The organism is Pseudomonas sp. Pme6b, from assembly GCF_058129925.1.
The window spans coordinates 1-115,343 of sequence record NZ_CM176704.1 but is presented as its reverse complement, the minus strand read 5'-3'; the positions used below and the strand labels follow the sequence as shown (position 1 = coordinate 115,343).

The 115,343-nt window shown below is 59.0% G+C and carries 101 protein-coding genes, 1 tRNA gene and 4 pseudogenes (1 of these 106 running past the window's edge); 65 read left to right on the top strand and 41 right to left on the bottom strand.

All coding sequences use genetic code 11. From position 1 onward, the window contains the following. The 7 genes from istA to AC4ANE_RS00500 form a co-directional block, all read left to right on the top strand. A protein-coding gene (gene istA, locus AC4ANE_RS00530) for an IS21-like element ISPsy20 family transposase (protein WP_122302115.1) crosses the window boundary here: on the top strand, positions 1–730 show its 3' portion. It extends 770 nt beyond the left edge of the window; the window shows 730 of its 1,500 coding nt (coding positions 771–1,500); its start codon lies off the left edge, out of view; the stop codon is at positions 728–730. Then, positions 723–1,526, top strand: coding sequence for an IS21-like element ISPsy20 family helper ATPase IstB (istB, locus tag AC4ANE_RS00525; RefSeq protein ID WP_031598096.1), 804 nt, complete (start codon positions 723–725; stop codon positions 1,524–1,526). Before istA ends, istB begins: the two co-directional genes overlap by 8 nt. Positions 1,527–1,643: 117 nt before the next feature. Further along, positions 1,644–3,191, top strand: coding sequence for an IS66 family transposase (gene tnpC, locus AC4ANE_RS00520; protein WP_149902147.1), 1,548 nt, complete (start codon positions 1,644–1,646; stop codon positions 3,189–3,191). A 22-nt stretch (positions 3,192–3,213) separates the two neighbouring features. Next, the gene (locus AC4ANE_RS00515; RefSeq protein ID WP_031596130.1) at positions 3,214–3,720 is read left to right on the top strand and encodes a P-loop nucleotide/nucleoside kinase family protein; all 507 of its coding nucleotides are present in this window, start codon (positions 3,214–3,216) and stop codon (positions 3,718–3,720) included. 62 nt (positions 3,721–3,782) lie between these two features. Beyond that, complete coding sequence (locus AC4ANE_RS00510) at positions 3,783–4,031, top strand: hypothetical protein (protein ID WP_122234417.1); 249 nt, start codon at positions 3,783–3,785, stop codon at positions 4,029–4,031. Further along, entirely contained in the window at positions 4,021–4,329 is a 309-nt protein-coding gene (locus AC4ANE_RS00505; RefSeq protein ID WP_031596133.1) for a hypothetical protein, read from the top strand. Before AC4ANE_RS00510 ends, AC4ANE_RS00505 begins: the two co-directional genes overlap by 11 nt. A gap of 609 nt (positions 4,330–4,938) precedes the next feature. Next, positions 4,939–5,130: a hypothetical protein gene (locus AC4ANE_RS00500; protein ID WP_031596136.1), complete on the top strand. Its 192-nt coding sequence runs from the start codon at positions 4,939–4,941 to the stop codon at positions 5,128–5,130. Positions 5,131–5,216: 86 nt separating this feature from the next. Here AC4ANE_RS00500 and AC4ANE_RS00495 read toward each other — a convergent pair whose 3' ends face one another. Together AC4ANE_RS00495 and AC4ANE_RS00490 are read right to left on the bottom strand one after the other, a co-directional pair. Next, on the bottom strand, positions 5,217–5,489 hold the full coding sequence (locus tag AC4ANE_RS00495; RefSeq protein ID WP_031596138.1) for a hypothetical protein: 273 nt from the start codon (positions 5,487–5,489) through the stop codon (positions 5,217–5,219). Positions 5,490–5,703: 214 nt separating this feature from the next. Next, positions 5,704–6,324: a helix-turn-helix domain-containing protein gene (locus AC4ANE_RS00490; RefSeq protein WP_031596141.1), complete on the bottom strand. Its 621-nt coding sequence runs from the start codon at positions 6,322–6,324 to the stop codon at positions 5,704–5,706. Positions 6,325–6,730: 406 nt separating this feature from the next. Here AC4ANE_RS00490 and AC4ANE_RS00485 point away from each other — a divergent pair, with 406 nt between their 5' ends. Together AC4ANE_RS00485 and AC4ANE_RS00480 are read left to right on the top strand one after the other, a co-directional pair. Then, complete coding sequence (locus AC4ANE_RS00485) at positions 6,731–7,315, top strand: hypothetical protein (protein ID WP_031596143.1); 585 nt, start codon at positions 6,731–6,733, stop codon at positions 7,313–7,315. 113 nt (positions 7,316–7,428) lie between these two features. Beyond that, positions 7,429–8,088 carry a hypothetical protein gene (locus tag AC4ANE_RS00480; RefSeq protein ID WP_019332052.1) on the top strand — a complete coding sequence of 220 codons (660 nt, stop codon included), beginning with the start codon at positions 7,429–7,431 and terminating at the stop codon, positions 8,086–8,088. 98 nt (positions 8,089–8,186) lie between these two features. Here the strand turns inward: AC4ANE_RS00480 and AC4ANE_RS00475 are convergent, their stop codons facing one another. From AC4ANE_RS00475 to AC4ANE_RS00465, 3 genes are all read right to left on the bottom strand, one after another. Then, complete coding sequence (locus AC4ANE_RS00475; protein ID WP_054082596.1) at positions 8,187–9,446, bottom strand: IS256-like element ISPsy17 family transposase; 1,260 nt, start codon at positions 9,444–9,446, stop codon at positions 8,187–8,189. A 179-nt stretch (positions 9,447–9,625) separates the two neighbouring features. After that, positions 9,626–10,708, bottom strand: coding sequence for a site-specific integrase (locus tag AC4ANE_RS00470; RefSeq protein ID WP_223216186.1), 1,083 nt, complete (start codon positions 10,706–10,708; stop codon positions 9,626–9,628). Between the two features lie 105 nt (positions 10,709–10,813). Beyond that, a tRNA-Arg gene (locus tag AC4ANE_RS00465) sits at positions 10,814–10,890 on the bottom strand. Between the two features lie 156 nt (positions 10,891–11,046). Here AC4ANE_RS00465 and AC4ANE_RS00460 point away from each other — a divergent pair. The 5 genes and pseudogenes from AC4ANE_RS00460 (at position 11,047) to AC4ANE_RS00440 (ending at position 17,231) form a co-directional block, all read left to right on the top strand. Beyond that, entirely contained in the window at positions 11,047–12,315 is a 1,269-nt protein-coding gene (locus AC4ANE_RS00460) for an FAD-dependent monooxygenase (RefSeq protein WP_031596147.1), read from the top strand. Between the two features lie 45 nt (positions 12,316–12,360). Beyond that, positions 12,361–12,441, top strand: a pseudogene (locus AC4ANE_RS00455) (LysE family translocator); the annotation flags it as partial. A 328-nt stretch (positions 12,442–12,769) separates the two neighbouring features. Then, entirely contained in the window at positions 12,770–14,194 is a 1,425-nt protein-coding gene (gene gabD / locus AC4ANE_RS00450) for an NADP-dependent succinate-semialdehyde dehydrogenase (RefSeq protein WP_460408654.1), read from the top strand. Between the two features lie 179 nt (positions 14,195–14,373). Beyond that, entirely contained in the window at positions 14,374–15,654 is a 1,281-nt protein-coding gene (gene gabT, locus AC4ANE_RS00445) for a 4-aminobutyrate--2-oxoglutarate transaminase (protein WP_002551402.1), read from the top strand. Between the two features lie 156 nt (positions 15,655–15,810). Beyond that, a pseudogene (locus AC4ANE_RS00440) lies at positions 15,811–17,231 on the top strand (HDOD domain-containing protein). A 262-nt stretch (positions 17,232–17,493) separates the two neighbouring features. Here the strand turns inward: AC4ANE_RS00440 and AC4ANE_RS00435 are convergent. Together AC4ANE_RS00435 and desA are read right to left on the bottom strand one after the other, a co-directional pair. Further along, positions 17,494–18,492: a GGDEF domain-containing protein gene (locus AC4ANE_RS00435; RefSeq protein ID WP_002551400.1), complete on the bottom strand. Its 999-nt coding sequence runs from the start codon at positions 18,490–18,492 to the stop codon at positions 17,494–17,496. A gap of 129 nt (positions 18,493–18,621) precedes the next feature. Next, positions 18,622–19,806: a delta-9 fatty acid desaturase DesA gene (desA, locus tag AC4ANE_RS00430; RefSeq protein WP_002551399.1), complete on the bottom strand. Its 1,185-nt coding sequence runs from the start codon at positions 19,804–19,806 to the stop codon at positions 18,622–18,624. Between the two features lie 155 nt (positions 19,807–19,961). Between desA and dibA the strand changes: the two genes are divergently transcribed. The 6 genes from dibA to AC4ANE_RS00400 all read left to right on the top strand — a co-directional run bounded on the left by dibA (position 19,962) and on the right by AC4ANE_RS00400 (position 26,215). Further along, positions 19,962–21,890, top strand: a complete 1,929-nt coding sequence (dibA, locus tag AC4ANE_RS00425) for a phosphodiesterase DibA (protein ID WP_002551398.1) — start codon at positions 19,962–19,964, stop codon at positions 21,888–21,890. A gap of 196 nt (positions 21,891–22,086) precedes the next feature. After that, positions 22,087–22,269: a sulfur starvation response protein OscA gene (gene oscA, locus AC4ANE_RS00420; RefSeq protein ID WP_002551397.1), complete on the top strand. Its 183-nt coding sequence runs from the start codon at positions 22,087–22,089 to the stop codon at positions 22,267–22,269. A 150-nt stretch (positions 22,270–22,419) separates the two neighbouring features. Beyond that, positions 22,420–23,430, top strand: coding sequence for a sulfate ABC transporter substrate-binding protein (locus AC4ANE_RS00415; protein ID WP_002551396.1), 1,011 nt, complete (start codon positions 22,420–22,422; stop codon positions 23,428–23,430). 94 nt (positions 23,431–23,524) lie between these two features. Continuing rightward, entirely contained in the window at positions 23,525–24,346 is an 822-nt protein-coding gene (gene cysT / locus AC4ANE_RS00410) for a sulfate ABC transporter permease subunit CysT (RefSeq protein ID WP_002551395.1), read from the top strand. Positions 24,347–24,359: 13 nt separating this feature from the next. Next, positions 24,360–25,232 (top strand): sulfate ABC transporter permease subunit CysW, encoded by an 873-nt coding sequence (cysW, locus tag AC4ANE_RS00405; protein WP_002551394.1) that lies wholly within the window; start codon positions 24,360–24,362, stop codon positions 25,230–25,232. 2 nt (positions 25,233–25,234) lie between these two features. Further along, entirely contained in the window at positions 25,235–26,215 is a 981-nt protein-coding gene (locus tag AC4ANE_RS00400) for a sulfate/molybdate ABC transporter ATP-binding protein (protein ID WP_002551393.1), read from the top strand. A gap of 113 nt (positions 26,216–26,328) precedes the next feature. Here the strand turns inward: AC4ANE_RS00400 and AC4ANE_RS00395 are convergent, their stop codons facing one another. The 3 genes from AC4ANE_RS00395 to AC4ANE_RS00385 are packed head-to-tail and all read right to left on the bottom strand — an operon-like array spanning position 26,329 to position 29,299. After that, the gene (locus tag AC4ANE_RS00395; RefSeq protein WP_460408652.1) at positions 26,329–27,141 is read right to left on the bottom strand and encodes a sulfite exporter TauE/SafE family protein; all 813 of its coding nucleotides are present in this window, start codon (positions 27,139–27,141) and stop codon (positions 26,329–26,331) included. After that, on the bottom strand, positions 27,134–28,387 hold the full coding sequence (locus AC4ANE_RS00390) for an NAD(P)/FAD-dependent oxidoreductase (protein ID WP_002551391.1): 1,254 nt from the start codon (positions 28,385–28,387) through the stop codon (positions 27,134–27,136). Before AC4ANE_RS00390 ends, AC4ANE_RS00395 begins: the two co-directional genes overlap by 8 nt. Positions 28,388–28,414: 27 nt before the next feature. Continuing rightward, positions 28,415–29,299, bottom strand: a complete 885-nt coding sequence (locus AC4ANE_RS00385; RefSeq protein WP_002551390.1) for an MBL fold metallo-hydrolase — start codon at positions 29,297–29,299, stop codon at positions 28,415–28,417. Between the two features lie 266 nt (positions 29,300–29,565). On the opposite strand from AC4ANE_RS00385, the gene AC4ANE_RS00380 reads away from it, so the two are divergent. Then, a complete protein-coding gene (locus tag AC4ANE_RS00380) occupies positions 29,566–30,888 on the top strand; it encodes a sigma-54 interaction domain-containing protein (RefSeq protein WP_002551389.1) in 1,323 nt (440 codons plus the stop codon). Positions 30,889–31,214: 326 nt separating this feature from the next. Here AC4ANE_RS00380 and AC4ANE_RS00375 read toward each other — a convergent pair whose 3' ends face one another. After that, entirely contained in the window at positions 31,215–31,784 is a 570-nt protein-coding gene (locus AC4ANE_RS00375) for a xanthine phosphoribosyltransferase (protein ID WP_002551388.1), read from the bottom strand. A 53-nt stretch (positions 31,785–31,837) separates the two neighbouring features. Continuing rightward, positions 31,838–33,847 (bottom strand): DNA helicase Rep, encoded by a 2,010-nt coding sequence (rep, locus tag AC4ANE_RS00370; RefSeq protein ID WP_004660029.1) that lies wholly within the window; start codon positions 33,845–33,847, stop codon positions 31,838–31,840. 204 nt (positions 33,848–34,051) lie between these two features. Between rep and AC4ANE_RS00365 the strand changes: the two genes are divergently transcribed. Continuing rightward, positions 34,052–35,716, top strand: coding sequence for a putative bifunctional diguanylate cyclase/phosphodiesterase (locus tag AC4ANE_RS00365; RefSeq protein WP_002551386.1), 1,665 nt, complete (start codon positions 34,052–34,054; stop codon positions 35,714–35,716). Between the two features lie 12 nt (positions 35,717–35,728). On the opposite strand, the gene AC4ANE_RS00360 is transcribed toward AC4ANE_RS00365, so the two are convergent. Continuing rightward, positions 35,729–37,108 carry a NorM family multidrug efflux MATE transporter gene (locus AC4ANE_RS00360; RefSeq protein ID WP_002551385.1) on the bottom strand — a complete coding sequence of 460 codons (1,380 nt, stop codon included), beginning with the start codon at positions 37,106–37,108 and terminating at the stop codon, positions 35,729–35,731. A 155-nt stretch (positions 37,109–37,263) separates the two neighbouring features. On the opposite strand from AC4ANE_RS00360, the gene AC4ANE_RS00355 reads away from it, so the two are divergent. The 5 genes and pseudogenes from AC4ANE_RS00355 to AC4ANE_RS00335 all read left to right on the top strand — a co-directional run bounded on the left by AC4ANE_RS00355 (position 37,264) and on the right by AC4ANE_RS00335 (position 45,324). Beyond that, a complete protein-coding gene (locus tag AC4ANE_RS00355; RefSeq protein ID WP_002551384.1) occupies positions 37,264–38,184 on the top strand; it encodes a LysR substrate-binding domain-containing protein in 921 nt (306 codons plus the stop codon). Between the two features lie 184 nt (positions 38,185–38,368). Beyond that, complete coding sequence (locus AC4ANE_RS00350; protein WP_057442615.1) at positions 38,369–40,345, top strand: methyl-accepting chemotaxis protein; 1,977 nt, start codon at positions 38,369–38,371, stop codon at positions 40,343–40,345. Positions 40,346–40,947: 602 nt separating this feature from the next. Beyond that, positions 40,948–42,600: pseudogene (locus AC4ANE_RS00345) on the top strand (Na/Pi cotransporter family protein). A 57-nt stretch (positions 42,601–42,657) separates the two neighbouring features. Beyond that, positions 42,658–44,034, top strand: coding sequence for a M16 family metallopeptidase (locus tag AC4ANE_RS00340; protein WP_002551379.1), 1,377 nt, complete (start codon positions 42,658–42,660; stop codon positions 44,032–44,034). 96 nt (positions 44,035–44,130) lie between these two features. Further along, complete coding sequence (locus AC4ANE_RS00335) at positions 44,131–45,324, top strand: DUF5924 family protein (RefSeq protein WP_002551378.1); 1,194 nt, start codon at positions 44,131–44,133, stop codon at positions 45,322–45,324. Between the two features lie 4 nt (positions 45,325–45,328). Here the strand turns inward: AC4ANE_RS00335 and AC4ANE_RS00330 are convergent, their stop codons facing one another. Together AC4ANE_RS00330 and argH are read right to left on the bottom strand one after the other, a co-directional pair. Further along, positions 45,329–46,570 (bottom strand): nucleoside recognition domain-containing protein, encoded by a 1,242-nt coding sequence (locus AC4ANE_RS00330; protein WP_002551377.1) that lies wholly within the window; start codon positions 46,568–46,570, stop codon positions 45,329–45,331. Between the two features lie 596 nt (positions 46,571–47,166). Beyond that, positions 47,167–48,561 (bottom strand): argininosuccinate lyase, encoded by a 1,395-nt coding sequence (gene argH, locus AC4ANE_RS00325; protein ID WP_002551376.1) that lies wholly within the window; start codon positions 48,559–48,561, stop codon positions 47,167–47,169. A gap of 133 nt (positions 48,562–48,694) precedes the next feature. On the opposite strand from argH, the gene AC4ANE_RS00320 reads away from it, so the two are divergent. The 8 genes from AC4ANE_RS00320 to AC4ANE_RS00285 all read left to right on the top strand — a co-directional run bounded on the left by AC4ANE_RS00320 (position 48,695) and on the right by AC4ANE_RS00285 (position 56,272). Next, positions 48,695–49,777, top strand: coding sequence for a sensor histidine kinase (locus AC4ANE_RS00320; RefSeq protein ID WP_002551375.1), 1,083 nt, complete (start codon positions 48,695–48,697; stop codon positions 49,775–49,777). After that, complete coding sequence (locus AC4ANE_RS00315) at positions 49,774–50,520, top strand: LytR/AlgR family response regulator transcription factor (RefSeq protein WP_002551374.1); 747 nt, start codon at positions 49,774–49,776, stop codon at positions 50,518–50,520. The genes AC4ANE_RS00320 and AC4ANE_RS00315 overlap by 4 nt, the downstream gene beginning before the upstream one ends. A 232-nt stretch (positions 50,521–50,752) precedes the next feature. Continuing rightward, positions 50,753–51,694 (top strand): hydroxymethylbilane synthase, encoded by a 942-nt coding sequence (gene hemC / locus AC4ANE_RS00310; protein ID WP_002551373.1) that lies wholly within the window; start codon positions 50,753–50,755, stop codon positions 51,692–51,694. Beyond that, on the top strand, positions 51,691–52,464 hold the full coding sequence (locus AC4ANE_RS00305) for a uroporphyrinogen-III synthase (protein WP_002551372.1): 774 nt from the start codon (positions 51,691–51,693) through the stop codon (positions 52,462–52,464). Before hemC ends, AC4ANE_RS00305 begins: the two co-directional genes overlap by 4 nt. 53 nt (positions 52,465–52,517) lie before the next feature. Next, entirely contained in the window at positions 52,518–53,639 is a 1,122-nt protein-coding gene (locus AC4ANE_RS00300) for a uroporphyrinogen-III C-methyltransferase (protein ID WP_002551371.1), read from the top strand. Beyond that, positions 53,636–54,880: a heme biosynthesis protein HemY gene (locus AC4ANE_RS00295; RefSeq protein ID WP_002551370.1), complete on the top strand. Its 1,245-nt coding sequence runs from the start codon at positions 53,636–53,638 to the stop codon at positions 54,878–54,880. The genes AC4ANE_RS00300 and AC4ANE_RS00295 overlap by 4 nt, the downstream gene beginning before the upstream one ends. Before the next feature lie 216 nt (positions 54,881–55,096). After that, positions 55,097–55,624 (top strand): disulfide bond formation protein B, encoded by a 528-nt coding sequence (locus AC4ANE_RS00290; protein ID WP_005732781.1) that lies wholly within the window; start codon positions 55,097–55,099, stop codon positions 55,622–55,624. A 174-nt stretch (positions 55,625–55,798) separates the two neighbouring features. Continuing rightward, complete coding sequence (locus AC4ANE_RS00285; protein ID WP_002551368.1) at positions 55,799–56,272, top strand: Rsd/AlgQ family anti-sigma factor; 474 nt, start codon at positions 55,799–55,801, stop codon at positions 56,270–56,272. A gap of 79 nt (positions 56,273–56,351) precedes the next feature. On the opposite strand, the gene AC4ANE_RS00280 is transcribed toward AC4ANE_RS00285, so the two are convergent. Then, the gene (locus AC4ANE_RS00280; RefSeq protein WP_002551367.1) at positions 56,352–57,032 is read right to left on the bottom strand and encodes an FKBP-type peptidyl-prolyl cis-trans isomerase; all 681 of its coding nucleotides are present in this window, start codon (positions 57,030–57,032) and stop codon (positions 56,352–56,354) included. 216 nt (positions 57,033–57,248) lie between these two features. Between AC4ANE_RS00280 and AC4ANE_RS00275 the strand changes: the two genes are divergently transcribed. Further along, positions 57,249–58,274 carry an AlgP family protein gene (locus AC4ANE_RS00275; protein WP_031597442.1) on the top strand — a complete coding sequence of 342 codons (1,026 nt, stop codon included), beginning with the start codon at positions 57,249–57,251 and terminating at the stop codon, positions 58,272–58,274. Here AC4ANE_RS00275 and AC4ANE_RS00270 read toward each other — a convergent pair. Continuing rightward, entirely contained in the window at positions 58,271–58,747 is a 477-nt protein-coding gene (locus AC4ANE_RS00270) for a TIGR02444 family protein (RefSeq protein WP_002551365.1), read from the bottom strand. The two genes, AC4ANE_RS00275 and AC4ANE_RS00270, sit on opposite strands and share 4 nt — an antisense overlap. Positions 58,748–58,793: 46 nt before the next feature. Between AC4ANE_RS00270 and abc-f the strand changes: the two genes are divergently transcribed. The 5 genes from abc-f (at position 58,794) to AC4ANE_RS00245 (ending at position 64,516) form a co-directional block, all read left to right on the top strand. Continuing rightward, positions 58,794–60,704, top strand: coding sequence for a ribosomal protection-like ABC-F family protein (abc-f, locus tag AC4ANE_RS00265; protein WP_031597441.1), 1,911 nt, complete (start codon positions 58,794–58,796; stop codon positions 60,702–60,704). A gap of 16 nt (positions 60,705–60,720) precedes the next feature. Continuing rightward, on the top strand, positions 60,721–61,314 hold the full coding sequence (locus tag AC4ANE_RS00260; protein WP_002551363.1) for a mechanosensitive ion channel family protein: 594 nt from the start codon (positions 60,721–60,723) through the stop codon (positions 61,312–61,314). A gap of 67 nt (positions 61,315–61,381) precedes the next feature. Continuing rightward, positions 61,382–62,014, top strand: a complete 633-nt coding sequence (locus AC4ANE_RS00255) for a LysE family transporter (RefSeq protein WP_002551362.1) — start codon at positions 61,382–61,384, stop codon at positions 62,012–62,014. A gap of 161 nt (positions 62,015–62,175) precedes the next feature. Further along, positions 62,176–64,074 (top strand): cytochrome c/FTR1 family iron permease, encoded by a 1,899-nt coding sequence (locus tag AC4ANE_RS00250; RefSeq protein ID WP_010210925.1) that lies wholly within the window; start codon positions 62,176–62,178, stop codon positions 64,072–64,074. A gap of 214 nt (positions 64,075–64,288) precedes the next feature. After that, on the top strand, positions 64,289–64,516 hold the full coding sequence (locus tag AC4ANE_RS00245; RefSeq protein WP_002551360.1) for a hypothetical protein: 228 nt from the start codon (positions 64,289–64,291) through the stop codon (positions 64,514–64,516). Positions 64,517–64,603: 87 nt separating this feature from the next. Here AC4ANE_RS00245 and AC4ANE_RS00240 read toward each other — a convergent pair whose 3' ends face one another. Continuing rightward, the gene (locus AC4ANE_RS00240) at positions 64,604–64,891 is read right to left on the bottom strand and encodes a YheV family putative zinc ribbon protein (protein WP_005732774.1); all 288 of its coding nucleotides are present in this window, start codon (positions 64,889–64,891) and stop codon (positions 64,604–64,606) included. Continuing rightward, complete coding sequence (gene prlC, locus AC4ANE_RS00235) at positions 64,888–66,975, bottom strand: oligopeptidase A (RefSeq protein WP_170947382.1); 2,088 nt, start codon at positions 66,973–66,975, stop codon at positions 64,888–64,890. The genes AC4ANE_RS00240 and prlC overlap by 4 nt, the downstream gene beginning before the upstream one ends. 75 nt (positions 66,976–67,050) lie before the next feature. Between prlC and AC4ANE_RS00230 the strand changes: the two genes are divergently transcribed. Then, entirely contained in the window at positions 67,051–67,596 is a 546-nt protein-coding gene (locus tag AC4ANE_RS00230) for a gamma carbonic anhydrase family protein (protein WP_002551357.1), read from the top strand. A gap of 140 nt (positions 67,597–67,736) precedes the next feature. On the opposite strand, the gene AC4ANE_RS00225 is transcribed toward AC4ANE_RS00230, so the two are convergent. Both AC4ANE_RS00225 and AC4ANE_RS00220 read right to left on the bottom strand, forming a co-directional pair. Beyond that, positions 67,737–68,792, bottom strand: a complete 1,056-nt coding sequence (locus AC4ANE_RS00225) for an aminopeptidase (protein WP_057425004.1) — start codon at positions 68,790–68,792, stop codon at positions 67,737–67,739. Positions 68,793–69,073: 281 nt separating this feature from the next. Next, entirely contained in the window at positions 69,074–70,552 is a 1,479-nt protein-coding gene (locus AC4ANE_RS00220; RefSeq protein ID WP_031597693.1) for a hypothetical protein, read from the bottom strand. Between the two features lie 398 nt (positions 70,553–70,950). On the opposite strand from AC4ANE_RS00220, the gene AC4ANE_RS00215 reads away from it, so the two are divergent. Beyond that, positions 70,951–71,379 (top strand): PA0061/PA0062 family lipoprotein, encoded by a 429-nt coding sequence (locus AC4ANE_RS00215; protein ID WP_002551354.1) that lies wholly within the window; start codon positions 70,951–70,953, stop codon positions 71,377–71,379. Here the strand turns inward: AC4ANE_RS00215 and AC4ANE_RS00210 are convergent, their stop codons facing one another. Continuing rightward, a complete protein-coding gene (locus AC4ANE_RS00210; protein WP_011167298.1) occupies positions 71,380–71,613 on the bottom strand; it encodes a DUF1161 domain-containing protein in 234 nt (77 codons plus the stop codon). A 118-nt stretch (positions 71,614–71,731) separates the two neighbouring features. Then, entirely contained in the window at positions 71,732–72,163 is a 432-nt protein-coding gene (locus tag AC4ANE_RS00205) for an OsmC family protein (RefSeq protein WP_031597694.1), read from the bottom strand. A gap of 212 nt (positions 72,164–72,375) precedes the next feature. Here AC4ANE_RS00205 and AC4ANE_RS00200 point away from each other — a divergent pair, with 212 nt between their 5' ends. After that, a complete protein-coding gene (locus AC4ANE_RS00200) occupies positions 72,376–73,377 on the top strand; it encodes an LLM class flavin-dependent oxidoreductase (protein WP_002551352.1) in 1,002 nt (333 codons plus the stop codon). Positions 73,378–73,516: 139 nt separating this feature from the next. Here AC4ANE_RS00200 and AC4ANE_RS00195 read toward each other — a convergent pair whose 3' ends face one another. Both AC4ANE_RS00195 and AC4ANE_RS00190 read right to left on the bottom strand, forming a co-directional pair. Beyond that, positions 73,517–73,741: a DUF1161 domain-containing protein gene (locus AC4ANE_RS00195; protein WP_002551351.1), complete on the bottom strand. Its 225-nt coding sequence runs from the start codon at positions 73,739–73,741 to the stop codon at positions 73,517–73,519. A 148-nt stretch (positions 73,742–73,889) separates the two neighbouring features. After that, positions 73,890–74,105 (bottom strand): dodecin, encoded by a 216-nt coding sequence (locus AC4ANE_RS00190; RefSeq protein WP_002551350.1) that lies wholly within the window; start codon positions 74,103–74,105, stop codon positions 73,890–73,892. A gap of 166 nt (positions 74,106–74,271) precedes the next feature. On the opposite strand from AC4ANE_RS00190, the gene AC4ANE_RS00185 reads away from it, so the two are divergent. Then, on the top strand, positions 74,272–74,598 hold the full coding sequence (locus AC4ANE_RS00185) for an ElaB/YgaM/YqjD family protein (RefSeq protein ID WP_002551349.1): 327 nt from the start codon (positions 74,272–74,274) through the stop codon (positions 74,596–74,598). On the opposite strand, the gene AC4ANE_RS00180 is transcribed toward AC4ANE_RS00185, so the two are convergent. Continuing rightward, entirely contained in the window at positions 74,599–75,555 is a 957-nt protein-coding gene (locus AC4ANE_RS00180; protein WP_031597695.1) for a LysR family transcriptional regulator, read from the bottom strand. 79 nt (positions 75,556–75,634) lie between these two features. Here AC4ANE_RS00180 and trpB point away from each other — a divergent pair, with 79 nt between their 5' ends. The 3 genes from trpB to AC4ANE_RS00165 all read left to right on the top strand — a co-directional run bounded on the left by trpB (position 75,635) and on the right by AC4ANE_RS00165 (position 78,329). Continuing rightward, positions 75,635–76,864, top strand: coding sequence for a tryptophan synthase subunit beta (gene trpB / locus AC4ANE_RS00175; protein ID WP_002551347.1), 1,230 nt, complete (start codon positions 75,635–75,637; stop codon positions 76,862–76,864). Continuing rightward, positions 76,861–77,673, top strand: coding sequence for a tryptophan synthase subunit alpha (gene trpA / locus AC4ANE_RS00170; protein ID WP_005732766.1), 813 nt, complete (start codon positions 76,861–76,863; stop codon positions 77,671–77,673). Before trpB ends, trpA begins: the two co-directional genes overlap by 4 nt. A gap of 125 nt (positions 77,674–77,798) precedes the next feature. Then, a complete protein-coding gene (locus AC4ANE_RS00165; RefSeq protein ID WP_002551346.1) occupies positions 77,799–78,329 on the top strand; it encodes an anti-virulence regulator CigR family protein in 531 nt (176 codons plus the stop codon). A gap of 185 nt (positions 78,330–78,514) precedes the next feature. On the opposite strand, the gene AC4ANE_RS00160 is transcribed toward AC4ANE_RS00165, so the two are convergent. The 3 genes from AC4ANE_RS00160 to AC4ANE_RS00150 form a co-directional block, all read right to left on the bottom strand. Next, positions 78,515–79,339 carry an alpha/beta fold hydrolase gene (locus AC4ANE_RS00160; protein WP_002551345.1) on the bottom strand — a complete coding sequence of 275 codons (825 nt, stop codon included), beginning with the start codon at positions 79,337–79,339 and terminating at the stop codon, positions 78,515–78,517. A 213-nt stretch (positions 79,340–79,552) separates the two neighbouring features. Further along, complete coding sequence (locus AC4ANE_RS00155; RefSeq protein ID WP_460408649.1) at positions 79,553–79,885, bottom strand: DOPA 4,5-dioxygenase family protein; 333 nt, start codon at positions 79,883–79,885, stop codon at positions 79,553–79,555. Between the two features lie 36 nt (positions 79,886–79,921). Then, complete coding sequence (locus tag AC4ANE_RS00150; protein WP_002551343.1) at positions 79,922–80,872, bottom strand: choline sulfate utilization transcriptional regulator; 951 nt, start codon at positions 80,870–80,872, stop codon at positions 79,922–79,924. Between the two features lie 114 nt (positions 80,873–80,986). Between AC4ANE_RS00150 and betC the strand changes: the two genes are divergently transcribed. The 3 genes from betC to AC4ANE_RS00135 all read left to right on the top strand — a co-directional run bounded on the left by betC (position 80,987) and on the right by AC4ANE_RS00135 (position 85,201). Then, positions 80,987–82,492 carry a choline-sulfatase gene (gene betC, locus AC4ANE_RS00145; protein ID WP_011167293.1) on the top strand — a complete coding sequence of 502 codons (1,506 nt, stop codon included), beginning with the start codon at positions 80,987–80,989 and terminating at the stop codon, positions 82,490–82,492. A gap of 37 nt (positions 82,493–82,529) precedes the next feature. Next, positions 82,530–83,456 carry a choline ABC transporter substrate-binding protein gene (locus tag AC4ANE_RS00140; RefSeq protein ID WP_031597696.1) on the top strand — a complete coding sequence of 309 codons (927 nt, stop codon included), beginning with the start codon at positions 82,530–82,532 and terminating at the stop codon, positions 83,454–83,456. Positions 83,457–83,632: 176 nt separating this feature from the next. After that, a complete protein-coding gene (locus AC4ANE_RS00135) occupies positions 83,633–85,201 on the top strand; it encodes a SulP family inorganic anion transporter (RefSeq protein WP_031597697.1) in 1,569 nt (522 codons plus the stop codon). A 96-nt stretch (positions 85,202–85,297) separates the two neighbouring features. Here the strand turns inward: AC4ANE_RS00135 and aroE are convergent, their stop codons facing one another. Together aroE and hemF are read right to left on the bottom strand one after the other, a co-directional pair. Beyond that, a complete protein-coding gene (aroE, locus tag AC4ANE_RS00130) occupies positions 85,298–86,122 on the bottom strand; it encodes a shikimate dehydrogenase (RefSeq protein WP_002551340.1) in 825 nt (274 codons plus the stop codon). After that, positions 86,122–87,036: an oxygen-dependent coproporphyrinogen oxidase gene (gene hemF, locus AC4ANE_RS00125; RefSeq protein ID WP_002551339.1), complete on the bottom strand. Its 915-nt coding sequence runs from the start codon at positions 87,034–87,036 to the stop codon at positions 86,122–86,124. The genes aroE and hemF overlap by 1 nt, the downstream gene beginning before the upstream one ends. Positions 87,037–87,241: 205 nt before the next feature. On the opposite strand from hemF, the gene AC4ANE_RS00120 reads away from it, so the two are divergent. Together AC4ANE_RS00120 and AC4ANE_RS00115 are read left to right on the top strand one after the other, a co-directional pair. Continuing rightward, positions 87,242–87,553, top strand: coding sequence for a DUF3630 family protein (locus tag AC4ANE_RS00120; RefSeq protein WP_031597698.1), 312 nt, complete (start codon positions 87,242–87,244; stop codon positions 87,551–87,553). Positions 87,554–87,646: 93 nt separating this feature from the next. Next, positions 87,647–88,624, top strand: coding sequence for an NADPH:quinone reductase (locus AC4ANE_RS00115; RefSeq protein WP_002551337.1), 978 nt, complete (start codon positions 87,647–87,649; stop codon positions 88,622–88,624). Between the two features lie 19 nt (positions 88,625–88,643). Here AC4ANE_RS00115 and tsaC read toward each other — a convergent pair whose 3' ends face one another. The 3 genes from tsaC to AC4ANE_RS00100 all read right to left on the bottom strand — a co-directional run bounded on the left by tsaC (position 88,644) and on the right by AC4ANE_RS00100 (position 91,507). After that, complete coding sequence (gene tsaC, locus AC4ANE_RS00110) at positions 88,644–89,201, bottom strand: L-threonylcarbamoyladenylate synthase type 1 TsaC (protein WP_002551336.1); 558 nt, start codon at positions 89,199–89,201, stop codon at positions 88,644–88,646. Between the two features lie 38 nt (positions 89,202–89,239). Continuing rightward, entirely contained in the window at positions 89,240–90,358 is a 1,119-nt protein-coding gene (dprA, locus tag AC4ANE_RS00105; protein ID WP_002551335.1) for a DNA-processing protein DprA, read from the bottom strand. 123 nt (positions 90,359–90,481) lie between these two features. Beyond that, positions 90,482–91,507, bottom strand: coding sequence for a LysM peptidoglycan-binding domain-containing protein (locus tag AC4ANE_RS00100; RefSeq protein ID WP_002551334.1), 1,026 nt, complete (start codon positions 91,505–91,507; stop codon positions 90,482–90,484). A 125-nt stretch (positions 91,508–91,632) separates the two neighbouring features. Between AC4ANE_RS00100 and def the strand changes: the two genes are divergently transcribed. The 7 genes and pseudogenes from def to AC4ANE_RS00065 form a co-directional block, all read left to right on the top strand. Continuing rightward, positions 91,633–92,139 (top strand): peptide deformylase, encoded by a 507-nt coding sequence (def, locus tag AC4ANE_RS00095; RefSeq protein WP_002551333.1) that lies wholly within the window; start codon positions 91,633–91,635, stop codon positions 92,137–92,139. Between the two features lie 54 nt (positions 92,140–92,193). Next, complete coding sequence (fmt, locus tag AC4ANE_RS00090) at positions 92,194–93,138, top strand: methionyl-tRNA formyltransferase (protein WP_002551332.1); 945 nt, start codon at positions 92,194–92,196, stop codon at positions 93,136–93,138. Further along, complete coding sequence (gene rsmB / locus AC4ANE_RS00085; RefSeq protein WP_002551331.1) at positions 93,135–94,460, top strand: 16S rRNA (cytosine(967)-C(5))-methyltransferase RsmB; 1,326 nt, start codon at positions 93,135–93,137, stop codon at positions 94,458–94,460. The genes fmt and rsmB overlap by 4 nt, the downstream gene beginning before the upstream one ends. Before the next feature lie 4 nt (positions 94,461–94,464). Further along, positions 94,465–95,838 carry a Trk system potassium transporter TrkA gene (gene trkA, locus AC4ANE_RS00080; RefSeq protein WP_005732751.1) on the top strand — a complete coding sequence of 458 codons (1,374 nt, stop codon included), beginning with the start codon at positions 94,465–94,467 and terminating at the stop codon, positions 95,836–95,838. A gap of 152 nt (positions 95,839–95,990) precedes the next feature. Continuing rightward, a complete protein-coding gene (locus AC4ANE_RS00075) occupies positions 95,991–96,398 on the top strand; it encodes a hypothetical protein (protein WP_237901246.1) in 408 nt (135 codons plus the stop codon). A 108-nt stretch (positions 96,399–96,506) separates the two neighbouring features. Beyond that, the gene (locus AC4ANE_RS00070; RefSeq protein WP_460408648.1) at positions 96,507–97,715 is read left to right on the top strand and encodes an IS91 family transposase; all 1,209 of its coding nucleotides are present in this window, start codon (positions 96,507–96,509) and stop codon (positions 97,713–97,715) included. 169 nt (positions 97,716–97,884) lie between these two features. Continuing rightward, positions 97,885–100,110 (top strand): annotated as a pseudogene (locus tag AC4ANE_RS00065) (FdhF/YdeP family oxidoreductase); the annotation flags it as partial. A gap of 315 nt (positions 100,111–100,425) precedes the next feature. Here AC4ANE_RS00065 and AC4ANE_RS00060 read toward each other — a convergent pair. Together AC4ANE_RS00060 and AC4ANE_RS00055 are read right to left on the bottom strand one after the other, a co-directional pair. After that, complete coding sequence (locus AC4ANE_RS00060; RefSeq protein ID WP_002551328.1) at positions 100,426–101,313, bottom strand: lysophospholipid acyltransferase; 888 nt, start codon at positions 101,311–101,313, stop codon at positions 100,426–100,428. A 38-nt stretch (positions 101,314–101,351) separates the two neighbouring features. Beyond that, positions 101,352–101,903: a DNA-3-methyladenine glycosylase I gene (locus tag AC4ANE_RS00055; protein ID WP_002551327.1), complete on the bottom strand. Its 552-nt coding sequence runs from the start codon at positions 101,901–101,903 to the stop codon at positions 101,352–101,354. Between the two features lie 80 nt (positions 101,904–101,983). On the opposite strand from AC4ANE_RS00055, the gene glyQ reads away from it, so the two are divergent. From glyQ to AC4ANE_RS00030, 5 genes are all read left to right on the top strand, one after another. Beyond that, complete coding sequence (gene glyQ / locus AC4ANE_RS00050; protein ID WP_002551326.1) at positions 101,984–102,931, top strand: glycine--tRNA ligase subunit alpha; 948 nt, start codon at positions 101,984–101,986, stop codon at positions 102,929–102,931. After that, positions 102,928–104,982, top strand: coding sequence for a glycine--tRNA ligase subunit beta (glyS, locus tag AC4ANE_RS00045; protein ID WP_002551325.1), 2,055 nt, complete (start codon positions 102,928–102,930; stop codon positions 104,980–104,982). Before glyQ ends, glyS begins: the two co-directional genes overlap by 4 nt. Before the next feature lie 10 nt (positions 104,983–104,992). Continuing rightward, positions 104,993–105,538, top strand: a complete 546-nt coding sequence (gene gmhB / locus AC4ANE_RS00040) for a D-glycero-beta-D-manno-heptose 1,7-bisphosphate 7-phosphatase (RefSeq protein ID WP_002551324.1) — start codon at positions 104,993–104,995, stop codon at positions 105,536–105,538. A 65-nt stretch (positions 105,539–105,603) separates the two neighbouring features. Then, positions 105,604–106,374, top strand: a complete 771-nt coding sequence (locus AC4ANE_RS00035) for a lysophospholipid acyltransferase family protein (protein WP_002551323.1) — start codon at positions 105,604–105,606, stop codon at positions 106,372–106,374. Positions 106,375–106,733: 359 nt separating this feature from the next. Then, positions 106,734–107,219, top strand: a complete 486-nt coding sequence (locus AC4ANE_RS00030; RefSeq protein WP_031596765.1) for an SHOCT domain-containing protein — start codon at positions 106,734–106,736, stop codon at positions 107,217–107,219. A 263-nt stretch (positions 107,220–107,482) separates the two neighbouring features. Here AC4ANE_RS00030 and AC4ANE_RS00025 read toward each other — a convergent pair whose 3' ends face one another. The 5 genes from AC4ANE_RS00025 to dnaA all read right to left on the bottom strand — a co-directional run bounded on the left by AC4ANE_RS00025 (position 107,483) and on the right by dnaA (position 115,343). Continuing rightward, the gene (locus AC4ANE_RS00025; protein WP_031596763.1) at positions 107,483–108,808 is read right to left on the bottom strand and encodes an NAD(P)/FAD-dependent oxidoreductase; all 1,326 of its coding nucleotides are present in this window, start codon (positions 108,806–108,808) and stop codon (positions 107,483–107,485) included. Positions 108,809–109,117: 309 nt separating this feature from the next. Then, a complete protein-coding gene (gene gyrB, locus AC4ANE_RS00020; protein WP_002551319.1) occupies positions 109,118–111,535 on the bottom strand; it encodes a DNA topoisomerase (ATP-hydrolyzing) subunit B in 2,418 nt (805 codons plus the stop codon). Positions 111,536–111,539: 4 nt separating this feature from the next. After that, positions 111,540–112,643 (bottom strand): DNA replication/repair protein RecF, encoded by a 1,104-nt coding sequence (gene recF, locus AC4ANE_RS00015; RefSeq protein WP_002551318.1) that lies wholly within the window; start codon positions 112,641–112,643, stop codon positions 111,540–111,542. 22 nt (positions 112,644–112,665) lie between these two features. After that, positions 112,666–113,769, bottom strand: coding sequence for a DNA polymerase III subunit beta (gene dnaN / locus AC4ANE_RS00010; protein WP_002551317.1), 1,104 nt, complete (start codon positions 113,767–113,769; stop codon positions 112,666–112,668). Positions 113,770–113,807: 38 nt separating this feature from the next. Further along, positions 113,808–115,343, bottom strand: a complete 1,536-nt coding sequence (dnaA, locus tag AC4ANE_RS00005) for a chromosomal replication initiator protein DnaA (protein WP_002551316.1) — start codon at positions 115,341–115,343, stop codon at positions 113,808–113,810.

Sequence of the window (115,343 nt, the reverse complement as noted above, 5' to 3'; positions counted from 1 at the left end):
CATGTTCCATACCTTCGAGGAGCTGAACGTCTGGCTCGGCCAACGCTGTCGTACGCTCTGGGCTGAACTTGTACATCCGCAGTACAACGGTTTGACGGTGGCAGAAGTCCTGGAGCTGGAGCAGGCTGAAATGATGCCGATGCCGACGGCCTTTGATGGCTACGTGGAACGCACCGTCCGTGTCTCTAGCACCTGCCTGATCAGCGTGGCGCGCAATCGTTATTCGGTGCCTTGCGAGCGTGTGGGTCAATGGGTCAGCAGCCGTTTGTACCCTTCGCGAATCGTGGTCATTGCCGACGAAACGGTGATCGCCAGTCACGAGCGCCTCTTTGATCGAGATCAGATCGGTTTTGACTGGCAGCACTACATCCCACTCATCGAACGCAAGCCTGGTGCACTGCGCAATGGCGCTCCATTTGCTGATCTGCCAAAACCGTTACAGCTTCTTAAACGCGGACTGAGGCGTCACACCAACGGTGATCGAATCATGATGCAGGTACTGGCTGCTGTGCCCATCGCCGGTCTCGAACCAGTGCTGGTGGCGGTGGAGCTGGTACTTGAATCGGGAAGTCTGAGCGCCGATCACATCCTCAATGTCGTTGCCCGCCTGACCTCCACCGCACCACCTCCCTGTGTAGAAACCAGCCTGCAACTCAAAGTGGCGCCGGTTGCCAATACAGCACGCTACGACCGGCTCCGTACGACCGATGAGGAGAATCGCAATGCGTGACCTAATGACTGAACTCAAAGAACTGCGCCTGCACGGCATGGCCAGTGCTTGGGAAGAACTGGTCTCTCAAGGAACAGCGTCGACGGCTTCATCGAAATGGCTGCTGGAACATCTGCTTCAGCAGGAACATGCGGATCGCGCGGTGCGCTCGGTGAATCATCAGATGAACATGGCAAAACTCCCCATGCACCGTGACTTAGCTGGCTTTGACTTCAGCGCTTCCAGCGCTGATGCCCGGCTGGTCAGCGATCTATCCAGCTTGGCGTTCACTGAAACCGCGCAGAATGTCGTGTTCATCGGCGGCCCTGGCACCGGGAAAACACACCTGGCCAGTGCCTTGGCTGTATCCGGAATCACGGCCTACAACAAACGCGTGCGCTTCTTTTCCACGGTGGATCTGGTGAATCTGCTGGAGCGTGAGAAGTACGATGGCAAGGCAGGGCGAATCGCCCAGGCACTGCTGCGCACAGACCTGGTGATACTGGATGAACTCGGATATTTGCCCTTCAGCCAAAGCGGTGGCGCCCTGTTATTTCACCTGCTGTCCAAACTGTACGAACACACCAGCGTGGTCATCACCACCAACCTGAGCTTCTCGGAATGGTCGAGTGTGTTTGGCGACGCCAAGATGACCACCGCGTTGCTGGATCGGCTGACACACCACTGCCACATCGTCGAAACGGGCAACGAGTCCTACCGCCTACAACACAGCACATTGGCTGCCCAGACAAAGATCAAAACACGCGAACGAAAGCGAAAGGACGGAAATGATATCGAGGACGATGAGCCATTTTGATCCGCACCATAAATGCCCTGCTGCATGCGGTGGGGCTTGATGCGTCTTCAATCGGAACACTGCTGCTAAGCTTATCCACAATTGCTGGGGCAAAAATCAGCAATCCGTCCTGGGTCAATTTTCAATCGGCAGGGTGGGTCAGTTTTCAATCAGCGCCAACAGCCCGATCAACTGCGCGCACTCGCTTCGCAGTTGCTGTCGAAGGTCGACACCATGGGCCGAAAGATCCATCGTGACGAGACGATCATCGAGCAGCTCTCTCACGAAATCGCGATCCTTAAACGCCACAAGTTTGCCAAGCGCAGTGAGCAGATCAGTCCGGCGCAAGGCAGCTTGCTGGATGACTTGCTCAACACCGACCTCGAAGCCATCGACGCGGAGTTGAAAGCACTTCGTCCCGCTCCGGCACCGGACGAGCCACGCCAACAACCCAAGCGTGCAGCGTTGCCACCGCAGTTTCCTCGTACCGTCATTCATCATGAGCCGGAGAGCACTGAATGTGCTTGCGGCTGCCAACTTCAGCGCATCGGCGAAGACGTCAGCGAGAAGCTGGATTACACGCCCGGCGTGTTCACGGTTGAGCAACATGTACGTGGCAAGTGGGCCTGCCGTCAGTGCGAAACACTGATCCAGGCACCGGTACCGGCACAGGTGATCGATAAGGGTATCCCCACCGCCGGCTTGTTGGCCCACGTAATGGTGGCCAAGTTCGCCGACCATCTTCCGCTGTACCGGCAGGAAAAAATCTTCGGCCGTGCGGGACTGGCGATCCCACGTTCGACGCTGGCTCAGTGGGTCGGTCAAACCGGCGTACAACTGCAACCGCTGGTAGATGCACTGCGCGAAGCCGTGCTGGCTAAGCAAGTCGTCCATGCTGACGAAACACCGGTGCAGATGCTGGCACCGGGCGAAAAGAAAACCCATCGAGCATACGTCTGGGCCTACTGCACGACACCGTTCTCGGCACTGAAAGCGGTGGTCTACGACTTCAGCCCCAGCCGTGCCGGCGAACATGCGCGTAACTTCCTGGGCGCTTGGAACGGCAAGCTGGTGTGCGATGACTTCGCAGGCTACAAAGCTGGCTTCGAGCAGGGCATCACCGAAATCGGCTGCATGGCACATGCCCGGCGCAAGTTCTTCGAACTGCATGTGACGAACAAAAGCCAGTTGGCGGAGCAGGCGCTGCACTCCATCGGCGGGCTGTACGAAGTCGAACGGCAGGCCAAGGATATGAGCGATGAAGATCGCTGGCGATTACGCCAAGAAATGGCGGTGCCCATCGCTGAAAAGTTGCATGAGTGGATGCTGGCTCAGCGCGCACTTGTGCCCGAAGGGTCGGCCACGGCCAGGGCACTGGATTACAACCTGAAACGCTGGGTAGCGCTGACGCGCTACCTAGATGATGGGGCTGTGCCCATCGATAACAACCCGGTGGAGAACACGATCCGGCCATGGGCGCTTGGGCGCTCCAATTGGTTGTTCGCCGGGTCTCTGCGCAGTGGCAAACGAGCGGCAGCGATCATGAGTTTGATCCAGTCGGCGCGGTTGAATGGGCATGATCCGTATGCTTTTCTGAAGGATGTTCTCACGCGGCTGCCGACACAGCGGGCGAGTCAAGTCGACCAGTTGCTACCGCATAACTGGCAGCCACCTAGACTGGGTTAACTCACTAACCTAAGGACATAGAATGCTCATTGTTTTCAGCGGTCTTCCAGGTACCGGAAAAACGACTATTGCATGCGACCTTGCCGCCAGAACAAGTGCCTTGTATCTGCGGATCGACACGATTGAGCAGGCTATTCGAGACTCCGGTGCTCTTGCACAAGACGTAGGACGGAGCGGATACATGGTCGCCAATGAGCTTGCTCTAAGCAATCTTCGTTTTGGGAGCACGGTCATAGTTGACTGTGTTAACCCAGTATTCGAAAGCCGAAAGGCATGGAGCGAAATCGCCACACGCTCTGGTGCTCCATTAGTGAACGTCCAAGTGATCTGCTCTGATAAACATGAACACCAGCGTCGGGTAGAAACCAGAAAGATCGATATTCCTGGGCTGACTCCACCAACCTGGCAGTCAGTACTGGATCATGAGTACGAGGCGTGGGAAGACGCTCCGTTTAAGATAGACACAGCTTTGACGTCTCCTGCGCAGGCGGTGGCGATGATCACCGAACGGTTTTTATCCAAGGCGTAGCCCCAGCCTCAGGCCTGAGGTTGCAAGGTGTGATTAGCAGACGTTTACTTCGGAGTGGCCCGATGACCGACGTAACCGCAGGCAGTGTTTGGCAGGTAGATATCGCTCAACTGAAGCTCGCTAACGCCACCATGCGTTTGGCCAATCAAGCGCTGGCCTCTGATGATGTTGCCGTCCTATCCGCTCTCGGTTTTTCGCTCGCTCACATTCGAGAGCTAAGACGCAAAGGCGGGTTCAGAACCTCTTCCATTGCGCAGAACACACGAATGATCAATTGCCTAAAACAAAGGGAATCTGCCCATGCTGATTAACCACACGCCATTGAGAATCGCGTCCGGCGTCCTGGCGGCTACGACCATCGATTCTGTCCGCCGATCGACTTCGTATCATGCCTGCGGCTGGCAGATTCTTGACCGCTGGGCGTTTAATTCTCCCGAGCAGCTTCGCGCACTCGAAGCGCAGGGAGAGCTGCTGCTTTTAGGGCGGTTGCTTGAACAGCAAGTCGTCGAGCATGAGGCGCTTATTTCGCCCCTCGGATTGGCGCAGCGGAGGCAAGGGCTTGCGGAGCATGAGGTTCTTGCGCTGTCAGGCATCTCTACCGAGTTGTGAGCCATCGACGGCAGCGCGTTCTACCAAAACTTTCCGGCCATTGGCCGCAGTGGGGTCTCGGGGCTTGCCCTGAGCAGGGACGGTAGGCAAAGCAAAGAAGTGAAACGACTGCCGCGTTGCCGATTGTGCGTACGCCATTCATGGCGGGAGTACAAACCCTACCCTGTCCCAGTTCTTATTCACCAAATGGTTGCAGCCGTTGTGGACGATTTTGGTCAGAAAAATTGTCTGTACGTAGGTGCTGATTTTCTCGGTCCTTGGTGAAAAAAAGCATCGTAGGGAAGGGCGCAGGGGAATTATCCAATGACTCGATAAACACAAGAATCAGACGCCATCGGCCTAACAAAATTGATCATCAAAATATTTTGCGAGGTGAGCGCGGTAATTTTCAGAAAACACCGCAACACGACGCTGTACAAAGCAGGGCGTTGGCTGTGATGGTGTCGGTATTGTGAAGTGGGCGCAGTTGCCGTTGGTGACTGGGCCTGGATCACTCGGGTAAAGAAGAGAACAACATCTGGGAGCACAGGGAAAGGTAGATCTGGTGATGCTGATGGAGGCATTCGGTAGGCAAATCTGGGTACGTCATCCTCATCTGGAGTAAGCGCTATGAGTGAAAGCTGGCTGAAGAAAATGTGGTCGCTTGCGCTGCGCCGAAAATCTGTAGACGCGATGAACGGTGGTAAGCCGTTTACCAGGTGCGGAACCCTCATGGTCTATGCGGGAGAGCTCAAGCTGATACCTGAGCTCATTCCCAAGTCAAAACCTGCCAGACGCTCCACGCCGCCCGATTCAGACTGAGTACAGCATCTCAGGGTGGCTGAGCGCCTCTCAGTAAAAGTGGAACGCCTTAACTGATACGCATCTTGGGTAGCCGGTACGCAGGGCTAGCTGCTCAGACTACCTTCCTGATCAAACAGAGCTCTGGCAGAGGGGCCGTAGGTCGCGATGACATTCTCGATGGTATCCCGGTCGTTACAGTTCAAACTGCGGGTCAGGTCGAAGAGGGTATTCCGCTCTGCTTTCCACTGGCTGATGATTTCAACATTCGGCTGGGCTTTCTTCCGCTCGTAGAAAATCGACTCGGAGAGGAACGCTATCAAGCAACCCAAAACGTCTTGGGCGATTTCCAGTCTATGAGCATCTGATGGTTGGATCATCGTTGACACCTCCTGCGGATCGTTGTCATAGCCTGCCGCGTTCCTAGATTCTGTCAGGCCGCGAGCAGCAATGGCGTTCCAACTGATATGGTTTTTTCTATTCTTGTATGGGTGACTCTGTGTCACCTCAAATCAGGTTACACATGTCACACAGTCACCTGAAGTAAGAGCATGCATGCCACCCTGTCACGTGACTGGCGGTCCTGTGTATAACTCATGTTTTGGTCGCCTTGCGCTCCCGGATCGAGTTCCGGATAGACAGCAGCTTGGTGTAGATGTCCGGATTGCTCTCGGCCAAATGGTCCAAGTCAGCTTGGCTGATCTGGAAGCCAATGTTGGTCTGGTTCTCGATGATCTGTAGGTTCTCGATGTGAATAGCTTGGCCGACTGCCTCTCTGTTGAAGAGCATACGTTTCAGCTCCTCAACCGTGCTTTTGATCTGGGCTGGGCGGTACTCCCACTGTGCTTGGCCTCTGGGTCTGCCTTGCGAGTCGCTAATTGCGATTTTTTCCGTGAGCTTGTATTCGTTATGTTTACGGGACCGCGTCCTGCTGATGTAGCCTCGGGTTTCAAGCGTTTTGATCTCACGCATAGCTTGGCGCGGACTGATCCCGGCTTTGCGAGCGATAGTGGGGATTGAAGGAATCGACAGTCCCGTTCTGAGATCGCAGTGGGATTTGATCACACAGTAAACCGCAAATGCATACGGCCCCAGCTTTGCAAGTTCGTGATCCACCATGGCCTGGAAAATGTGAAACCAATAGGTGTTGGATTTCAATTGATCCTGTGGTTCTTCCCCGGTCGCGGCATCAACCGATAATTCCAGTTCACTCATTTCCGAGCCTCCACCTTAGACTTCTTGGTAGGGCGCCCGACTTTATGTGGTCCTGCGGGTCGAGGCTTGCTTGAGGAGAGGAGCCGATGTGATTGCCCCGGTACGCATCCACTGTCTGAGATCACCTAGCCGCCATCGCAAGCGTGAGAGGCCGGGAACGGGCTCAAGCCCCGGCAGTTTGCGCTGACGCACTGTTAGAGCGCTGAAGCCTGTCAATGCAGCGACCTCGGCTACGCCAATCAGGACGTCATCTGCTAGCTTCTGAATCTTTTGAATGGTTTCGTAATCGATGCTCATAGTGACTGTCGCTCGGCTGCTATGGAGTGCCTCCAGCTTTCGCCATGCGACTGCGGATTCACTAGGACACCTTTTTGACAGATGCGCGATTTAGCCAAAGAATGGCTCCATGCAGCCACACATTCCCGATGCAGATGTCGACCCAGATGAAGCCTTCCAGCTTGTTTTTCGTGAACTGAAACGTCATGAGGAAACGGGCCGGAGAAACTTTGTTGTTCGTGCTCCTGTGGATCTGCTTGAGTACCTCTTCTCAGCAATCCTGCGCAAGTCTGGGATGTCGCGGGTTTCGCTTGAGCTGCAGCTGACGAAGTTGGGTGTTTACGGATTCAAAGAAGAAGATGGTCGGATTCTGCGGCGGTATTTGAGCGGCCATACACGTATGGCGTGGTCGACCTACCAGCGTTTGATGCTGTGGGCGTTATCAAGCGGCTGGATCAGCACCTGGGTTTTCCGCGATTTGGCTTTCCGGTCGTATGAGCGAGAAGCTGCCCAGCTTTGCGCACGGAAAATAGTGAACACCCTCAAGCGTCGTACGACGCCCACTCATTTGAACCACCAGCAAATCGCCGAGCACTTCTCTGAAATCTACCTGCGCAATCAGCAGGAGCGTGATCGGGTCATGGCTACCCGCATCCGAACAGATTCGGAAGTCCGCGCATTCATTAGTTTGCCAGGCATTGATCTACACAAGTAATCGTCGCACCGGTATGCCTGTGCCGTTCGGATGGAATTAGGGATGGCGTTGATTAGCGATAGTGCGGGTAGCTACCCGCGTCACCACACATGCAACAAGGAGAAAAAGTAGCTATGAAACTTGAGGATTGGGCAAACCTGAAGGACGTCTACAAACGAAGCCGCAGGCAACCCAACAAGCTGCTTTTCAAGCGGGAAAATGCTCGGAAACTATGGCCGATGTGGGCCGCAGCAGCATCAACGCTTCTGCTCGTTGTAATTGCAGGGTGGGGTATCAAGAATCCAGCCCTAGTGCCTTACGCTTACCTAGCGATGGGCCCTTGGGCTATTGCTTTGTACATAACGCGAATGAAAGCGCTTCGCATGGTTTACCCAAGGGAGTTCGCGGAGCATGCCATCGATCGTCAGTCCTCCTTGGGTAAGGAAAACATCCTCTGCTATGCGTTTTTTCTAGATGCCGTTCGCGGTGACGGCTACACCGCTGCGAAGCTCCGAGAGCTGTCGAGATACGCTGACCTGACTGGTAAGCCCGCGAGGCCAGGGCTAGCGCAAAATCTAGGGTTTGCTTCGTTTATTGCTTTTATGGTTGCACTCAGCACCGAGGTCATCAAATCTACGCCGCTTTTTACTCCCGATAAAAGTTGGATATTTCTGATGGTGGGTATTGCCGGAGGATTTCTTTATTGGCTGGTTCTAGACGGTATCCATAGCGTGGCGTATGAGAGAGCTTGGGTGAAACGCTATCTGGACATGGCGGCTAGTGATATGGAGTAAGCCTTGGGGGCGCACCGGACCTTTCTCGTGGGTCCGGGGGAGTATCAGTTTTTTTGTGTTCGGGCTGGTTAGGGCCTGCCGTCAGGCAGGCCCTTGTTTTACCAGCTCGGTCTGGTAAATCGGTCTCCGTACAGGATCGCAAATTGATTCATTGCCACTTTCCAGTCGTGTGCCGCATGACCCCAGTTGGCGGTGATGTTGCGCAACCCAAGCCATATCAGTTTCGTCGCGGCCTCATCGGTCGGGAAGTGCCCTCGAGTCTTGATGATCTTGCGTAACTGGGCATTGATGCTCTCGATGGCATTGGTCGTGTAAACCACTTTGCGGATGCCCGCCGGGAAAACAAAAAACGGTATAACCCGATCCCAGGCGCGACGCCATGCAGCAACCACAGTCGGATACTGCTTGCCCCAGGGGCCCGCTTCAAAGGCGTTAAGCTCTTGCTCAGCCACATCTGCATTGATCGCCTGGTAGATCGGCTTGAGTGCTTTGGCCAGTGCCCGACGTTTATCCCAAGCGGCATAGTCCAAGCTGTTGCGGATCAGATGCACGATGCAGGTTTGCAGCGTCGTGGCAGGAAAAACCGCCCCCAACGCCTCCGGTATTCCTTTGAGGCCATCCGTGACGGCGATCAGAACATCTTCAACGCCACGAGTCTTGAGGTCGTTGAACACCTTCATCCAAAACTTGGCACCCTCGGTGCTCTCGATCCATATACCCAGAATGTCGCGCGTGCCATCAGGTAATACCCCCAGCGCCAGATAAATAGCCTTGTTGCACACTAACCCCTCGTCCCGGATTTTGACCCGTAACGCATCGAAGAAGATCACCGGATACATCGGTTCCAAGGGTCGTTGCTGCCAAGTGCCCACCTCTTCCATGACCGCATCGGTGACTGAGCTGATGAAGTCATGGGACACGTTAGTTCCATACTGCTCAGATAGAAAAGCGCGGATCTCACGCACCGTCATGCCCCGGGCGTACATGGCAATTATCTTGTCGTCGAAGCCTGTAAAACGTCGTTCGTGCTTGGGAATCAGGATCGGGGCGAAGCTACCATCGCGGTCTCTGGGGATATCCAGGCGAAGCGGCCCGTCGTCGGTCAGAACCGTCTTGCTGCTTTTGCCATTACGCTGATTGGTCGACTCCTCAGGGCGCTCCGCGCCCTGAGGGTAACCAAGGTGGTGACCCAGCTCGGCGCCTAGCGCACGCTCGATCAGAGCCTTCTTGAACGCCATGGACGCGTCTTGAATGGCTTCGGCGCTCATCGGGCCTTTAACAAACTGCTCGATCAGCTCTTGGGGAATCGAGGGCAACTCCCTCGCTGTTGCATTGGCGGACTTCTTTTTGGTCGGCATACATGCACCTCTAGCTACATGTTATGCCCGAACACAAAATTTCTGACAGTCTCGGGTCCGGTGTAGTGGTCTGTTGTGTCACGGCTGATGACTTTAGTTGGCCTCCCGTGAACTCGGACTTCAAATGACTCGGCATGTTAAAAGGACTGATGACCTAGGACTCAAAGTCGTTACTCCGCTCACGCCAATTTTGCCGCCAACTCCTCCGCAGTAATGTTGTAGTACCGCTTAAGCATGTTCACCTCCCGATGCCCGGTCACGCTCGCCAGCTCGATCAAATTCGGCAGTTTTGTCGCCAGCCGACAGGTCGCTTCATGCCGCAGGTCGTGAAAGCGCAGATTGATCAGGAAGTCTTCCTGAGGCCTGACATGCGCTACGTCGCAATCTCCCAAGTATTTCAGCCTCGCACGCTCCAGGCCTCGCACAAAGGCCTTCTTGAGCGCATCAGCCGTGGTGGGGAAGACACGCCCGCACAGCGAGCGCGGTAAATCCTTTAGCAACTGAATAGCCTTCGGTGAAAGCGGGACGGTTCTGGGCAGTCCGTTCTTGGTCGCAGGAAGGTGTGCGGTTCTGCGGTCCAGGTTCACATGCTTCCAACGCAGCTCGAAGATCTCGCCACGGCGCATGGCTGTCTCAATCGCCAGTTGGACGATGGGCCGTATCCAAGGATTGTGTGATGCATCGGCGTAGGTCCCATCAGCACGTCGCTCACAAAGCTCTAACGCGCCGAGCATGTATTGCTCTTCTATTGGATCGAGCCGTCGCGAGCGCTCGTCGTTGTAGCTGGGGCGGCTGACCATCCTGACCGGATTCTCGGCCAGATGAATTCCCCACTCGCGGCGAGCGACCTCGATCACGCATTGGAACAAAGCCAACTCACGCTTCACGGTATTACCCTTGCGGATTTTCAGGCGCTCGTCACGGTAGCGTGCAAAATCTGAAGAGGTCAGGGTGGCAACGATGCGCGTAGAGAGCGGATGACGCTTGAGTGCTTCCAAGCGTTTGATTTCCGAATAAGCGCCTTTGTGCCTCGGAGCGATCTCGGAGATGTAGCGATCAATGAGTTGATGAAAGGCAGTGCGTTCAGCCTCGACGCGAGAGACAAAGATGCCTCGGTCGATTTCGCTTTCGATCATGCGTGCCCAGGCTTGGGCATCGGATTTGGTTTCGAAGGTTTTGCGCTGGGCTGGATAGCCCTTACGACGAATTTGCGCTTCCCACTGATACTCGCCGCGATTCCTGATTGTTGCCATTTCGACCATTCCCGCCACACTTGAGTGTGGCAAATTTGTGGCAAAAACGACTTTCAGGACTAGGACAGGTTTCTGGCAGTGGAGCTAACCCCTTGTAATACAAGGGATAGAAGGTGGTGCACCAGGCGGGATTCGAACCCACGACCCCTGCCTTCGGAGGGCAGTACTCTATCCAGCTGAGCTACTGGTGCGACGCGGGCGCCATGATACTCACATGGGTACGGGGCGTCCAGTTGCGGGCGGTGTGCGATACAAATCACCCAGCGCGCCCCGCGACAGCCTTTCATCAGCCCACACCCATTACCGCCCACAAAGGAACAGACCTGCGCTTTCGGCACGGCTACGTGGTGGTGCATGATGCTCCCCATACCACTCAGCCAGATCGTTCTCACCGAGGGCATCTTATCAATCAGTTCAAAAGCATCGAGCGCAGCCCGTGCCGCGTTCTTATTACCGGGGCCAGTATCGCGGGGTGTGCCGCGGCCTGGTGGCTGGCGCAGCGTGACTGTGATGTCACGGTTGTCGAGCAGGCGCCTGCCTTTCGCGATGGCGGGCAGAATGTGGATGTGCGGGGCGCGGCTCGGGAGGTCTTGCGCCTGATGGGGCTTGAGCAGGCGGTGAAGGATCTCAACACCGGCGAGACCGGGCTTGCGTGGGTCGATGAGGACAACCGCACGGCGGCGCAAATTGATCTGTCCGGTCTGGAGGTCGATGGTCCGACGGCTGAGCTTGAGGTGTTGCGCGGGGATCTTGCGCGCCTGCTTTATGAGGCGTCGTCTGCTGATGCGTTCTATCGCTTTGGTGATCGTATCGTCTCGGTCGAGCATGATGATGAGGGCGTGTCGGTCACGTTCGAGAGCGGTGGCGAGGAGCGTTTTGATCTGTTGATTATTGCTGAAGGTGTCGGCTCGCGTACGCGGGAGCTGGTGTTCCCCGGCGAGAATCAGCCGCGCCGGATGGACCTGGCCAGCGCGTTCTTCACTGTGCCCCGCGCGCCGACCGATAGCCAGACGGCGCGTTGGTATAACGCGGTGGGAGGTCGCAGTGCGGGCGTTCGTCCGGACAATCGCGGTACAACGCGTGCTTTCTTTAATGTGCATGGCCGAAGCCATCTGACGGTCGGTAACAGTGTTGCCGAGCAGAAAGCGTTTCTGCGGAAATCGTTTGCAGGCGCGGGCTGGGAGGTGCCTCGTTTGCTGGAGGGGATGGAGGCTGCGGAGGATTTCTGGTTTGATGATCTGCGCCAGGTGAAGATGGATCGCTGGTCGAATGGCCATGTGGTGTTGCTGGGCGATGCGGCCTGGTGTGTCACGCCGCTGGGCGGGGTCGGTGCTTCGCTGGCGCTGATCGGTGCGTATGTGCTGGCGGGCGAACTCACCAGAACCGACACCATTGCAGGGGCCCTTGCTGCGTACGAATATGTGCTGCGGCCTGTGGTGAAAAAGTCGCAGAATGTGCCGAAGCTTGTGCCGCGTCTGGTTCATCCTCGCAGTCGCACGGGGGTGAAGATCCTTCGCACCGTGCAGCGTTTGGTCGCAACACCCTTCATCAGCAAGCGTGCTGCCAAGGCGCTGACCCCGGCGATTCAGTCCTTCACGCTTCCGGATTATCGATAGCGCTACAGGCGTGCGTTAAAAGCTGCGCCGGGCCCTGCGGTGGTCATGGCGCTGTCGAACTCGATCAGCCACGGCCCGGCCAGGACGATGATCGGGTCGTTCGGCAATGCCTTGAGGTTGATCGTGACCTTCGCCGGTTGCTCCGTGGTCGCTCACGGCTTTTATGCGCCGCATGATCACACTGCGGCAGCCTTGCATTCAGGTTCGGCGCTGATCAGAAAACCACACACCTCCCTACGCCCGTTCTTTTTTTCGAACGGGCTATTGTCCTTTGCCCCCGCAATGCCTAGGATTCGTTTGAGATTTCAAACGCTCTTGTTCGGTCTTCCTGCTTTCATGCGTTGCGCAGCGCTCGAACCCGATGGAATGTTTTCCTGGCGATGGCTTCCAAATGGGGTGCATCGATATCAATTGTTTGCGTCGCCTGTCGGGCGATGCTGTTTAGGAGGCCGACATGCAGCTCAAAGATTCCACACTGTTCCGCCAGCAAGCCTACATCAACGGCCAGTGGCTGGATGCGGACGGTGGTCAGTCGATCAAGGTCAACAACCCTGCCAATAACGAAATCCTCGGCACTGTGCCAAAAATGGGCGCAGCCGAGACGCGTCGGGCAATTGAGGCGGCTGACCGTGCACTGACCGCCAAAGAGCGCGGCAACAAGCTGCGCCGCTGGTTCGAGCTGATGATAGAGAACCAGGACGACCTGGGCCTGTTGATGACCCTGGAGCAGGGTAAACCGCTGGCCGAGGCCAAGGGCGAGATCACCTACGCCGCGTCGTTTATCGAGTGGTTCGCTGAAGAAGCCAAGCGCGTCTATGGCGATGTGATCCCCGGTCACCAGCCAGACAAGCGTCTGATCGTGCTCAAGCAACCGATTGGTGTGACGGCGGCGATCACCCCGTGGAACTTCCCGGCAGCGATGATCACCCGTAAGGCCGGTCCTGCGCTGGCGGCGGGCTGCACCATGGTGCTCAAGCCTGCGTCGCAAACGCCGTTCTCGGCACTGGCCCTGGCTGAACTGGCCGAGCGTGCGGGTATCCCGGCTGGTGTGTTCAGCGTGGTGACCGGTAGCGCGGGCGATATCGGTGCCGAGCTGACCGGTAACCCGATTGTGCGCAAACTGTCCTTCACCGGCTCGACCGACATTGGTCGCCAGTTGATGGCCGAGTGCGCCAAGGACATCAAGAAGGTTTCCCTGGAGCTGGGCGGTAACGCGCCTTTCATCGTGTTCGACGACGCCGATCTCGACAAGGCGGTCGAAGGCGCGATGATCTCCAAGTACCGCAACAATGGTCAGACCTGCGTGTGCGCCAACCGTATCTATGTGCAGGACGCGGTGTATGACGCGTTCGCCGAGAAGCTCAAGGTAGCGGTCGGCAAGCTGAAAATCGGTAACGGCCTGGAAGACGGCGTCACCACCGGCCCGTTGATCGACGACAAGGCCGTGGCCAAGGTCAAGGAACACATCGCTGACGCGGTGAGCAAGGGCGCAACCGTGCTGACTGGCGGCAACAGCCTGGAAGGCTCGTTCTTCGAACCGACTATTCTGGTCAATGTGTCGAAAGATGCCGCCGTGGCCAGGGAAGAAACTTTTGGTCCGCTGGCCCCGCTGTTCCGCTTCAAGGATGAGGCTGAAGTGATTGCGATGGCCAACGACACCGAGTTTGGTCTGGCTTCGTACTTCTATGCGCAGAACATGAGCCGTGTGTTCCGTGTTGCCGAAGCGCTGGAATATGGCATGGTAGGTATCAACACCGGCCTGATCTCCAACGAACTGGCGCCGTTTGGTGGTATCAAGTCGTCCGGCCTGGGCCGTGAAGGCTCCAAGTACGGCATCGAAGATTATCTGGAAATCAAATACCTCTGCCTGTCGGTCTGACCGACGCTCGGGTATTGCAGCCGATGGCGCGCGAGAGCGACGTGTCATCGGCTTTTGTTGCACCGCAGTTTCCTGGTGGCCTGAAGGCTGCAGCAGTCGATCATCGTATGCTGCCGCAGTTGATCCGGTCCGCTTGATCCTTGACCCACGCCGACCGATGAGCGGCGAATGAGGAATACATGAGCAAGACTAACGAATCCCTGATGCAACGCCGCCATGCTGCCGTCCCGCGTGGCGTTGGTCAGATCCACCCGATCTTCGCAGCTTCGGCGAAGAACGCGACCGTTACCGACGTGGAAGGTCGTGAATTCATCGACTTCGCGGGCGGCATTGCCGTTCTGAATACCGGTCACCTGCACCCGAAGATCATCGCCGCTGTGCAAGAGCAACTGACCAAGCTGAGCCATACCTGCTTCCAGGTGCTGGCCTACGAGCCTTACGTCGAGCTGTGCGAGAAAATCAACGCCAAAGTGCCGGGTGATTTCGACAAGAAAACCTTGCTGGTGACCACCGGTTCCGAAGCGGTTGAAAACGCGGTGAAGATCGCGCGTGCTGCCACTGGCCGTGCGGGCGTAATCGCCTTCACCGGCGCTTACCACGGTCGCACCATGATGACCCTGGGCCTGACCGGTAAGGTTGTGCCTTACTCGGCGGGCATGGGCCTGATGCCGGGCGGTATCTTCCGCGCGCTGTACCCTTGCGAGCTGCATGGCGTGAGCGTTGACGATTCCATCGCCAGCATCGAGCGCATCTTCAAGAACGACGCCGAACCCAAGGACATCGCTGCGATCATCATCGAACCCGTTCAGGGCGAAGGTGGTTTCTACGTGGCACCGAAGGCGTTCATGTTGCGTCTACGCGAGCTGTGCGACAAGCACGGCATTCTGCTGATCGCAGACGAAGTGCAGACCGGCGCTGGCCGTACCGGCACGTTCTTCGCGATGGAACAGATGGGCGTTGCGGCCGACCTGACCACCTTCGCCAAGTCCATCGCCGGTGGCTTCCCGCTGGCGGGCGTGTGCGGCAAGGCTGAATACATGGATGCCATCGCACCTGGCGGTCTGGGCGGCACTTATGCCGGTAGCCCGGTTGCTTGCGCTGCGGCGCTGGCGGTGCTGAATATCTTCGAAGAAGAGCACCTGCTGGACCGTTGCAAGGCAGTCGGCGAGCGTCTGGTGACTGCGCTCAAGGGCATTCAGGCCAAGTACCCGGTCATCGGCGAAGTACGTGCGCTGGGCGCGATGATTGCCGTCGAGCTGTTCGAAGACGGCGATTCGCACAAGCCTAACGCCGCAGCAGTGGCGCAGGTGGTTGCCAAGGCGCGTGACAAGGGTCTGATCCTGCTGTCCTGCGGTACTTACGGCAACGTGTTGCGCGTACTGGTACCGTTGACCGCTGAAGACGAATTGCTGACCCGCGGGCTGGCCATTCTGGAAGAATGCTTCGCTGAAATCGCGTAAAAAGTGTGAAGTCGTAAATTGATTAATTTATGACCAAACAGACAAAAAAAGCCCGTTTCGACGGGTTTTTTTTGGTCTGGAGCAGGGTATTTCGCTCTTTTTGCTATATCCGGACGAAGGCTTTGGCTAAGGTGAACGCATCGATGTCGGAGAGTCATGATGACTGCTGTAGATTTGCCCGCGGTACCTCGCGTATTGATTGCTGAGTCTGATCCGTGGGTTCGCGAAACACTCAGCGATCTGGTGTTGGGTGTGCGAGCGGACGTCGACCTGGAAATGTGTACCGATGGCAAGCAGGCCGTCGAGTGGATGAAGAAACAACTGCCTGACCTGATCATCGCCGCACGCGAGCTGCCGGGGATCGACGGGTTGAGCCTGTTGCGTGGCGTACGCAACCTGCGTCGTCAGCCCGCCATCCCTTTCATTCTGATCAGCAATCGCAACGACAGCGCCAGCGTGCGTGAGGTCTTGCCACTGGCGCCGACTGCCTATCTGACCAAACCCCTGAATACCGAAGGGCTACGCCAGCGCCTGGAAAGCCTGCTGCTGGAACGTCAGGCCCCGGTTGCAGGCGCAGTGCACGCGTTGACGCCGGGTTTGACGCTGACCAAGTTTCTCGACAAGCGTCGTGACGTGGCTGACGGCGCGCCGCTGTTCGTCGATGTCGCGACGGCGATAAAACTCAGCCAGACCGCCAACGGCATCGACGCTGCCTTGCTGGAGCAGGAACTGCGCAACGATCCGCACATCACTGCTGTGTTGATCGCCGCCGCCAACAGTGCCGCGCAACATTTGGGCAAGCCGGTGCAGACCATGGGCGGGGCGCTGGCCATTCTCGGGCCGGTGCAGGGCGCAAATATCGCATCAGGCCTGGCCAAGAAACGTATGGCCGTGCTGACCAGCGACGCGTTGCTGGCCCAGGCCAGTGAGCTTTGGACCATGTCGCAGCGCACGGCTGATTACGCGCGCATTCTGGGCGGCATGCTGGAGCTGGATGTAGAGCGTTGCTTCTGCGCCGGTCTGCTGCAGTCGCTGGGCGATCTTGCTGTGCTGGGTTGTTTGCAGGAATGGCTGCTGGCTGGCGGCGAGTTGAATGAAGACGTGATCAAGCAATCGCTGGAGCAGTATTCCGCTGCCTTCGGTTCCGCTCTGCGCACCCGCTGGCGTTTGCCGCTGGAACTGCGTGAGCTGATCGCTGCGGTGTATCAGTACAACACCGGCATCTTTACTCGCGAAGTGCTGGCAATGAACCTGGCGGGGCAGATGGCACGTCTGGGCGAGGAAGAGAGTGTCAACACGCTGATCAAGACCAAGTCCGCCAAGCTGTTGAAGCTGTTGAAGCTGTTGAAGCTGTTGAAGCTGAGCGTCGGTGACTTGCAGCGTTTGCGCAAGAAACTGACCGGCGTGACTGACCCTAGCCTGTTGAAACCCTTGCCGACCAACCTGAGGTGGCTGCCGAGACGGTTGAGGGGGAGGAAGAGCCTGATTTGCTGGACCTGACACCTGAACCACCTGCCGAAGAGGCTGCTGTAATCGAGGACCCGGCCAGCGCCATTCAGGGCCCGCTCGATAAGTAGAACCTGACTGAGGCCTTCGCGAGCAAGACGGATCGCCGCCCAGTCGCTCCCTCAGGGCGTCATGCCGAGTGCACACTCGTGGGAGCGAGCTTGCTCGCGAAGGCTATATTCCTGACGCAGAAAATCCAGCGACAGCCCCCGCCCTCTTCGCGAGCAAGCTCGCTCCCACAAAGCACCGCAAACTCCTGTAAAAAGCGACCGGGCGGCGATCCGCCTTGCTCGCGAAGGGGCCAGTCGTGCTTTCTACAGTCGAGAAGGCATGTCAGACCAGCACGATCTGATTCTTGCCCTGGCGCTTGGCCTGATACATGGCAGCGTCGGCGCGGCCGTAGAGGGTTTCCAGGCTTGAGTCTTCCGGGCCCAGATTAGTCAGGCCCTGGCTGGCGGTGATGCTGAAGGTGGTGCCGCCTGACTGGAAGTTCTGGCGCTGGATCTCGCGTTGCAGGCGCTCGGCGATCTGCATGGCCATATCCGGCGCGCAGCCTGGGAATACCGCGGCGAACTCTTCGCCACCGATGCGCCCGAACAAATCACCACGTCTCAGTGCCGAGCGGCCACTTTCAGCGATGCGTTGCAGCACGGTATCGCCTTCCTGATGGCCGTAGGTGTCGTTGACCAGCTTGAAGTCATCGATATCCAGCAGCAGAAAGGCCAGCGGCGTGCCGTTGAGGCGAGCCAGTTCGAACTCGCGCTGGGCGCATTCGAAAAAGTGCCGACGGTTGCTGCTCTGGGTCAGTACGTCGGTGGTTGCCAGGCGCTGCAGCTCATCCTCGAGGTGCTTCTTGTCGGTGATGTCTTCGGCGATGCCGACCACGATCAGGCGCTGGCTGGCGTCGGCGCGATGGCTGACGAAGCATTTGTCGCTGAGCCAGCGTACTTCACCGTCCGCACGGATGATTCGGTACTCGCGGTCCTCGATCGAGCCTTTCTCGATCACCTCGTTGAGGCTGCGCTCGGCGTAGTTCAAGTCATCCGGGTAGATACTGTCGCGCCACTCGCTGTAATCGGCCAGCAGCAAGCCCGCCGAGCGGCCGAAGATACGCTCGTACGCCGGGCTGACGTAAATCATGTGCTGGGTTTCCCAGTCAAACGCCCACAGAACAGCATTCACGCTCACCAACAATGAGCTGAACAGTTGTTCACGCTCGCTCAAGCGGGCAACTTCTGCCTGGGCGTGCATCAGGGCTAACAGGGTTTCTGCGGCTGCGGGCATATCAGTGATCGGCGTGCCGGGTAGGGAGGTCGGAGGCTGCTTTTCCATAAGATCCATCTCAAGCGTTACGGCCAGTGCCGTGCCCTATCCCGTTTGGCGGGAAAGTTGATGAGATAGATTGGCAGGGGATAAGTTCCGGGACCGGCGCACCTGCGGGAGGCGCGCCGATCAACGGTATCAGGCGTGGGCGGGGCGTAGCGAGTAGGTTTTCAGCTGGTCGGCGAACTCACGCAGCGAGTGAATACCACTGGCTTCGGCCTCGTGAATCCACTCTTTGATGGCTGAAAGCATGTCATGGCCATTGGTGCTGGTCTTGACCCAGATCTGCTGCAACGCCAGACGCTTTTCGTAGATCACTTTCAGCGCATGGCTGTGTTCCAGCATGGTCTGGATGCGCAAATGATGCTTGTCATCGAGCAGACTGGTCTCACGTGACAGCAGCCGTTTGGCGCGACTGAACTGATGACGCACCGATTCGTCGGCCTTGGCCAGTTCCTGGGCAACCAGCGGCGCAATGACCAGCTTGCGATACTGCGCCATGATCTGGAAACGGTTGTTGAGGATCGCCATGGCGGTGTCCATGTCCATGTGGCCCTTGCCTTCGACCCGATGGGCGATGGGCGCGACCCGCTGGACTTTGGCCAGCCCCAGGAAACTGAACAGTTTGATCCACGCCCAGCCCATGTCGAATTCCCAGGGCTTGACCGACAGCTTGGCCGAGTTGGGATAGGTGTGGTGGTTGTTGTGCAGCTCTTCACCGCCGATCACGATGCCCCACGGCACCAGATTGGTGGCTGCGTCACGGCATTCGAAGTTGCGATAGCCGACGGCATGGCCCAGACCGTTGACCACGCCAGCAGCCCAGAAGGGAATCCACATCATCTGGACGGCCCACACGGTGATACCGAGGGCACCGAGCAGTGCCACGTCGATGACTGCCATCAGAGCGATACCCAGCAGCTTGTAGCGCGAATACAGGTTGCGCTCGATCCAGTCTTCCGGGCAGTTCTTGCCGTAGATACGCAGGGTGTCCTGGTTCTGAGCTTCTTCGCGGTACAGCTCGGCGCCTTTGCGCAGCACGGTGGACAGGCCTTTGACGACCGGGCTGTGCGGGTCGTCGACGGTTTCGCATTTTGCGTGGTGTTTGCGGTGGATGGCTGTCCACTCGCGGGTGTTCTGGGCAGTGGTCAGCCACAGCCAGAAACGGAAGAAGTGTTTCAGCCCCGCATTGAGCTCAAGCGAGCGGTGGGCTGAGTAGCGGTGCAGATAGACCGTGACGCCGACAATAGTCACATGGGTCATCGCCAGCGTGACTGCTATTACCTGCCAGACGGAAAGGTCGAGCAAACCGTTGTACCACATAGGCTGTTTGGCCCTCGTAAAGATACTCATGAAGAAAAAAGTTACGCGTGCATTATCACTGACATCCCACAGAAAACCAGTCACCCTTTCAGATAAGAGTCGCAGGATGTTTCTTGCTTTATAATTCCGGCTTTATCTGAGGTTCTTCGTTTCCGATGTCAGATTACTCCCTTGGCGCGCTGCGAACGGCCGTCCTGTATGGGCTGCTGTCCATTTTGTGGTTTGTGACGTGCGACCTGTTGCTGCCCTTTTTCATAAAAGAACCTGCTCGATTGGCGTTCTGGCAACTGATGGCCGGTTACAGCTGGGTGTTGCTCAGCGCGGTCATGATCTTCATCGCACGTGACAGATTGAGAAGCCTGATCGGCGGCGATGCGCTTTTTCAGCGCCAGCAAGCCGATTACGACCGGCTGCGGCTGGCCGAAGCGGTGTTCGACAGCACTCGCGAAGGGGTGCTGGTCAGCGATGCGCAGGGCCACATCGTTCACGTCAACCGCGCTTTCGTCGATATCACTGGTTATCAGGCCGAAGAAGTACTGGGCCTCAACCCCAGCAAGTTCAAGTCCGGCCGACACGGCCCGGAGTTCTACAAACAGATGTATCACTCGATCATTAGCGAGGGCCAGTGGAGCGGCGAGATCTGGAATCGGCGTAAAAGCGGCGAGATCTATCCGCAATGGCAGACCATTCGCAGCGTTATGGGTGATGACGGCCAACCCAGGCACTTTGTAGCAGTGTTTTCCGACATTACAGCTATCAAACGCTCCGAGCAGGAGCTGGCCCAGTTGATCCACTTCGATGGGCTGACCGATTTGCCCAATCGCCTGCTGCTGACTGATCGCATCAGCCAGGCGCTGACTTCGGCGCGCGCCAGCAAACGCGGCTGCGCACTGTTGCTGATCGACCTGGACCACTTCAAGAACATCAATGACAGCCTTGGCCACAACGTGGGCGACGATGTGCTCAGGGCCGTCGCCGAGCGGCTCAAAAGCGTGTCCGGCAATGAAATGACTCTGGCACGTCCGGGCGGCGACGAGTTCGCCCTGTTGATCAAGAATTGCTCGCAGCTGGTTCAGGCTGCCGCGCTGGCACAGCAGGTGATCGATGCGCTCAAGGCACCGTTCGCGATTGCCGCGCATCAGCTGTTTGTCACTGCCAGCATTGGCATCAGCCTGTTCCCCGGCGATGCGCTGACCGCCGAGCAACTGTTGCGCAATGCAGACTCGGCGCTGTTCAAGGCCAAGGGCGACGGTCGTGAGTGTTATGCGCTGTACACCGAGGAATTGACTGCTCACGCCCAACAGCGCGTGCAACTGGCCTACGAGCTGCGTCAGGCCGTCGAACTGGAACAACTGCGGGTCTTCTATCAGCCGGTTCATGACCTTGTCACCCGCCGTATTCGCGGTGTCGAGGCGCTGGTGCGCTGGCAGCACCCCGAGCGCGGGATGGTTTCGCCGGGGGAATTCATTCCGATTGCCGAGCAAAGCGGGCTGATCGCCGATATTGATGCCTGGGTCTTGAAAACCGCCTGTCTGCAAATGAAGGCCTGGCTGGCGGAAGGTGTACCGGTCGAGTTTGTCGCGGTAAACGTCTCCAGCCGCCTGTTCAATCATGGCGATCTCGACCGTCGGGTAGCACAGGCACTGCATGAGACCGGGCTTGAGCCTGCCTTTCTGGAGTTGGAAGTGACTGAAAGCGCGGTCATGGAAGACCCCGAACAGGCCATCGAACAATTGCATCGCCTACGCGAACTGGGCCTGAGCCTGGCCATCGATGACTTCGGTACGGGTTATTCTTCGCTGTTGCGGCTCAAGCGCATGCCGGTTCAGAAGCTGAAAATCGACCAGGGTTTTGTGGCTGGACTGCCGGGCGACGATGACGACATCGCGATTGTCAGAGCGGTCATCGCGCTGGCCGGCAGCCTGGGCATGCGGGTTCTGGCTGAAGGCATCGAGCATGCGAATCAGGCTGCGTTCCTGCTGGGCAACGGTTGCCAGTTGGGCCAGGGCTACTGGTTTGCCCGGCCAATGGTCGCGCAGGCTATCGACTGGACGCATGCACCGGTCTTCGAGCAGCCCGGCTGAAGCCGCCAGAGCAAGGCTTGCCAGGGTGTGCAACGCATCTTGGCGAAATCTCTAACCGCTAAATTTCTTTTGGTTATATCTGCATTCTTAAATAGTCTTTTTAAGAATATCCGCACCTCACTATTATTGCCTCACCGCCATACGCCATCGCCCCCAGTCGCGACGGCCGGCTTCTCATCTTTCAAGGAATAAGACAATGAGCGCATCTCTACGTAGTGTTGACGGTCAGGACGAAGCAGCAATTCTGCGTGAAATTCAGAGTGCGTTGCGCGACCTGCGTTTTGGTGCCGTCGAAATCACTGTGCACAACGCACAAGTGGTGCAGATCGAGCGCAAGGAAAAGTTTCGTTTGCAGAACCCCGCTGCCAAGCAGAGCTGAAGCGGCATCACCCGACTGGTCAACCGGAGGGTTTCATTCTGACTCCTGATACCTCCTCTGAAAAAAGCAGCGCGCCCGTGCGGATGCCGTTCTGACGCGCCAAGAAGAAATTAAAAAAGCCAACACACCGCATTTCCAGGAGCTTCATCTATGTCCATTCGCCGTTTCGCTCTGGCCGCTCTCGCCAGTGCTGTTTTTGCAGGTTCGGCTGTTGCCAAGGATTACGAACTGCTCAACGTGTCTTACGATCCGACACGCGAGCTTTATCAGGATTACAACGCAGAATTCGTCAACTTCTGGAAAAAATCCCATCCGGACGACAAGGTCGAGATCAAACAGTCGCACGGTGGCTCGGGCAAGCAGGCCCGTGGCGTGATCGACGGTCTGCGTGCTGACGTGGTGACCCTGGCACTGGCCGGTGACATCGACGAAATCGCCAAGCTGGGCAAGACCCTGCCGGAAAACTGGCAGACCCGTCTGCCGGACGCGAGCACGCCTTACACCTCGACCATCGTGTTTCTGGTGCGCAAGGGCAACCCCAAAGGCATCAAGGACTGGGGCGACCTGATCAAGAAAGACGTCTCGGTGATCACGCCGAACCCGAAAACCTCAGGCGGTGCGCGCTGGAACTTCCTGGCGGCCTGGGCCTATGGCCTGAAGGCGGGCGGCGGTGACGAAGCCAAGGCCAAGGAATACGTGCAGACGCTGTTCAAGCACGTGCCGATTCTGGATACCGGTGCGCGCGGTTCGACCATCACCTTCGTCAACAACGGTCAGGGTGACGTGCTGCTGGCGTGGGAAAACGAAGCGTTCCTGGCGCTGAAAGAAGACGGCGGCAAGGACAAGTTCGACATCGTCGTGCCGTCGCTGTCGATTCTCGCCGAACCTCCGGTAGCCGTAGTCGACAAAAACGCCGAGAAGAAAGGCAACACTGAAATCGCGACTGAATACCTGAAGCACCTGTACAGCAAGGAAGGTCAGGAAATTGCGGCGAAAAACTTCTATCGTCCACGTGATGCCGAAGTGGCCGCCAAGTACGAGAAGCAATTCCCGAAACTTGATCTGGTGACTATCGACAAAGACTTTGGTGGCTGGAAAACTGCGCAGCCGAAGTTTTTCAATGACGGCGGCGTTTTCGACCAGATTTACCAAGCGCAATAAACCGAATCAGGATGCCGCGCGAGTGGCATCGCAGGTTGGGTCAAGCAGCCCGGATTAACGTCCGGGCTTCGTGCAAGTGAAACCAGGGACTTTTATGTCGCGTCGTATCTCCCCCGTCATACCCGGCTTCGGGCTGACGCTGGGCTACACCTTGGTGTACCTCAGTCTGATTGTGCTAATACCGCTGGCCGCCATGTTCGTGCATGCCGCGCAGCTGACCTGGGATCAGTTCTGGACCATCATCACGGCACCACGCGTGATCGCGGCGCTCAAGCTGAGTTTCGGCACCGCTTTCTATGCGGCCCTGATCAATGGCGTGATCGGTACGCTGCTGGCCTGGGTGCTGGTGCGTTACACCTTCCCCGGTCGCAAGATTATCGATGCCATGATCGATCTGCCGTTCGCCCTGCCGACTGCCGTGGCCGGTATCGCCCTGACGGCGCTGTACGCGCCCAATGGCTGGGTCGGGCAGTTCGCCGCCGACCTGGGCTTCAAGATCGCCTATACGCCGCTGGGTATTACCCTGGCGCTGACGTTCGTCACCCTGCCATTCGTGGTGCGCACCGTGCAGCCTGTGCTGGCCGACATCCCCAAGGAAGTCGAAGAAGCCGCTGCCTGCCTGGGCGCGCGTCCGCTGCAGGTGTTTCGCCACATCCTCGTTCCGGCCTTGTTGCCTGCCTGGCTGACCGGCTTCGCTCTGGCGTTTGCCAGAGGCGTGGGCGAGTACGGTTCGGTGATTTTCATTGCCGGCAACATGCCGATGAAAACCGAGATCCTGCCGCTGCTGATCATGGTCAAGCTCGACCAGTACGACTACACCGGCGCGACCGCTATCGGCGTGATGATGCTGGTGGTTTCCTTCATTCTGCTGCTGCTGATCAACCTGCTGCAGCGGCGCATTGAAACCCCATCCTGAGGAGGCGCAGAACATGTCTTATTCATCTGTTTCAGCCGCCGCCTCTGCCAACGCCGCCCGTCGTGGCAGCGCGGTGTCGCGACGTATTCTGATCGGCCTGTGCTGGCTGGTGTTCGTGCTGTTTCTGGGCCTGCCGCTGTTCATCGTGGTGTCTCAGGGGCTGAAAAACGGTCTGGGCGCGTTCTTTACCGCAATCCTTGAACCGGATGCCTTGTCAGCGCTGAAGCTGACGGTCATTGCGGTCCTGATCTCGGTGCCGCTCAATCTGGTATTCGGCGTCAGCGCCGCATGGTGCGTGAGTAAATACTCGTTCCGCGGCAAGAGCATTCTGGTCACGCTGATCGATTTGCCGTTCTCGGTATCGCCGGTCATTGCCGGTCTTGTCTACGTATTGATGTTCGGTGCGCAGGGCCTGTTCGGGCCGTGGTTACAGGACCACGATATCCAGATCGTCTTTGCCCTGCCGGGCATCGTGCTGGCGACCATTTTCGTCACTGTGCCGTTCGTTGCGCGCGAACTGATCCCGCTGATGCAGGAGCAGGGTACTCAGGAAGAAGAGGCGGCGCGGCTGCTGGGTGCCAACGGCTGGCAGATGTTCTGGCACGTCACGGTGCCGAACATCAAATGGGGCCTGATCTACGGCGTAGTGCTGTGTACTGCGCGGGCGATGGGTGAGTTTGGCGCGGTGTCGGTGGTTTCCGGGCACATTCGCGGCGTCACCAATACCCTGCCGCTGCACGTCGAAATTCTCTACAACGAGTACAACCACGTTGCAGCCTTTGCCGTGGCGAGCCTGTTGCTGATCCTGGCGCTGTTCATCCTGCTGCTCAAGCAGTGGAGCGAATCCCGCATTAACCGTCTGCGCCATAACGCGGCGGAGGAATAATCATGTCGATCGAAGTCCGTAACGTCAGCAAGAATTTCAACGCCTTCAAGGCCCTGAACAACATCAGTCTGGACATCCAGAGTGGCGAGCTGGTGGCTTTGCTCGGCCCGTCAGGCTGCGGCAAGACCACCCTGTTGCGCATTATTGCCGGCCTGGAAACCCCGGATGACGGCAGTATCGTGTTCCATGGCGAAGATGTGTCCGGCCATGACGTGCGTGATCGCAACGTCGGCTTTGTGTTCCAGCATTACGCGCTGTTCCGCCACATGACGGTGTTCGACAACGTCGCGTTCGGCCTGCGCATGAAGCCCAAGCGTGAGCGTCCGAACGAAACGCGCATCGCGGAAAAGGTCCACGAACTGCTGAACATGGTGCAACTGGACTGGCTGGCCGACCGTTATCCGGAGCAACTGTCGGGTGGACAGCGCCAGCGCATCGCCCTGGCCCGCGCCCTGGCGGTCGAGCCAAAAGTGCTGCTGCTGGACGAGCCATTCGGCGCACTGGACGCCAAGGTGCGCAAGGAACTGCGTCGCTGGCTGGCGCGCCTGCACGAAGACATCAACCTGACCTCGGTGTTTGTGACCCACGATCAGGAAGAGGCCATGGAAGTGGCCGATCGCATCGTGGTGATGAACAAGGGTGTGATCGAGCAGATCGGCTCGCCGGGCGAGGTCTACGAGAACCCGTCCAACGACTTCGTCTACCACTTCCTGGGTGACTCCAACCGCCTGAGCCTGGGCGAGGAAGGTCATCTGTTGTTCCGTCCGCATGAAGTGTCGCTGTCCCGCCAGGAAATCGAAGACCACCACGCCGCCGAAGTCCGCGACATCCGCCCGCTGGGCGCGACAACACGGGTCACGCTGAAAGTGGAAGGGCAGAGCGAACTGATCGAGGCCGAAGTGGTAAAAGACCACGACAGCCTGGTAGGCCTGGCCAAGGGCGAGACACTGTTCTTCAAACCGAAGGTCTGGCAGAAGCTTTAAGCCCAACCCCCCGACTATCGTTCCCGCATTGGCACGATAGTGATCTCGGGATTTTCATCGTTCCCATGCTCCGCGTGGGAATGCCTTTCTGGACGCTCTGCGTCCTCGGGCGGTTAGCGCACTGACAACGCGAGCATGAATGCGGCAACAATGCCGCATACGGCGAACAGCTGTTGCAAGCGTGGGCCGGCGAGGTAGCGGGCGACTTGCCTGCCGACTATCAAGCCGATGACTGCGCCCAGAGCAAAAGGCGCACCCACCGTCCAGTGCATCACGCCGCTCAAGGAGGCGGTGATGACGCTGCCCGTCGAGACCAGCGCGATCACCGCCAGTGATGTCGCCACAACGCTTTTCATGCCCAGATCGCTGTAGCGGGTCAGCGCCGGAATGATCACGAAACCGCCGCCCACACCCAATAGCCCTGACAATAACCCTGAACCCACGCCCGTCAGCGTCAAAGCGCGCAGGCACGGCATGGTCCAGCGCAAACGGCCTTGCAGCGGGTTGAGCACGCAGGGCAGCATTTCTGCGCGCGGCGGCGGTTGGCCGTGGCGCAATTCGCGGCTGGCCCTGATGAACATGCGCGTGCAGGCGTACAGCAGCACGACCGAAAAGACCAATGCCAGCGGTGTACTGGGCAGCCGATGGGCGAGCCACAGGCCAAGAGGTGCCATCAGCACACCGATGGACGCGATGTACCCGGCAGCGCGATAGCGAACGATACCCTGACGCAGCCCCAGCACCGCGCCGATTCCCGCCGCCAGCCCGACGGCCAGCAGGCCGACAGGTGCCGCTTCGACAATCGACAGGCCAAGACCAAAAACCAGCAGCGGGACCGCGAGAATGCCACCGCCGGCGCCTGTCAGCGCCAGTACCACGCCAATGATCGCCCCCAGGCCAACGCCCAGCAGTTGATGCTCATCCATGCCTGGCGTCAGCCTTTTCCGGTTTGGCCAGCCATTCACGTCCCTTGAGCATGCCATGCCAGTAAAGTACGGGCAGCACGCGTTCTTTCAGCCACCAGGCCAGCCGGGTCGGTTGGCGGCCATCCAGCAGCCAACGCGGGAAGCTCGGCGCAACCTTGCCGCCATAGGTGAATTCAGCCAGTACGATCCGGCCTTTCTCGACGGTCAGCGGGCATGAGCCATAACCGTCGTAGACGGCAGACTCACTCAGACGACCCAGCGCGACCAGCACATTATTGGCCACCACCGGTGCCTGCTTGCGGGCGGCTGCGGCGGTTTTGGCGTTGCTGGTATTGGTGGCATCGCCGAGAGCATGAACATTGGCGAACTGTCGGTGCCGGAGCGTGGCAGGGTCCACGTCCACCCAGCCTGCGGGATCGGCCAGCGGGCTGCTGCGAATGAAGTCGGGGGCAATCTGCGGTGGCACCACGTGCAGCATTTCAAAGCTGTGCTCGACGGTCTCGCTGCTGCCATCGGCCTGCTTGCAAACAAACGTAGCACGCTTGCCCGGCCCGTCGACGGCCACCAGCCGATGGCTGAACTTGAGGTCGATGGCGTAACGCTCGATGTACTTCATCAGCGCCGGTACATAGTCCGCCACACCAAACAGCACGCCACCGGCGTTGAAGAACTGCGTATTGATCTGCGCCAGACGGCCGGTTTTCAGCCAGTGGTCACAAGACAGGTACATGGCCTTCTGTGGCGCTCCGGCGCATTTGATCGGCATGGGCGGCTGAGTAAACAGCGCGCGCCCTTGCTTCAAGCCCTGCACCAGCTTCCAGGTGTAGGGTGCCAGGTCATAGCGATAGTTGGAGGTCACGCCATTGGCACCCAGCGTCTCGACCAACCCATCGATGGCCGCCCAGTCCAGCTTCAGGCCGGGGCAGACCACCAGTTGCTGATAGCCAAGCGTGCGCCCGTCGGCGAGCGTCAGGGTATTGTGCTGCGGTTCGAACGTCGCCACCGCAGCCTTGATCCACTGCACGCCCGTGGGGATCAGCGACGCCATGCTGCGTGCCGTCGACTGCGGCGTGAAAATGCCCGCGCCGACCATGGTCCAGCCCGGCTGGTAATAGTGGGTATCGGCAGGGTCGACCAGGGTGATCTGCAGGGCAGCATCACGGGCGAGCAGGCTTGCGGCGGTGGCGATACCAGCAGCACCACCACCAACGATCAGAATCTGACAGGTAGTTATCGAAGCATTCATCACAGGGTTTCCCAAGGCGGGCAGCAGTCAAAAGGCATTGAGCGGGATCTTCAGGTAGACGACGCCGTTGTCTTCCGGCTCAGGAAAGTGCCCGCAGCGCATGTTGACCTGCACCGAAGGCAGCATCAGCACAGGCATATCCAGCGTCACGTCACGGGCTTCACGCATGCTGACGAACGCATCTTCATCTACGCCGTCATGAACATGGATGTTGCTGGCGCGCTGTTCGGCGACGGTGGTCATGTATTTCAGCTCACGACCGTTGGGCAGGTAGTCGTGGCACATGAACAGCAGGGTGTCAGGCGGCAACGCCAGCAGTTTGTGAATGGAGCGGTACAGTGTGCGCGCATCGGCTCCGGGAAAGTCGCAACGCGCGGTGCCGTAATCGGGCATGAACAACGTGTCGCCCACAAACGCGATGGTTTTGTCGTCGACCTGCACCAGGTAACTCATGCACGCCGGTGTATGCCCGGGCGTATGCATGGCCTTGACCTGAAGTGTTCCAAGGGCGAACGAGGCGTTATCTTCCAACAGCACATCGAACTGGCTGCCATTGCGGGCAAAGTCAGACGGCGCGTTGAACAGCGCGCCAAAGGTTTCCTGCACGGCGGTGATATGGCTGCCGATGACGATTTGTCCGCCAAGCTGCTGTTTCAGATACGGCGCAGCCGTGAGGTGATCAGCATGCACATGGGTTTCGAAAATCCACTGTACCGAAGCCCCCAGCGCCTGTACCCGGCCGATCATCCGGTCGGCAGACTCGGTCCGGGTGCGGCCCGACTTGGGGTCGTAATCGAGCACGCTGTCGATCAGCGCGCACTGCTTGCTGTCCAGGTCCATCACCAGGTAGCTGATGGTCCAGGTATGACTGTCGAAGAGTGCTTCGACATAAAGTTTTTCACCGATGATCATGTGCAATTCCCATGGCTGTAAATCGCCTTGAGGCCCGTTTGGTCAGGCCGGACGGTTGGCAGTCGTTGCTATGACATCTCAATAACCATGCCAAAGGCCGGAAAACCCATTGAGCATAGTAAATACAAGGCGTTGAGGGATTCTGCGGAAAACCCGCGTGATGGTTGCCAAGGCGCTGACTGCCACATTCTGGCAGTCGCTTGGCAGACGGTGGCATAAGCTGGCAGCGAGATGGGTTAAGCTGCGGCCAATCCACAGGAGCAAGCATGACCCTCATCGCCACTGATTTACCCGGCAGTCGCATGCAGTCGCTGGTGTCATACCTCGAACATGACCTGCGACCGACCATCGTTCTGGACACCGACTACAACATTATCGCGGCCAACACCGCCTATCAGCGTCAGTTCGGCGTTGAAGGCACGCCACATGTGGGCGAGAAGTGTTATCGGGTGTCGCATCAGTTCGCGGTGCCGTGCGATCAGGCCGGTGAACATTGCCCGATGCGCAAGGCCCACGAAACGCGGCTTCCGGAGCGTTTGCTGCATATTCACCATACACCTCGCGGCCCTGAGCATGTGGATGTGGAGCTGCGGCCGATTCTCGATGACGGGGGTGAAGTCATCGCCTACGTCGAGCGACTGAGCTCGGTGGCCGTGGCGTCGGTTCAGCCGCAGCAGCATGGGCTGGTCGGTCGTTCAGCAGCATTCAAAGAGGTCCTGAGTGCCTTGCAACGCGCTGCACCCGCGCAGATTCCGGTGCTGCTGCAGGGTGAGTCGGGTACCGGCAAGGAATTGTTCGCTCGCGCACTGCACGCCAGCAGCGCCAGGTCCGCCGGGCCGCTGGTGGTGGTCGATTGCACCGGGCTTACGGAAACCCTGCTGGAGAGCGAGCTGTTCGGCTATGAAAAGGGCGCGTTCACCGGCGCGTTACAGCGCAAGACCGGTCTGGCCGAAGCCGCTCATGGCGGCACGTTGTTCCTTGATGAAATCGGCGAGGTGCCGCTGGCCATGCAGGTCAAGCTGTTGCGGCTGATCGAATCAGGCAGCTTCCGCCCGGTGGGCAGTCTGCGAACGGTGCATTCGGATTTTCGGCTGGTGGTGGCCACACACAAACCGCTCAAGGAGATGGTCACCAACGGCAGTTTTCGCCAGGATTTGTTTTACCGCATCAGCGCCTTCCCGATCCGTCTGCCCGCCCTGCGCGAACGCAGCGAGGACTTGCCGTTGCTGATCGACAGCCTGCTGCAACGCATCGCGCCAGGTGCTGCTCCGCGTGTCGACGCCGAGGCCATGAAGCTGCTGAGTCTGTACAGCTACCCCGGCAACATCCGCGAGCTGCGCAACATACTCGAGCGTGCCCGCCTGTTTACCGATGACGGCGTTATTCGCGTACAGGATTTACCCGCTGAAGTGCGCGGTCAGGGCGAAGAAGCGGGTGGCGTGACTTACCGCCAGCAGGACGACGGCCTGGAGAAACTCGCCCATGCACTGCGAGTGTTCAATGGCTCGCGCAGCGAACTGGCCAGAGAACTGGGGCTGAGCGAACGCACCCTGTATCGACGTTTGCGTGCCCTCGGTATTCCGCGCTGAAGCACGCACACGGCGACGCAGAGCGTCGAGAACTGCATTCCCACGCTGGAGCGTGCGGAACGATAATCGTAACTATCGTACGGCGCCCCCCCACTGGAGCGTGCGGAACGATAACCGCAACTATCGTGCGGCGCTCCCCCACTGGAGCGTGCGGAACGATCATCGCAACTATCGTACGGCGCTCCCCCACTGGAGCGTGCGGAACGATCATCGCAACTATCGTACGGCGCTCCCCCACTGGAGCGTGCGGAACGATCATCGCAACTATCGTGCGGCGCTCCGCGTCGCATGCCTTTCCGGACGCTCTGCGTCCTCCCTTGAACACGTTACTTGAACGTCACAACCCCACCGGCCAGGGATTCAACCCGCGCCAGCGATTCCACTCTATAGCCCTGTGCATCCAGTTCGGCACGGCCGCCCTGGAAGGACTTCTCGATCACGATCCCCAGCCCGGCCACGGTCGCACCGGCCTGCTTGATGATCGAGATCAGCGCCTGCGAGGCTTTGCCGTTGGCGAGGAAGTCATCGATGATCAACACGTGATCGTCGCTGCTCAGATGACGCGGCGAGATCGCCACGGTGCTCTCCACCTGCTTGGTGAATGAGTACACGGTCGCCGACAGCAGGTTTTCGGTCAGGGTCAGGGACTGGTGCTTGCGGGCGAAAATCACCGGCACGCCCATGTTCAGACCCGCCATGACGGCCGGCGCAATGCCGGAAGCTTCGATGGTCACGATTTTGGTCACGCCAGCGTCGGCGAACAGACGGGCGAATTCGTCACCAATTTCCTTCATCAAGGCCGGATCGATCTGATGGTTGAGAAACGCATCGACTTTCAGCACCTGATCGGACAATACGATGCCTTCTTCGCGAATCTTCTTGTGCAGTGCTTCCACTTCAATTCCTAGACTGCGCCATTGCGCAATAAATGATCAATTTCGTTTGTCGACTAGCGTTTCAGCATGGCGCGAATATCGGCAAGCGCGGTATTGCCGCGAACGGCTTTGACTTCCGTCGGAGTGTCGTCATTGCCTTCCCAGGCCAGGTCATCCGGGGGCAGCTCATCCAGAAAGCGGCTTGGCGCGCAGTCGATGATTTCACCGTACTGCTTGCGCTTGGCGGCGAACGTGAAGGCCAGAGTCTGCCGCGCGCGCGTAATGCCGACATAGGCAAGACGGCGCTCTTCTTCGATGGTGTCGGCTTCGATGCTGGAGCGGTGCGGCAGGATCTCTTCTTCCATGCCCATGATGAACACGTAAGGAAACTCCAGCCCCTTGGAGGCGTGCAAGGTCATCATCTGCACGCCTTCAGCACCATCTTCCTCTTCCTGCTGACGTTCAAGCATGTCGCGCAGGACCAGCTTGCCGATGGCTTCCTCGATGGTCATACCGCCTTCTTCGTCCTTTTCCAGCGTGTTTTTCAACGCCTCGATCAGGAACCAGACGTTACTCATCCGGTAATCAGCGGCCTTTTCGCTGGAGCTGTTCTGCCGCAGCCAGTTCTCGTAGTCGATGTCCATGACCATGCTGCGTAGCGCGGCAATGGGGTCGTTCTGCGCGCATTGCTGGCGCACGCCGTCCATCCAGCGCTTGAAGCGCTGCAAACGGTCGGTGTAACGGCTGTCCAGGTGCTCGCCCAGGCCGATTTCTTCGGTGGCGGCGTACATCGACACCTTGCGTTCGGTGGCGTAGTTACCGAGTTTTTCCAGCGTGGTCGAGCCGATTTCTCGACGCGGCACGTTGATGACCCGCAGGAAGGCGTTGTCGTCGTCCGGGTTCACCAGCAAACGGAAATACGCCATCAGGTCTTTCACTTCCTGGCGACCGAAGAAGCTGTTGCCGCCGGAGAGTCGATACGGCACCTGGTGGTGCTGCAATTTGAGTTCGATCAGCTTGGCCTGGTAGTTGCCGCGATACAGGATGGCGAAGTCGCTGTAGGGCCGGTCGGTGCGCAGGTGCAGGGTGAGGATTTCCATCGCCACGCGCTCGGCTTCGGCATCTTCGTTACGGCAACGGATGACACGGATTTCGTCGCCGTGGCCCATCTCGGACCACAGTTGTTTTTCGAAGGCGTGCGGGTTGTTGGAGATCAGCACGTTGGCGCAACGCAGAATACGGCTGGTGGAACGGTAGTTCTGCTCCAGCATGACCACTTTCAACGACGGGTAGTCGTCCTTGAGCAGCATCAGGTTTTCCGGTCGCGCACCACGCCAGGCGTAGATCGACTGGTCGTCGTCGCCCACCACGGTGAACTGATGGCGCGAACCGATCAGCAGTTTAACCAGCAGGTACTGGCTGGCGTTGGTGTCCTGATATTCGTCCACCAGCAGGTAGCGCACCTTGTTCTGCCATTTCTCCAGAATGTCGGCGTGTTCCTGGAACAGCTTGACCGGCAGCAGAATGAGATCATCGAAGTCCACTGCGTTATACGCCTTGAGCGTGCGCTGGTAGTGGGTGTAGACGATGGCGGCGGTCTGTTCCTTGGGGTTGCGGGCGTTTTCCAGCGCGTCGGCAGGCAGGATGAGGTCGTTTTTCCACGAACCGATCATGTTCTTGATTTCGTCGACACCGTCGTCGCCCGAATACTCTTTCTGCATGATGTCGGTCATCAGGGCCTTGACGTCGGTCTCGTCGAAGATCGAGAAGCCCGGTTTGTAGCCTAGCCGCGTGTGTTCCTTGCGGATGATGTTCAGACCCAGGTTGTGGAAGGTCGAGACCGTCAGGCCGCGTCCTTCGCCGCCTCGGAGCAGCGTACCGACGCGCTCCTTCATCTCGCGCGCGGCCTTGTTGGTAAAGGTCATGGCGACAATGTACTGGGCGCGGATGCCGCAGTTCTGGATCAGGTGCGCAATCTTGCGGGTGATCACACTGGTCTTGCCGGAACCGGCACCGGCGAGCACCAAAAGAGGGCCGCCGACGTAGTTCACGGCTTCCTGCTGCCGGGGATTGAGTCGGGACATGGCGGTATGAAGAGTCGTCTGTAAAAAAGGTCGGGCATTTTAACAGGCCCACGGGTTTGTGCAGCGGTCATCGTAGCCAGACAGTGATCGCTATCTAATTCTTCTGTTTTTGTTACATTTGCGCCGCGACGCAACGATACGTGTATTTGTCACGCTCCAGCGGGAGTGCGGCCACCGGTTTTCCTTTGCACTTAGGAAGTTAGATTGCCTACACCTGTCGAACCCTTGCGATTGCTGTTATTGGCGCACGAGCCTTTCTGGTACGCGCTGCTGCGCGATTGCCTCACTGCGCCGGGCAGCAACGTAATACTTCTGCATGGCGAGAACTGGGACGCTTTCAGCGCCGGGTACGCTAACGAGCGCAGCACCGTGCTGCTGACAACGCCCGACCTGCAGCCCAGAACCGGAACCTGCCTGCTACCCACCGTGGTTCTGCTCGAAAAGGAACCGCTGGTCGGACCGAGTGGCGTCAGTGACTGGCTGGTGCGCGATGCATTGACCGGCGATGCGCTGCGGCGCTGCCTGCGTTATGTCCACGAGCGCAGTCGCCTGGAAGACAGCCTGCGGCGTCTGGTCGGTCAGGACCCGTTGACCGGCATCGCCAATCGTCAGGGTTTTCAGGCACTGTTGACGGAGCGTCTGGCCGAGGGTGGCAGCCTGGCGCTGGGGCATCTGGATCTGGACAATTTCCGCCGCGCCAATGACTCGCTGGGGCATCAGGCGGGTGACCGACTGATTCTGCAAGTCGTGGCACGCCTGAAAAACCAGCTCGCTGCGGGCGATCAGCTTGCACGCCTGGGCGGCGACGAATTCGCCCTGTTGATTGACACCCGCACAACACCTGCACGCGCCATGCAACTGGCCGAGCGAATTACTGACGTGCTGTCCGAACCCTACTGGGTCGATGGCGAAAGCCTGCTGCTGGGTTGCAGCCTGGGCATTGCCCATTCACAAGCCCGGCCCGAAGCAGACCCGCTGATGTGGCATGCCCACATCGCCATGCGCCAGGCCAAGAGCACGCAGGGCTGCACCTTTCATCTGTTCGACGAGCGCATCAACCGCAACGCCCGCAGCCTGGCCGATCTGGAAGGCGAGCTGCGACGAGCCCTGCGCCGCGATGAACTGGAGCTGCATTATCAGCCACGGCTGTGCCTGGAGACCGGGCGCGTTGTCGGCCTGGAAGCGCTGGTACGCTGGCGCCACCAGGCGCGCGGGCTGCTGCCGCCCAGTGAATTCGTGCCATTGGCCGAGCAAAGCGGCCTGATCGTGCCGCTCGGCTACTGGGTCATTTTCCGCGCCCTGCGTGACATGCAGGCCCTGCGCGAGCAAGGATTTGCGCCATTGCATATGGCGATCAACCTGTCGTTCCGGCAATTTCAGGACAGCCAGTTGTTGCCGACACTGAGTCGCCTGATTGAGGAGCTCAGCGTCGACGCGCACTGGCTGGAGTTCGAACTGACCGAAACTGCCGTCATGCGCCGCAGCGATCAGGTCCTGCAGACCATGGACGCAATGCGGCGGCTGGGTGTGCGCTTCTCGCTGGATGATTTCGGTACGGGCTATTCATCGTTCATGCACCTCAACAGCCTGCCCATCGCGCTGCTCAAGATCGACATGGGCTTTGTCGGGCAGATGGAGCTACGCGAAGAGAACCGCAAGCTGGTCAACGCCATGATCAAGCTGGCCCACAACCTGAACCTGGAAGTAGTCGCCGAGGGCGTCGAAACCGCCGGGCAACTGGAGTTGCTGCGCGATTTCGGCTGCGACCAGGTGCAGGGTTATCTGATCAGCAGGCCGCTGCCGATAGCGGATCTGGTGGCTTACCTGCGCTCGGAAGCCGCCAATACGGGTGCATCAAACTCCGGATGACGGCGCGCCGGATCAGGCCGGCACCGCCAACCCGGCTGCCTCCCGACGCAACAGGCGAGCCGTCTTCCATTCAAACGCATAGGTCAGCGCCACGGCCGAGCAGAACAGACCCAGCGCCAGCCCCCACCAGACGCCTGAAGCACCGGCATCGGTAGAAAAGCCGAGCAACCATGCGGCAGGCGCGGCAATCAGCCAGTAACAGCCCAGACCGATCAGGAACGTGGTGCGCGCATCCTTGAGCCCGCGAATCGCCCCCATCGCAATCGTCTGAGTACCGTCGAAGAACTCGAACAGGGCCGCAATGGCCAGCAGTTTTGCGGCCAGCACGACAATCTCGGCAAAGGCCGGGTCATTGATATCCAGAAACAGGCCGATGACCACATTAGGCGCCAGCCAGAACAGCAACCCGAACATCAGCATCACGCAGCCGCCAAAACCGATGCCCAGACGGCCCGCCACGCGCACCATCAACAGGTTGCCCGCGCCATAATGCTGGCCGATACGCATGGTTACCGCATAGGACATTCCCACCGGAACCATGAACGCCATGGACACTGTCTGCAGGGCGATCTGGTGCGCGGCCATTTGCGTACTGCCCATTGCCCCCATGCAGAACGCTGCGAAGGTAAACAGGCCGACTTCCACCGCATAGGTCCCGCCAATCGGCAGGCCGAGACGCCAGAGTTCTTTCAGGTGGGTGCGCGACAGCTTCGAAAGCCCCTTGCTGATCGGGTACGCCGCGTAGGCCGGATGGCGCTTGATATGCAGTGCCAGCGCCAAGGCCATGCAGTTGGTCACGATCGCGGTCACCAGCCCGATGCCCATCAGCCCCAGATTCGGCAGCCCGAGCCATTGATGAATCATCGCGTAATTGAGCACGAAGTTTGCGCCCGCACCGGCCAGACTGATGGTCATCACCGGCCCCGCACGCCCGAGTGCACTGGTGAAGCCGCGCAGTGCCATGAAGCTGAGCAAGCCAGGCAGGGCAAAGGGCAGGGTGATCAGAAACTGGGCAGCCATATGCACGTTGGCTTCGGCCTGACCGAACTGCAACAGGATGGGCTCGAGGTTCCACAGCAGCAGCGCAGCAACCAGCGCCATGCCCCACGCCAGCCACAGACCGGCCTGGGTCAGGCGCGTCGCACCTTCGGTATCACCTGCACCATGGCGAATCGCGACCAGCGTGCCGACCGCAGCCATCACGCCCACGCAAAAGAATGAAACAAAGCTGTACGTGGCCGCACCCAGGCCACCGCCTGCCAGCGCCTCCGGGCCGATCTTGCCCATCATCACCGTGTCGGTGAACACCATCAGCATGTGCGCCATCTGCGATGCAATCAGCGGCCCGGCAAGGCGCAGGATGATCCAGAGTTCTTTAAGTGCGGGCTGCATGTGGGCGGTGCTCTACGGCGGAGTTCGGATGAGCGCCTATTCTGGGCGGTTGGACGCGCAAGCACAAAACGATAAACCTGATGCGCTGCATGAGTAAAACTCATCTGAGACGATTTGCAGTAAAGTAGCCACTCATCGCCAGCAGGAAGCGCCATATGCCTCGCAGTCTCCCCCCTCTTTATGCACTAAGGGCGTTTGAAGCTGCGGCGCGGCATACGTCGTTCACGCGAGCGGCCGAGGAGCTTTCGATCACTCAAAGTGCAGTAAGCCGTCACATCCGCACGCTGGAAGAGCACTTTGCCTGTCGTTTGTTTCAGCGCAACGGGCGCAACTTGCAACTGACTGAATCAGCGCGTGCGCTGTTGCCCGGCGTGCGTGATGGGTTTCTGGCGCTTGAGCGAGCCTGCAGCACCTTGCAGACCGACGAAGGCATTCTGCGCATGAAAGCGCCATCGACGCTGACCATGCGCTGGTTGCTGGCGCGGCTCAGTCGCTTCCGTCATCTGCAAGTAGGCAACGAGGTGCAGCTGACCAGCGCCTGGATGGATATCGATGCCGTGGACTTTACTCTGGAGCCTTTCGACTGCGCGATTTTACTCAGTCACGGGCATTTCCCCTCGGACTGGGAAGCCACTTTGCTGTTCCCGGAGCTGTTGATTCCGGTGGGGGCACCTACGTTGTTGAAGGACCCGCCATGGGACGTGAAGCGGCTGGCCAAGGCCGAGTTGCTGCATCCCACCCCTGACCGGCGTGACTGGCGCACCTGGCTGAACCGCATGGGGCTGGCCGATCAGGTGTCGCTCAAAGGCGGGCAGGTGTTCGATACGCTTGAGCTGGGAATGATTGCAGCAGCACGCGGTTACGGCGTATCGATGGGCGACTTACTTATGGTCGCCGAAGACGTGGCGCAGGCCCGTCTGAGCCTGCCGTGGCGCACCGCGGTATTCAGCGGAGAAAATTATTATCTGGTCTGGCCGCGCACAAGGCCCGGCGCAGAGAGGTTGCGTCGCCTCAGCGATTTTCTGCAGACGGAAGTCAACGCTATGGAGTTGCCGTTAGTTGAAGTACTGCATTAAAAATTAGTTTAGTATTGAACTGCCATCATTGGTTAATGTCGCGACCGTTACTCAAGTAACGACTCTGGTGGCCGAAGCACTGCTTAACGAATGCCTGTTCAGGCAGCTTAAAACACTCATTAATTTGTTCGCTGAATGGTAAGCCACGGATCAGGCAACTCCAATCATTCGGCATGGAGTCTCTATGTCCAAGCCCCGTACCCGAATTGCCTCGCAACTCGGTATTGCTCTGGCCGTGATCCTGGCTGTGGTTATCAGCGGCAGCACCCTGTTCGCGTTAAGGTCTCTGGACGCGTCCAACCTGGTCATTCGCGAAGAGCACATGTCGAGCGAAGCCAGATTGCTCGCCGACCAGTTGAGCACGTTCCACAGCACCCTGCGCGATAGCACTCAGCGCCTCAGTGGTCTGTTCGAAAAGCGCTTTGCCGGTGGCCTGAACCTGCAACCCGACAAACCGGTCACGGTAGCGGGCACTTCCACGCCAGGCCTGTTTCTGCGTGATACCGCACTGAACAACGATTTTGCCGAGGTTGATGAATTCCGCTCGATGACCGCGGGCGTGGCGACGATTTTCGTGCGCAGCGGCGACGACTTCGTCCGTATCAGCACCTCTCTGAGCAAACAGGATGGCACGCGCGCCATCGGTACCGTGCTGGATCGCAAGGGCGCAGCCTACGAGCGTTTGATCGCCGGTCAGAGCTATGTGGGCAAAGCGGTGTTGTTTGATCGCTATTACATGACTCAGTACAGCCCGGTTCGCGACAGCAGCGGCAAGATCATTGCGGCGCTGTTTGTGGGCTTCGATTACACCGACGCACAGAAAACCCAGTTCGATAACCTCAAGAGCTTTCGCATTGGCTCTACCGGCTCGCTGGCACTGCTGGACGAAAAAGGTGCCTGGCTGGTTCCGCCGGCGGGCGTCAAATCTCTGGACGGTGCAGCGAAGTCCGTTGCCGACCTCGCCAGCAAACCGGGCAAGGCGCAGTTCTGGGATGACGGCGATGACGACTACTACAGCGTTGGCCAGCCGTTCGCCGGCGGCCCCTGGACCGTCATCGCCAGCATGCCGCGTGACGAAATCAGTGAAGTGACCTGGAACGTCGGCACCCAGCTGGCCATCGGCAGTGTGCTGGCCATGCTGATCGCAGTGATCAGCGCGATCTGGCTACTGCGCAGCAAGCTGCGTCCACTGTCCGAACTGGTACGCCAGGCCGATGCATTGGGTGCGGGCGACCTGAGCGTACGCCTCAATGTGACCAGCAACGACGAGATCGGGCAACTGTCGGGCAGCTTCAACAAGATGAGCGAAGCGCTGTCATCAATGGTGTCGCATATCCGCACCGCGGCGCAGGAAGTCAGCACGCGCGCCCACGCATTGTCCGGCCTGTCCGGCGGCGCGTTCGAGGGCATGGAGCAACAGTCCGGCGAGATCACCAGCATGGCCGGTGCCGTCGAGGAGTTCAGCGCCACGTCGATGAACATCGCTGACAACATGAGCAATACCGAGCGTCTGGCACAGGAAAATGCGCAGCAGACGCGCATTGGTCGTACCTCGATGGACGAGGCGTCTTCATCGCTGCAACAGATCGCAACCTCGCTGAGCAGTACAGCAACGGTCATCGACACACTGGGCCAGCGTTCGCAGGAGATCGGCAGCATTGTCGGGGTGATTACCTCGATTGCCGACCAGACCAACCTGCTGGCACTCAACGCCGCCATCGAGGCCGCACGTGCCGGTGAACAAGGCCGCGGCTTTGCCGTGGTGGCCGATGAAGTGCGCAGCCTGGCTTCTCGTACCCGTGAAGCGACGGACGAAATCTCCGGCATGATCGCCAGCATTCAGCAGGAAACCGGCAACGCCATCAGCACCATGCAACAGGGCAACACCCTGATGCAGGAAGGCCTGTCGCTTAACGCCAAAGTGGCCTCGGCACTGGCCCAGATCGACGAACAAAGCCGCTCGGCCGGTCACCAGTTCGCCGCCATCACCACCGCCACCCAGGAACAAAGCAGCACCGCCACCATGCTCAGCAGCAACCTGCAAAGCATCGCCATGGCCAACAGCGAACAGCGCCAGGTGATGTCCAACCTGGCGGTCACCGCTCAGGAGCTGAATGGGTTGGCGACAGAACTGCGTAACGAGGTTGACCGGTTCCGTTGATGGCTGCTGGAAGCCTCACGACTATCGTGCCGATGCTCCGCGTCGGAGAGCGATAAGTGCTCTCAAGAACACCATCGTACCCATGCTCCGCGTGGGTATGCCGTTCTGGACGCTCCGCGTCCGGTCTTGCGTTTGCGGTGCGGCGCAGACTTGTGACGCAGAGCGTCACGAACGGCATTCCCACGCTGGAGCGTGCGGAACGATAATCCCAACTGTCGTGCCGAAGTTCTTCAGCCATCGTGCGACGCTCCGCGTCGCATGCCGTTCTGGACGCTCCGCGTCCGGTCTTGCGTTTGTGGTGCGGCGCAGACTTGTGACGCAGAGCGTCACCCAAGGCATTCCCATGCTGGAGCGTGCGGAACGATAATCCAACTGTCGTGCCGAAGCTCTTCAGCCATCGTGCGACGCTCCCGCGTCCGGTCTTGCATTTGCGGTGCGGATTTATGACACTTTTATTTCAATGAATCCCACCCTGTGCGATGCTGGCGCCAAGGCCAATAGCCGACTAAAAGCTTAGTAGAGCGTTACACCCTTTCCCCGCTCGCTACATGCACATCTTTCAATTCATCGCCTGAACGGGCAAACCTCAGGGGGCTTTCAGCATGCTGACCCTGCTCGATTTGCTATCTGCCGTCGCCCTGCTGATCTGGGGCACGCATATCGTGCGCACTGGCATCCTTCGTGTTTACGGTGCACAACTTCGTCGTTTACTCAGCCAGAACATGTCCAAGCGACCACTGGCGTTCATCGCCGGCATTCTGGTGACAGCCATGGTGCAGAGCAGCAACGCCACCGCCATGCTGGTGACGTCGTTTGTCGGCCAGGGGCTGATGACGCTGACGCCTGCGCTGGTGATCATGCTTGGCGCCGATGTCGGCACCGCATTGATGTCCCGCGTGCTGACGTTCGATCTGTCATGGCTGTCGCCGTTGCTGATCTTCCTTGGCGTAGTGTTTTTCCTGTCGCGCAAGCAGACCCGTGCCGGTCAACTGGGACGGGTCGGTATCGGCCTGGGCCTGATCGTGCTGGCGCTGCAATTGATCGTCGCAGCGGCTGCACCGATCACCCAGGCGGCCGGGGTCAAGGTGCTGTTTGCCTCGTTGACCGGCGACCTTCTGCTGGATGCGCTGGTCGGTGCCATGTTTGCGCTGATCTCCTATTCCAGCCTCGCGGCAGTTCTGCTGACAGCCACCTTGGCGGGCACGGAAGTCATTGGCTTGCCGGTGGCGATCGGCCTGGTGATCGGGGCCAACATCGGCAGCGGCCTGCTGGCCTTTCTCAGTACCAGCATGCAGAACGTCGCCGGTCGGCAGGTGGCGCTGGGCAGTCTGTTGTACAAGCTGTTCGGCCTGTTGCTGATCTTTCCGGTGCTCGACCCGCTGGTTGCCTGGATCGACACGCTGGGCTTTCGTCCGCAGGAGTTGGTGATTGGCTTTCACCTGATCTACAACACGTTGCGCTGCCTGATCATGCTGCCTACCGTTGGCCCGATGGCGCGGTTGTGCGCGGCCTTGGCTGCCGCAGCAGAACGAGGTCGGTGGCCTGGCCAAACCTCGCCATCTGGACCTGACCGCATTGTCGACGCCCAGCCTGGCCCTGGCCAACGCGGTGCGCGAAACCCTGCGCATGGGCGACTTGATCGAGAGCATGCTGGGCTCGATGCTGGCGGTGCTGCGCGGCACGCAGACGGCGGTCACTCAGGAAGTGCGCCGCCTCAACGATGACGTGGAAGCGCTCTACAGCGCGATCAAGCTATACCTGGCGCAGATGCCGCGTGAGGACCTCGGCGAGCACGATAACCGGCGCTGGGCCGAGATCATCGAGCTGACCATCAATCTGGAACTGGCCAGTGGCCTGATCGAACGCATGCTGCGCAAGATCCAGCAGCAGAAGACCTCGCACCGCCGCTCATTCTCGGAAGTCGGCCTGGAAGAACTCGCCGATCTGCAGATCCAGTTGCAGTCGAACCTGCGTCTGGGGCTCTCGGTGTTCCTCAGCGGTGACGAGGAAAGCGCGCGTCAATTACTGCGTGAAAACGCCGTTTTCGAGCCCAGGAACGCCGTCTGGCGCATGCTCACGTCAGCCGCCTGCGGCAGAAGGTTGTGCAGAGTATCGAGACCAGTTCGCTGCACCTGGAACTGATTGCCGACATGAAACGCCTGAACTCGCTGTTTTGCAGCAGCGCTTATGTGGTACTGGAAACGGCCGACACCGGGGCCTTGTCGAGCGAGAGCGAGCCCGAACGATCACTATGAACGTAAGGGCCGAGGTGAAGTCTGTTAAACATACCGGCCCGCCAGGAAAGCTGTTTTATGCGTTGCCTGCTGTTCGCTTGTCTGCTCCTCGGTTCACTCCCTTCGTTTGCCCTTGACCGCCTTCAGGTCGAGGGCTATCTGCTGCCCAATGGTTTGCAAGTCCTTCTCAAGCCCGGTTCCGAAAAGGGTCACGTCGCCATCCGGCTGGTGGTAGGCATCGGTTTCGATGACTTCCCCTGTCAGGACAAGGAGCTGCCGCACCTGCTGGAACACTTGCTGTTCAGCGGCGTGGATGACAGCGGTGAGGGGGGGCTGGAGGAGCGCATGCAGGCACTGGGCGGCGAGTGGAACGCCTTCACCAGCAACGCCGATACCACCTTCGTGATTGAAGCGCCTGCGCGCAACCAGCGCAAGGTGCTCGACCTGCTGCTGGAGATCATGACCAGAACCGAACTCAGCCAGGCACGACTGGACGGCGTCAAACGAGTCGTAGAACGAGAAGACGGCGGGCATTTTTCGCACTTGCAGCGCCTGCTTGACCAGCGTGATTCCGGGCGCAGCGCCAGCAGCCAGCTGGCGGTGGAGCTGGGCCTCAAATGCGCTGAACGTCCCGAGGTGGACGGCATCCAGCTGGAGCACATCGAAGACGTCTTCGCCAACTGGTACGCCCCCAACAACATGACGCTGATTGTGGTGGGTGATCTGGACAAGCTGCTGCCAGCCTATCTGGAGCGCACCTACGGCAAACTGGCACCCACCGACCCCATCGATCACCCGCCGCTGGCGCAAAGCACGGGTTCAGCCGAGCCGCGACGCGAGCTTGAGCGCGGCGGGCTGGGCGAGAGTGCCAAGCTGCACCTGATCTACCCCGAGCCACAACTTGACGACCAGCACGACGAAACCTGGGAGCTGGTCAAAGCCTATCTTGACTGGACGCTCTACACTGAGCTGCGTCTGAAACACAGCTTGTCGTACGGTCCTTCTGCCGAGCGGGAAGTGTTCGGCGATGTCGGGTTTTTGAGCCTGAATGCCGATGTCGAACGTGACGATGCCGATGAAGCCGAGCGGGACATCCGCAGTTTGGTCGAGCGCCTGCAAAAAGACGGCATGCAGCCCGCTACATTTGCGCGGTTGCAACAGCTCGCCATCGACCGGCAATCGTGGGCCACACAAGGCAATAGTGCGCTGGCCGACTATTATTGGAGCGCGCTCAATGATTACGAAAACGGGCGCTTCGAAGACCCGGCCAAACGCATCAAGGCGGTGAAACTGGAGACAGCCAGTCAGGCCATGCGCCAGCTGCTCGCCCAGCCGGGCTACATGCGAATTGAAAAGCCTCTGTTCAGTTATGACGGCCTGTATTGGCTGATTGGTGGGGTGCTGGGCCTGATAGCCTTGTTGGCCGTGTGGCGCTGGCGTGTACGCAATAAATAGAATGCTGACGCCGAACTGCATTGGTGGTGTTGGCTGCGCGCCGCGCTTGTTACGCTGCGCGGTTTTTTGTATGAACAGAACCGAGTGAACCCCCGAATGTTTGACGTGAACCGCTATGTGACGCCCGTGCTCAACTTGATGCAGCGCTATCCGGGGCTCATTGCGGCGTTTGGTTTCGTTTCAGGTATCGCCAGTTTTATCCTGGTTGACCGCCAGGCAGGGCTGGCCACCTGGATCGCCGTGGTGATGCTGATCAGCTGGCTGTGGCTGATGGTCGAAAACACCATGGTCGGGCTGCTCAACAAGGCGCTGGGCCGCGAGATTCCGCAGGGTTTGCTGCGCTACGGCACGCAGATGATCCATCAGGAAAGCCTGTTTTTCGTGTTGCCGTTCTTTTTCATCACCACCACCTGGAACAGTGGTCAGGCGGTATTCACTACGGTGCTTGGCGCCGCCGGGCTGATCTCGATCATCGACCCTCTCTACTACAAGTGGCTGGCGCCCAGACGCTGGCTGTTCATGACGTTGCACACTCTGACACTGTTCGCGGCACTGCTGACCGCGCTGCCGATCATCCTGCACCTGACCACCGCCGAGAGTTACAAACTGGCGCTGGGCGTGGCGATGCTGCTGTCGGCACCCAGCCTGATGTCGAACTTCCCGCTCAACACCTGGCGCAGCGCACTGGCCGTGATCAGCATCATCCTGGCCATCGGCGCGGCGGGCTGGTTGCTGCGCTCCTGGGTGCCGCCTGCGACGCTCTGGTTGACCGAAGTGGCGGTCAGCCCGGACTTCGATAACAAGAACCGCACACCAGGCGACAGTATTTCGCTGATCAGCGCCAAACAGCTGCGCAACGGCGGCCTGTATGCGTATACCGCTATCAATGCGCCGCGCGGTCTGGACGAGCGTATCTACCATGTGTGGTGGCATGAAGGCGAAGAGATGGACCGGATCGCGCTGGACATTCACGGCGGACGCAAGGAAGGCTATCGCGCCTGGACACGCAAACAGAACTTCCCGGAGGACGTGACAGGGCGCTGGCAGGTGAGGGTGCTGACCGAGGACGGCCAGATGATCGGCGTGCTGCGCTTTGTGGTCACTGACAACGATCAACCGGCCGTGAAACGACCTACAGGCCGGATAATCAAACTCAAGCCGGGCGGCGACTCGGCTGAGGAAGCCACACCTGAATCTGCACCCGCCGATCAGCCGAAGCAGGAAAAGCAGGAGGCAGCGCCTGCCGAGTCGGCACCTGCGGAATCTGCACCTCAGGCTCCGGCGCAGTGAGCTATCAGGAAGCGGTCGTGCCGAAGAACCAGTAGCAGACGAAGATCGCGGCCACCACACCGGCAAACTCGGCCAGCAGTGCGCAACCCACCGCATGGCGAGCGCGCTGAATGCCCACGGCGCCGAAGTACACCGCGAGCACGTAGAACGTGGTTTCGGTGCTGCCCTGAATCGTTGCGGCGGCCAATGCCGCGAAGCTGTCGACGCCTTGGGTCTGCATGGTTTCGATCAACAGGGCACGGGCGGCGCTACCGGAGAAGGGTTTGACCATCGCGGTCGGCAACGCATCGACGAAGCGTGTATCCAGCCCCAGCCACTGCACCACATGGCGAATGCCTTCCAGGCCAAAGTCCAGCGCGCCGGATGCGCGCAGTACGCCCACTGCGCAGAGCATGGCGACCAGATAAGGCAGCAGGCTCTTGGCGACGTCGAAGCCTTCCTTAGCACCTTCGACGAAGGCCTCGTAGACCAGTACCTTGCGTAGCGTGCCGATGATCAGAAACATCATGATCAGGCCGAACAGCGTGAGGTTGCCCAGAATGGACGACAGTCCCGCCAGCGCAGCTGCCGACAGTGTGCCGAGAAAGGCCATGAAAGTACCCAGCAGCAGGGCGCCGGGGATCAGGTAAGCGAGTACCACCGGGTCCCAAAGCCGCAGGCGCTGCATGAACGCCACCGACAACAGGCCAACGATGGTCGAGACGCTGGTGGCCAGCAGAATCGGCAGAAATACCAGGGTGGGGTCGGGAGCACCCTGCTGGGCGCGGTACATGAAGATCGTTACCGGCAGCAGTGTCAGCGAGGAAGCGTTGAGCACCAGAAAAAGGATCTGCGCATTACTGGCGGCGGTCTTGCTCGGGTTGAGTTCCTGTAGCGAGCGCATGGCTTTCAGGCCAATCGGCGTGGCGGCGTTGTCGAGACCCAGCGCATTGGCGGCGAAGTTGAGGGTAATCAGCCCCAGTGCCGGGTGGCCGGGCGGCACTTCCGGCATCAGGCGCAGAAACAGCGGGCCGAGAACCTTGGCCAGCCAGTCGACGATGCCCGCCTTCTCGGCGATGCGCAAAAAGCCCAGCCACAGCGTCAGTGTGCCGAACAGCAGCACCATGACCTCGACCGACAATTTGGCCATGGCGAATATACTTTCGACCATCGCCGCAAAAATGCCGGCGTTGCCGCCCACCAGCCACTGCACTAGCGCGGAAATCGTCGCCACGACAAAAAAACCAAGCCACAGGCCATTAAGCATCGGATAAGTCCCTCACAAGATGCGGCGATGATAGCGGCGGGGTGCGCTGGAGGGAAATCGGCGGAGGCCGTACGGCGCAATCAAGAGCGGACGCAGAGCGTTCAGAACGACATTCGACGCGGAGCGTCGCACGATAGTAGGCGTCATCGTTCCTCACGCTCCAGCGTGGGAATGCCGTGGGTGACGCTCTGCGTCACAAATCTGCGCTGCGCCGCACACTCAAGAGCGGACGCAAAGCGTCCAGAACGGCATGCGACGCGGAGCGTCGCACGATAGTAGGCGTCATCGTTCCTCACGCTCCAGCGTGGGAATGCCGTGGGTGACGCTCTGCGTCACAAATCTGCGCTGCGCCGCGCAATCAAGAGCGGACGCAGAGCGTTCAGAACGACATTCGACGCGGAGCGTCGCACGATAGTTGAATGGTCGTTCCTCACGCTCCAGCGTGGGAATGCCGTGGGTGACGCTCTGCGTCACAAGTCTGCGCTGCGCCGCACACTCAAGAGCGGACGCAGAGCGTTCAGAACGGCATGCGACGCGGAGCGTCGCACGATAGTTGAATGGTCGTTCCTCAGGCTAAAGGAATGCCTTGGTTGTATTCAGCGCCCGGCCAGCAGTTCCTGACCGCGGACCACGGCGGCGCGGACCTGTTCGGGTGCGGTGCCGCCGATGTGGTTACGGGCGTTGACCGAGCCTTCCAGGGTCAGCACGGCAAACACGTCCTGCTCAATCTGGTTACTGAACTGACGCAGTTCTTCCAGGCTCATTTCTGCCAGGTCCTTGCCGGTTTCCACGCCATATTTCACGGCATGACCAACGATCTCGTGGCAGTCACGGAACGGCAGACCACGGCGCACCAGATAGTCGGCCAGATCGGTCGCGGTCGAGAACCCGCGCAGCGCGGCTTCACGCATGATCGCGTGCCTGGGTTTGATTGCCGGGATCATGTCGGCAAACGCACGCAGCGAATCGCGCAGAGTGTCGGCAGCATCGAACAGCGGTTCCTTGTCTTCCTGATTGTCCTTGTTGTAGGCCAGAGGCTGGCCTTTCATCAGGGTCAGCAGGCCCATCAGGGCACCGAACACACGGCCGCTCTTGCCGCGTACCAGTTCAGGCACATCAGGGTTTTTCTTCTGCGGCATGATCGAGCTGCCAGTACAGAAGCGATCCGGCAGATCAATGAACTGGAACTGCGCACTGGTCCAGAGCACCAGCTCTTCGGAGAAGCGCGACAAGTGCATCATCGCGATGGACGCGGCCGAGCAGAATTCGATGGCGAAGTCGCGATCCGATACGCCGTCCAGCGAATTACCGCCCACGACATCGAAGCCCAGCAGTTTGCAGGTCAGTTCGCGGTCGATCGGGTAGGTGGTGCCTGCCAGCGCAGCGCTGCCCAGAGGCATGCGGTTGAGACGCTTGCGGCAGTCGACCAGACGCTCGTAGTCGCGGCTGAGCATTTCGAACCAGGCCAGCATATGATGACCGAATGTAACGGGCTGGGCAGTCTGCAAATGGGTGAAACCGGGCATGATGGTTTCAGCTTCGCGCTCGGCCTGGCCCAGCAGGCCTTGCTGCAGACGCGTGATTTCGCTCAGGATCAGGTCGATTTCGTCGCGCAGCCACAGACGGATATCGGTGGCGACCTGATCGTTGCGGCTGCGACCGGTGTGCAGCTTCTTGCCGGTGATACCAATGCGATCGGTCAGGCGTGCTTCAATGTTCATGTGCACGTCTTCCAGATCGACGCGCCACTCGAAATTGCCGGCCTCGATCTCGGCCTGGATGGTGTTCAGGCCGTCAACGATGGTGTCACGCTCGGCGTCGGTCAGAACGCCCACCTTGGCCAGCATCGTGGCGTGGGCGATGGAGCCCATGATGTCGTGGCGATACAGACGTTGATCGAAGGTGACGGAGGCAGTGAAACGCGCGACAAACGCGTCGACGGGTTCACTGAAGCGGCCGCCCCAGGACTGATTGGTCTTGTCGGTGCTCATGGATTCGCTCGTTGCTAACAGAAAGTGGCGTGCCCGTTACCTGGCACAAGGGCGATTGCGATGATAACAGGGTTGATGCATTTTTATCCCCGGACAGCTTGCCGCTGACGAGGCCAGGGCAGAGACTGGAGGCATGCGAATCGAACCTGTGAAACACGAAGCCCGGCCTGTGCCCGGCAAAGACTTTTTCCTCCCGGAACTGTGCCTGCCGCAGGCATTGCTGGTGCTTGTCGTTCTGGCGGAGCTGCTGGTGCTGGTTCTGGTGCTGGTAGAACCGATGCGTACCGGCTTCGACTGGGTACGTCTGGCGCTGATGTCGCTGTTCGTGCAATGGATCGTGCTGCTGTCTGCAGCGCTGCTGTGTGGTTTGCGGCCATGGCTGGCGCGCCTGACGCCTGGGCTGGCAGGCATGCTCAGTTGCCTGCTGGTGGTCGGCCTGACGTTGCTGTGCACAGCCGTCACCGATGTCTGTCAGCTCACCGGACGGATTTCAATCGGCGGGATGGTCGAGCGCTACCTGCGCTACTCGACAATTGCGTTGATCATGTCCGCACTGATGCTGCGCTATTTCTATTTGCAGAGTCAGTGGCGCAAGCAGCAACAAGGCGAGCTGCGCGCGAGGATCGAATCGCTGCAGGCGCGAATCCGTCCGCACTTTCTGTTCAATACCCTCAACAGCATTGCCAGCCTGGTTGCCAGCAACCCGGTCAAGGCAGAGCAGGCGGTACTCGACCTTTCAGACCTGTTTCGCGCCAGTCTGGCCAAGCCCGGCAGCCTGGTAACGTGGGGCGAAGAGCTGGCATTGGCAAAACGATATTTATCGATTGAGCAATATCGTCTTGGCGAGCGTCTACAGTTGGACTGGAGGGTGAGTGCAATTCCCGATGACTTGCCGATTCCCCAGCTAACCTTGCAGCCATTACTTGAAAACGCTTTGATTTATGGCATTGCTCCGCGAGTCGAGGGGGGCGTTGTAACGGTCGAAGCGAACTATGAAGGGGGAGAGTTCATATTGAGCGTCAGTAATCCCTATGAAGAAGTTGCCAATCGGCAGACTTCCAACGGTACTCAGCAGGCTCTGACGAATATAGGCGCACGTATTGCGGCACTTTTTGGCCCGCACGCCAGTCTGAGCGTGGAGCGCCGTGACGGTCGTCACTACACCTGTCTACGCTATCCTTGTGCGAGACTCACGCAGGAAGCCAGAGCTATATGAATGTCCTGATCGTTGATGACGAACCCCTGGCCCGCGAGCGATTGAGCCGCATGGTCAATGAGATTGAGGGTTATCGAGTACTGGAACCCAGCGCCTCCAATGGTGAAGAAGCCTTGGCGCTGATTGAAACTCACAAACCGGACGTGGTGCTGCTCGATATCCGCATGCCGGGTCTCGATGGCCTGCAGGTTGCAGCGCGACTGTGCGAGCGGGAAGCGCCGCCTGCGGTGGTGTTTTGCACTGCCCACGATGAATTCGCCCTGGAAGCTTTTCAGGTCAGTGCAGTCGGCTATCTGGTCAAGCCTGTGCGTTCCGAGCACCTCGTCGAAGCATTGAGGAAAGCCGAGCGGCCAAACCGCGTGCAACTGGCGGCGTTGACGCGTCCGGCTGCTGAAAGCGGATCGGGCCCACGCAGCCATATCAGCGCGCGGACTCGCAAGGGTATCGAACTGATTCCACTCGATCAGGTGATCTACTTCATCGCCGATCATAAATACGTGACCTTGCGTCATGAGGGTGGCGAAGTGCTGCTGGACGAGCCGCTCAAGGCGCTGGAAGACGAATTCGGCGACCGTTTCGTGCGTATTCACCGCAATGCACTGGTGGCCCGCGAGCGAATAGAACGGTTGCAGCGCACGCCGCTGGGGCATTTCCAGCTGTTTCTCAGAGGGCTTAATGGCGATGCGTTGATCGTCAGTCGCCGCCATGTAGCCGGTGTACGCAAGATGATGCAGCAGCTCTAGCGCCTCGCCGCTCTGGAGCCTCTGGGCCCAGACCGAGTCATGGAACGGGAGAGAATTCCGGCTCCATGTGCTTTTCGGCTGGCCTACGCGCAGCCTTTCCCATGCGCCCCTCAGCCACTGCCGATTGATTGATCGGCTCAGTGTCTGACGCAAGTTTCAATCAGCGCCGAAGCCGCCCTGACCGGGATTGAGCTGTTATTATCCGTCGCATTCACTCAGTACGGATTGTTCAATGTCCTCTCGCGAAATCCGCATCGCCACGCGCAAAAGTGCGCTGGCACTCTGGCAGGCAGAATACGTAAAGGCCCGTCTCGAACAGGCTCATCCCGGCCTGCTCGTGACGCTGGTGCCCATGGTCAGTCGTGGTGACAAGCTGCTCGACTCCCCACTGTCGAAAATCGGCGGCAAAGGTCTGTTCGTCAAGGAGCTGGAAACAGCGCTTCTGGAAGACAACGCCGATATCGCCGTGCATTCGATGAAAGACGTGCCGATGGACTTTCCACAAGGCCTGGGCCTGTTCTGCATCTGCGAGCGCGAAGACCCACGCGATGCGTTCGTGTCCAACACCTTTGCCAGCCTGGACGAACTGCCAGCTGGCAGCATCGTCGGCACCTCCAGCCTGCGCCGTCAGGCGCAATTGCTGGCACGCCGCCCCGATCTGCAGATCCGCTTCCTGCGTGGCAACGTCAATACACGCCTGGCCAAGCTCGATGCCGGCGAGTACGACGCCATCATTCTTGCCGCTGCGGGCCTGATCCGCCTGGGCTTTGAAAATCGTATCACCTCGGCAATCAGCGTCGACGACAGCCTGCCTGCGGGCGGGCAGGGCGCGGTGGGTATCGAATGCCGCAGCGTCGATGCCGAAATTCATGCCTTGCTTGCACCTCTGCATCACGAAGACACCGCCGTGCGCGTGATTGCCGAACGCTCGCTGAACAAGCACCTCAACGGCGGCTGCCAGGTGCCTATCGCCTGTTACGCCGTGCTGGAGGGCGATGACGTCTGGTTGCGCGGGCTGGTGGGCGACCCGGCCGGGAGTGTATTGCTGCACGCCGAAGCCCGCGCGCCACAGACATCCGCCCAGGCGCTGGGTGTGCAGGTGGCCGAAGCACTGCTGGCGCAGGGTGCCGCCGACATTCTGAAAGCGGTGTATGGCGAGGCCAACAACGAATGAGCACCTGGCGCCTGTTGCTGACCCGCCCGGCCGAAGAATCGGCAGCGCTGGCAAAAGTGCTGGCCGAGGCCGGTATCTTCAGCAGCAGCCTGCCTTTGCTCGAGACCGAGCCATTGCCCTTGACGCCTGCACAGCGTTCGATCATTTTCGAGCTGCTCAATTATTGTGCAGTGATCGTGGTCAGCAAACCTGCGGCGCGGCTGGCTATCGAGCTGATCGACGAAGTGTGGCCACAGCCACCCATGCAACCCTGGTTCAGTGTGGGTTCAGCAACCGGGCAGATACTGCTTGATTACGGGCTCGATGCGAGCTGGCCGGAGCAGGGCGATGATAGCGAAGCCTTGCTCGAGTTGCCGCGCTTGAAACAAGCGATTGCCGTACCGGGAAGCCGTGTGCTGATCATGCGCGGCGACGAAGGACGCGAACTGTTGGCCGAGCAATTGCGCGCATTGGGGGTGGGAGTTGACTACCTGCCGTTGTATCGTCGCTACCTGCCGCAGCATGCCCCCGACGCCGTGCCGCAACGTGTTGCGGTGGAACGCTTGAACGGGCTGGTGGTCAGCAGTGGGCAGGGTTTTGAACATTTGCTTCAGCTGGCGGGTGATTCTTGGCCAGACCTGGCCGATTTGCCACTGTTCGTACCAAGCCCCCGGGTGGCCAGCATTGCGCAGGCAGCTGGAGCCCGGACCGTTATTGATTGTCGTGGTGCCAGCGCCACGGCATTGCTGGCAGCGTTGCGGGATCAACCTCAGCCTGCCGTCAAGGCGTAATGATCGACACTTGTCGTTTACGCTATTACGCCAAAATGCAAAGGATGGGATACGTGAGCGAAACAGCCTTGCCTAAAGACGAAGAATCGGTGTTGAAAACGCCTGCACCCAAGCCTGACCCAGTACGTGCCGAGCGCACCGGCAGCCGCAGCAGTGGCTTGGTATTCCTGGCCTTGCTGCTCGGTATCGCTGGTGTCGCGGTCGCAGGCTGGGGAGTCTGGCAACTGCGCATGCTGCAAGCCGGCCACCAACAGCAGCGCGGCCAGGTTGAAGACATCGCCGAGCAGACGCTGGTACTGGCTCAGAATGATCAGCAGCTGAGCGCACGCCTTGCGCAATTCCCGCCTGCCGATCAGTTGGCAGACAGCAGACGTCTGGTCGCGCAATTGCAAGGCGATCAGCAGCGTCTCAGCCAGCGACTCGAAACCGTGCTGGGCGCGAGCCGCAAGGACTGGCGCCTGGCCGAGGCCGAGCATTTGCTGCGTCTGGCCAGCCTGCGTCTTTCAGCGCTGCAGGACATCAACAGTGCTCAGGCGCTGGTTCAGGGTGCCGACGAAATTCTACGTGAGCAGGACGATCCCGGCTCCTTTGCCGCCCGCGAGCAACTGGCCAGGAGCCTTGCCGCCTTGCGCAGCGTTGAGCAGCCAGACCGCACCGGACTGTTCCTGCAACTGGCCGCCCTACGCGAACAGGCTGAGCAACTCAACAAGCTGGCACCTGAATACGAAGACAAGGGCGAGTCTCTTCTGGGCCTGACCGCCGACAAGACTGAACAAAGCCGGTGGACGCAGTGGTGGGACGAAATTTCCCACTATTTCCGTATCGATTTCAACGCCGACAAGGATATACGCCCGGTATTGGCAGGCCAGAGCCTTTCCCAAGTGCGCCTTGCCCTGAGCCTGGCGCTGGAGCAAGCGCAATGGGCGGCGCTCAACGGCGAACCGCAGGTCTACACCAAGGCCATTACCGAAGCGCAGAGCGTTCTGAAGGCCAACTTCGATCAGGACGACCCTCAAAGCAAAGTGCTCGGCCAAGGGCTTGAGGCGCTGGCCAAACAGCCCGTATCGGTCAAGACCCCTGATCTGGCGCAGAGCCTGAGCTCGGTGCAGGCCTACCTTGAACGCCGTCATGCCGCGGGCCAGCCAGCCGAGGCGCAACAGGGGACCAGCCGATGAAGCGCTTTTATGTGCTGTTGTTCATCGCTATCGCCGCTGCGGCGCTGATTGGTGTCGCCATCGCCGAGCATTCCGGCTACGTGCTGATCGCCTATCAGAACTTCCGCTATGAATCGAGTCTATGGGCAACGCTGGCATTGCTGGTCGCAGTTCTGCTGGTAATCGCCCTTCTCAGGCTGGTCATCACGCTGCTGACGACGTCAGGCCGCGTGGTCAACCCATGGTCGCGTCGTAACCGCCGTCGCCGTGTGCAACTGGCTATCGAGCATGGCCAGATGGACCTTGCCGAAGGACGCTGGGCCAGTGCACAACGTCATCTGCAACGGGCGGCCGAAGCCGATGCCCATCCATTGCTTTACTACATTGGCGCCGCCCGCGCGGCCAATGAGCAGGGGCGTTACGAAGACTGCGATGCCTTGCTGGAGCGTGCGCTGGAGCGTCAGCCGCAAGCCGAGCTGGCAATTGCCCTGAATCACGCTCAACTGCAACAGGATCGTGGCGACACCGAAGGTGCGCTCACCACGCTGCTGGCAATGAAAGAGCGTCATCCACATAACCCTCAAGTGCTTCGCCAGTTGCAGCGGCTCTATCAGCAACGTGGCGACTGGTCCGATGTTGTCCGTCTGATGCCGGAACTGCGCAAGGACAAGGTCCTGCCAGCCAAGGAGCTTGCCGAGCTGGAGCGCCGCGCCTGGGGCGAGAACCTGACCCTGGCGGCCTACCGCGATGGTATCGAAGGCTCACCCACCGGGTTGCCTTCGCTGGAAAGCGCCTGGCAAGGACTCGGCTCCGCACAGCGTCAGGAGCCGCAACTGGTGCTGGCGTATGCCGATCAATTGCGTCGTCTGGGCGCCGAAGCTCAGGCTGAAGAGGTGCTGCGTAGCGCCCTCAAGCGCGAATACAACAGCCATCTGGCGCGTCTGTATGGCTTGGTGCGCGGCGGCGATCCGCTGAAGCAACTGCAAACGGCAGAAGGCTGGCTCAAGCATCATCCTGCCGATCCAAGCCTGTTGCTGAGCCTGGGGCGTATCTGCCTGCAAGGCCGATTGTGGGGCAAGGCGCGGGATTATCTGGAGAGCAGCCTGCGTCTGGAACGCAATCCCGAGACCTGCGCAGAGCTGGCTCGTCTGCTGGCCCAGCTGGGTGAGACGGATCGCAGCAATACGCTGTTTCAGGAAGGCCTGGGCCTGCTTGACGAACGCTTCCTGTCGCGCCCTGTGCCTGTGTTGACCAAAGCATAAAGCTGCCGGAGAGCCCCGCGCGAGGGCTCTCCATGCTGTCTCGAAGACCATCAGAAAATAGTGCGTGAGAATCTTCCTACGCCGATGTGTAAAAGAACCACGTAGTAGTGTGTTTGTTTTCGCAGGTAAACAGCGACGTATCCGCACGCCGCCACCTTGAATGCGCCGCACCCTTTCCTCTACCGTAATCGCCTCGTCCTTTGTTACGGATTTGCCATGTATCTGGCTCGCACACGCTTCCTGTTTTTCCTGGCATCGCTGGCCTGTGCATCAATCATTGGCACCGCCTTTTATCTGCAGCAAACCTTCGGCCTCGACCCTTGCGTCCTTTGCCTGATACAACGCGCGGCAATCATCGCCTGCGGTGTGTTGGCATTGTGCGCTGCCTGCCACGCTCCCGGCCCGACAGGCATGCGGCGCTACAGCCTGGGCTTTCTGCTGATCGCGCTGACAGGGCTTGTTACGGCAGGCGCTCAGGTATGGCTGCAAACCGCCTCGGCAGATCAATTGATACCTTTCATTACCAGACTGGAGCATCTGTTAAGCCTGCTCTCACTGGACATGTGCATTGACCGGCTGCGAAGCGATGCAATGTTTTGCGCAGAAATCACCTGGACCCTGTTCGGTATAAGCCTGCCAGAGTGGAGTCTGCTGGCATTTACCGGCCTTGCGCTGTTACCCCTGTATCCTCTTTTCAGCGAATTCAGCCACTGGCTGGCGACCAAAGATCGGGCCAGGTATTAAACGCTTGTATGAACTTTATCTCCTGCGTACCTTGAAGGCCTTGTCGAGCGGGCATAATCTGGCCCGCACGCGTCACTGGAAATATGCTGTCCTGGCGCATCTATCAGGCCGGGTACAGGCTAACCGCCAGGACCGGCCCAGGACTGCATGCCCCTGAAGGGAAGAGAGAAGACCATGCTGGAAAGTTGTCAGAATGCTCAGGAACGCTGGGGCGGAGTCAATAAGCTGATTGATCGCTGGCTTCAAAGCCGCCTCGAACTGGTCGAAGCCTACGATGCGCTGGGCGACACGCCCCAGGCTCTGGCAGCCGACCGTGAAGGCTTGCAGAACTTCTGTGGAGTTCTTGTCGATTACGTCTCGGCCGGCCACTTTGAGGTCTATGAACAGCTGGGTGATGAAGCCCGTGCGTTCAACGACGAGCGTGGGCTCGAGCTGGCTGACACGATCTACCCGCGCCTGGACGTCATTACCAAGTTTGCGTTGACGTTCAATGATCGTTGCGACAAGGGCGACTGCTCGGACGCTACGGTGGTGGCCAAGGAATTCAACCAGCTGGGGCAACTGCTGCACGAGCGCTTCGAGCTGGAAGACTGCCTGATTGAAGTGCTGCACAACTCCCACAAGGAAGAGATCGCCGCGCAGGTGTGACCGCTCGCGTGCATAGGCTACAAACCGCAAGGGTGCTTTTGCACCCTTTCGCGTTTCTGGATTCCGGATTTACATCCGCTTACTGTGAAACGGCAATCAGCTCGATTTCAAATACCAGCGGAGTGAACGGATCGATCAGGTCGCCAGCACCCTCAGCGCCGTAGGCTTGATCCGAAGGAATCACCAGTCGCCATTTCGCGCCGGTCGGCATCGTCTGCAATGCGCTGGTCCAGCCGCTGATCACGCTGTCGAGCCGGAACCATTGCGGCTGGGTGCTCTGATCGAAGATCGTGCCGTCCGGCAAACGACCCACATAGCGCACTTCAACCCTGCCATTGGCATCAGGTTTGGGGCCCGTGCCAGGTGTCAGCTCGGTCATGAGAATCCCGTCCGCCAATACCTTCACACCCGGCTTGGCCTTCTCGCTGTCCATGAACGTGCGCTCTGCCTTCAGGGCTGCTTCGGTAGGCGCGTCTGTGCCTGCGGTCTCGGCCTGCGCGATTGCGGCGTCATGCTCACGCAGGACCTGGTCGATACGCTCCTGCTTGAGCGCCAGCGGCTTGCCCTGATAAGCCTGTTTCAGACCGTCGACAAGTGCCTTGAGATCAAGGTCAGGCACTTCCTGATGCAAGCGTTCACCCAGGCTTGCACCCAGGCTGTAGGCAAGATCATGACCATCATCGGCCGCCGCAGGTGGTGCTTCGGCAGCTTGAGCCAGGGGTAGCAAGAGGAACAACGACGTTAACAGGTAGCGCGACATTAATGCTCTCCGGCCTGGGAAGGCAGCGATTATGCCAGCGCCAGCGCGTGTAGTGACGAGTCTTGCCAAGTGAATTTCACAATGCCTGTGCATCGTGTCAGGCAATCATTTTTTGCAGTATGCAACAGCGCCCCCTGGATGCTGTCAAGATGCGCTAGCGGCGATGCGCGCAGAAGCCTAGTATGAGCCGCAATTTCGTCACCCAGGAGGTAAGTCATGTCGGCCAAAAAGAAGCCAGTAAATACTCCGTTGCATTTGCTTCAACAATTATCGGGCAGCTTGCTTGAACATCTGGAAGACGCCTGTTCCCAAGCCTTGGCTGATGCCGAGAAACTGCTCGCCAAGCTTGAGAAACAACGCGGCAAGGCGCAGGAAAAACTGCACAACTCCCGCATCAAACTGCAGGACGCTGCCACCGCCGGAAAATCCAAGGCACAGGCCAAGGCCAAAGACGCCGTTTCCGAGCTGGAAGAGTTGCTCGATGCTCTCAAGGATCGCCAGACCGAAACCCGCACCTACATTCTGCACCTCAAGCGCGATGCCCAAGAGAGCCTGAAGCTGGCCCAGGGTATCGGTCGCGTGAAAGAGGCGGTCGGCAAGATCCTCACCACTCGCAATGCCAAGCCTGCTGCCCCTAAAGCCGCCGCCAAAGCAGCGACTGCCGCTACAGCAAAAGCACCCGCAAAAACCGCAGTAAAAGCGGCCGCTGCCAAGCCAGTCGCCAAAACTGCAGCCAAACCTTCGTCGGTCGCCAAGCCTGCAGCCAAACCTGCGGCAACCAAGGCCCCGGTCAAAGCTGCCGCCAAACCTGCCACCCGGGCAGCGGCAGCAGCCAAGCCCGCCGCGGCAAAAACAGCCGCCGCCAAGCCAGTTACGGCTAAACCTGCCGCCACCCGGCCGGCTGCCAAAGCGGCTGCGGCCAAGGCACCTGTCGCCAAAACGACGGCAAGCAGCGCTGCCAAACCAGCAGCAGCAAAAACTCCGGTAGCCAAACCAGCGGCCAAAGCCCCGGTAAAAGCGCCCGCGAAGGCCGCGACCAAAGCACCAGTCAAGGCACCTGTGAAAGCAGCAGCCAAGCCTGTCGCAAAACCTGCGGCCAAGCCAGCAGCGAAGCCGACCGCCGCCAAACCGGCTACGCAAGCGCCTGCTGCCGCTGCAAAGCCGACGACGCCTGCACCTGCTGCGCCAGCCGCCGCACCGGCAACACCTGCCAACGGCGCAACGCCAACCAGCGCTTCCTAAGTCTGGTCGACGGCAAGATCAACCGCGATGCGCAGCACCTGCAGCGCATCGCGGTTTTTTTCTGCCTCTCCGTCAGCGAGCTCTATCAGCCATTCCTCTGCATTTCTCGCCTCACCCGCTGGCCAGTCTCCCGTCAGTGCCTCAAGCTTCAGCATCAGACTCTGTTCGGCCTCCAGCTCCAGCGTCTTGACCTTCATTCGCAACGTCATCAGCACCGCGTCCTCAAGCGCTGCATTGCGCCATTGGTTACGCAAATCCCGCAGCGGACGCACCACTTCATCGTGCCAGGGGGTCGCCAATTGCCTTATTTGCGTTAATCGCTGCGCATTGCACGCCACTTCGCGCGTGCCGAGCCAGACCCCGCAAAGCACCATGCACACGTTGGCCCCGTTGGCTTGCAGCGTCAGACAAGCCTGCTCTACACCCGGACGGGCGTAGAAATCGAGGGTGAAACTCCAGAGCGCTGAAGGCATAGTGATCCACCTGTTCAGGACGAAGCTGGTAGACTCCGCCGCCATTATGATTCGACTTCAAAGCCTTACCTTACAGCGTGGTCCGCAACGTCTGCTAGAAGACGCCGAGCTGACCCTGCACGCCGGCCATAAAGCCGGCCTGATCGGTGCCAATGGCGCCGGTAAATCCAGCCTGTTCGCCTTGCTGCGTGGCGAGCTGACGCCCGACGCCGGTGACTGCCTGCTGCCCGCCGACTGGCGTATCGCGCATATGCGTCAGGAGGTCGACACCCTTGAGCGCCTGGGCGTGGACTACGTGCTCGACGGCGACGAGCGCCTGCGCGAGGTTCAGCATCTGCTGGCCGAAGCGGAAGCCGCGCAGGACGGCGCTGCTCAGGCGCGTCTGCATTCGGAGCTCGACAGCGCCGACGGTTATACCGCAGACGCGCGGGCGCGCAAGCTGCTGGCCGGGCTGGGTTTCACCAACGAACAGATGGAACGTCAGGTCGGCAGTTTCTCCGGCGGCTGGCGTATGCGCCTGAACCTCGCGCAGGCGCTGATGTGCCCGTCGGACCTGTTGCTGCTCGACGAACCGACCAACCACTTGGACCTCGACGCCATTCTATGGCTTGAAGACTGGCTCAAAAGCTACCCCGGCACCTTGCTGCTGATTTCTCACGACCGGGATTTTCTGGACGCTGTGGTCGATCACATCGCTCACGTCGAGCAACGCAAGATCACCCTCTATCGTGGCGGCTACAGCGCGTTCGAGCGCGCTCGTGCCGAACGTCTGGCCCAGCAGCAACAGGCCTACGAGAAGCAGCAGGCGCAACGCGCGCACATGGAAAAGTACATCGCGCGCTTCAAGGCCCAGGCTACCAAGGCCCGTCAGGCACAAAGCCGGATCAAGGCGCTGGAGCGCATGGAAGAGCTGTCGGCCGCGCACGTCGACTCACCGTTCAACTTCGTTTTCCGCGAGTCCGACAAGATCTCCAGCCCGTTGCTGGATCTGTCAGACGCGCGTCTGGGTTACGGCGACAAGACCATCCTCGAGAAGGTCAAGCTGCAACTCACGCCGGGCGCGCGCATCGGCCTGCTGGGCCCCAACGGCGCGGGCAAGTCGACGTTGATCAAAAATCTGGCTGGCGAGCTTGAGCCGCAGAGCGGTCGACTGGTTCGAGGTGAAAACCTCACCGTCGGCTACTTCGCCCAGCATCAGCTTGACTCACTGGATGCGAAGGCCACGCCATTGCTGCACTTGCAGCGTCTGGCACCTACTGAACGTGAACAGACACTGCGCGACTTCCTCGGCGGCTTCGATTTCCGTGGCGCGCGCCTGGATGAGCCCGTGCTGAATTTCTCCGGTGGCGAGAAAGCCCGCTTGGCGCTGGCACTGATCGCCTGGGAAAAGCCCAACCTGTTGCTGCTCGATGAACCGACCAACCACCTCGATCTGGAGATGCGTCTGGCGCTGACCATGGCCTTGCAGGAGTTCGGTGGCGCGGTACTGGTGGTGTCTCACGATCGGCACTTGCTCAAGAGCACCACCGATGACTTCCTGCTGGTGGCTGACGGCCGCGTACAGGAGTTCGACGGCGATCTGGATGACTACACGCGCTGGCTGGCCGATTACCGCCTGCGCAACGCGCCGGTCAGCACCACGCCAGTCAACGCCGACAAGACTGACAAGAAAGCCCAACGTCAGCAGGCAGCGGCCTTGCGTCAGCAACTGGCGCCACACAAGCGTGAAGCCGACAAGCTGGAGCGTGACCTTGGGCTGGTGAATGAAAAACTCGCCAAGGTCGAGGAAGCGCTGGCGGACAGCACCAACTACGAGGCGGCCAACAAGGACAAACTGCGCGACCTGCTGGCCGAGCAGGCCAAGCTGAAAGTGCGTGAGTCCGAGCTGGAAGACGCCTGGATGCAAGCGCTGGAACTGCTGGAGTCCATGCAGGCCGAACTGGAAGCATTGTCGTGAGCGAGGCAGGGAAGTGATGGACATGTTGGGCCTGCCGGTATCCGCGTACTGGCTTGAACCGCTGCTGGTGGGTGCGCAGATTCTGCTGATCCTGTTGGCCGGTTACGTATTGCAACGCATCGTGGGCGGTTTTCTGACCGGTCTGGGCGAGCGTTATCCGTTGCCGCCAGAGCTGCTGGTGCCGGTGCGTGGCGGCTTGCGCTGGTTGATCATGGGCAGCGCGTTTGTTCTCGTCCTCGGCCGCCTCGGAGTTTCGGCCACGGTGCTGTGGACGGCACTGTCCGGCTTTGTAGCCGTCGCGGCGGTGGCGTTCTTCGCCATGTGGAGCGTGCTGTCGAACCTGCTCTGCGCCATTTTGATCTTCACCATCGGCCCGTTCCGCATCGGTGACATGGTCGAGCTGGTCGATACGCTGGACAAGCCCGGGGTAAAAGGTCGCGTGGTCGCTATCAATCTGATGTTCACCACCCTGATCGAGACCCCGGAAGCCGGTGGCGCGTTGGTTCAGGTGCCCAACAGCCAGTTCTTCCAGAAGTCGGTCCGGCGCTGGCGCGGCAGTGATCTGTTTCCACAGATGGTGGTTGCGAAGCAGCCTGACGAGCAGGATTAAAAATAGTTAGCCTTCCAAAGCGTTAACCACTAATTTATCGGGCATTCGACTTTGCTTGAGGTGTGTGATGGCGCTTGAAACGTGGCTGGGCTTCTTTGCAGCCTGCTGGATTATCAGCCTTTCCCCTGGCGCAGGCGCTATCGCCTCCATGTCCTGCGGCCTGCAATACGGTTTCCTGCGCGGCTACTGGAATGCCCTGGGGCTGCAAATTGCGTTGGTGGCGCAGATCGCGATTGTTGCTGCCGGGCTCGGCGCGGTATTGGCAGCTTCCGAGATGGCCTTCACGTTGATCAAGTGGTTCGGCGTGGCGTACCTGGTCTATCTGGGCATCAAGCAATGGCGCGCATTGCCTGCTGACCTTGGCGACGAGTCTGCCGTGCGCCCTGTCGGCAAACCGATGACGCTGGTGATCCGCGGTTTTCTGGTCAATATCAGCAACCCCAAGGCTCTGATCTTCATGCTGGCGATTTTGCCGCAATTCATCGAACCGGCTGCTCCACTGCTCATCCAGTACGCCATTATCGCGGCGACCATGGTCGTGGTCGATCTGATCGTGATGGCCGGCTACACCGGGCTGGCGTCGAAGGTGCTGCGCATGTTGAAGACACCTCGCCAGCAGCGTCGCCTGAATCGTACGTTTGCCAGTCTGTTCGTAGGGGCCGCGGGGTTTCTGGCCACGCTGCATCGCGGTACGGCGTAAATCTGCCAACCTCTTCAAGCCTTTGAACGGGCAAACGTCCTGTTCAAAGGTTATCTGAAAGCCGAATGTAAGATTCAGTAACAAAAATAGACCTCGACTCTTGAGTAGTGCTCTTGCGGCGTTAACAATGCACCGCATCGCACTCCTGTAGAGATTCTGCAATGCCCCTCCGTTCTCGTTTCCTTGCCTGGCTGCTGATACCGCTACTGGCGCTGTGCAGCGGCGTCACGCTGGCTGATCCTGTCGAGGGCGCAGCCCAGGCGTTGCATCTGCTGGATTATCTGGGTGCCGACTATCCGGCCACTGTGGCGGATGGCAAGGTCGTGAATAGCGCCGAGTATCAGCAGCAGGTCGACAACCTGGCGGCGCTGCAAAGCCTCGTCGTGGCCCTGCCGCAACGCGCAGAGCGTGCTGACCTGGAACGGGCCGTGACGCAGCTGAAAAGCGCCGTAGCGGGTCGACAGGACGGTGTACAGGTTGCGCATCAGGCGCGGCAGTTAAGTGCGAAGCTCGCACTTGCCTACGAAGTCAGCCAGGCCCCGGCCATTACTCCGGACCCGGCCCGTGGTGCGCCCCTTTACGCTCAGCATTGCTCGGTCTGTCATGGCGATAGCGGCGCAGGTGATGGCCCGGCAGGCATCGGCCTGGAACCGCCTCCCTCGAACCTGCGTGACACGGCACGGCTGGATCGCCTGAGTCTTTATGATCTCTACAACGCGACCGGGCTGGGCATCGCCGGTACCGATATGCCCGCATTTGCCGACCAGCTGGACGACCGCCAGCGCTGGGACATCGCGACCTATATCGCCAGTTTCAGTGCACAACCGGTTGCCAACCCAGCCAAGACCTTCAACATCGCTGACCTGGCTCGTCAGACACCTGCCGAAGTTCAGGCAGCCGAGGGTGCGGATGCCAGCGCAACCTTCCGTGTCCAGCGCGCGCAGCCGCCACAGGTGCAGCGCGGCCCGGCGCAACTGCTGGATTACACCAGTGTAACGCTGGACAAAAGCCTGGCTGCCTACAAGGCCGGTGATCGCGAGCAGGCCTATGACTTGTCGGTGGCAGCGTATCTGGAAGGTTTCGAACTGGTCGAAAGCTCGCTGGATAACGTAGACGCCAATGTGCGCAAGGACACTGAAAAAAGCCTGATGGCTTACCGACAGTCCTTGCAGGACAGCCTGCCGCTGGCGCAGGTTGCCCAAAAGCTGGAAGCGGCCAAAGGCAAGCTCAAGGAATCGGCGGGGCTGTTGGGCAGCGATGGTCTGAGCCTGTCGCTGAGCTACGTTTCGGGCCTGTTGATTCTGCTGCGTGAAGGACTGGAAGCGATTCTGGTACTGGCGGCGATTCTGGCGTTTCTGCGCAATACCGGCCAGCAGTCTGCGGTGCGCAGCGTCAACATCGGCTGGGGTCTGGCTTTGCTGGCCGGGCTGGGCACCTGGGCGCTGGCGGCGTATGTCATCGACGTCAGCGGCGCACAGCGTGAATTGCTGGAAGGTGCCACCGCGCTGTTTGCCAGCGTAATGGTGCTCTGGCTTGGTGTGTGGATGCACGACCGTCGTCATGCCGCCGCATGGCAGGACTATGTCAAAAGCAGTCTGGTCGGCGGCGGTGGTCGTTTCGGCTTCGCGGTGCTGGCGTTCTTCTCGGTGTATCGCGAGCTGTTCGAAGTCATCCTGTTCTATGAAACCCTGTGGTTGCAGGCAGGACCCGCCGGGCACGATGCCGTGCTGGCGGGTGGTGCCACGGCGCTGGTGCTGCTCGTGGGCCTGGCATGGGTCATCCTGCGCGGTTCGGCGAAGCTGCCGCTGTCGCTGTTCTTCGGTATCAACGCTGCGCTGCTGTGCGCGCTGTCAGTGGTGTTTGCCGGTCACGGCGTCAAGGCGCTACAGGAAGCGGGCATATTCGGTACCAGGCCCGTGCCGTTCTTCGAGTTCGACTGGCTGGGTATCCACGCCGACCTGTACTCGCTGAGCGCACAGGCCATTGCCCTGATCGCCATTGCGGTGCTGTACGGCAGAAGCCGTCTGGCAGAGAAACGCAGGCTTCAGGCAGCAGGCTGAGACATCGGCTTCTTCATGGGCAAGCGGTGCGCGCCGCTTGCCTGCATGAACGAGTCGATACCGTTCCAGCCTGTTACTCGCGTGTTTTAACTTCCTGTACAAACAACCACCTGCCATTTCTGTCAGTAGACGCATTTTTAGTCGCGCCCTACTGTAGGGAAACACCAACTCGGCTGCCGGGTAATGGCGCATTTACCTGAGAACGAGGTGGGTGATGGCAAAGTATGAGATACGGTTGTGGGCTGAAGATATCGAGCAACATAACCATCCTGTAATAGCCATCCAGTTTTATGAGGACGACGACCTGCAAGAACAAGCCTGGGTCAGGCTGCACCCGCACGGAAATCACAAGATTTTCGGCGAGCTGGGCAGGGATGAGGAAGTGCTGACGGTTCTGGCGCTAGCCTTCAGGAAGAAGGTGGCTGAATTGGCCGATTGGTAATTTCTGTCGCTGATAACCTGAGGCGGCGAGCTATAAAAAAGGTTCGTTCAGACGAACGAACCTTTCATTTTGACCCGACCGATCACGTCACTCAGGATCCACCGGCTTCTTCAACTTCGGATTCGGAAAAAACTGCACACCCTGCACCTTCGGGTCTGCCGGTTTGACCACCACCTTGTTGACCCGTGTACCCAGCTCCTTCGGTATCGAAATACCTTGTTCGTTGAGCGTATCGCTGTAGCCGCAACCCACGCATTCGCGGTGCGGCACGTCGTTTTCGCTCCACATCATGAGCTTGTCAGGCTCGCTGCACGCCGGGCAAACAGCCCCGGCGATGAAGCGTTTCTTGGTAATGATTACCGGTGTATCGGTCATGCTGCCGCGTCCTCACTCAAGCCACTGTGACGCAAGAGTGCGTCAATCGACGGCTCGCGTCCGCGGAAGTCGACGAACAGCACCATCGGTGCCTGTGAACCGCCACGGGCCAGAATGGCTTCGCGGAAGGCGCGGCCGGTTTCGGCGTTGAGCACACCGTCTTCCTCGAATTTCGAGAACGCATCGGCAGACAGCACTTCGGCCCACTTGTAGCTGTAATAACCGGCGGCATAACCACCTGCGAAGATGTGCGCGAAGCTGTTCGGGAAACGGTTGTAAGCAGGCGGACGCATCACCGACACCTCGTCACGAATGCCTTCCAGCACCTCCAGCACGCTGCGGCCGTCGCCGTGGGTGGCGTGCAATTCAAAGTCGAACAGCGAGAACTCCAGCTGACGCACCATCATCAGGCCGGACTGGAAGTTCTTGGCGGCGAGCATTTTCTCCAGCAGGTCCTGCGGCAATGGCTCGCCGGTTTCGTAATGACCGGAGATCAGCGCCAGGCCTTCGGGCTCCCAGCACCAGTTTTCCATGAACTGGCTCGGCAACTCGACTGCGTCCCAGGCCACGCCGTTGATACCGGATACGCCGGCATGATCGATACGGGTCAGCAGATGATGCAGGCCATGACCGAATTCGTGGAACAGCGTGGTGACTTCATCGTGGGTCAGCAGCGCAGGCTTGCCCGCGACCGCAGGCGTGAAGTTGCACACCAGATTGGCCACCGGGCTTTGCAGTGTGCCTTCAGCCGTGCGACGGCGATCACGAGCGCCGTCCATCCAGGCACCGCCACGCTTGTTGGCGCGCGCATACAGATCGAAGAAGAAACGCCCGACGTGCTGGCCGTTTTCCTTGATCTCGAACAGACGAACATCCGGGTGCCAGGTGTCGAAGCCTTTTTGCTCGGCAATCTCGATGCCGTACAGACGCTGGACGATAGCGAACAGACCGCCGAGCACTTTATCGATGGGGAAGTAGGCACGCAGGATTTCCTGGGAAACGCTATAGCGCTGTTCGCGCAGCTTCTCGCCGTAGAAACCGCTGTCCCAGCTTTGCAGATCCGGGCAACCCTGTTCGGCGGCGTAGGCCTTGAGCTGCTCCAGGTCCTGGGCCGCGAACGGCTTGCTGCGCTTGGCCAGGTCACGCAGGAAGCTCAGCACCTGATCGCTGGACTCGGCCATCTTGGTTGCCAGGCTCAGCTCGGCAAAGTTCGCGTAGCCAAGCAGTTGCGCCAGTTCCTGACGCAGGTCGAGGATCTGCTCCATGACAGGGGTATTGTCGTTCTTGCCCGCATTCGGGCCTTGATCCGACGCGCGAGTGCAGTAAGCCGCATAGACTTCTTCACGCAGTGCGCGGTCTTCGGCGTAGGTCATCACCGCGTAGTAGCTCGGGAATTCCAGCGTGATCAGGTAGCCTTCCAGATCCTTGGCCTTGGCGGCGGCAGCCATCTGCTGTTTGGCAGAATCGGTCAGGCCGGCGAGGGCGGACTCATCGGCGACCAGCTTGGTCCAGGCCTGAGTGGCATCGAGCAACTGGTTGGAAAACTGGCTGCCCAGCTCCGACAGTTTGCTCTGCACTTCAGCGTAACGCTTCTGCTGTTCAGGCGGCAGATCGATGCCGGACAGGCGGAAATCGCGCAGCGATTGCTCCAGAATGGTCTTCTGACCGACGTCGAAGGTGGCGGCTTCAGGACCGTTGGCCAGCGCTTCATAGGCCTGAAACAGTGCGCGATTCTGGCCCATCTCGGTGGAGTAGGCGCTCAACGCCGGCAGGCACGACTCATACGCTTCGCGCAGCTCGGCGCTGTTGCACACGGCGTTCAGGTGGCTGACCGGGCTCCAGGCAGCGCCCAGGCGGTCATTCAATTCGTCCATCGTCAGGACCAGCCCGGCCCAGGTCGGTGTCGACCCCTGTTTGGCGAGGATGTCGGCAATCGCGGCACGGTTGTCCGCCAGGATTTTTTCAATAGCAGGTTTGACATGTTCGGCACGAATCGCCGAAAAGGGTGGCAGGTCGTACGATTGCAGAAGAGGGTTGTTCGCGCTCACGGTTTTGCACCTTGGCTGGAAGAAACACCCAGCCATCTTAATTACAATCGACGCCGACCGCAGCAACCAAACCCGCTCTGCACGCCTATCACTGCCAAAGAAGGAGCCTACGTGGCCATTCGCAAGTTTCAGGACCACACCCCAGCCCTCGGCGAACGGGCCTTTGTCGACCATTCAGCGGTGGTTATCGGCGATGTTGAAATCGGAGCCGACAGCTCCGTCTGGCCGCTGACGGTGATACGCGGCGACATGCACCGCATCCGCATCGGTGCCCGCACCAGTGTGCAGGACGGCAGCGTGCTGCACATCACCCACGCAGGCCCCTTCAACCCGGACGGTTTCCCGCTGCTGATCGGCGACGAAGTGACCATCGGCCACAAGGCCATGCTGCATGGCTGCACAATCGGCAACCGCATCCTGGTCGGCATGGGCACCACCATCATGGACGGCGCGGTTGTCGAAGACGAGGTCATCATCGGCGCAGGCAGCCTGGTGCCACCGGGCAAAGTGCTGGAAAGCGGGTTTCTGTACGTTGGTCGTCCGGTCAAACAGGTACGTGCATTAACCGACAAGGAAATCGCCTTTTTTCCGTACAGCGCCACTAACTACGTGAAGCTCAAGGATCAGCATCTGGCTGAGGGGTTTGATAAGGCCTGACTATCGTTCCTGCGCTCCAGCGTAGGAATGCATCCCGTGACGCTCTGCGTCACAAATCTGCACAGCGCCGCTCACTCGAGGCCGGACGCAGAGCGTCCAGAAAGGCATTACCACGCGGAGCGTAGTAACGATGATCGTACTCAGGGCATCAACCGCTGCAACGCCGCCTTGCGCGCCTCGACCGGCAGCCCTCCCAGCTTTTCCACGGCATTGAAAAACGCCACCCAATCGCCATTCACCTGCCTGAACAACGCTGCAAACGCTGGCACCCACTGATCATAAAGACCAAATGGCAGCAGCTTGGCGTTGTTCATAGGGCTGTTGATCCAGGCATCAAAACGCTTGTCGCCTGCCCATTGTTCATCGCGTAACTTGCGGTAGTCACTGCGCAACCGCTCGAACTCTTCAGCCTTGTGCGCGCGCATCACCTCAGCCGACAACGGCTGACGATACAACGCCTTGAGCCGCTCCCGAGTGTCGAGCACCAACCGGATAAACTGGTCACGCCGTGCGGACTGCGAAACACTCTCCGGCGGCAAACCCCGCGCCGCACGCCACTGCCGCGTACCTTCCTGTTCGACGAAGCTGGCGTAGGACTCGTTGAACTCGGTGTCGTCTTTCACATAAAACCGCTGATGCGCCAACTCATGAAAAATCAGCGTCGCCAAACGCTCATCTCCCCAGCCCATCATCGAACTGAGAATCGGGTCATTGAACCAGCCCAGTGTCGAATAGGCTTCCACACCGCTCAAATACACATCCTTGCCCGCCTGACGCTGCAACGCCGCCTCACCACGCGCCCCGCCAGGGCTGTAATAACCGCGATACGCGACACAGCCGGCAATCGGAAAACAATGCGTAACAGGCTCCAGCGAAAACTCGTCGGTGGCGAACACATTCCACACCACATAAGGACGTCCCAGATCCGCATACAGGCGATAGCTCTGGTTATCCGGCAGATGCAAATGCTCACTGGCAAACGTCCGTGCCAACTGTGAACGAGCCAGACGCTCACGCAACCCGGCATCCCGCTTCGGGTCTGCGACGATCTTCGCCACCGGTTCGCGAGCCTGCAGCAATTGCCACTGCCCTTGAGCCAACTGGCCGTAATAGGAAACGCTGGAGCAGCCGGCGAGCAGCGTAACGGCCATCAGTGAAAGGACGCGACAAAGGCGTGGGGCGGTCAGCGTGGACATGAGCGGGAGGGCTTTGGTGATTTGGACAGGGGGATGTTATGCCGGACGGGCAGGGAGATGTGCAACTGTCGAGATTCGCCGATTAAAAAGTGATTCGACAAAATCGAACCTTGCGCCGATAGCCGGGCGTCGCACGTGTGGCTTATGAAGCGCTTACGGCGAACGCTGGAACCGGAGGGCACAGCAGAGCCTGAAGAAAGTACGTCAGCCCGGGTGCACGCTCACCAGGAGAGTGCGCCCGGGCTGCCAGGTTAGGGGAGTGCTATCCGTGAATGGTCGGATCAGGACGTTGTTCTCGCCAGCCACGGGAATGTGGACCGGGGCAGGTAATAAACGTGGAGACTCCAGTTGCAGCCTCGATCATAGTTGCTTTCAACGTAGAAGGACCCTGATGTTTTCCCAATCATCGCACCGCTGGACTTCCAGTCGCCGTTGGTTTCACTGTTCCAGCCGTTTTGAATGTACCAGCCGGTAATAATAGCCCCCCCTTCAGACGGGTCGAACGGGAACGAGAAGGTGTGGCTTTGGTGGCCGATTGTCCAGTCAGCGCTGTAATGCTGACTGTCCTCCTGAATTGAAACATTGGTAAGTTCGGTGGATTTGATCCCGGCCGACGTCGAATAGACACCGCTCGCTGGCTCATTCGGCGGTGAGAGCGTCAGGCTCTGATAGAAAGAGAACAACGCGAGCGAAGGTTGAAGGCTTCTGGTCAGCTCAGAGACTTGCTGACTTAACTGACTTGCCGCGTCAGGCTCGTAAAGCAACGTTCCGATACGTGCGCTGTACTGATTCGTTAAGTATTGCTGCGTGTCCGCTACAGTATTGATGCCTTGAACGGGCGGGGTGAGGCTGTAGGGCTGGGTGGAGTAATAGCCCGGAATGGCCGACGTGAGTGACTCCAGTTCCTGCAACTGAAACGCGATGGTCTTGACCTTGGCAAAGTTATCGGGGTTTAGCGGTAACGTATTGGGAATGCGGTTATCGATCTGGGAATAATGAATCAGCCTGGCACGACGCGGAACAGGCTGCAGGTTTTCTGTAAACCACGTCAATAGAGTGGGAATGCTGTTAGCGTCAGCCCCGACAGGAGGCGCTTTTCCTGACGTCCCGTTCATGGTGACCGCCACCTTCACATGGACATCGCTTGAGCTTGCCAGCGACTCGAATTCCGCAGCCCCGGACGCGCTTAATATGTCTTTCTTACCGGCAACGGCTGCTTTGAAAGTCTGCAGTTCAGTAGTCGTCGTTGTGCTGCACGTATAAGTAGCCACGAAGCGCGAGCCGAATTTCGCGGTGGCAACGAAGTAATCGCCATACGTGTCCCGAAAGCCAGCCGGGTTCGAGCTTGCCAACTCACTGGCCTGAGGGGTGAAGGCTGGCGCTGGACTCAGCGAGGCATAATCCGCGTCCGTCACGTCATAGAAAGCCAATATCGTCAACGAGGTTTCAGAGTACGTGACATTGGACAAATATGACGCGGATGCCGATGCACTGGCAGCACCTACATTGTATTCGCCCTGAGCTTCCGCTTTGAAAAGTCGGCTATAGTCGTCAGCGGTCGCAATCACTTCGTACTTCTGAACGGTATTTTTAGCCCTACCAGGTTCTGGTGTAATGGGGCTAACTGCTTGTACAGCAAACGCACCGCTTTCGGCATTGATTCCCAAGCCGAAAGAATAGTCATTCCATGGCTGATCATTCAAAGTTCCCGCCAGATTGGTAACTAGCGACTCGCTTTTTTCACCCCGTTTACTCCACATTTTTCACATCCCTAATGTTTTTTTGATTGAGACAGTTTCTGCCATCAACAAAAGCTGTCTATTCCTTGACACATGCTTTGAGGTAACAAGGCACTTAATAAAAATGCACAATCGACAATCAGGAATCAAGAAAATTTTATAGGGCCTCAATAAAATTATTCTATCAATTGATTGTAGAAATCAAAATTCGCGACTGACTATTCAAGCGGGCTTATATAGCTGCACGCAAAGGTGCCAACGCATGAAGCTGATTCACACGCACTTTGAAATGCCATCTTTGTGTGCGAGCTTGCTCGCGAACGCTGATTTTCAGTCGAAGTATCTTAAGATGCCTGTCACGCTTATGGCAGGGCAGGCCTGCCGCCTTAAATCAACTCACACATCCCGGAACCGCCAAAATGCGCATCACAGCCCCGATAACCGCATTAGCCCTGACAGCTCTCTCCGGATGTGCAGGTCCCTTGCCTGCGGTCAGCCCGGACATGGCGTGGGTCGACATGCGCACCATCACCGGCCAGTTGATCATGGGCGACAAGCTGGATGGCGAGAACACCTACGACGGGCGCTATTTTCAGGTGACGCCGGGCAGCCATGAGTTACAGGTGCGTTATGACTATGAGTACCGGTCGGGCGGCATGGGGATGATCGGCGACGAGTACACCGAGATCACGTGTTACGTCAGTGTTCGTTACGACCACTTCGCTGCCGGGCAGCGTTATGTGCTGGAGGTACGCTCACTGGCGAACAGTGTCGACGCCTGGCTTTACGATGCAGAGCGCAAGGTGGTGGCCGAGGAGGAAGAAGAGGGCGGGGTGCACTGCATCTGATCAGCGACCGTTGAGCTGGTAGATGATTTTTTTCGTACCGTTGTCGCAGCTGCCGACGATCATGCTGGGATCGGAAGCCTCTTCGTTGCTAACAATTTCCAGCGTGTAGGACGTGACGTTGTTGGCCTGGATCTTGGCTTCGATTTCATCCTTGAGTTCTTCACAGGATTTCGGCGCCGCCAGGGCGCTGGTTGCCAGCAGGGTGCAGGTTACTGCCAGAATAAAACGTTTCATGCTCGACTCCTGATCAAAATCAAACCATGCGCCAATGAACGCATGACCGATGAAGCAAGTCAGCTTTATACAGGAGATGAAGGAGCGCACAAGGCGCTCCCGCAAAGCTCGCTGTGGATCAGCCCAACAACGTAGCATCCAGAGTGATCTTGGCGTTCAGCACCTTGGAAACCGGGCAGCCTTCTTTGGCTTGCTTGGTCAGTTCGTCGAACTTCTCCTGCGTTGCGCCTGGCACTTTGGCCTTTAGGGTCAAATGCACAGCGCTGATTTCAAAACCGCCTTCAATCTGGTTAAGCGTCACGTCAGCCTGAGTGTCGATGCTCTCAGCAGTAAGGCCTGCACCGCCCAGAATCATGGACAATGCCATCGAGAAGCAGCCTGCGTGGGCCGCGCCGATCAATTCTTCAGGGTTGGTGCCTTTACCGCCTTCAAAACGAGCCTTGAAGCCGTAAGGCGCTTCTTTCAACACGCCGGTTTCCGTGGAAATGCTGCCGATACCGTTTTTCAGATCACCTTCCCAGTGGGCGGATGCTTTCTTGACGATGCTCATGGTGGCTCCTTCTTGGGATGAATTTGGATCAATGCTGTTACAAGGTTCTGAGGATAGACGGCTCTGGAAAGTTCAACCGTCGGAAAGACCAAGCGTTTAAGTAGGTTTTTATCCGACTGCCATTGAAAAGCCAGACTTGCGCCCGCACTGCTGTTTCATCGTGGGCAGCTCTAGCAGCCAGCCCATCACAATTCGAGGAGCTACCCCGGCCTATGAAACGTCTGGCAGATGTAAAAATTTCCACCCTTGATCTGGTGCCGGTGCGCCACGACAAAGGGCCCGCCGATTCCCTGCGCAACTCGCTCAACCTTGCCCAGCATGTTGAAAAGCTGGGTTACAACCGCTTCTGGGTGGCCGAGCACCACAACATGGACGGCATCGCCAGTTCAGCGACCTCGGTGCTGCTCGCCTACCTGGCAGGCGGCACGTCGACCATTCGTGTCGGGGCTGGTGGGATCATGCTGCCCAACCATGCACCACTGGTGGTTGCCGAGCAGTTCGGCACGCTGGCCAGCCTGTATCCCGGTCGGATTGATCTGGGGCTGGGTCGCGCGCCGGGTTCCGATCAGATGACCGCTCGCGCCTTGCGCCGCGAACGCTCCGGCAGCGCCGAAGATTTTCCGGATGACGTCACCGAGCTGATGGAATATCTGGGGCCGCGTACGCCTGATCAAAAAGTGATCGCTGTTCCTGGCTCAGACACCAACGTGCCGATCTGGCTACTGGGCTCGAGCCTGTTCAGTGCTCAACTGGCAGGCATGCGCGGTTTGCCATATGCCTTCGCGTCGCATTTTGCGCCGCGTTACATGCATGAGGCGATTCGCGTGTACCGCAATCACTTCCAGCCATCGGCCGTGCTCGACAAACCCTACGTGATGCTCGGCGTTCCGCTGTCGGCAGCCGATACCGACGAACAGGCCGAATACCTCGCGACATCTGTTTACCAGCGCATCCTGGCGCTGATGCGCGGGCACAGTCTGATGCAGCGCCCGCCAGTCGAGTCCATGGACGGCCTGTGGCTGCCGCACGAGCGTGAAGCGGTGGCAAGCTTCCTGGGGCTGGCGATGGTGGGTGGCCCGGACAAGATCCGCGCCAAACTGGATGTGCTGCTTGAACAGACCGATGCCGATGAACTGATCTTCACGTGCGACATGTATGAGCACGAGGACAGGCTGCGGTCCTACGAGATTCTGGCGCAGGTCGCACAAGGCTGATAGCAACCTTTCGGGTCACAACGCGGGCTTCAAAAACAGCATCGCCCCGGACTGGATGACAGCCCGGGGCGATGCTGTTCGTGAAACCTGCAAACGGGATTAGCCGGGCGAACCGACCTGAGTCAGGCCCGGCTGGCAATCAACCGCGCTGGTAAACGACTTCCTTGGTGCCGCCTTCGCAGGTGCCGACGACTTGCTTGTCGGACGCGCTGCCTTTCTCGACCACTTCCAGCGTGTAGGACGTTACGCCCTTCGCCTGGAGTCTGGCGTCGATTTCACTTTTCAACTCTTCACATGGCTTGCCTGCCGCGAGGGCAGTGCCTGCAATGCTCAGCAAGCCTACAGCCAACAAAAACTTCTTCATGGGTAATCCCTCTCGTCCGGCCAAATGAAGACGCCATCGGAACAGGCGCCCATTGAAAACCCCCACGCCCACACATCAACCGTGTGGCCATATCTGAGTGTGTAGCGCAGGTTATGGCAATCGGCCAGCCGAAAGGTTCAGAAGGGCATCAGCTATTGGTAATGCGGAAGCCGACTTTCAAGGTGACCTGGAAATGCGCGACTTTGCCGTTTTCGATATGGCCGCGGGTTTCGGTCACTTCAAACCATTCCATCAGGTCGAGGCTTTTGCTGGCTTCGGCCAGGGCGTTGTTGATGGCGTCTTCGATAGTGGTAGTGGAAGAGCCTACGATTTCAACTTTTTTGTACGTGTGATGATCGGTCATGGCAGTTCTCCTGAAGGTCTGGAAAAGACGCGATATAGACCGCGCTCCCTGCTTCTGTCAGGAGAACGCGCGCAAAAGTTCAGCGCTTTGCAAAAATCCCATCGCACTTTCCAAAAAGCCCGGAGTCGGAAACAACACGCCCACTCATCATTGCAGGAGAAACACCATGGCTACTACGTCACTTCGCAAAGCCTCGTTGCAGAGTATGGAAGCTGAGATCGAGAGCCTCCTGAAGTCCCTCGAGGGCCTGAAAGCCGACGCTACCGACGAGTCGCGCAAGACACTGAAAAATCTGAAAGCCAACGCTGAAAGCGCACTGAGCCATTCGCGCAGCCTGCTCAGCGATGTCTACGAAGACGTTAAAGAGAAAACCCGCGAAAATGCACTGGCAACTCGTGACTATGCTCAGGAGCACCCTTGGACCACCGCTGGTGTTGCGGTAGGTGCCATTGGCCTGATCACTGCCTACATGCTGTTCAAGCGCGGTAACTGATCAGATTCTGATCGGGTCCTCAGACCGCTTCAGCTCATTTTTCAACCACTGAGCAAGCTGTCGCGCCCGTCCATCGGCCGCACGTCTGGGTACCCAAAGCGCCAGCTGCGCCGGGGTTTCGCTGAAACCCCATGGCGCAGCCAGGCGACCGGCTTTAAGGTCATCGATGACCAAAGGCTCCGGCGCAATCGCAATGCCCAGGCCCGCCACAGCCGCCTCCAGCAAATAATACAAATGCTCGAAACCCTGCCCGTAACGCAATGACTGCGGATCGATGCCGTTCTGCTGCGCCCAGCTCGGCCAGGCTTGCGGACGTGAGGTGGTTTGCAACAGTGATTCTTTGAGCAGCGCTGCGGCGGGTGCATCGCGCAGACTTTCGAATCGCGCGAAGCGTGGGCTCAAGACCGGCCCTATTCGTTCGCTCGCCAGTTCGAATACCTGCATGTCTGCAGGCCACGGCGGCTCGGCGAATACCAGCAATGCATCCAGGCCGGGCCGGCGCGGATCAAGGTCGCCTTCACCTGCCGACAGGTGCAGGCGCAGGTCTGGCAACTCGGCATTAAGACGGCTCAAACGCGGTATGAACCAGCGCGCCAGCAGGCTGCCGGAACATCCCAACACGAATGGCGCGTCTGCGCTGCCCTTGCTCAGTTCGACACATACGCCGCGCAATCGATCGAATGCTTCGCCACTCACATCGCGTAACCGAATGCCTGCATCTGTGAGTTTCAAGGCTCGTCCGTCCTTGCTGAACAGGCTTACACCCAAGTGCTCTTCAAGCACTTTCAATTGGCGACTGACAGCACCGTGCGTCACGTTCAGCTGTTCGGCGGCCTGACTGACGCTGCCAAGTCGGGCGGTGCTTTCGAAGGCACGCAGGGCGTTGAGGGGAGGAAGGTCGCGGCTCATGATCTGTGAGTTTTCCTGACAGGTTGCAGCGATCTTATCGGTTTTCATCGAGCCGTGCGCTGGTTAAAGTGGACCCATTGCCGATCCGGCTCAATTCATTCGCCCAATACTGCAACTGGAGCACTTCATGACCCAGACCAACTTCCGCAGCGGCCCCGACGCCAACGGCCTGTTCGGCTCATTCGGCGGCCGCTACGTGGCTGAAACCCTGATGCCGCTGGTGCTAGACCTCAACCGCGAGTACGAAGCCGCCAAGGCCGACCCGGAGTTCGCCAAGGAAATGGCCTACTTCCAGCGCGATTACGTGGGCCGTCCAAACCCGCTGTACTTCGCCGAGCGCCTGACCGAATTCTGTGGCGGCGCGAAGATCTACTTCAAGCGCGAAGAGCTGAACCACACCGGCGCGCACAAGATCAACAACTGCATCGGCCAGGTATTGCTGGCCAAGCGCATGGGCAAAAAACGCCTGATTGCGGAAACCGGCGCGGGCATGCACGGCGTTGCTACCGCTACCGTCGCGGCGCGCTTTGGCTTGCCTTGCGTGATCTACATGGGCGCGACCGACATCGAGCGTCAGCAGGCCAACGTGTTCCGCATGAAGCTGCTGGGCGCTGAAATCGTACCAGTCACTTCCGGCACCGGCACCCTGAAAGATGCGATGAACGAAGCCCTGCGTGACTGGGTGACCAACGTCGATGACACCTTCTACCTGATCGGCACTGTGGCAGGTCCGCATCCGTATCCGGCAATGGTGCGTGATTTCCAGGCCATCATCGGCAAGGAAACCAAAGAGCAGATGCAGGAGAAGGAAGGTCGTCTGCCGGACAGCCTGATCGCCTGCGTGGGCGGCGGCTCCAACGCCATGGGCCTGTTCCATCCGTTCCTCGATGACGCCAGCGTAGAAATCATCGGCGTTGAAGCGGGCGGTCACGGCGTGGATACCGACAAGCACGCGGCCAGCCTCAATGGCGGCGTACCGGGCGTGCTGCACGGCAACCGTACCTACCTGCTCCAGGATGGCGACGGGCAGATCACTGACGCGCATTCGATCTCTGCTGGCCTGGACTATCCGGGTATCGGCCCTGAGCACGCCTTCCTGCACGAAGTGAAACGCGTCGAGTACGTCAGCATCACCGATGACGAAGCGCTGGATGCCTTCCATCAATGCTGCCTGCTCGAAGGCATCATCCCGGCACTGGAAACCGCTCACGCACTGGCCGAAGCCATGAAGCGGGCAACCAACCTGCGCGACGACCACCTGATGGTCGTGTGCCTTTCCGGGCGCGGTGACAAAGACATGCAAACCGTCATGAACCATATGGCAGCCGCCGAAAAAACTCAGGAGAAGCTGGTATGAGCCGTCTCGAACAACGTTTCGCCCAGCTGAAAACCGAAGGTCGTGCGGCGCTGGTCACTTTCATCACCGCCGGCGACCCAGGCTACGACACCTCGCTGCAAGTCCTGAAGGGCCTGCCTGCTGCGGGTGCTGACGTGATCGAGTTGGGCATGCCGTTCACTGATCCGATGGCAGACGGTGTGGCGATTCAGCTCGCTACGCTACGCGCTCTGGACGCGGGCCAGACCCTGCAGAAAACCCTGCAGATGGTCAGCGAATTCCGTGTGAACGATCAGACCACGCCGATTGTGCTGATGGGTTACTACAACCCGATCCACCGCTTTGGCGTCGAAGCCTTCGTGGCGCAGGCAAAAGAAGCGGGCGTCGACGGTCTGATCATCGTTGACCTGCCTCCTGAGCACGACGCCGAACTGGCAACGCCTGCACAGGCATCCGGTATCGACTTCATCCGCCTGACCACGCCAACCACCGACGATGCGCGCTTGCCGCGTGTGTTGGAGCGCAGCTCCGGGTTTGTCTACTACGTGTCGGTTGCCGGTGTAACTGGTGCTGGCTCGGCGACCACCGAGCACGTTACTGAAGCCATCGCACGCCTGCGTCGCCACACCAGCCTGCCGATCAGCGTCGGTTTCGGTATCCGCACACCCGAGCAGGCAGCGGCCATTGCTCGCCTGGCAGACGGCGTTGTAGTGGGCTCGGCGTTCGTCGATAAGATCGCCACTGCCGAGTCGCCTGAAAAGGCAATCGATGGCGTGTTGACTCTGTGCGCCGCATTGGCCGAAGGTGTACGTAACGCACGCATCGGCTGAGGGTAAAGTTTCTGATACAAAGGAATCAAAGCGCTATCAGCGGTTCTATGTAGCACGACACAAGGGGTTCATGACCAATGTCATGAACCCCTTTTTGCTGCATTGAGTGAAGCTGAGGAAGCACCATGAAACTGCCAAACCGTTTTATCACCGGGCTGGGTATCTTGATGATCAGCGCCAGCCCGCTACTGCAAGCGGCGCCGCCTGACCAGCGCGGTGATGGCCCGGACGACAACCGCGGCGGCCAGCAGCAGGGACCGCAGAACAACGGCGGCCATAACGAGCGCGCTAATGACCGTGGTCCGGGCAACGATAACGGCCGGGGTCCAGACAAGGGCCCGTCCACTCAGCCAGGCAGACAGGCCCATCAGGACAACCGTGGCGGCAACCGCCCACCGCAGGATTTCGGCCCGGTACGCGAGACCTTCCAGCAGCACCGCGACGTCATCGGCCGAGGCCAGCCGCTGCCACCTGGTGTACACATCGCCAAAGGCCGTCCGTTGCCACCTGGTTACGGTAAACGCCTGGACAGCCGCTCGCTGCAATACCTGCCACATTATGACGGCTACGAATGGCGACGCCTGGGCACCGACGTCGTACTGATCGCCGTGGGTTCGGGGATTGTGTATGCGATTCTGGATGGTGTGTTGAATTGATGGTCTGCTGACGCCCTTGAATACGCGGTGACACACAGACTTGTGACGCGGAGCGTCACGAACGGCATTCCCACGCTGGAGCGTGCGGAACGATAATCTCAACTATCGTGCGACGCTCCGCGTCGCATGCCGTTCTGGACGCTCCGCGTCCGATCTTGAGGTCCCAGCAAAGAAACCAGCCCGCCTCAACCCTGCTGCTGATTAACCCGCGCCAAAAACGTCATCAGCGCCCCTGACACAAAATCCGGGTTTTCCAGATTGGCGATATGACCCGCTTCAGGCACCAGCACGTAAGAGCAGCCAATCAGGCTGGCCATCTCACGGGTTTCTTCAGGCGGACGCGGGATGTCAGCATCGCCACACATCACCAGCGTGGTGTCTGCATTCAGTTGCTCTATCAACCCAAGCCGATCGTCACGACCAAAGATCATTCGCCCCAGAGGCACTACAGTCTGGCGCAACTGCTCTGCATTCATACCCGCCAATGCGGAGCGGAACGCCTGATACACCGGCGACTGCGGGTCAATGCCAGGCCGGAAGAAGATCGGCACCACAATGTCCAACAGCGGCTCAGGAAAGGCACCGGCCTCTTCCAGCTTGTCGAGCAACGAGAAATAGTAGGCTTTCTTGGCTTCCGACTCTTTGCCCAGATAAGTGTCCATCAGCACCAGCCCGGTAATGCGCTCTGGCGCGAGCAGCGCAGCAATCGCACCCCACATGCCGCCCACCGACAGCCCGACGATGCTGCAACGCTCGATATTCAAATGATCCAGCAGCGCCAGCGCATGGCGGGCGAGATCATCGAGATTGCGGGTGCCTTCCGGAAAACCGCTGGAATCCCCATGCCCCCAAAGGTCCGGCACAATCACCCGATACCGGCTGGCCAGCGTGTCGATCTGCGCACTCCACATCGCCTTGTCCCAAAGGTAACTGTGACCGAGCAAGACAACCGGCCCGGTGCCTTGGTCAGCGTAGTGAAGGGTCTTACCGTCGATGAGTAGATCCGGCATTTCTGATGATCCTCTGTCTGGTCTTTCAGCATTCATTTCAGGCAGCCCGTGAAAGGCGGCTTATCGATGTTGACGCGTATGCATGACCATTTTGTTGAAATTTGCGCTGCAACGGACCGATTGGTCATTTTTCAGCGGAGCTATCTTACACCGATCTTTTCGACGAGGAATGCGCTTGTAACCACTGAAGGAAAACGGCCGAGAAGCCGGCTATCAGCCACCCAGAGCGCCCAGATTCAAAGGCCGAACCGCGCCCATCCAGATGGCATGGTCGGTATGGTCGCGCAGCTCATCGCCCGTCAACGGATGCAGAAACACGACCAGCCCATCGCGATTCAACGCGAGCCATAAAGTGACGTCAGCCAACTGCTCATGCCCGAACGCCAACTGGCAACTCCAGTCCGGATGCGGCCCAACCAGCTTTTGGTGAACGCGGCCCATCTGCGGCGCAAATTTCTCGGTCGCGGCTTCGCACAGGGCTCGGGCCTGGTTCAGGGTTTGGGCGTTGAAATAGATATGGGCGTGGTAGCCGTGGGTGTCTTGCATGTATGAGTCCTTCCTGACCAAAAAATGAACGCCTGCTTACACCGCAATCGACGGCAACGGCCTGCCCGCCAGCGAAACCCCGCTCAACGCCTGCTCACTCGCCAGCCAGTCCATGAACTGCTGGACGATCTGCACGCGCCGTTTGCGCTGGGGCAAAACCACGTAATAGCCTTGGCCGGAAATGGCGGCTCCGGCGATGGGGCGGCAGAGCAGGCCTTGATCGAGGAGGTCGTCGACCAGGTGTTTCCAACCGATGGCGATGCCTTGTCCGCCAATCGCAGCCTGGATGAGCAGGGTGTAGTTGTCGAAACGCAGCTGGCCGGGGGTAGGGGCCTGGGGGATGTCGAGGGCGCGGAATACGCCTGCCCAGTCGAACCAGTTGTTGCTGCTTTCGCCGCGCAGGTGCAAGAGCGGAAAGTCGCGCAGTGCCTCGTTGGGCAGCGGCGTCTGGCGACCCGTGATCAGTTGCGGGCTGCACACTGGAAAGACTTCTTCGCTGAACAGCCAATGGCTTTCGCCTTGCTTGAAGCGTCCGTCGCCGAACAGTACGGCAACGTCGATATCTGCGCGTAACATGCTGTGGGTACGCTCGCTGGTGACCAGGCTGACATCCACGTCCGGGTTGACCTTGTGGAAACGGTGCAGACGCGGCATCAGCCAGTAGGCGGCGAAGGCAAAGTCGGTCGCCACTTGAAGCACTTCGTGCTGGTGCTGTTCGGTGATCGCTATCAGTCCGCTGTCGATGGATTGCAGGCCAGCCTGCACATGGCTGAACAATATTTCGCCGGCTTCAGTAAGCTCGATGCCGCGATAGATCCGGTCAAACAGGCGGGTGGCCAGCTGTTCTTCAAGGCGCTTGATCTGCTGGCTGACGGCAGGCTGAGTAGTGCCCAGTTCGATAGCCGCCGCAGTGAAGCTGCGCAAGCGAGCCGCGACTTCAAAGGCACGCAGCAGATCAAGGGACATGTCGCCAAAAGCTTCAAACATAAGCGGTGCTTATCCTAGGCATTGCTGCGCATGGGCTTTACCATCAAACACGACGACTTCATCCTCGTACCCGGCACTTTCGCATAAATTTTCACAATGAGATGCAGCGATTACATGAAGCGCAAAAATATTCTGTTCATCATGGCCGATCAAATGGCCGCGCCAATGTTGCCGTTTTACTCCCGGTCTCCAATCCTGATGCCGAATCTGAGCCGCCTTGCTGCCGACGGCGTGGTGTTCGATTCAGCGTATTGCAACAGCCCTCTGTGCGCACCATCGCGTTTCACACTGGTCAGCGGTCAGCTGCCAAGCAAGATCGGCGCGTACGACAACGCAGCCGATTTCCCCGCTGATATTCCAACCTACGCTCACTATCTGCGTGCGCTGGGCTACAAGACCGCTCTGGCAGGCAAGATGCATTTCTGTGGGCCGGATCAACTGCATGGTTACGAAGAGCGCCTGACCAGTGACATTTACCCGGCCGACTATGGCTGGTCGGTCAACTGGGACGAGCCGGACGTGCGTCCGAGCTGGTATCACAACATGTCCTCAGTGTTGCAGGCCGGCCCGTGCATTCGTACCAACCAGCTGGATTTCGATGAAGAAGTGCTGTTCAAGTCCCAGCAGTATCTGTACGACTACGTACGCCAGGACGGTGATGCGCCTTTCTGCCTGACCGTTTCCATGACTCATCCTCATGATCCGTACACCATTCCCAAGCCGTTCTGGGACCTGTACGCCGACGAAGAGATCCCGATGCCGCCGCCGCACGCCAATCAGGCCGCGCTGGACCCGCATTCGCAACGGCTGCTCAAGGTCTATGACCTGTGGGACAAGCCCATGCCGACCGACAAGATTCGTGATGCGCGCCGCGCCTACTTTGGCGCGTGCAGCTACATCGACCTCAACGTCGGCAAGCTGATGCAGACGCTGGATGAAGTCGGGCTGGCGGAAGACACCATCGTGGTGTTCTCCGGCGATCACGGCGACATGCTGGGCGAGAAGGGCCTCTGGTACAAAATGCACTGGTTCGAAATGGCCGCCCGCGTGCCGTTGGTGGTGTATTCGCCGGGCCAGTTCAAGCCAGGGCGGGTCAGTGCGTCGGTGTCGACTGCCGACTTGCTGCCGACCTTCGTCGAAATGGCCAACGGCAAACTGGACGCCGGGTTGCCACTGGACGGACGCTCGCTGATGCCGCACCTGAAACGCAAGGGCGGGCACGATGAGGTGTTCGGCGAGTACATGGCCGAAGGCACGACCAGCCCGTTGATGATGATCCGTCGCGGCGCTTACAAATTCATCTATTCGGAGCAGGACCCGTGCCTGCTCTTCGATGTGAAGAAGGACCCGAAAGAGCAGAAGGATCTGAGCCAGTCACCCGCCCATGAAAAGCTGTTCAATGACTTCCTGGCTGAAGCTCGAGCCAAGTGGGATATCCCGGCGATACACCAACAGGTGCTCGCCAGCCAGCGCAGAAGGCGCTTCGTCGCCAAATCGCTGGCAACCGGCAAGCTGAAGAGTTGGGATCACCAGCCACTGGTCGACGCCAGTCAGCAGTACATGCGCAACCACATTGATCTGGACGATCTGGAGCGTAAGGCACGTTTTCCGCAACCTTGACCCTGCCCACACCAAAAAAATCAAAAGGGGTACATCAATGAAGAAGTTATCCACAGCCGTTGCGGTCGCGGTCATGACGTTCGGCAGCCTTGCGGCGCAGGCAGAGGACGCAAGTTGCAGCACCGTGAAAATGGCCGATCCGGGCTGGAGTGACATTGGGGCCACCAATGCTATCGCCAGCGTGGCGCTTGAAGGTCTGGGCTACAAGGCCAAGGTCGACACCCTGGCCGTGCCGATTGCCTATGGCGGCCTGAAAGACGGCAAGCTGGATGTTTTTCTGGGTAACTGGATGCCGGCGCAGCAGGGCTTTTACGACAAGTTCGTGGCGACCGGCGATGTAACGCAATTGGCCAGGAACCTTGAAGGCACCGAGTTCACTCTGGCCGTGCCGGACTATGTGTGGGACGCCGGCGTGCATGATTTTGCCGACCTGAATAAATTCGCTGACAAGTTCGACCAGAAGATCTATGGCATTGGCTCTGGCGCACCTGCCAACCTGTCGCTGCAGGAGATCATCAAGAAGAACGAATTCGATCTGGGCAAATGGAAGCTGGTCGAGTCGAGCGAGACGGCGATGCTCGCCGAGGTCAATCGCAACGTGAAGCGCAAGGCGTTTGTGGTCTTCCTCGGCTGGACCCCGCATCCGATGAACGTGCAGATCAAAGGTATGCATTACCTCAAGGGCGGCGAGAAATACTTTGGCGATACCGGTTCGGTCTTCACCCTGACTCGCAAGGGTTATGCGCAAGCCTGTCCAAACGTCGGCAAGCTGCTGACCAATCTGAGCTTCACCCTGGACATGGAAAACAGCATCATGGCCGAAGTGGCGAACAACAAGGTCAGCAACAGCGCAGCGGCAAGGGCCTGGATCAAGGCCAATCCCGCAGTACTGGACACGTGGCTGGAGGGCGTGAAGACGATTGATGGCAAGGATGGGCTGGCGGCGGTGAAAGCCAGGTTGTAGGCGTAAGGTCTTGAGCACGCGGCGTGGCGCAGATCTGTGACGCGGGGCGTCACCCAAGGCATCCCCACGCTGGAGCGTGAGGAACGATAGGTGTCCAACTATCGTGCCCATGCTCCGCGTGGGTATGCCGTTTTGGACGCTCTGCGTCCTCTACGTTCAATTCACTCGAGGGACCGATGCGCTGGCTCAATCGCCATAAAATTCTACCGTTTCTAGCCTGGCTGCCGCAGCAGAGTCGCGCCAGCGTCGGGCGTGATGCGCTGGTGGGCTTGAGCGGTGCCATTCTGGCCCTGCCGCAGTCCATCGCTTACGCACTGATCGCCGGGCTGCCTCCGGAGTACGGTCTGTACGCCGCCATTGTTCCCGTTCTGATCGCCTGTCTGTGGGGCTCGTCCTGGCACCTCATCTGTGGGCCGACCGCGGCTATTTCCATCGTGCTGTATGCCAGTGTCAGTCCGCTCGCCGTTCCGGCCAGTCAGGACTACATAATGTTGATCCTGCTGCTGACGTTCATCGCCGGTGTATTCCAGCTATTGCTTGGGATGATGCGCTTCGGTGCGCTGGTGAATTTCGTTTCGCACTCGGTGGTGCTCGGTTTCACACTGGGCGCTGCAATAGTCATTGCACTCGGGCAGATGCCCAATCTGCTGGGCATTGACCTGCCGAGTCAGACCACCGCCCTTAGAAGTCTGACCGCCGTGTTAGAACATCGTGGAGAGGTCGATCTACCTTCACTGACACTGGGTCTGTTGACCCTGGCGCTGGGCATCGGGCTCAAACTCCTGGTGCCCCGCTGGCCAACCTTATTGATTGCATTGGTATCGAGCAGCCTGTTGGTGTGGCTGTGGCCGGCGATGTTCGGCCATGTCCGTGTGGTCAGTGCCTTCGTTGGCCATCTACCGCCTTTCAGCCCGCTACCGCTGGACCTTGAGCTGATCCTCAAGCTGCTGCCGACAGCAGTGGCGGTGGGCATGCTGGGGCTGGTCAACAGCCTGTCGATTGCCCGCTCGCTGTCGGCACGTTCGCAGCAGATGCTCAACGCCAATCAGGAAGTCCGTGCGCAAGGTCTGTCGAATATGGTCGGCTCGCTGTTTTCCGGCTACCTGTCAGCGGGATCGTTCACCCGTGCGGCGCTGAGTTACGAGGCGGGTGCGCGTTCGCCGTTGGCGGGCGTTTTTTCGGCATTATGGGTGGCATTGTTCGCGGTCGCCGGAGCCTCGTTGATCTCGCACATTCCAATCCCGGCCATGGCCGCCTCGATCCTGCTGATCTGCTGGGGCCTGGTGGATCGTCGTGGCATTCGCGCACTGTTCCGTGTCAGCCGCGCCGAGTTTTTCGTGATGGCGCTGACCTGTCTGGCCACCCTGCTGCTGGAGCTGCAAACCGCGATTTATGCCGGTGTGCTGGCCTCGCTGTTCTTCTACCTCAAACGCACCTCACAACCGCGCGTGCAGCAATGGCGCGAAGGCGATGAGGATGTGCTGCGGGTCGGCGGCTCAATCTTTTTCGGTGCCAGCCACTACCTGCAAACCCGCCTGCAACGCACTGAAGGGCTGCGTGTGGTAATCGATGCGCAGCAGATCAACTTCATCGATTACTCAGGCGTGGAAATGCTTCATCAGGAAGCGAGACGTCTGGGCCGTCAGGGGCGATTACTGATCCTGCGCAATGCCAGGTCGCAAGTGATCGAGGAATTGAACAAGCTGGAAGGGCCGCAGAACTGCCCGATTCTGTTTGAGGATTGAGCCATAACTCATCGTCCTGACGCTCCGCGTCGCAAGAGGACGCGGAGCGTCCAGAACGGCATGCCAACGCGGAGCATTGGCACGATAGTCTCTCAGTCAACCAGCCGCCAGCAGCCTGCGCAACTCGGCCAGTACCGGAGCCGAGTCCGGCCGCACGCCGCGCCATAGCAGGAAAGCTTCTGCCGCCTGCTCCACCAGCATACCCAAGCCATCAACCGACTGTGCCGCACCCTGTTCAGTGGCCCAGCGGCAAAAGGCGGTGGGCTCTTTGCTGTACATCATGTCGTAGCAGAAGGTCGCACCGGGCTGGATAAGGCTCGGGGAAATCGGTGGCAGCTCTCCGGCCAGACTGGCAGAGGTGGCATTGATGATCACATCCACCGGTTCTTCAAGCCAATCGAAGCTGCTGGCAAACACAGGGCCAAGATCCGCAAATTCCTGAGCCAGTCGTTCGGCTTTTTCAACGGTGCGATTGGCAATCACCAGCACTGCGGGTTGCTCCGCCAGCAACGGCTCCAGCGCGCCACGAACAGCACCACCCGCACCCAGCAACAGAATGCGCTGACCACGCAGGCTGCGCCCGCAATTGACTGTCAGGTCGCGCACCAGCCCGGCACCGTCGGTGTTGTCACCCAGCAGCGTACAGTCATCGAGCTTGCTCAAGGTGTTCACGGCTCCCGCACGCTGCCCGCGCTCGGTCAGGCTATCAGCGAGGCGATAGGCTTCTTCCTTGAACGGCACAGTCACGTTGGCACCACGTCCGGTCTGGAAAAACGCCTGGGCAAATGCGGTGAAATCATCCAAAGGTGCCAGCGACGTCTGGTAATCCAGCGTCTGCCCGGTTTGCTCGGCGAACAGGCGATGAATCAACGGCGACTTGCTGTGGCCAATGGGGTTACCGAAGACGACGTAACGGTCCATCAGTTGTCCGCCAGCCAGTCGCGATCAGTCAGGAAGTATTCGGTCAGACGCGCCTCTTCACTGCCCGGAGCGGCTTTCCAGTCATAACCCCAGCGCACTTGCGGCGGCAGCGACATGAGGATCGATTCGGTACGGCCACCCGATTGAAGACCGAACAGCGTGCCGCGGTCGTACACCAGGTTGAACTCGACGTAGCGCCCCCGACGGAATTCCTGAAATTCGCGCTGCTGCACCGTGTAGGCCGCAGCCTTACGACGACGCACGATCGGCAGGTAGGCATTGATAAACGCATCACCGATGGCGCGGATGAAGGCAAAGCTGGTATCGAAATCCCACTGGTTCACGTCATCGAAAAACAGACCACCGATACCGCGTGGCTCATCACGATGCTTGAGGTGGAAGTAACTGTCGCACCACGCCTTGTAGCGCGGGTAGACATCGTCGCCGAACGGCGCACAGGCGCGTTCGGCCACCCGGTGCCAGTGTACGCAGTCTTCCTCGACGCCATAGTAGGGCGTCAAATCGAAACCACCACCAAACCACCAGACCGGCTCCTCGCCTTCTTTCTCGGCAATGAAGAACCGCACATTGGCGTGAGACGTCGGCACATGCGGGTTGTGCGGGTGAATCACCAGCGACACGCCCAGCGCCTCGAAACCACGCCCGGCCAGCTCAGGCCGGTGGGCACTGGCCGACGGAGGCAGGTTGCTGCCGAACACGTGGGAAAAATTGACACCACCTTTCTCGATGACCGCGCCATTCTCGATCACCCGCGTGCGACCACCGCCGCCCGCCGGACGCGTCCAGGCATCTTCCACAAAGTGTGCGTTGCCATCTTCCTGCTCGAGCGCGGTGCAGATCCGGTCTTGCAGGTCGAGCAGGTAGGCTTTTACGGCCTCGGTACGGGTACTCATGAGGATCCCTTACGGCTGACGTCAAACGGCTGAGCCTCCGCAGCAAAAGAGGCGCAGGCAAATTGGCGCGTAGCATACCATCGGCAGCGCGGGCTGGCAGTTGACGAAGGCCGGGGGAAGGAGTCCGATAGGTGCTTTCGCAGTTTGTATTACTTGGAAAACTGCCTGATTAATCGAACTCCTACTTACGCGAGGAGAACCTGACGTGAAGGCCGTCTGCAATGTCGAAGAGCTGGCTATCGAAAAAATGCGCTCCGGCAATTCATGCCTCAATCTTTCAGCGGAAGTCGATTGGGAGGATTTCCCTCGCTATGCTGACTTCGTTCTAGGCCTGCTGGGAGGCATCGTTACGTCAAAGTCCTACGCTGTGGATGTACGCGTCTGGGACGTGCAGATAAAAGGCGAAGCCTTTTTCCTGTCCTATGAGGACTTTCCGTCGATGGTGAGCCTGGAATCAAAAAGCACCAACGGTGATGCGCTGATCGAAGGCTTTCTGCTTGTCCTTTCCCAGAGATGAAAACCAGATAGGGCTTCATTTTTGCGACTGCGCAGCGTGCTACCTTTGTCTGCCTGATGCATAAGATATTAGTCACCATCAAGGAGAGAGCACATGGCAAAGCGTATCCAGTTCAGCACTGTCGGAGGACCCGAGGTTCTTGAATATGTCGATTTCGAGCCAGAGGCTCCGGGGCCGCAGGCGGTGGTTGTGCGCAACAAGGCCATTGGCCTGAATTTCATTGATACCTATTACCGTAGCGGGCTGTATCCAGCGCCTGAGTTGCCTTCAGGGCTCGGTGCTGAAGGGGCGGGTGTGGTCGAGGCGGTGGGTGATGAGGTGACGCGCTTCAAGGTCGGTGATCGTGTCGCCTATGGCACCGGGCCTCTGGGTGCGTACAGCGACGTGCATGTGCTGCCTGAGGCGAATCTGGTGAAGCTGGCGGACTCGGTCAGTTTCGAGCAGGCCGCTGCGTTGATGCTCAAGGGCCTGACCGTGCAATACCTGCTGCGCCAGACCTATCAGGTGAAGCCGGGCGAGATCATTCTGTTTCATGCGGCGGCGGGTGGTGTCGGCTCGTTGGCCTGTCAGTGGGCCAAGGCATTGGGCGCGAAGCTGATCGGCACGGTCAGCTCACCGGAGAAGGCCGCTCACGCCAAGGCGCTGGGTGCCTGGGAAACCATCGACTACAGCCACGAAGACGTCGCCAAACGTGTGCTGGAACTCACCGACGGCAAGAAGTGCCCGGTGGTCTACGACGGCGTGGGGCAGGACACTTGGCTGACATCGCTCGACAGCGTGGCACCGCGTGGGCTGGTGGTGAGCTTCGGCAATGCGTCCGGACCGGTCTCAGGTGTGAATCTGGGGATTCTGGCGCAAAAAGGCTCGGTGTATGTCACCCGCCCGACGCTGGGCACCTACGCAAACAATGCGCAGAACCTGCAAGCCATGGCTGACGAGCTGTTCGACATGCTCGCCAGCGGCAAACTCAAGGTCGACAACATTCAGCAGTACGCCTTGAAGGACGCCGCCAAGGCGCAAACCGAGCTGTCCGCTCGGCGCACCACTGGCTCGACCATTCTGATTCCCTGAGCCAGCACTCCCGCCAGCGTCAGCCAGCGCGCATGACCTGGCCGGTCGCGATATCACGGATCACGCTGGGGTTTCGGCGGCCGCCCAGGCTGCCGCCCAGCACACCGTCGATCTGACCCCGGAAGTACTGCTCGACGCGCAGCCGCGAACGGGCAGCCGGGCGACCTGCCGGGTTGGCCGATGTGGAAATCAACGGGCCGACCAACGCGCACAGTTCGCGCACCGTAGGGTGGTCGGTGACGCGCAGCGCCACGGTTTCATGAATGCCGGTGATCCACTCGGGCAGCAGGTTCTGATGCGGCACCAGCCAGGTATTGGGCCCCGGCCAGGTGCTGGCCATTCGGTCGAGCCACAATTGGGGGAAGTCTTCGAACAGAAAGTCGAACTGGCGAATGTTGTCGGCGATCAGGATCAGGCCTTTTTCCACTGGCCGTGACTTGATCGCCAGCAAACGATAAACCGCTTCTTCATCCCATGGATCACACCCCAGGCCCCAGACTGCCTCGGTCGGGTAAGCAATCACCGCACCGGCTCGAATATCCTGAGCGGCTTGTTGCACACGCCAACTGCTGGCCATTGTTTGTCTCTCCGCTAAATCCTGACGGCAGTTTAACCTCAGGGCGCTCTGGCGAACCATCGTCCCGCTTCACAGCTTATTCTGCCGTCCAGTTCCAGCTCGGTCAGGCCCGCCAGTACCTTGGGCAACGGCCAGCCGCTGGAGACCGATAACCCCTCGCTGGTATGCGGCGCAGCGTGCAACAGCGCCAGAAGTGGATGGTCGCAAGGCACAGGTTTGGCAGGTGTCTCGGGCGGGGCACCGGGCGCAACGCTCCTCCAGTGCTGCAAGCCTTCAAGAATGTGCTCAACGGTCTCGACCAGCGTTGCGCCGTCGCGTATCAACTGGTGGCAGCCCTTGGCACCCGGGTGGTGAATCGAACCCGGTATCGCATACACCTCTCGCCCATGCTCGGCGGCCAGTCGCGCGGTAATCAACGAGCCGCTGGCAACACTGGCCTCGACCACCAGCACGCCGAGCGACAGGCCGCTGATGATTCGGTTGCGCCGCGGGAAGTTGCTGGGCTGTGGTTCAGCGTCCAGCGGGAACTCGGAAATCACCGCGCCACCTTGCGCCGCCATCTGCGCGGCGAGCGCACGATGCTGCTGTGGATAAAGTTTTTCAAGCCCGGTGCCCAGCACACCGATTGTATGCCCACCGACATCCAGTGCGCCCTGATGCGCGGCTCCGTCAATGCCACGCGCCAGACCGCTGGTGATCACAAAACCGGCACCCGCCAGGCTGCGCGCAAAAGCTCTGGCGGTGTCCAGCCCGGGTCTGGAAGCGCGACGACTGCCGACCATTCCCAACTGCGGACGCTCGAGGATTGAAGGGTCGCCGGCAATGAAGATCAGCGGCGGAGGGTCGGCGATTTCGGCCAGCAGTGCGGGGTAGCAAGGGTCGTCCCACATCAGCAAATGCTGGGCCGGACGCTCCAGCCAGGTCAATGCAGCACTGGCACCGTCCCTGACGGAAGGGGCTCGACGCGCCTCGGCGCAGGCACCTGGAATACCCAGCGCACGCCATGCACTGGCCGGTGCGCTCAGCGCAGACGACGCAGAACCGAAGGCTTCGATCAGCCTGGAAAAGCGTTTCGGTCCGATCTCGGGCAAGCGATGCATGCGCAGACGGGCTTCCAGCTCTGCTGGCGAAGAGAGGGCATTTTCGAACAGTGGCATGAGATCGTCCCTGATCCATTGTGCATCTCAGACGATGCACAAACCTGTGGATAACTCTGTTGACAACAATTTGATAAGTGTCTGGCTCGTCACACAAATCCGTAGCAGAACTGAAACATACCTTTAAGGATTTCGAACCTTGTCCATGATGGCCAAAGATCGGTTGGCTTGCAGGACCAAGGCGTAACTAAGCTTGTCGTACGTACGGAAAACCATGAGCAGGCCAGACCGTTCGTCAGGGATTTTCACCTGTTCACCGGTGATTCGGTCACGCACTGTCTCGCTGGTTTTGTATATCGCCAGCACGTTGCCCTCGGCCAGGCCGTCACGTTTGCCTTTGTTGAGAGTGACCACATCCAGCACGCTGACCTGGGTTACGCCGCGTGGCACATCCAGAATCAAACCTTCTATCGGCGTTTGCGGGGCGCTGGGCAGGAAAGTCGAGTTGATCGCTCGCTCCTCGCTGCTGAACAATCGGTCGCCCAGGCGCACTTCCTGCGTAGAGCGCTGCAAAACCAGGGTCGAGACGTCGCCCTCGGAGGCAACCACCTCAGCGCTGCCGATGTCATCCGCGTTGATCCCCAGCACTTCCTTGGTCTGTGGGTCGGTGTAGGTCTTGCCCTGTCGGAAAATGCCGTAGACGGTGTGCGCCGGGTCCAGCGTGCCCCGTGCATAGGCCCGGTCACCGCTACCGCTGAGCACGCGCTCGGCATTGCCCGCAACGATGTAGGGGGCCTTTTCGAACTGCTCGGCATTGTCGACGATGCGATTGCTGATCAGGAATGCGTTGATCGCCCCCAGCGGAATGCTCGGAATGGCCTCGACCATCGGCGTACTGCGCACACGCGGTGACAATTTGATGGTCCCGCGCGACTCGCCCCGATTGAGCGTCACGCGCGGCTGACCATCGACCCAGGTCAGCGCAAGGGTGTCACCGGGGTAGATCAGGTCAGGATCATGGACTTGCGGATTGGCCCGCCATATCTCGCGCCATTTCCATGGTTCACGCAAAAACTTGCCGGAAATGTCCCAGAGTGTGTCCCCGGCGACAACGGTGTAACTCTGCGGATAGCCTTCCCTGAGTTGCACTTGCGCCTGAGCAAGACCGCTGGCGGTCAACAGCAGCAGGGCGAGTAGTGATTTCCTCATGCGGTGAATCCCTTTATCATGTTGCCTCACGCGAACCCTAGAGTCCTGTCCTGGGCTGCCTGCCTTGAACTCCCGGGCCCGGCACCCAACATTGACTTTACCTTAACAGTGCAGCTCTTACGTATATGGCCATTCTAAACATCCTCGAATTTCCCGATTCGCGCCTGCGCACTATCGCCAAACCTGTGGCGATGGTAGACGAAGGCATTCGCCAGTTGGTCGACGACATGTTTGAAACCATGTACGAAGCGCCAGGTATTGGCCTGGCCGCGACTCAGGTCAACGTCCACAAGCGCGTGGTCGTCATGGACCTGAGCGAAGACCGCAGCGAACCGAGGGTCTTCATCAATCCTGAAATCGAAAAGCTGACCGACGAAATGGATCAGTATCAGGAAGGCTGCCTGTCGGTTCCCGGTTTCTACGAAAACGTCGACCGCCCGCAAAAGGTTCGCGTCAAGGCGCTGGACCGTGACGGCAAGCCTTACGAACTGGTTGCCGAGGGCCTGCTCGCCATCTGTATCCAGCATGAATGCGATCACCTGAACGGCAAGCTGTTCGTCGATTACCTTTCCAACCTCAAGCGTGACCGGATCAAGAAGAAGCTCGAAAAGCAGCACAAGCTCAACGCCTGATCCGTCGTTACCCCAAAAGGCCTGAACAGGCCTTTTTTTTATAATGAGAACTCCATGACTGAGCCACTGCGCATCGTCTTCGCCGGCACCCCGGAATTTGCCGCCGAACACCTCAAGGCCCTGCTAGACAGCCCTTACCAGATCGTCGCCGTGTACACCCAGCCTGATCGCCCGGCCGGTCGTGGACAAAAGCTGATGCCCAGCCCGGTCAAGCAATTGGCACTGCAGCATGACATCCCGGTCATGCAGCCGCCCACGCTACGCGCCCCTGACGCGCAGGCCGAACTGGCCGCGCTCAAGCCTGATTTGATGGTGGTGGTCGCCTACGGCTTGATCCTGCCGCAAGTGGTGCTGGATATTCCGCGTCTGGGCTGCATCAACAGCCATGCCTCACTGCTGCCACGCTGGCGCGGAGCTGCGCCGATTCAGCGCGCGGTGCAGGCCGGCGACGCCGAAAGCGGCGTGACCGTGATGCAAATGGAAGCTGGTCTGGACACCGGGCCGATGCTGCTCAAGGCTGTCACCCCGATCACCGCACAGGACACCGGTGGCACGCTGCATGACCGTCTTGCCGAACTCGGCCCACCAGCGGTGTTGCAGGCCATTGCAGGGCTGGCGGATGGTTCGCTGGTCGGCGAGGTTCAGGACGACAGCCTGGCCAATTACGCTCATAAATTGAACAAGGATGAGGCGCGTCTCGACTGGACACGTCCGGCCGATGAGCTGGAACGTCTGATCCGCGCCTTCAACCCGTGGCCGATCTGCCACAGCACGTTGAACGAAGAAACCCTGAAAGTGCTGGCTGCCGATCTGGCCGAAGGGCAGGGTGTACCGGGAACTGTCCTCAGCGCAAGCAAGGACGGCCTGATCGTCGCCTGCGGCCAGAACGCCCTGCGCCTGACCCGTCTGCAACTGCCGGGTGGCAAGCCGCTGAATTTTGCTGATCTGTTCAACAGCCGTCGCGAGAAATTCGCCATCGGCACGGTACTGGGTCAATGAACCCGCGTCTGGCCGCCGCCAAGGCACTGGCTGCCGTGCTCAGCGGCAAGGCATCGCTGAATAGTTCGCTGCCCACGCAACTGGACAAGGTCGAGGTGCGTGATCGCGGCCTGACTCAGGATCTGGCGTTCGGCACCGCACGCTGGCAGCCACGCCTGTCGGCAATGGCGGCCAAACTGTTGCAAAAACCCTTCAAGGCCGCCGATGCCGACGTCGAGGCGTTGCTGCTGGTGGGTCTTTACCAGCTGTTTTACAGCCGAATTCCTGCGCATGCGGCCATTGGTGAAACCGTTGGCTGCGCTGAAAAGCTGAAAAAACCGTGGGCCAAAGGCTTGCTCAACGCCGTACTACGCAACGCGCAACGCGATGGCGAAGCGCTGCTGATCGAGCTGGAACACGACCCGGTGGTGCGTACAGCCCACCCGCGCTGGCTGCAGAAAGCCCTGAAAGCCGCCTGGCCGGAACATTGGGAAGCCATCTGCGCGGCCAACAATGCGCACCCGCCGATGATTTTGCGCGTCAACCGACGCCATCACCGTCGCGATCAATACCTCGAACTGCTCAACACTGCCGGCCTGCAAGCCAGTGCGTGCACATTCAGTCAGGACGGCATCGTGCTCGCCGAGCCGTGCGATGTGCGCTCACTGCCCGGTTTTGCCGAAGGCTGGATCAGCGTTCAGGACGAAGCCGCGCAACTGGCCGCCGATCTGCTGGAGCTCGCACCCGGGCAACGCGTACTCGACGCGTGCTGCGCGCCAGGTGGCAAGACCTGCCATTTGCTGGAAGTGCAGCCGCAATTGAGCGGCGTAGTGGCGGTGGACCTCGAAGCCAAGCGCTTGGTCCGCGTGCGTGAAAACCTTGATCGTCTGGGGCTGGACGCCGAGCTGATCGCTGCCGACGCCCGCGAAACGGCGCAGTGGTGGGACGGCAAGCCGTTCCAGCGCATCCTGCTCGACGCGCCGTGCTCGGCGACCGGCGTGATTCGTCGTCATCCGGACATCAAACTGACTCGTCAGGCAGACGACATCGTCGCGCTGGCGGCCTTGCAGGGCGAGCTGCTCGATGCGTTGTGGCCTACGCTGCAGGTAGGCGGCATGCTGGTGTACGCGACCTGCTCGACACTGCCGACCGAAAATACCGAAGTCATCGAGGCGTTTCTGGCCCGCACCTCCGGGGCCAGAGAGCTGGACATCGCCGGGCAGGCAGGACAGCCGCCCGCAGGTATCAAGCAAGCCCATGGTCGCCAGCTGCTGGCCCAGCAAGGCGGCCACGATGGTTTCTACTACGCCAAACTGATCAAGATCGCGGCGGCGCGGGAGTAAGCGCGTGAAAATCATCATTCTGGGTGCAGGTCAGGTAGGCGGTACGCTGGCCGAGCATCTGGCGGGCGAAGCCAACGACATTACCGTGGTCGACACCGATGGCGACCGGTTACGCGATCTGGGCGACCGCCTGGACATCCGTACCGTGCAGGGCAAGGGCTCCTATCCCGCAGTCCTGCGCCAGGCGGGCGCAGACGACGCCGACATGCTGGTCGCGGTGACCAGCAGCGACGAAGCCAATATGATCGCCTGCCAGGTGGCCCACACGCTGTTCCACACGCCGACCAAGATCGCGCGCATCCGCGAAGCGGCGTACCTGACACGCGCGGGCCTGTTCGATAAAAACGCGATCCCGGTCGACGTGTTGATCAGCCCGGAACAGGTGGTTACCAATTACATCAAGCGTCTGATCGAGTACCCCGGCGCGCTACAGGTCATCGATTTCGCTGAAGGCAAGGCACAACTGGTCGCGGTCAAAGCCTATTACGGCGGTGCCTTGGTGGGCCAGCAGCTGCGCCAGTTACGTGCGCACATGCCCAATGTCGACACCCGTATCGCGGCGATCTATCGGCGCGACCGGGCGATCCTGCCCCACGGCGATACGGTCATCGAAGCCGACGACGAGGTGTTCTTCATCGCCGCCAAGGCCGATATTCGTGCGGTGATGGGTGAGCTGAGGCGTCTGGACGAGAACTACAAGCGCATCGTCATCGCAGGCGGTGGCAACATCGGCGAGCGTCTGGCTGAAGCCATTGAAAGCCGCTATCAGGTAAAGATCATCGAAGTGAACCCGGCGCGCTGCCGCTATCTGTCGGAGCATCTGGACAGTACGGTGGTGCTACAGGGCAGCTCATCGGACCGTGATTTGCTGATGGAAGAAAACATCAACAATACCGACCTGTTCCTGGCGCTGACCAACGACGATGAAGCCAACATCATGTCGTCGCTGCTGGCCAAACGGCTGGGCGCACGCAAGGTAATGACCCTGATCAATAACCCGGCCTACGTCGATCTGGTCCAGGGCGGTGAGATTGATGTGGCGGTCAGCCCGCAACTGGCAACCATCGGCACGCTGCTGGCTCATGTGCGACGGGGCGATATCGTCAGCGTGCACTCGTTACGGCGCGGTGCAGCCGAAGCCATCGAGATCGTGGCGCACGGCGACCCGAAATCCAGCAAGGTGGTGGGCCGCGCCATCAAGGACATCAACCTGCCGACCGGTACGGCAATCGGTGCGATCATCCGCGACGAACAAGTGCTCATCGCCCACGACATCACCGTTATCGAATCCGGTGACCATGTGATCATGTTCCTTGTGGATAAAAAGTGCATCCGTGAAGTGGAGCGGCTGTTTCAGGTGGGGTTGAGCTTTTTCTGAACAGGCCCTGAACAGCCTGCTCCCTGACTGAACCTCTTGCCGACCTGTCTGGTCGGCAACGCTCGTCGACTCGGACGAATTCTCTCTAAGCGCGCGTATCACACATACGCGCGCTATGCCTTTGACGGGCGTTACCAGAGAGAACATAAGCAATGCCTGAATCCAAAGTCCCCCTTCAAGGCTCACAAACCGACGGCACACCTGCGGGCGGCTGGCCTGCGCTCAGTGCGGTCAACAAGCACCTGTTGCACCAGCATGTGCTGATCAAGGGCAACCGCACGCTGCTGTCCATGAACTGGGCAGCCTGCGGCTGCAAATTGTGGGATTTTGAAATCGGTTATCATAGCCGAAATCGAGTCGATCCCTCCTCAGCACAGGCTTACACATGGCGTCAGAGACCAAAAAACGTAAACGGGCGAGCCGGGCAAAAGCCAAGGCAAAGCAGACCCGTCTCCAACGCGCCGGGCATACTACCTTCGTGCCCGATACCGACTTTTCCTTCGATATCGATCCTTTCGGTGATGTCGATCTTTGTAGTTGCTGCCAGACAACGTATCTGAACGACAGGTTTCCCGACGCTTCTTGCGTAAGCGTTTAGATGAGAGAAGGGCCAGGCGGATTCGCCATCACCGCCGTCATTCACCACGATGAGGAGCCGCCCTGCTGACGTGGCCTCTGCACCGCCTGCTTACACACCTCGACCGCTCAAAAACCTCTTCACGGCCAACGGCTGCTGGGCAGGTTTGCTGGAAACCGGCGGTCTGCGCCAAATCGAAGTGGAGTCGATCAGCAAAATGCTCGCCTGCGGCACCTCGATACTGGGCGTCAAACACTACACCTGTGGCAATGAGCATTGCCCGCACGTCAAATACCTGTGCAACACCTGCCATTGCCGGGCCTGTCCTTCCTGCGGCAAAAAGGCCACCGACCAGTGGATCGCCGTGCAAAACAACCGTCTGCCCGACTGCCCCTGGCAGCATCTGGTGTTCACGCTGCCCGACACGCTGTGGTCCCTGTTCTTCTACAACCGCTGGCTGCTCGATGCGCTGTTTCGTCTGGCGGCCGATAACCTGATCTACACCGCCAAGCGGCGCGGTTTGCGCGTCGGGATTTTCGGTGCGCTGCACACCTATGGCCGGCGGCTCAACTGGCATCCCCACGTCCACCTGTCGGTGACCGCGGGCGGCCTGGATGAGCAGGGCGTCTGGAAAAATCTGTCGTTCCACAAAGAGGCCCTGCGGCGGCGCTGGATGTGGCTGGTGCGCGATTACCTGCTGGGACAGCCGCTTTCGCAATTGACGATGCCGCCGCAGCTGGCCCACATCCTCTGTGAAAGCGACTGGCGCCGTCTGATACTGACCGCTGGCGGCCAGCACTGGCACATCCACTTGTCGAAGAAGACGGAAAACGGCCGAAAGACCGTCAATTACCTGGGCCGCTACCTGAAAAAACCGCCGATCTCGGGCAGTCGTCTGGCCCATTACACCTGCGGGGCCACGTTGAGCTTTACCTACCTGGATCACCGCACGCAGACCTATCAGCAGGAAACGCTGAGCCAGGCCGACATGCTGCGCCGGGTGGTGCAGCACATCCCGGAAAAGCATTTCCGGATGATCCGGTATTTTGGTTTTCTGGCCAATCGGGTGTGTGGGAAATACCTGCCGAAGGTCTATGAAGCATTGAAGATGGCGACGCCAGGACCGACACCGAAGCTGTATTTTGTGCAGATGGCCAAAGCCTTTCTAAACGTCGATCCGTTCCGCTGCGTGCTGTGTGGCGCGCGGATGGTCTACACGGCGGCAATCAGCGGGCTGACGGTGCAGGGACTGGTCCTCAACGCTCAGGCGATCGCGCAGATGAGGTACGTGAAGCCCTGAGAGGGGGAAGGTGCGTCCGCACCTAGTTTCAGCGGTAAAATAACCTGCGTTAATGCGAATTGATAGGGATTTTCACTGCATAAGTAACGCATCAGCGTCTTCCTACGCATCGCTATGAAGGCATGACGCCTCCTTCACAGCGTCAGGTTCATGCATAGGCATTTTGAAACTCCTATGCATGAACAAGCCTGGCGGCTTCGATTGCCCCAGTTGCTCCTGGCCGGACCCGAAGAAGCCGCATACCTTTGAATACTGCGAGAACGGTGCCAAGGCACTGGCTTGGGAATCGACTAAAAAACGCGTGACGCCTGAGTTTTTCGCCCGGCATACGGTCAGCGAACTGGCGACCTGGAGCGATCACGAGCTGGAAGCAGAAGGCCGTATTACCGAGCCGATGCGCTACGACGCAGCCACTGACAAATACCTGCCCGTCACCTGGGACGAGGCGTTCGCCGAGATCGGCGCAGAGCTGCGCGGCCTGAGCGATCCGTGGAAGCTGGAGCTGTACACCTCCGGGCGCACGTCGAACGAAGCCGCCTTTCTGTATCAGCTGTTCGGTCGGCTGTACGGCATGGCCAACTTCCCTGACTGCTCGAACATGTGCCATGAAACCACCACTGCGGCGCTGCCCGAGTCGATCGGGGTCGGCAAGGGCACCACGACGCTGGAAGATTTCGAGAACGCCGACGCGATTTTCATCATTGGTCAGAACCCCGGAAGCAACAGCCCGCGCATGATGTCCGAACTGCACGCGGCCGCAAAACGGGGTGCCAGTATCATCTCGTTCAACCCGCTGCGGGAAAGGGCGCTGGTACGTTTTGCGGCGCCGCAGGACCCGCGCGACATGCTCAGTCTGCATGGGGTGGAAATCAGCTCGCAGTACCATCAGGTGAGAATCGGCGGCGACATGATCGCCCTGCAAGGCGTTTGCAAGGCCGTGATCGAAGCCGACGACGTGGCGCAGCGTGAAAACCTGCCGCGCGTCCTTGATGTGGCGTTCATTGAAGAACACACCCATGGCTTTGAGCAGTACGCCGACTATTGCCGACAGTTGCCCTGGGACATCATCGAGCGCCATTCGGGCCTGACGCGCCAGGCCATCGAAGAGGTGGCTGCGGTTTATAAGCGCTCGAAGGGGGTCATCTGCTGCTGGGGCATGGGCATCACTCAGCACAAGCGTGGCGGCGATGCGATGCAGCAGATCATCAACCTACTGCTATTGCGCGGCAACATCGGCAAGCTCGGTGCGGGGGCTTGCCCGGTGCGTGGGCATTCCAACGTACAGGGCGACAGGACGATGGGCATCTATGAAAAGGCCGGCGAACCGTTTCTGGCCAGCATGAGCAAGGTGTTCGGTTTCGAGGCGTCCAGAAAAAAAGGCCATGCCGTGGCCCAGACCTGCGAAGCCCTGTTGCGTGGCGAGGTGGAAGCCCTTATTTCCATGGGCGGTAATTTATTCCGCGCCATTCCGGACACCGATGTGATCTGCCCGACCGTCAGCCGTTTGAAAATGACGGTGCTGGTCAACACCAAACTCAACCGCAGCGCGACGGTGCATGGACAGAAGGCCTTTCTGCTGCCATGCGTGGCGCGTTCGGAACGCGACCTGCAGAACGGCGTGGCGCAGACCATTACGGTGGAGGACTCGATGTCGATGGTGCACGGCTCGACCGGCATGCTCGAGCCTGCGTCGAAGCATCTGATTTCCGAAATCGCCATCATTGCCGGTATCGCTAAAGCGACGCTCGCGCCCAATCCCAAGGTGGACTGGGACAGCTATGTGGGCGACTACGCCAGGATTCGCGACAAGATCGAAGAAGTGTTGCCCGAGCAGTTTTATGACTTCAATCAGCGCATCCTAGAACCCGGAGGTTTTCGATTGCCCAATGCCGCCAGTGAGCGCAAGTGGGACACCGAGTCGGGCAAGGCCAACTTTCTCTTTCCTGAAGGCGTCTACGACGAAGACGACACGCCGCCGGGCGCGGAGCATTTGCAGTTGATGACGATCCGCAGCCATGACCAGTTCAATACCACGGTGTATTCCAATGATGACCGTTATCGGGATATCTACGGCGACCGCATGGTGGTGATGCTCAACCCACAGGACATCGAACGCCTGGGGCTGAAGGCCGGGGACTACATTGAGTTTCAGACAGCGCTCGACCCGACTACGACGCGGCGTGCAGCGGGTTTCAAAGTCATCCCCTACGACGTGCCGCAAGGCTGCTGCGCAGCCTACTACCCGGAAACCAACGGGCTGCTGCCACTGGCCAACCGGGATAAGCACGGCAACACCCCTGCGGCCAAATCCATCCCGGTGAACCTGGTGCGGATGAGTTCGGAGGGGACGCAAGTGGCACTGGAACGGCGCGGGTTGATTGCTGCGGCCAGTTGAGGGAAACACTATCGTGCGGCGCTCCGCGTCGCATGCAGTTCTGGACGCTCCGCGTCAGATCTTGAATGCGCGGCGCGGCGCAAATCTGTGACGCGGAGCGTCACGCACGGCATTCCCACGCTGGAGCGTGCGGAACGATAACCTGACTATCGTGCGGCGCTCCGCGTCGCATGCAGTTCTGGACGCTCTGCGTCCGATCTTGAATGCGCGGCGCGGCGCAGATCTGTGACGCGGAGCGTCACGCACGGCATTCCCACTCTGGAGCGTGCGGAACGATAACCTGACTATCGTGCGGCGCTCCGCGTCCGATCTTTCCTAGTACCAGCGCGCTTCGCCTGCCGGGCGTTTCTTGAAGCGTTTCATGGTCCACATGTACTGGCTCGGGTAGGCCCGCACGTATTTCTCGACCACTTTGCTCATCGCCGCTGCCGAGGTTTCGGTGTCGGTGCTGTACATGGCTTCAGGGGCCGCTTCGAGTACCACTTTGTAACCCGAGCCGTCCGGCAGGCGCATGGCGTGCAGGAATACACCGACCGCCTTGCCGCCTGCCAGCATGTTCGGTACGAACTTGCTGGTCAGCGCCTGGGTGCCGCAGAAGGGCACGAAGATGCCCGCTGATTCGGCCGGCTCCGGATCGGCCGGAATACCCACCGAGCCGCCTTTGCGCACTTCCTTGATTACACTGAGAATGCCTTCCTTGGTCGACGCCGCAACCCGGTTGCCCAACTGCACACGCTGCTTGCGCAAAAGGTCGTCGACCGCCTTCAGCTTCGGTGGACGATAGAAAATGATCGGCTTGCACTGGCTGCAATAGAAGTGATTGAGCACTTCCCAGTTGCCCAGGTGACTGGTGATGCCGACTACGCCCTTGCCGGACGCCAGCGCATCCTTGAGCACATCGAGCCCTTCGACTTCACGCACCAGGTCGATCGATTTCTGTGCTGGCCAGATCCACGCACAGGCGCTTTCGGTCAGGGTCTTGCCGATGTCCATCAGGCTGCGGCCAACGAGCTTTTCCAGCTCCGGCTCGCTCAACTCGGGGAAACACTTGGACAGGTTGATCCGTGCCACTTCCCGCGAACGGTTGGGCAGCTTCCACATCAGCCAGCCAATCGCGGTACCTGCCCATTGCACCGCGCGCCACGGCAACAGCGCAAACAATCGCAACGCCCCGACCATTACGGCGCCTTTGAACTTATCCACAGATGACTCCCAGATTCTCGAGGCGGGTAGTGTAACCGTCAGCGGCTCAGGATCGCATACCGATCACAATCTACAGTGTGATCCATGACCATACCGCTGGCCTGCATATACGCATAACAGATGGTCGGGCCGACAAAGGTGAAACCGGCCTTTTTAAGTTCCTTGCTCATTGCTTCGGCCTCGGCGGTAATCGCCGGGACTTCGCTGCGATCCTTGAAGTGATTGATCTTCGGTGTACCGCCGACAAACGACCAGAGCAGCGCGACCGGGTCTTCCAGCGCCAGCCAGGCCCGCGCATTGGTGCGCACGGCCTTGAGCTTGAGGCGGTTGCGGATGATGCTCGGATCGAGCATCAGCGTCTCTATTTCGGCATCGCTCAACTGCGCCAGGCGCTCGACGTCAAAGCCGTGCAGCACTTCGCGATAACGCGCCCGCCGCTTGAGAATCGTGATCCACGACAGCCCGGCCTGGAACCCTTCGAGCAAAAGCAACTCGAAGAGCTTCTGCGCATCGCGCAGCGGCACTCCCCACTCCTGATCGTGATAAGCGATGTACAGGGGGTCTTCGTTGCACCAAAAGCAGCGTGTCATAGGGCTCCCAAGGAGTGGACGTGCGGCCGAATCGGGTATACTCCCGCTCTTTGAATCGCAGCCCAGCACAGGTGAAATTTGTGAGCCAGCCTACGCCAGCCGTGCGTACCTTCCAAGACTTGATCCTCGCCCTCCAGCAATACTGGGCAGAACAAGGTTGCGTGGTACTTCAGCCCTACGATATGGAAGTAGGCGCCGGCACGTTCCACACTGCCACGTTTCTGCGCGCCGTAGGCCCGGAAACCTGGAACGCCGCTTACGTACAGCCAAGCCGTCGCCCGACTGACGGCCGCTACGGCGAAAACCCGAACCGCCTGCAGCATTACTATCAGTTCCAGGTGATTCTCAAGCCCAACCCGGACAACTTCCAGGAACTGTACCTGGGTTCGCTCAAGCACATCGGCCTCGATCCGCTGGTGCACGACGTACGTTTCGTCGAAGACAACTGGGAATCGCCGACGCTGGGCGCCTGGGGTCTGGGCTGGGAGATCTGGCTCAACGGTATGGAAGTCTCGCAGTTCACCTACTTCCAACAGGTCGGCGGCCTGGAGTGCTACCCGGTTACCGGCGAAATCACTTACGGCCTTGAGCGTCTGGCCATGTACCAGCAAGGCGTGGACTCAGTCTACGATCTGGTCTGGGCTGACGGCCCGTTCGGCAAAGTGACTTACGGCGACGTGTTCCATCAAAACGAGGTGGAACAGTCGACCTACAACTTCGAACACGCCAACGTCGACAAACTGTTCGAACTGTTCGATTTCTACGAGAGCGAAGCCGCACGTCTGATCGAGCTGGAGCTGCCGTTGCCGGGCTATGAAATGGTCCTCAAGGCCTCGCACACCTTCAACCTGCTGGATGCCCGCCGCGCGATTTCCGTGACCGCGCGTCAGCAATACATCCTGCGCGTACGCACGCTGGCCCGCTCGGTGGCTCAGGCCTACCTGCAGGCCCGCGCCCGTCTCGGTTTCCCGATGGCGCCGCCCGATCTACGCGATGAAGTGTTGGCCAAGCTGGAGGCAGCGCAATGAGTGCTCAAGATTTTCTGGTTGAACTGGGCACTGAAGAACTGCCACCCAAGACCCTCGTTTCCCTGGCAGATGCATTTCTGGCCGGTATTGAAAAAGGCCTGTCGGGCGCAGGTCTGACCTACAGCGCCAAACAGGTCTACGCCGCACCGCGTCGCCTGGCCGTGCTGATCACCGCGCTGGCCACGCAACAACCGGATCGCAGCGTCAACCTCGACGGCCCGCCGCGTCAGGCAGCGTTCGATGCGGACGGCAACCCGACGCAGGCAGCACTGGGCTTTGCCAAGAAGTGCGGCGTCGATCTGAGCGAAATCGATCAGAGCGGCCCGAAACTGCGCTACAGCCAGACCATCCTCGGCAAGCCGACCACGTCGCTGCTGCCGACTATCGTCGAAGACTCGCTGAACGACCTGCCGATTGCCAAGCGCATGCGCTGGGGTGCCCGCAAGGAAGAGTTCGTGCGTCCGACCCAGTGGCTGGTGATGCTGTTCGGTGATCAGGTGGTTGACTGCACGATCCTCGCCCAGAGCGCGGGTCGTCATTCTCGTGGTCATCGCTTCCATCACCCGCAAGACGTGCGTATTTCTTCGCCTGCCGGTTACCTCAGCGACCTGCGCGCCGCGCATGTACTGGCCGACTTCAACGAACGTCGCCAGATCATCAGCAAGCGCGTCGACGAGCTGGCCACCCAACAGGAAGGTACTGCCATCGTACCGCCAAGCCTGCTTGATGAAGTAGCCGGGCTGGTCGAGTGGCCGGTTCCGCTGGTGTGCTCTTTTGAAGAACGTTTCCTGGAAGTACCTCAGGAAGCGCTGATTACTACCATGCAGGACAACCAGAAATACTTCTGCCTGCTGGATGCCGAAGGCAAGTTGCTGCCGCGCTTTATCACCGTGGCCAACATCGAGAGCAAAGACCCGGCGCAAATCGTTGCCGGTAACGAGAAGGTGGTTCGTCCACGCCTGACTGATGCCGAGTTCTTCTTCAAGCAGGACAAAAAGCAGAAGTTGGAAACCTTCAACGATCGTCTGAAAAACGTCGTGTTCCAGGCACAATTGGGTAGCGTGTTCGACAAAGCCGAGCGCGTCTCGAAACTGGCTGCCTACATCGCCCCGCGCATCGGCGGCGACGCCCAGCGTGCGGCACGGGCTGGCCTGCTGTCCAAGTGCGACCTGTCGAGCGAGATGGTCGGCGAGTTCCCGGAAATGCAGGGCATTGCCGGTTACTACTACGCCAAGGCTGACGGCGAACCTGAAGATGTTGCGCTGGCGCTCAACGAGCAGTACATGCCACGTGGCGCGGGCGCCGAACTGCCGACAACGCTGACTGGCGCTGCGGTGGCCATCGCCGACAAACTCGACACGCTGGTCGGTATCTTCGGTATCGGCATGCTGCCCACCGGCAGCAAAGACCCCTATGCGCTGCGTCGTGCTGCGTTGGGTATCCTGCGTATTCTGATCGAGAAGAAGCTCGACCTGAACCTGGTCGAAACGGTGAAATTCGCAGTCACGCAGTTTGGCGCGAAGATCAAGCCTGCCGGTCTGGCGGAGCAGGTACTCGACTTCATCTTCGACCGTCTGCGTGCGCGTTATGAAGACGAAGGCGTCGATGTGGCTGTGTACCTCTCGGTACGTGCGCTGCAACCTGCTTCGGCGCTGGATTTCGATCAGCGTGTTCAGGCGGTCCAGGCTTTCCGCAAACTGCCACAGGCCGCTGCACTGGCCGCGGTGAACAAGCGCGTATCGAACCTGTTGAGCAAGGCCGAGGGCAGTATTGCCCAGACCGTCGAGCCCAAGTATTTCGACAACGCCAACGAGTTTTCGCTGTACTCGGCTATTCAGCAGGCTGACCACGCGGTCCAGCCGATGGCTGCCGAGCGTCAATACAGCGAATCGCTGGCGCGTCTGGCGATGCTGCGTGAGCCGGTCGATGCATTCTTCGAAGCGGTAATGGTCAACGCGGAAGACGCCAATGTGCGCGCCAACCGTTATGCCTTGTTGTCGCGTTTGCGCGGCCTGTTCCTTGGCGTTGCCGATATCTCGCTGCTGGGCTGAGAAGGAGTCGATGGTGAAACTGCTGATACTTGATCGAGACGGAGTCATCAACCATGACTCCGATGCTTACATAAAGTCAGTGAAGGAGTGGGTGCCCATTCCCGGCTCGATCAAGGCTATCGCAGATCTGAGCAAGGCCGGCTGGACGGTGGCCGTCGCCACCAACCAGTCGGGCATTGCCCGAGGTTATTATGATCTGGCCACGCTGGACGCCATGCATGAGCGCTTGCGCAAGCTGGTGGCAGAGCAGGGTGGCGAGGTCGGTTTGATCGTCTACTGCCCGCATGGGCCAGACGATGGCTGTAGCTGCCGCAAGCCCAAACCCGGGATGCTGCAGGCCATCGTCACTCATTACGCAGTAGACCCCAAAAGTCTCTGGTTCGTGGGCGACAGTAAAGGTGACCTACAGGCCGCTTTGGCCGTCGATTCTCAGCCTGTGCTGGTGATGACCGGCAAAGGCCGCAAGACGATGGAAGGCGGAGTGCCGGCAGGCACGTTGATTTTTGACGATCTGGCGGCAGTTGCCGCAGAACTTATCCACAACAGCGTTCACTGAACAGTCAGCTCTTCAGGTTCAGGACGCTCAAGGAGCGGGCACCTGCCCGTACGGTAAACGTAACTATGTCGATCATGCAGGCAATCAGGACCTTCTTCTTCTACCTGTTGCTGGGCACCAGCTCGCTGTTGTGGTGCACGTTGAGTTTTTTCATTGCGCCTTTTCTGCCGTTCAAAGCCCGCTATCGCTTCATTAACGTCTATTGGTGCCGCTGCGCCATCTGGCTGACCAAGGTGTTTCTGAACATCCAGGTTGAAGTGACTGGCGCCGAAAACGTACCGAACCCCCCCTGCGTGATCATATCCAACCATCAGAGTACCTGGGAGACTTTCTTCCTGTCGGCGTACTTCGAGCCGATGAGCCAGGTCCTCAAGCGTGAATTGCTGTATGTGCCGTTCTTTGGCTGGGCGATGGCAATGCTGCGCCCGATCGCCATTGACCGCGAAAACCCGAAAGCCGCACTCAGGGAGATTGCCAAGAAGGGCGACGAGTTGCTCAAGGATGGCGTCTGGGTATTGATCTTCCCGGAGGGCACACGCGTGCCTTACGGCCAGGTCGGAAAATTCTCTCGCGGCGGTACTGCGTTGGCGGTAAACGCTGATCTGCCAGTCCTGCCTATCGCTCATAACGCTGGCAAATACTGGCCTCGAGATGGCTGGGCGAAAAAGCCAGGCACTATCCAGGTGGTGATTGGCGAACCGATGTACGCAGAGGGTACAGGCCCGCGCGCCATTGCTGCGTTGAATGACCGTGTGCAGGCCTGGAATGAGGAAGCACAGCGCGCGATGGGCTCGCCTGTTACACCAGCAGCAAGCCCTGAAAAAGTCCCGGCGTGATTTTGTGGATAACCTGTGTACGGTTTTTCTGAAATCCGTCAAAACCTTGGCTAACTCTTTAATTCGTATACATATTTTTTCGGGCTATAAAAACCGGAAAAACGTGCATAAGTTTTGGTGATGTATCAAAAACCGACCTGCAAAAGGTCGGTTTTTTATTGCTTGGGCTAACGCCCGAGGCGAAGCCGATTTCAGTCAGGCCAACGCACCGCTCCAATATTTCTGAAAGGGCAGCAGGGGAACATGTCCCGTTCAATCTGGCTGCAACGTTTCCTCAAATCCTCGCGCTTGGACCACTCTTATTGCTGCCATAACGCCTACCTTCAGGTAATCTTGCATTTTTGTAATGGAGTACGGCGATGAGCAATTTACCTTTTACAGCCAAAGGGTCTAACGGCGAGATTACATTCATCGGATCTGAGGTTCTAATTCGCCGCACAGGACTGTTTGGTGCACTGCGACAATTCTCAGGCATGGGCAAAGGTAACAAAGATATTCCAATATCAGCCATTTCAGCTATTCGCCTGGAGCCCGCCTCACTGCTTAATAAAGCTTTCTTCCAAGTGATCCACGCTGGTGATTTGGCTTTTCGCGGCGGTTCAACAAATATTGCAAACGATGACAATTCCGTATTCTTCGGCAAGGGCAGCAACGCGGATTTTGAGCAGATCAAGAAAATGATTCTCGAGGCAGTAGCAGCGTCGCACCAACCAGCCAAGACCTCGTCGGCTTCGACAGAGGACATCCCTGCAATGTTGAAAAAACTCTCCGACTTAAAGGACCAAGGCGTCCTGACCGAAGATGAGTTTCTGATAAAGAAAGCAGATCTGCTTTCACGGATGTAGACCGTAACGAGCCTATAGGTAGTGGACACCTGATTCCGGACACGACGTTAAATTTCCGCTAGGACTGAGCGGTTGCCTGGTCCGTTATTGAAAGGGCGTGGCCGGCTCCATTGATGCGTAAAATAGTCACTGATATCCCAAAACCATGGTGTTCCACGTGGAACACCAGTCGTAAGTTTTCTCAGCTCCAATGCGCGCACAGTTATCGCGGTGACTACGCCGATGTAAGCACAGCAGTCACTGTGGATCGCTCGTCGTTTCAATCAAAAATCTGCCACCTTACCCCAAGATGAGCCGTGGAAACGGTCTGGGTGATAGGGTTTAGGGTCAACGATAGGGGCGACACCACTGACAATGTCAGCGATCAGGTCACCTGCTCCTGGTCCAATACCGAAACCATGGCCGCTGAACCCGGCGGCCAGGACGAGGCCGGGCAGGCTGGCGATTTCACCGATCCCGGGCACACCATCAGGTGTGCTGTCGACATAACCAGCCCAGGCAGCAGTGACCGACGATTGCTTGAGAGCGGGGACCATCGCCACCGCACGCTTGTAGGTCAACTCCACCGCAGAGGCATCTACCTTTGGATCAAGTATGCGCATCTTCTCCATAGGTGTCGGCTGGTCGAGACGCCACTTGCCGCGACCCTCGTGGCCTGAGCGCAAGCCTTCCAGGCCTCCCGATACCAGGTTGCGCCAACGACGCTGAAACATGGGCAGGAACTGTGTAGCAAAACCAAATAACTGTGGCGTAGGATCAACCCTTCCACGGCCGCTGATTGCCAGCGTGTAGCTACCGTCATAGCGGCGAGTCATGGAGATATTTGAAGTATGCAACGCCGCCACCAACTCGTCGGTCGGCGGGGACACTGACATTACCGTCTGGCGAATAGTGGCTTGGGGAAAACTGATACCGTACTGGCGACAGAACGAAGAAGCCCACGCGCCTCCGGCAAGTACCGCGAGCCGGGTACGAATGGTGCCGTGCTCAGTGACCACAGCGGACAATCGCCCACCTTCGGTTTCAAGCCCCCGAGCGGCGCAACCTTGATGCACGGTGCCGCCCAGCGCCATGATCGCTCTCGCAACAGCTGGCGCTGCACGAGATGGATCGGCAGTACCATCCGTAGGCGCATAGACTCCGCCCTTCCATTGCTTGCCTGTAGCCTTGCCGCGTTCAGCGGCCTGCTGGGCGTTCAACATGTAAGTCTGGACACCTACAGTACGGGCAAATTCTCCCCAGCGCGCCCATCCCGCAAGTTCTTTCTCGTCGTTGCTCAAGTAAAGCAGGCCACAGCGGGTGAAGCCTGTCTGCTCGCCGCTCTGCTTGGCAAACTGCTCCCACAGGTCCAGGCTTTTGGTTGCCATCGGCAGCTCCCGGGCATCCCGATTCTGCTGCCGGCACCACCCCCAGTTACGACTCGATTGTTCGGCACCGATACGGCCTTTTTCAACCAGAGCGACCTTCATGCCGCGCAGTGCGAGGTAGTAGGCGGTGAAGCTGCCTATTATGCCTCCGCCAATGACAACTACATCTGCCTCCAAGGGAAGCTTGGGGGAGGTCTCGACGGGGATCAGAGGTGCGGGCATTTTTGCTATTCCTGCCAATATCGTAGTGATACGTGCAGCCTTGAGCGGCTGCGATATTGATCAGGTTAATCGCTCAGCGAAGTCATCTGCGCTGAAGTTCTCCGCGCAAACGTACGGATCGACTGTTTTGGCCACTATAAACGGCAGATTCATTCAACGTTCATCGTGGCCAAGTCCATAAGATCGTTGCGACACAGGATAGGCCTGAAAGACACTCAAATGAAAAAGGCCAACCCTGGGGTTGGCCTTATCAAGCCGAAATCACCTTGGCGGGATAACGGCTAGCTTTTCTGTGAAGCTACACGTCCATCAGAAGTCCAGGTTGGACACTGCCAGCGCATTGCTCTCGATGAAGTCACGACGTGGCTCGACCGCATCACCCATGAGGGTGTTGAAGATCTGGTCAGCGCCAATGGCGTCTTCGATGGTCACTTTCAGCATACGGCGCACACTTGGGTCCATCGTGGTTTCCCACAATTGGTCCGGGTTCATTTCACCCAGTCCTTTGTAGCGCTGGATGGTGTGGCGCTTGGTGCTTTCGGCCATCAACCAGGCGAGGGCTTCGTTGAACTCGGTGACAGGCTTCTTGCGCTCGCCACGTTGTACATAGGCACCTTCTTCCAGAAGTGTGCTGATCTGCAGTCCCAGAGCGGTAACGGTCTTGTAGTCATTGCTGCCGAAGAAGTCACGGTTGAAGGTGACGTAGTTCGACAGACCATGAGAGATCAGTTCTACCTCTGGTAGCCAGACGTTACGTTCACGGTCTTCACGCAGGCTGGCCTTGTAGACCAGACCCGATTTCTCGCCGGTGCGCAGACGCGCGTCGAACAGTGCCAGCCAGGCCTGCATGCCCTCGTGGTCGGACAGTTGCTCCAACGAGATCGGCGGCAGGTAGACGAAGTGTTCGGTCAGTTCCTGTGGATAAAGACGCGACAGACGCTTGAGAGTCTTCATGACCATGCGGAAGTCATTGACCAGTTTCTCCAGCGCAGTACCAGAGATGCCCGGTGCCGATTCGCTGAGGTGCAGGCTGGCGTCTTCGAGGGCCGATTGGGTCATGTACTCTTCCATGGCCTCGTCGTCCTTGATGTACTGCTCCTGCTTGCCTTTCTTCACCTTGTACAGCGGTGGCTGAGCGATGTAGATGTAGCCACGCTCGATCAGCTCAGGCAACTGACGGAAGAAGAAGGTGAGCAGCAGGGTGCGGATGTGCGAGCCGTCGACGTCAGCATCGGTCATGATGATGATGTTGTGATACCGCAACTTGTCGATGTTGTACTCTTCACGGCCGATGCCACAGCCCAGCGCGGTGATCAAAGTGCCCACTTCCTGGGAAGAGATCATCTTGTCGAAACGCGCTTTTTCAACGTTCAGGATCTTGCCCTTGAGTGGCAGGATCGCCTGGGTTCTGCGATTACGCCCCTGCTTGGCTGATCCGCCAGCAGAGTCCCCTTCCACCAGGTACAGTTCGGAGAGGGCAGGGTCCTTCTCCTGGCAGTCGGCAAGCTTGCCCGGCAAGCCAGCGATATCCAGCGCACCTTTGCGGCGAGTCATCTCGCGAGCCTTGCGCGCTGCTTCGCGGGCACGGGCTGCGTCGATCATCTTGCCAACGACGGCTTTGGCTTCGTTCGGGTTTTCCAGCAGGAAGTCGGAGAAGTACTTGCCCATCTCCTGTTCCACGGCAGTTTTGACTTCAGAAGAAACCAGTTTGTCTTTAGTCTGCGAGCTGAATTTCGGGTCAGGTACTTTGACCGAAATGATCGCAGTCAAACCTTCACGCGCATCGTCGCCCGTGGTCGCGACCTTGTGCTTCTTGGCCAGACCTTCCTGCTCGATGTAGTTGTTCAGGTTACGCGTCAGTGCGGAACGGAAGCCCACCAAGTGAGTACCACCGTCACGCTGTGGAATGTTGTTGGTGAAGCACAACAGGTTCTCGTTGAAGCTGTCGTTCCACTGCAGGGCAATTTCGACACCGATTCCATCATCACGCTGGATGTTGAAGTGGAACACTTCGTTGACCGGCGTCTTGTTGGTGTTCAGGTATTCAACGAAGGCACGCAGACCGCCTTCGTATTTGAACAGCTCTTCCTTCCCGCTGCGCTCGTCTTTGAGGACAATGCCAACACCGGAGTTCAGGAACGACAGTTCACGAATTCGCTTGGCCAGGATGTCCCAGCTGAAGTGGATATTCTTGAACGTGTCAGCAGAAGGCTTGAAGTGGATCTGAGTACCGGTGGTATCACTTTCACCGACGATTTTCATCGGCTCCTGTGGAACACCATGCACGTAGGTCTGTTCCCAGATCTTGCCGCTACGACGAACCGTCAGCAGCAGAAGTTCCGAAAGGGCGTTAACAACCGATACACCTACACCGTGCAAGCCGCCGGATACTTTGTAGGAGTTGTCATCGAACTTACCGCCAGCGTGGAGCACGGTCATGATGACCTCGGCTGCCGACACGCCTTCTTCTTTATGCACGTCTACCGGAATACCGCGGCCGTTGTCGCGCACGGTGATAGATTCGTCTGGATGGATGATGATGCTGATGTCGTCGCAATGGCCTGCCAATGCTTCGTCGATCGAGTTATCAACCACCTCGAACACCATGTGGTGCAGACCGCTGCCATCGTCTGTATCACCGATGTACATTCCCGGACGCTTGCGTACGGCATCAAGTCCTTTCAGCACCTTAATGCTGGACGAGTCGTACGTTTGGTTTTCGCTCATGCAATCACTCCCGATGGTCGTGGGTCTGGGTGATACGGCCTTGTTCCACGTGGAACAAAGCGACTGGCGTTTCCGTCTGCCAGCCTTCCCTCAAAAATTCTTGATCTACACAGGTGATAAACACCTGGCAGCGTAATTCTTCCAGCAAGCGGCAAAGCGCGCGTCGATGGTTGTCATCCAGTTCGGAGGGCAAGTCATCCACCAGGTAAATACACTGGCCGCGACGGACCTGGCTGACCAGGTGTCCCTGAGCAATACGCAATGCGCAGACCACCAACTTTTGCTGACCGCGAGACAATATATCCACCGCGTTATGAGCGCCTAATCTAAGGCGCAGGTCAGCTCGTTGTGGTCCAGCCTGGGTGTGGCCCATTTGCTGATCACGATGCAGGGAAGAGGCGAGCACTGTACTCAGCTCTTTTTCCTTGTCCCATCCTCGGTAATAGCTCAGGGTCAAACCTTCAAGCTCAACAAGTTCGCTCAAAGTCTGTTCAAAAACGGGCTTCAATGCCTTGATATAGGCGCGACGAAATTCATCTATTTCGTCACTTGCCGAGCACAGCTCTCGGTCCCATGCCGCCTGTGAAGCGGCGTCAAGTGTACCATGCCGAAGCCACGAGTTTCGCTGCTTGAGGGCCTTCTGCAGGCGCTGCCAAGTGACCATGAATCGAGGTTCCACGTGGAACACTCCCCAATCCAAAAACTGCCTGCGTATCTTCGGGGCACCTTCCAGCAATCTGAAGCTGTCCGGATTGATCAGTTGCAGCGGCAATATTTCAGCAAGCTGAGCGGCACTTCTCGCATTTTGCCCGTCAATACGAATCTGGAATTCGCCTTGTCGGTCGCGTGATACTCCGAGATTGCTGTGACCACCTTGCGCAAGATCGACCTGTCCAAAGACGGTGCAAGAGGGCTGCTCGTACTGGATGACAGGAAGCAGGCGACTGCTACGAAACGAACGCGCGATCCCCAGCAGGTGGATGGCTTCCAGAACACTGGTTTTGCCACTGCCGTTTGCGCCGTAGAGGATATTGATACGCGGGGAGGGGGAGAGGGTCACCGGGTGCAGATTGCGCACCCCGGTGACCGAGACGCGACTAAGAGACATCTAGGTTGCGCTGGACATGAAGTTACAGACGCATCGGCATGACAACGTAGGCGGAATCGTCGTTATCCGACTCTTGCACCAAGGCGCTGCTATTGGAGTCCGACAGAATCAGGCGTACCTGCTCGGTCGTCATCACACCCAACACGTCGAGCAGGTAGCTCACGTTAAAACCTATCTCCAGCGAATCGCCGTTGTACTCGACGCTGATTTCTTCCTCTGCCTCTTCCTGCTCTGGGTTATTGGCCTGAATTTTCAATTGACCATTGGCCAATTGCAGGCGGATACCGCGGTACTTCTCGTTGGACAGAATTGCGGTGCGACTGAACGCTTCGCGCAATGCCTGACGGTCACCCAACACCAGTTTGTCGCCGCCTTTAGGCAACACGCGCTCGTAATCCGGGAATTTGCCATCGACCAGTTTGGAAGTGAAAGTGAACTCGCCGGTAGTCGCGCGGATGTGATGCTGACCCAGAACGATGCTGACCATGCCGTCCTGCTCAGTCAGCAAGCGCGCCATCTCGAGAATACCTTTGCGCGGGACGATCACCTGATGACGATCGGCATGTTCGATATCGGCAGACATCGAGCACATCGCCAGGCGGTGACCATCAGTGGCGACGGCGCGCAAAATACCGGCACTCACTTCAAGCAGCATGCCGTTGAGGTAGTAGCGAACATCCTGCTGGGCCATCGCAAAGCTGGTGCGTTCAATCAGGCGGCGCAACTTGCTCTGCACCAGATTGAAGGTCAACGAGCCCGGGCCTTCTTCCACCGTCGGGAAATCATTGGCAGGCAACGTGGACAGAGTAAAACGGCTACGACCTGCCTTGACGATCAGCTTGGAGTCATCGAGTTTGACATCGATCAGCGCGTCATTGGAAAGGCTTTTGCAAATGTCCATGAGCTTGCGCGCAGGAACCGTGATTTCTCCAGGTTCAGCGGGCTCTTCCAGCTGAACGCGGCCAACCAGTTCGACTTCCAGATCCGTACCGGTCAGCGACAGTTGCTGACCTTCGACGACCAGAAGCACATTGGAAAGAACCGGCAAGGTCTGGCGGCGTTCTACCACGCCGGCGACCAATTGCAGGGGTTTCAACAGGGCTTCGCGTTGAATGGTGAAATGCATGGTCTAGTCCCTTGCCTTAATAAGCTGCACTGGCGTTATCACGTAGTCAGAGTGCGCAGCAGGTTCTTGTAGTCCTCGCGGATATCCGCATCGGATTCCTTGAGCTCGTTGATCTTTCTGCAGGCGTGCAAGACAGTCGTATGGTCCCGACCACCAAATACGTCACCGATTTCCGGAAGACTGTGGTTGGTGAGTTCCTTGGAAAGCGCCATTGCAACCTGGCGAGGCCGGGCAACAGAACGGGAACGACGCTTGGACAGCAGATCGGAGATCTTAATCTTGTAGTACTCGGCGACAGTACGCTGAATGTTATCCACACTCACCAGCTTGTCCTGCAACGCCAGCAAATCTTTCAGCGATTCGCGAATGAGTTCGATGGTGATGTCGCGGCCCATGAAGTGCGAGTGAGCGATGACACGCTTGAGCGCGCCCTCCAGCTCTCGAACGTTGGAGCGAATCCGCTGGGCAATGAAGAACGCAGCGTCATGAGGCAGATCGACCTTGGCCTGATCCGCTTTCTTCATGAGGATAGCCACACGGGTTTCCAGCTCCGGAGGCTCGACAGCAACTGTCAGACCCCAGCCGAAACGCGACTTGAGTCGTTCTTCAAGGCCTTCGATTTCTTTCGGATAGCGGTCGCTGGTCAGAATGACCTGTTGCCCGCCCTCCAGCAGCGCGTTGAACGTGTGGAAAAACTCTTCCTGTGAACGTTCCTTGCGAGCAAAAAATTGAATGTCATCGATCAGCAATGCATCGACTGAACGGTAAAAGCGCTTGAACTCGTTGATTGCATTGAGCTGCAAGGCCTTGACCATGTCTGCGACGAAGCGCTCCGAGTGCAGGTAGACAACCTTGGCGTTCGGATTCTTCTTTAGCAGGTGGTTACCCACAGCATGCATCAAGTGAGTTTTACCAAGACCTACACCACCATAAAGGAACAGCGGGTTATAGCCGTGCTTGGGATTATCGGCAACCTGCCAGGCTGCAGCGCGTGCCAGCTGGTTGGATTTACCCTCGACAAAATTCTCGAACGTGAACGTGCGGTTCAGGTAACTGGTGTGCTTGAGCGCGCCTTCGACCTGCACGGTACGTTGCTCCGCACGAGCGGGCGCCTGTTGCGAGCTGGCACCAGCCATTGGGTCGAAGCTGTCGCGTGAAGGCTCGTCGTGTGCTGCAACGTTCTGAACCGGTGCAGGCACCGCGACAGGAGCAGCCGGAGTAGCCATGGCGGGTGCAGACGACGAGACGCTGCTGACCGAATTGGCAGACAGCGCCTGGGACGCCGCGGCAGCTAATGGCGCATTCGGAGCGGCACGTGGTGCAGAGCTGCGCTTGCTTCCTATTAATAAGGAAAGGGCAGGTGCCATGCCTTGACCATGCTCGCCAAGAAGCTCCAGCAAACGGCCGAGGTATTTTTCGTTGACCCAATCGAGAACAAAACGATTCGGTGCGTACACACGCAACTCGTCGCCTTCGGCTTCGACCTGTAGCGGACGGATCCAAGTGTTGAATTGCTGGGCAGGCAGCTCATCGCGCAAAAGCTCCACGCACTGCTGCCAAAGTTCCACTGACAC

Bases quoted from the DNA above. Each gene is read 5' to 3' on its own strand.
- AC4ANE_RS00185 (WP_002551349.1), top strand. From the start codon at position 74,272: ATGGCTACTACGTCACTTCGCAAAGCCTCGTTGCAGAGTATGGAAGCT.
- AC4ANE_RS00355 (WP_002551384.1), top strand. From the start codon at position 37,264: ATGCCTCGCAGTCTCCCCCCTCTTTATGCACTAAGGGCGTTTGAAGCT.
- AC4ANE_RS00055 (WP_002551327.1), bottom strand. From the start codon at position 101,903: ATGACACGCTGCTTTTGGTGCAACGAAGACCCCCTGTACATCGCTTAT.
- AC4ANE_RS00205 (WP_031597694.1), bottom strand. From the start codon at position 72,163: ATGAGCATCGTCAAGAAAGCATCCGCCCACTGGGAAGGTGATCTGAAA.
- cysW (WP_002551394.1), top strand. From the start codon at position 24,360: ATGTCTTATTCATCTGTTTCAGCCGCCGCCTCTGCCAACGCCGCCCGT.
- dprA (WP_002551335.1), bottom strand. From the start codon at position 90,358: ATGCCACTGTTCGAAAATGCCCTCTCTTCGCCAGCAGAGCTGGAAGCC.
- AC4ANE_RS00400 (WP_002551393.1), top strand. From the start codon at position 25,235: ATGTCGATCGAAGTCCGTAACGTCAGCAAGAATTTCAACGCCTTCAAG.
- AC4ANE_RS00480 (WP_019332052.1), top strand. From the start codon at position 7,429: ATGAAACTTGAGGATTGGGCAAACCTGAAGGACGTCTACAAACGAAGC.
- AC4ANE_RS00255 (WP_002551362.1), top strand. From the start codon at position 61,382: ATGGCGCTTGAAACGTGGCTGGGCTTCTTTGCAGCCTGCTGGATTATC.
- AC4ANE_RS00195 (WP_002551351.1), bottom strand. From the start codon at position 73,741: ATGAAGAAGTTTTTGTTGGCTGTAGGCTTGCTGAGCATTGCAGGCACT.
- AC4ANE_RS00515 (WP_031596130.1), top strand. From the start codon at position 3,214: ATGCTCATTGTTTTCAGCGGTCTTCCAGGTACCGGAAAAACGACTATT.
- AC4ANE_RS00135 (WP_031597697.1), top strand. From the start codon at position 83,633: ATGCGCTGGCTCAATCGCCATAAAATTCTACCGTTTCTAGCCTGGCTG.
- AC4ANE_RS00245 (WP_002551360.1), top strand. From the start codon at position 64,289: ATGGCAAAGTATGAGATACGGTTGTGGGCTGAAGATATCGAGCAACAT.
- AC4ANE_RS00030 (WP_031596765.1), top strand. From the start codon at position 106,734: ATGAGCAATTTACCTTTTACAGCCAAAGGGTCTAACGGCGAGATTACA.
- AC4ANE_RS00295 (WP_002551370.1), top strand. From the start codon at position 53,636: ATGAAGCGCTTTTATGTGCTGTTGTTCATCGCTATCGCCGCTGCGGCG.
- def (WP_002551333.1), top strand. From the start codon at position 91,633: ATGGCCATTCTAAACATCCTCGAATTTCCCGATTCGCGCCTGCGCACT.
- AC4ANE_RS00360 (WP_002551385.1), bottom strand. From the start codon at position 37,108: ATGCAGCCCGCACTTAAAGAACTCTGGATCATCCTGCGCCTTGCCGGG.
- AC4ANE_RS00505 (WP_031596133.1), top strand. From the start codon at position 4,021: ATGCTGATTAACCACACGCCATTGAGAATCGCGTCCGGCGTCCTGGCG.
- gyrB (WP_002551319.1), bottom strand. From the start codon at position 111,535: ATGAGCGAAAACCAAACGTACGACTCGTCCAGCATTAAGGTGCTGAAA.
- AC4ANE_RS00290 (WP_005732781.1), top strand. From the start codon at position 55,097: ATGTATCTGGCTCGCACACGCTTCCTGTTTTTCCTGGCATCGCTGGCC.
- gmhB (WP_002551324.1), top strand. From the start codon at position 104,993: ATGGTGAAACTGCTGATACTTGATCGAGACGGAGTCATCAACCATGAC.
- AC4ANE_RS00160 (WP_002551345.1), bottom strand. From the start codon at position 79,339: ATGCCGGATCTACTCATCGACGGTAAGACCCTTCACTACGCTGACCAA.
- AC4ANE_RS00340 (WP_002551379.1), top strand. From the start codon at position 42,658: ATGCGTTGCCTGCTGTTCGCTTGTCTGCTCCTCGGTTCACTCCCTTCG.
- desA (WP_002551399.1), bottom strand. From the start codon at position 19,806: ATGTGGTACAACGGTTTGCTCGACCTTTCCGTCTGGCAGGTAATAGCA.
- AC4ANE_RS00335 (WP_002551378.1), top strand. From the start codon at position 44,131: ATGTTTGACGTGAACCGCTATGTGACGCCCGTGCTCAACTTGATGCAG.
- AC4ANE_RS00200 (WP_002551352.1), top strand. From the start codon at position 72,376: ATGAAACGTCTGGCAGATGTAAAAATTTCCACCCTTGATCTGGTGCCG.
- AC4ANE_RS00270 (WP_002551365.1), bottom strand. From the start codon at position 58,747: ATGCCTTCAGCGCTCTGGAGTTTCACCCTCGATTTCTACGCCCGTCCG.
- AC4ANE_RS00315 (WP_002551374.1), top strand. From the start codon at position 49,774: ATGAATGTCCTGATCGTTGATGACGAACCCCTGGCCCGCGAGCGATTG.
- AC4ANE_RS00475 (WP_054082596.1), bottom strand. From the start codon at position 9,446: ATGCCGACCAAAAAGAAGTCCGCCAATGCAACAGCGAGGGAGTTGCCC.
- AC4ANE_RS00260 (WP_002551363.1), top strand. From the start codon at position 60,721: ATGGACATGTTGGGCCTGCCGGTATCCGCGTACTGGCTTGAACCGCTG.
- AC4ANE_RS00500 (WP_031596136.1), top strand. From the start codon at position 4,939: ATGAGTGAAAGCTGGCTGAAGAAAATGTGGTCGCTTGCGCTGCGCCGA.
- AC4ANE_RS00495 (WP_031596138.1), bottom strand. From the start codon at position 5,489: ATGATCCAACCATCAGATGCTCATAGACTGGAAATCGCCCAAGACGTT.
- aroE (WP_002551340.1), bottom strand. From the start codon at position 86,122: ATGGACCGTTACGTCGTCTTCGGTAACCCCATTGGCCACAGCAAGTCG.
- gabD (WP_460408654.1), top strand. From the start codon at position 12,770: ATGCAGCTCAAAGATTCCACACTGTTCCGCCAGCAAGCCTACATCAAC.
- AC4ANE_RS00305 (WP_002551372.1), top strand. From the start codon at position 51,691: ATGAGCACCTGGCGCCTGTTGCTGACCCGCCCGGCCGAAGAATCGGCA.
- AC4ANE_RS00140 (WP_031597696.1), top strand. From the start codon at position 82,530: ATGAAGAAGTTATCCACAGCCGTTGCGGTCGCGGTCATGACGTTCGGC.
- glyS (WP_002551325.1), top strand. From the start codon at position 102,928: ATGAGTGCTCAAGATTTTCTGGTTGAACTGGGCACTGAAGAACTGCCA.
- AC4ANE_RS00220 (WP_031597693.1), bottom strand. From the start codon at position 70,552: ATGTGGAGTAAACGGGGTGAAAAAAGCGAGTCGCTAGTTACCAATCTG.
- AC4ANE_RS00390 (WP_002551391.1), bottom strand. From the start codon at position 28,387: ATGAATGCTTCGATAACTACCTGTCAGATTCTGATCGTTGGTGGTGGT.
- AC4ANE_RS00280 (WP_002551367.1), bottom strand. From the start codon at position 57,032: ATGTCGCGCTACCTGTTAACGTCGTTGTTCCTCTTGCTACCCCTGGCT.
- prlC (WP_170947382.1), bottom strand. From the start codon at position 66,975: ATGGCTGGGTGTTTCTTCCAGCCAAGGTGCAAAACCGTGAGCGCGAAC.
- tsaC (WP_002551336.1), bottom strand. From the start codon at position 89,201: ATGGCCAGCAGTTGGCGTGTGCAACAAGCCGCTCAGGATATTCGAGCC.
- AC4ANE_RS00210 (WP_011167298.1), bottom strand. From the start codon at position 71,613: ATGAAACGTTTTATTCTGGCAGTAACCTGCACCCTGCTGGCAACCAGC.
- hemF (WP_002551339.1), bottom strand. From the start codon at position 87,036: ATGAGTACCCGTACCGAGGCCGTAAAAGCCTACCTGCTCGACCTGCAA.
- AC4ANE_RS00250 (WP_010210925.1), top strand. From the start codon at position 62,176: ATGCCCCTCCGTTCTCGTTTCCTTGCCTGGCTGCTGATACCGCTACTG.
- AC4ANE_RS00275 (WP_031597442.1), top strand. From the start codon at position 57,249: ATGTCGGCCAAAAAGAAGCCAGTAAATACTCCGTTGCATTTGCTTCAA.
- AC4ANE_RS00075 (WP_237901246.1), top strand. From the start codon at position 95,991: ATGCCTGAATCCAAAGTCCCCCTTCAAGGCTCACAAACCGACGGCACA.
- argH (WP_002551376.1), bottom strand. From the start codon at position 48,561: ATGAGCACCGACAAGACCAATCAGTCCTGGGGCGGCCGCTTCAGTGAA.
- AC4ANE_RS00025 (WP_031596763.1), bottom strand. From the start codon at position 108,808: ATGCCCGCACCTCTGATCCCCGTCGAGACCTCCCCCAAGCTTCCCTTG.
- AC4ANE_RS00490 (WP_031596141.1), bottom strand. From the start codon at position 6,324: ATGAGTGAACTGGAATTATCGGTTGATGCCGCGACCGGGGAAGAACCA.
- gabT (WP_002551402.1), top strand. From the start codon at position 14,374: ATGAGCAAGACTAACGAATCCCTGATGCAACGCCGCCATGCTGCCGTC.
- cysT (WP_002551395.1), top strand. From the start codon at position 23,525: ATGTCGCGTCGTATCTCCCCCGTCATACCCGGCTTCGGGCTGACGCTG.
- dnaN (WP_002551317.1), bottom strand. From the start codon at position 113,769: ATGCATTTCACCATTCAACGCGAAGCCCTGTTGAAACCCCTGCAATTG.
- betC (WP_011167293.1), top strand. From the start codon at position 80,987: ATGAAGCGCAAAAATATTCTGTTCATCATGGCCGATCAAATGGCCGCG.
- fmt (WP_002551332.1), top strand. From the start codon at position 92,194: ATGACTGAGCCACTGCGCATCGTCTTCGCCGGCACCCCGGAATTTGCC.
- AC4ANE_RS00285 (WP_002551368.1), top strand. From the start codon at position 55,799: ATGCTGGAAAGTTGTCAGAATGCTCAGGAACGCTGGGGCGGAGTCAAT.
- abc-f (WP_031597441.1), top strand. From the start codon at position 58,794: ATGATTCGACTTCAAAGCCTTACCTTACAGCGTGGTCCGCAACGTCTG.
- AC4ANE_RS00350 (WP_057442615.1), top strand. From the start codon at position 38,369: ATGTCCAAGCCCCGTACCCGAATTGCCTCGCAACTCGGTATTGCTCTG.
- AC4ANE_RS00485 (WP_031596143.1), top strand. From the start codon at position 6,731: ATGCAGCCACACATTCCCGATGCAGATGTCGACCCAGATGAAGCCTTC.
- AC4ANE_RS00215 (WP_002551354.1), top strand. From the start codon at position 70,951: ATGCGCATCACAGCCCCGATAACCGCATTAGCCCTGACAGCTCTCTCC.
- dibA (WP_002551398.1), top strand. From the start codon at position 19,962: ATGTCAGATTACTCCCTTGGCGCGCTGCGAACGGCCGTCCTGTATGGG.
- AC4ANE_RS00240 (WP_005732774.1), bottom strand. From the start codon at position 64,891: ATGACCGATACACCGGTAATCATTACCAAGAAACGCTTCATCGCCGGG.
- istB (WP_031598096.1), top strand. From the start codon at position 723: ATGCGTGACCTAATGACTGAACTCAAAGAACTGCGCCTGCACGGCATG.
- AC4ANE_RS00395 (WP_460408652.1), bottom strand. From the start codon at position 27,141: ATGGATGAGCATCAACTGCTGGGCGTTGGCCTGGGGGCGATCATTGGC.
- AC4ANE_RS00330 (WP_002551377.1), bottom strand. From the start codon at position 46,570: ATGCTTAATGGCCTGTGGCTTGGTTTTTTTGTCGTGGCGACGATTTCC.
- rsmB (WP_002551331.1), top strand. From the start codon at position 93,135: ATGAACCCGCGTCTGGCCGCCGCCAAGGCACTGGCTGCCGTGCTCAGC.
- hemC (WP_002551373.1), top strand. From the start codon at position 50,753: ATGTCCTCTCGCGAAATCCGCATCGCCACGCGCAAAAGTGCGCTGGCA.
- AC4ANE_RS00320 (WP_002551375.1), top strand. From the start codon at position 48,695: ATGCGAATCGAACCTGTGAAACACGAAGCCCGGCCTGTGCCCGGCAAA.
- rep (WP_004660029.1), bottom strand. From the start codon at position 33,847: ATGTCCCGACTCAATCCCCGGCAGCAGGAAGCCGTGAACTACGTCGGC.
- AC4ANE_RS00415 (WP_002551396.1), top strand. From the start codon at position 22,420: ATGTCCATTCGCCGTTTCGCTCTGGCCGCTCTCGCCAGTGCTGTTTTT.
- AC4ANE_RS00435 (WP_002551400.1), bottom strand. From the start codon at position 18,492: ATGGAAAAGCAGCCTCCGACCTCCCTACCCGGCACGCCGATCACTGAT.
- AC4ANE_RS00100 (WP_002551334.1), bottom strand. From the start codon at position 91,507: ATGAGGAAATCACTACTCGCCCTGCTGCTGTTGACCGCCAGCGGTCTT.
- AC4ANE_RS00180 (WP_031597695.1), bottom strand. From the start codon at position 75,555: ATGAAAACCGATAAGATCGCTGCAACCTGTCAGGAAAACTCACAGATC.
- AC4ANE_RS00165 (WP_002551346.1), top strand. From the start codon at position 77,799: ATGAAACTGCCAAACCGTTTTATCACCGGGCTGGGTATCTTGATGATC.
- AC4ANE_RS00190 (WP_002551350.1), bottom strand. From the start codon at position 74,105: ATGACCGATCATCACACGTACAAAAAAGTTGAAATCGTAGGCTCTTCC.
- AC4ANE_RS00155 (WP_460408649.1), bottom strand. From the start codon at position 79,885: ATGCAAGACACCCACGGCTACCACGCCCATATCTATTTCAACGCCCAA.
- AC4ANE_RS00380 (WP_002551389.1), top strand. From the start codon at position 29,566: ATGACCCTCATCGCCACTGATTTACCCGGCAGTCGCATGCAGTCGCTG.
- AC4ANE_RS00115 (WP_002551337.1), top strand. From the start codon at position 87,647: ATGGCAAAGCGTATCCAGTTCAGCACTGTCGGAGGACCCGAGGTTCTT.
- AC4ANE_RS00470 (WP_223216186.1), bottom strand. From the start codon at position 10,708: ATGGTCGAAATGGCAACAATCAGGAATCGCGGCGAGTATCAGTGGGAA.
- AC4ANE_RS00510 (WP_122234417.1), top strand. From the start codon at position 3,783: ATGACCGACGTAACCGCAGGCAGTGTTTGGCAGGTAGATATCGCTCAA.
- trpB (WP_002551347.1), top strand. From the start codon at position 75,635: ATGACCCAGACCAACTTCCGCAGCGGCCCCGACGCCAACGGCCTGTTC.
- recF (WP_002551318.1), bottom strand. From the start codon at position 112,643: ATGTCTCTTAGTCGCGTCTCGGTCACCGGGGTGCGCAATCTGCACCCG.
- AC4ANE_RS00225 (WP_057425004.1), bottom strand. From the start codon at position 68,792: ATGTCCACGCTGACCGCCCCACGCCTTTGTCGCGTCCTTTCACTGATG.
- AC4ANE_RS00385 (WP_002551390.1), bottom strand. From the start codon at position 29,299: ATGATCATCGGTGAAAAACTTTATGTCGAAGCACTCTTCGACAGTCAT.
- AC4ANE_RS00035 (WP_002551323.1), top strand. From the start codon at position 105,604: ATGTCGATCATGCAGGCAATCAGGACCTTCTTCTTCTACCTGTTGCTG.
- oscA (WP_002551397.1), top strand. From the start codon at position 22,087: ATGAGCGCATCTCTACGTAGTGTTGACGGTCAGGACGAAGCAGCAATT.
- AC4ANE_RS00150 (WP_002551343.1), bottom strand. From the start codon at position 80,872: ATGTTTGAAGCTTTTGGCGACATGTCCCTTGATCTGCTGCGTGCCTTT.
- trpA (WP_005732766.1), top strand. From the start codon at position 76,861: ATGAGCCGTCTCGAACAACGTTTCGCCCAGCTGAAAACCGAAGGTCGT.